The 114,530-nt window shown below is 69.9% G+C and carries 96 protein-coding genes, 2 tRNA genes and 3 pseudogenes; 57 read left to right on the forward strand and 44 right to left on the reverse strand.

What is annotated here, in order from left to right:
• Positions 1-8 precede the first annotated feature (8 nt).
• Positions 9-686 carry a class I SAM-dependent methyltransferase gene (locus AB0F29_RS20090; protein WP_361873791.1) on the reverse strand — a complete coding sequence of 226 codons (678 nt, stop codon included), beginning with the start codon at positions 684-686 and terminating at the stop codon, positions 9-11.
• 579 nt (positions 687-1,265) lie between these two features.
• Here AB0F29_RS20090 and AB0F29_RS20095 point away from each other — a divergent pair.
• From AB0F29_RS20095 to AB0F29_RS20130, 8 genes and pseudogenes are all read left to right on the forward strand, one after another.
• The gene (locus AB0F29_RS20095; RefSeq protein ID WP_361874095.1) at positions 1,266-2,255 is read left to right on the forward strand and encodes a hypothetical protein; all 990 of its coding nucleotides are present in this window, start codon (positions 1,266-1,268) and stop codon (positions 2,253-2,255) included.
• 26 nt (positions 2,256-2,281) lie between these two features.
• Positions 2,282-2,831: pseudogene (locus AB0F29_RS20100) on the forward strand (Uma2 family endonuclease).
• A gap of 11 nt (positions 2,832-2,842) precedes the next feature.
• A complete protein-coding gene (locus AB0F29_RS20105; RefSeq protein WP_361873793.1) occupies positions 2,843-2,965 on the forward strand; it encodes a hypothetical protein in 123 nt (40 codons plus the stop codon).
• 179 nt (positions 2,966-3,144) lie between these two features.
• Positions 3,145-5,262: a LamG domain-containing protein gene (locus AB0F29_RS20110; protein ID WP_361873795.1), complete on the forward strand. Its 2,118-nt coding sequence runs from the start codon at positions 3,145-3,147 to the stop codon at positions 5,260-5,262.
• Between the two features lie 222 nt (positions 5,263-5,484).
• Positions 5,485-6,756 (forward strand): aspartate kinase, encoded by a 1,272-nt coding sequence (locus tag AB0F29_RS20115; protein ID WP_018958893.1) that lies wholly within the window; start codon positions 5,485-5,487, stop codon positions 6,754-6,756.
• Positions 6,753-7,826: an aspartate-semialdehyde dehydrogenase gene (locus AB0F29_RS20120; RefSeq protein WP_361873797.1), complete on the forward strand. Its 1,074-nt coding sequence runs from the start codon at positions 6,753-6,755 to the stop codon at positions 7,824-7,826. Before AB0F29_RS20115 ends, AB0F29_RS20120 begins: the two co-directional genes overlap by 4 nt.
• A gap of 362 nt (positions 7,827-8,188) precedes the next feature.
• Positions 8,189-8,764, forward strand: a complete 576-nt coding sequence (locus tag AB0F29_RS20125; RefSeq protein WP_361874097.1) for a SigE family RNA polymerase sigma factor — start codon at positions 8,189-8,191, stop codon at positions 8,762-8,764.
• Positions 8,761-10,059, forward strand: coding sequence for a hypothetical protein (locus tag AB0F29_RS20130; RefSeq protein WP_361873799.1), 1,299 nt, complete (start codon positions 8,761-8,763; stop codon positions 10,057-10,059). Before AB0F29_RS20125 ends, AB0F29_RS20130 begins: the two co-directional genes overlap by 4 nt.
• Before the next feature lie 94 nt (positions 10,060-10,153).
• Here AB0F29_RS20130 and AB0F29_RS20135 read toward each other — a convergent pair whose 3' ends face one another.
• Together AB0F29_RS20135 and AB0F29_RS20140 are read right to left on the reverse strand one after the other, a co-directional pair.
• Complete coding sequence (locus AB0F29_RS20135; protein WP_361873801.1) at positions 10,154-11,026, reverse strand: SURF1 family protein; 873 nt, start codon at positions 11,024-11,026, stop codon at positions 10,154-10,156.
• A gap of 62 nt (positions 11,027-11,088) precedes the next feature.
• A complete protein-coding gene (locus AB0F29_RS20140; protein ID WP_361873803.1) occupies positions 11,089-12,921 on the reverse strand; it encodes a prolyl oligopeptidase family serine peptidase in 1,833 nt (610 codons plus the stop codon).
• Positions 12,922-13,352: 431 nt separating this feature from the next.
• Between AB0F29_RS20140 and AB0F29_RS20145 the strand changes: the two genes are divergently transcribed.
• The 6 genes from AB0F29_RS20145 (at position 13,353) to AB0F29_RS20170 (ending at position 17,908) form a co-directional block, all read left to right on the forward strand.
• The gene (locus tag AB0F29_RS20145) at positions 13,353-13,766 is read left to right on the forward strand and encodes a hypothetical protein (RefSeq protein WP_007453005.1); all 414 of its coding nucleotides are present in this window, start codon (positions 13,353-13,355) and stop codon (positions 13,764-13,766) included.
• A gap of 62 nt (positions 13,767-13,828) precedes the next feature.
• Positions 13,829-15,118 (forward strand): magnesium transporter, encoded by a 1,290-nt coding sequence (locus AB0F29_RS20150; protein ID WP_361873805.1) that lies wholly within the window; start codon positions 13,829-13,831, stop codon positions 15,116-15,118.
• Entirely contained in the window at positions 15,115-15,702 is a 588-nt protein-coding gene (locus tag AB0F29_RS20155; RefSeq protein WP_361873807.1) for a hypothetical protein, read from the forward strand. Before AB0F29_RS20150 ends, AB0F29_RS20155 begins: the two co-directional genes overlap by 4 nt.
• A complete protein-coding gene (locus AB0F29_RS20160) occupies positions 15,699-16,448 on the forward strand; it encodes an ATP-binding cassette domain-containing protein (RefSeq protein ID WP_361873809.1) in 750 nt (249 codons plus the stop codon). Before AB0F29_RS20155 ends, AB0F29_RS20160 begins: the two co-directional genes overlap by 4 nt.
• Before the next feature lie 40 nt (positions 16,449-16,488).
• A complete protein-coding gene (locus AB0F29_RS20165; protein WP_361873811.1) occupies positions 16,489-17,319 on the forward strand; it encodes a class I SAM-dependent methyltransferase in 831 nt (276 codons plus the stop codon).
• Positions 17,320-17,524: 205 nt separating this feature from the next.
• Positions 17,525-17,908, forward strand: a complete 384-nt coding sequence (locus tag AB0F29_RS20170; RefSeq protein WP_361874099.1) for a nuclear transport factor 2 family protein — start codon at positions 17,525-17,527, stop codon at positions 17,906-17,908.
• A gap of 126 nt (positions 17,909-18,034) precedes the next feature.
• Here the strand turns inward: AB0F29_RS20170 and AB0F29_RS20175 are convergent, their stop codons facing one another.
• The 6 genes and pseudogenes from AB0F29_RS20175 to AB0F29_RS20200 all read right to left on the reverse strand — a co-directional run.
• Positions 18,035-18,841, reverse strand: coding sequence for an SGNH/GDSL hydrolase family protein (locus tag AB0F29_RS20175; RefSeq protein WP_361873812.1), 807 nt, complete (start codon positions 18,839-18,841; stop codon positions 18,035-18,037).
• A 510-nt stretch (positions 18,842-19,351) separates the two neighbouring features.
• Entirely contained in the window at positions 19,352-20,623 is a 1,272-nt protein-coding gene (locus AB0F29_RS20180; protein WP_361873814.1) for a TIGR02679 family protein, read from the reverse strand.
• Positions 20,620-24,921: a TIGR02680 family protein gene (locus AB0F29_RS20185; RefSeq protein WP_361873816.1), complete on the reverse strand. Its 4,302-nt coding sequence runs from the start codon at positions 24,919-24,921 to the stop codon at positions 20,620-20,622. Before AB0F29_RS20185 ends, AB0F29_RS20180 begins: the two co-directional genes overlap by 4 nt.
• Positions 24,918-26,249: a TIGR02678 family protein gene (locus tag AB0F29_RS20190; RefSeq protein WP_361873818.1), complete on the reverse strand. Its 1,332-nt coding sequence runs from the start codon at positions 26,247-26,249 to the stop codon at positions 24,918-24,920. The genes AB0F29_RS20185 and AB0F29_RS20190 overlap by 4 nt, the downstream gene beginning before the upstream one ends.
• Entirely contained in the window at positions 26,246-27,952 is a 1,707-nt protein-coding gene (locus AB0F29_RS20195) for a TIGR02677 family protein (RefSeq protein ID WP_361873820.1), read from the reverse strand. The genes AB0F29_RS20190 and AB0F29_RS20195 overlap by 4 nt, the downstream gene beginning before the upstream one ends.
• 407 nt (positions 27,953-28,359) lie before the next feature.
• Positions 28,360-28,452, reverse strand: a pseudogene (locus AB0F29_RS20200) (DUF5635 domain-containing protein); the annotation flags it as partial.
• Between the two features lie 99 nt (positions 28,453-28,551).
• On the opposite strand from AB0F29_RS20200, the gene AB0F29_RS20205 reads away from it, so the two are divergent.
• Positions 28,552-29,781, forward strand: coding sequence for a damage-control phosphatase ARMT1 family protein (locus AB0F29_RS20205; RefSeq protein WP_361873822.1), 1,230 nt, complete (start codon positions 28,552-28,554; stop codon positions 29,779-29,781).
• A 316-nt stretch (positions 29,782-30,097) separates the two neighbouring features.
• Here AB0F29_RS20205 and AB0F29_RS20210 read toward each other — a convergent pair whose 3' ends face one another.
• The 5 genes and pseudogenes from AB0F29_RS20210 to AB0F29_RS20230 form a co-directional block, all read right to left on the reverse strand.
• Positions 30,098-30,805 (reverse strand): hypothetical protein, encoded by a 708-nt coding sequence (locus AB0F29_RS20210; protein WP_361873824.1) that lies wholly within the window; start codon positions 30,803-30,805, stop codon positions 30,098-30,100.
• Positions 30,806-31,135: 330 nt separating this feature from the next.
• Entirely contained in the window at positions 31,136-31,312 is a 177-nt protein-coding gene (locus AB0F29_RS20215) for a hypothetical protein (protein WP_201104445.1), read from the reverse strand.
• Between the two features lie 170 nt (positions 31,313-31,482).
• Positions 31,483-32,486 (reverse strand): annotated as a pseudogene (locus tag AB0F29_RS20220) (IS5 family transposase).
• Between the two features lie 53 nt (positions 32,487-32,539).
• Positions 32,540-32,734 (reverse strand): hypothetical protein, encoded by a 195-nt coding sequence (locus AB0F29_RS20225; RefSeq protein WP_237521865.1) that lies wholly within the window; start codon positions 32,732-32,734, stop codon positions 32,540-32,542.
• A gap of 200 nt (positions 32,735-32,934) precedes the next feature.
• Positions 32,935-33,785, reverse strand: a protein-coding gene (locus AB0F29_RS20230) for an IS5 family transposase (protein WP_361873827.1) whose coding sequence is annotated in 2 segments (ribosomal slippage) — positions 32,935-33,434 and positions 33,434-33,785 — 852 coding nt in all. Because the reading frame shifts where the segments join, the coding sequence is not laid out codon by codon here.
• 531 nt (positions 33,786-34,316) lie between these two features.
• On the opposite strand from AB0F29_RS20230, the gene AB0F29_RS20235 reads away from it, so the two are divergent.
• From AB0F29_RS20235 to AB0F29_RS20245, 3 genes are all read left to right on the forward strand, one after another.
• Positions 34,317-35,711: a PIN-like domain-containing protein gene (locus tag AB0F29_RS20235; protein ID WP_361873829.1), complete on the forward strand. Its 1,395-nt coding sequence runs from the start codon at positions 34,317-34,319 to the stop codon at positions 35,709-35,711.
• Positions 35,712-36,258: 547 nt separating this feature from the next.
• Positions 36,259-36,783 (forward strand): DUF4365 domain-containing protein, encoded by a 525-nt coding sequence (locus AB0F29_RS20240; RefSeq protein WP_361873831.1) that lies wholly within the window; start codon positions 36,259-36,261, stop codon positions 36,781-36,783.
• Entirely contained in the window at positions 36,780-37,934 is a 1,155-nt protein-coding gene (locus AB0F29_RS20245) for a hypothetical protein (protein ID WP_361873832.1), read from the forward strand. The genes AB0F29_RS20240 and AB0F29_RS20245 overlap by 4 nt, the downstream gene beginning before the upstream one ends.
• Before the next feature lie 161 nt (positions 37,935-38,095).
• Here the strand turns inward: AB0F29_RS20245 and AB0F29_RS20250 are convergent, their stop codons facing one another.
• From AB0F29_RS20250 to AB0F29_RS20270, 5 genes are all read right to left on the reverse strand, one after another.
• A complete protein-coding gene (locus tag AB0F29_RS20250; RefSeq protein WP_361873834.1) occupies positions 38,096-38,548 on the reverse strand; it encodes a hypothetical protein in 453 nt (150 codons plus the stop codon).
• A gap of 13 nt (positions 38,549-38,561) precedes the next feature.
• Positions 38,562-39,419 carry a nucleotide-binding protein gene (locus AB0F29_RS20255; protein WP_361873836.1) on the reverse strand — a complete coding sequence of 286 codons (858 nt, stop codon included), beginning with the start codon at positions 39,417-39,419 and terminating at the stop codon, positions 38,562-38,564.
• Between the two features lie 237 nt (positions 39,420-39,656).
• Positions 39,657-39,730: transfer RNA gene (locus AB0F29_RS20260), tRNA-Pro, on the reverse strand.
• Positions 39,731-39,758: 28 nt separating this feature from the next.
• Positions 39,759-40,529 (reverse strand): Pr6Pr family membrane protein, encoded by a 771-nt coding sequence (locus tag AB0F29_RS20265; RefSeq protein WP_361873838.1) that lies wholly within the window; start codon positions 40,527-40,529, stop codon positions 39,759-39,761.
• Between the two features lie 250 nt (positions 40,530-40,779).
• The gene (locus AB0F29_RS20270; protein ID WP_361873840.1) at positions 40,780-41,718 is read right to left on the reverse strand and encodes a metallophosphoesterase; all 939 of its coding nucleotides are present in this window, start codon (positions 41,716-41,718) and stop codon (positions 40,780-40,782) included.
• A gap of 99 nt (positions 41,719-41,817) precedes the next feature.
• Between AB0F29_RS20270 and AB0F29_RS20275 the strand changes: the two genes are divergently transcribed.
• A complete protein-coding gene (locus AB0F29_RS20275) occupies positions 41,818-42,282 on the forward strand; it encodes a GatB/YqeY domain-containing protein (RefSeq protein ID WP_265600285.1) in 465 nt (154 codons plus the stop codon).
• 127 nt (positions 42,283-42,409) lie between these two features.
• Here AB0F29_RS20275 and AB0F29_RS20280 read toward each other — a convergent pair whose 3' ends face one another.
• Positions 42,410-44,659 carry a transglycosylase domain-containing protein gene (locus AB0F29_RS20280; protein ID WP_361873843.1) on the reverse strand — a complete coding sequence of 750 codons (2,250 nt, stop codon included), beginning with the start codon at positions 44,657-44,659 and terminating at the stop codon, positions 42,410-42,412.
• A 724-nt stretch (positions 44,660-45,383) separates the two neighbouring features.
• Between AB0F29_RS20280 and AB0F29_RS20285 the strand changes: the two genes are divergently transcribed.
• Entirely contained in the window at positions 45,384-45,734 is a 351-nt protein-coding gene (locus tag AB0F29_RS20285) for a WhiB family transcriptional regulator (RefSeq protein WP_361873845.1), read from the forward strand.
• An 82-nt stretch (positions 45,735-45,816) separates the two neighbouring features.
• Here the strand turns inward: AB0F29_RS20285 and AB0F29_RS20290 are convergent, their stop codons facing one another.
• On the reverse strand, positions 45,817-47,268 hold the full coding sequence (locus AB0F29_RS20290) for an ArsA-related P-loop ATPase (RefSeq protein WP_361873847.1): 1,452 nt from the start codon (positions 47,266-47,268) through the stop codon (positions 45,817-45,819).
• Positions 47,265-48,239: an ArsA-related P-loop ATPase gene (locus AB0F29_RS20295; protein WP_361873849.1), complete on the reverse strand. Its 975-nt coding sequence runs from the start codon at positions 48,237-48,239 to the stop codon at positions 47,265-47,267. Before AB0F29_RS20295 ends, AB0F29_RS20290 begins: the two co-directional genes overlap by 4 nt.
• 72 nt (positions 48,240-48,311) lie before the next feature.
• Here AB0F29_RS20295 and AB0F29_RS20300 point away from each other — a divergent pair, with 72 nt between their 5' ends.
• From AB0F29_RS20300 to AB0F29_RS20315, 4 genes are all read left to right on the forward strand, one after another.
• Positions 48,312-48,470, forward strand: coding sequence for a DUF4177 domain-containing protein (locus AB0F29_RS20300; RefSeq protein WP_003967454.1), 159 nt, complete (start codon positions 48,312-48,314; stop codon positions 48,468-48,470).
• Positions 48,470-48,940 carry a RidA family protein gene (locus AB0F29_RS20305; protein WP_361873851.1) on the forward strand — a complete coding sequence of 157 codons (471 nt, stop codon included), beginning with the start codon at positions 48,470-48,472 and terminating at the stop codon, positions 48,938-48,940. Before AB0F29_RS20300 ends, AB0F29_RS20305 begins: the two co-directional genes overlap by 1 nt.
• A 238-nt stretch (positions 48,941-49,178) precedes the next feature.
• A complete protein-coding gene (locus tag AB0F29_RS20310; protein ID WP_361873853.1) occupies positions 49,179-50,114 on the forward strand; it encodes an NUDIX hydrolase in 936 nt (311 codons plus the stop codon).
• The gene (locus AB0F29_RS20315) at positions 50,111-50,947 is read left to right on the forward strand and encodes an MBL fold metallo-hydrolase (protein WP_361873855.1); all 837 of its coding nucleotides are present in this window, start codon (positions 50,111-50,113) and stop codon (positions 50,945-50,947) included. The genes AB0F29_RS20310 and AB0F29_RS20315 overlap by 4 nt, the downstream gene beginning before the upstream one ends.
• A gap of 163 nt (positions 50,948-51,110) precedes the next feature.
• On the opposite strand, the gene AB0F29_RS20320 is transcribed toward AB0F29_RS20315, so the two are convergent.
• Positions 51,111-51,785, reverse strand: coding sequence for a Crp/Fnr family transcriptional regulator (locus AB0F29_RS20320; RefSeq protein WP_003967450.1), 675 nt, complete (start codon positions 51,783-51,785; stop codon positions 51,111-51,113).
• Between the two features lie 547 nt (positions 51,786-52,332).
• Here AB0F29_RS20320 and nth point away from each other — a divergent pair.
• The 3 genes from nth (at position 52,333) to AB0F29_RS20335 (ending at position 55,265) form a co-directional block, all read left to right on the forward strand.
• The gene (nth, locus tag AB0F29_RS20325) at positions 52,333-53,079 is read left to right on the forward strand and encodes an endonuclease III (protein ID WP_018958850.1); all 747 of its coding nucleotides are present in this window, start codon (positions 52,333-52,335) and stop codon (positions 53,077-53,079) included.
• Between the two features lie 118 nt (positions 53,080-53,197).
• Positions 53,198-53,968: a CoA pyrophosphatase gene (locus AB0F29_RS20330; protein WP_361873857.1), complete on the forward strand. Its 771-nt coding sequence runs from the start codon at positions 53,198-53,200 to the stop codon at positions 53,966-53,968.
• 91 nt (positions 53,969-54,059) lie between these two features.
• Positions 54,060-55,265 (forward strand): MarP family serine protease, encoded by a 1,206-nt coding sequence (locus AB0F29_RS20335; protein ID WP_361873859.1) that lies wholly within the window; start codon positions 54,060-54,062, stop codon positions 55,263-55,265.
• Positions 55,266-55,325: 60 nt separating this feature from the next.
• Here AB0F29_RS20335 and AB0F29_RS20340 read toward each other — a convergent pair whose 3' ends face one another.
• The 5 genes from AB0F29_RS20340 to acs all read right to left on the reverse strand — a co-directional run bounded on the left by AB0F29_RS20340 (position 55,326) and on the right by acs (position 61,006).
• The gene (locus AB0F29_RS20340) at positions 55,326-55,529 is read right to left on the reverse strand and encodes a hypothetical protein (protein WP_073740733.1); all 204 of its coding nucleotides are present in this window, start codon (positions 55,527-55,529) and stop codon (positions 55,326-55,328) included.
• 116 nt (positions 55,530-55,645) lie between these two features.
• Positions 55,646-56,674 (reverse strand): alpha/beta hydrolase, encoded by a 1,029-nt coding sequence (locus AB0F29_RS20345; RefSeq protein WP_361873861.1) that lies wholly within the window; start codon positions 56,672-56,674, stop codon positions 55,646-55,648.
• Positions 56,671-57,213 (reverse strand): phage holin family protein, encoded by a 543-nt coding sequence (locus AB0F29_RS20350; RefSeq protein ID WP_361873863.1) that lies wholly within the window; start codon positions 57,211-57,213, stop codon positions 56,671-56,673. The genes AB0F29_RS20345 and AB0F29_RS20350 overlap by 4 nt, the downstream gene beginning before the upstream one ends.
• Before the next feature lie 40 nt (positions 57,214-57,253).
• A complete protein-coding gene (gene nhaA, locus AB0F29_RS20355) occupies positions 57,254-58,669 on the reverse strand; it encodes a Na+/H+ antiporter NhaA (RefSeq protein WP_361873865.1) in 1,416 nt (471 codons plus the stop codon).
• Between the two features lie 339 nt (positions 58,670-59,008).
• The gene (gene acs / locus AB0F29_RS20360; protein WP_361873867.1) at positions 59,009-61,006 is read right to left on the reverse strand and encodes an acetate--CoA ligase; all 1,998 of its coding nucleotides are present in this window, start codon (positions 61,004-61,006) and stop codon (positions 59,009-59,011) included.
• Between the two features lie 433 nt (positions 61,007-61,439).
• Between acs and AB0F29_RS20365 the strand changes: the two genes are divergently transcribed.
• The gene (locus AB0F29_RS20365) at positions 61,440-62,981 is read left to right on the forward strand and encodes a hypothetical protein (protein ID WP_361873869.1); all 1,542 of its coding nucleotides are present in this window, start codon (positions 61,440-61,442) and stop codon (positions 62,979-62,981) included.
• Positions 62,982-63,142: 161 nt separating this feature from the next.
• Here AB0F29_RS20365 and AB0F29_RS20370 read toward each other — a convergent pair whose 3' ends face one another.
• Entirely contained in the window at positions 63,143-64,138 is a 996-nt protein-coding gene (locus AB0F29_RS20370; RefSeq protein ID WP_018958842.1) for an ATP-binding protein, read from the reverse strand.
• Positions 64,139-64,240: 102 nt separating this feature from the next.
• On the opposite strand from AB0F29_RS20370, the gene AB0F29_RS20375 reads away from it, so the two are divergent.
• Complete coding sequence (locus tag AB0F29_RS20375; RefSeq protein WP_361873871.1) at positions 64,241-65,068, forward strand: oxidoreductase; 828 nt, start codon at positions 64,241-64,243, stop codon at positions 65,066-65,068.
• 665 nt (positions 65,069-65,733) lie between these two features.
• Here AB0F29_RS20375 and AB0F29_RS20380 read toward each other — a convergent pair.
• Positions 65,734-66,579, reverse strand: a complete 846-nt coding sequence (locus AB0F29_RS20380; RefSeq protein WP_361873873.1) for an HAD-IB family hydrolase — start codon at positions 66,577-66,579, stop codon at positions 65,734-65,736.
• Positions 66,580-67,078: 499 nt separating this feature from the next.
• Here AB0F29_RS20380 and ssd point away from each other — a divergent pair, with 499 nt between their 5' ends.
• The 7 genes from ssd (at position 67,079) to AB0F29_RS20415 (ending at position 72,683) form a co-directional block, all read left to right on the forward strand.
• Positions 67,079-68,215, forward strand: a complete 1,137-nt coding sequence (gene ssd, locus AB0F29_RS20385) for a septum site-determining protein Ssd (RefSeq protein WP_361873875.1) — start codon at positions 67,079-67,081, stop codon at positions 68,213-68,215.
• Entirely contained in the window at positions 68,212-69,360 is a 1,149-nt protein-coding gene (locus AB0F29_RS20390; protein WP_361873877.1) for a TadA family conjugal transfer-associated ATPase, read from the forward strand. The genes ssd and AB0F29_RS20390 overlap by 4 nt, the downstream gene beginning before the upstream one ends.
• Positions 69,357-70,280, forward strand: a complete 924-nt coding sequence (locus AB0F29_RS20395) for a type II secretion system F family protein (protein WP_361873879.1) — start codon at positions 69,357-69,359, stop codon at positions 70,278-70,280. The genes AB0F29_RS20390 and AB0F29_RS20395 overlap by 4 nt, the downstream gene beginning before the upstream one ends.
• Positions 70,277-71,119 (forward strand): type II secretion system F family protein, encoded by an 843-nt coding sequence (locus AB0F29_RS20400; protein WP_361873883.1) that lies wholly within the window; start codon positions 70,277-70,279, stop codon positions 71,117-71,119. The genes AB0F29_RS20395 and AB0F29_RS20400 overlap by 4 nt, the downstream gene beginning before the upstream one ends.
• 146 nt (positions 71,120-71,265) lie before the next feature.
• Entirely contained in the window at positions 71,266-71,532 is a 267-nt protein-coding gene (locus AB0F29_RS20405; protein ID WP_361873885.1) for a DUF4244 domain-containing protein, read from the forward strand.
• 91 nt (positions 71,533-71,623) lie between these two features.
• Positions 71,624-71,989, forward strand: coding sequence for a TadE family type IV pilus minor pilin (locus AB0F29_RS20410; protein WP_361874101.1), 366 nt, complete (start codon positions 71,624-71,626; stop codon positions 71,987-71,989).
• Positions 71,990-72,134: 145 nt separating this feature from the next.
• The gene (locus AB0F29_RS20415) at positions 72,135-72,683 is read left to right on the forward strand and encodes an Rv3654c family TadE-like protein (RefSeq protein ID WP_361874103.1); all 549 of its coding nucleotides are present in this window, start codon (positions 72,135-72,137) and stop codon (positions 72,681-72,683) included.
• Here AB0F29_RS20415 and AB0F29_RS20420 read toward each other — a convergent pair.
• Positions 72,646-75,114: a DEAD/DEAH box helicase gene (locus AB0F29_RS20420; protein ID WP_361873887.1), complete on the reverse strand. Its 2,469-nt coding sequence runs from the start codon at positions 75,112-75,114 to the stop codon at positions 72,646-72,648. The genes AB0F29_RS20415 and AB0F29_RS20420 overlap by 38 nt on opposite strands.
• Before the next feature lie 79 nt (positions 75,115-75,193).
• Here AB0F29_RS20420 and AB0F29_RS20425 point away from each other — a divergent pair, with 79 nt between their 5' ends.
• From AB0F29_RS20425 to AB0F29_RS20480, 12 genes are all read left to right on the forward strand, one after another.
• Entirely contained in the window at positions 75,194-75,547 is a 354-nt protein-coding gene (locus AB0F29_RS20425) for an STAS domain-containing protein (protein WP_003967428.1), read from the forward strand.
• A gap of 199 nt (positions 75,548-75,746) precedes the next feature.
• Positions 75,747-76,217 (forward strand): ATP-binding protein, encoded by a 471-nt coding sequence (locus tag AB0F29_RS20430; protein ID WP_361873889.1) that lies wholly within the window; start codon positions 75,747-75,749, stop codon positions 76,215-76,217.
• Between the two features lie 502 nt (positions 76,218-76,719).
• Entirely contained in the window at positions 76,720-79,149 is a 2,430-nt protein-coding gene (locus tag AB0F29_RS20435) for a sodium-translocating pyrophosphatase (RefSeq protein ID WP_361873891.1), read from the forward strand.
• Between the two features lie 324 nt (positions 79,150-79,473).
• Positions 79,474-80,160: a small secreted protein gene (locus tag AB0F29_RS20440; RefSeq protein ID WP_361873893.1), complete on the forward strand. Its 687-nt coding sequence runs from the start codon at positions 79,474-79,476 to the stop codon at positions 80,158-80,160.
• Between the two features lie 78 nt (positions 80,161-80,238).
• A complete protein-coding gene (locus AB0F29_RS20445; RefSeq protein WP_361873895.1) occupies positions 80,239-81,765 on the forward strand; it encodes a class I SAM-dependent methyltransferase in 1,527 nt (508 codons plus the stop codon).
• A gap of 574 nt (positions 81,766-82,339) precedes the next feature.
• Complete coding sequence (locus tag AB0F29_RS20450) at positions 82,340-82,537, forward strand: hypothetical protein (RefSeq protein ID WP_361873897.1); 198 nt, start codon at positions 82,340-82,342, stop codon at positions 82,535-82,537.
• Positions 82,538-82,818: 281 nt separating this feature from the next.
• On the forward strand, positions 82,819-85,722 hold the full coding sequence (gene topA / locus AB0F29_RS20455) for a type I DNA topoisomerase (RefSeq protein WP_361873899.1): 2,904 nt from the start codon (positions 82,819-82,821) through the stop codon (positions 85,720-85,722).
• A gap of 243 nt (positions 85,723-85,965) precedes the next feature.
• The gene (gene tmk, locus AB0F29_RS20460; protein WP_361873901.1) at positions 85,966-89,307 is read left to right on the forward strand and encodes a dTMP kinase; all 3,342 of its coding nucleotides are present in this window, start codon (positions 85,966-85,968) and stop codon (positions 89,305-89,307) included.
• 147 nt (positions 89,308-89,454) lie between these two features.
• Positions 89,455-90,660, forward strand: coding sequence for a DNA polymerase III subunit delta' (locus tag AB0F29_RS20465; RefSeq protein WP_018958825.1), 1,206 nt, complete (start codon positions 89,455-89,457; stop codon positions 90,658-90,660).
• Between the two features lie 89 nt (positions 90,661-90,749).
• A complete protein-coding gene (locus tag AB0F29_RS20470; RefSeq protein WP_361873903.1) occupies positions 90,750-92,279 on the forward strand; it encodes an alpha/beta hydrolase in 1,530 nt (509 codons plus the stop codon).
• Positions 92,280-92,403: 124 nt separating this feature from the next.
• Positions 92,404-92,477, forward strand: a tRNA-Thr gene (locus AB0F29_RS20475).
• Positions 92,478-92,801: 324 nt separating this feature from the next.
• Positions 92,802-93,335: a hypothetical protein gene (locus tag AB0F29_RS20480; protein WP_361873905.1), complete on the forward strand. Its 534-nt coding sequence runs from the start codon at positions 92,802-92,804 to the stop codon at positions 93,333-93,335.
• Positions 93,336-93,371: 36 nt separating this feature from the next.
• Here the strand turns inward: AB0F29_RS20480 and AB0F29_RS20485 are convergent, their stop codons facing one another.
• Together AB0F29_RS20485 and AB0F29_RS20490 are read right to left on the reverse strand one after the other, a co-directional pair.
• Complete coding sequence (locus AB0F29_RS20485) at positions 93,372-94,976, reverse strand: tyrosine-type recombinase/integrase (RefSeq protein WP_361873907.1); 1,605 nt, start codon at positions 94,974-94,976, stop codon at positions 93,372-93,374.
• Complete coding sequence (locus tag AB0F29_RS20490) at positions 94,973-95,674, reverse strand: helix-turn-helix transcriptional regulator (RefSeq protein WP_361873909.1); 702 nt, start codon at positions 95,672-95,674, stop codon at positions 94,973-94,975. The genes AB0F29_RS20485 and AB0F29_RS20490 overlap by 4 nt, the downstream gene beginning before the upstream one ends.
• A gap of 94 nt (positions 95,675-95,768) precedes the next feature.
• Between AB0F29_RS20490 and AB0F29_RS20495 the strand changes: the two genes are divergently transcribed.
• The 5 genes from AB0F29_RS20495 to AB0F29_RS20515 all read left to right on the forward strand — a co-directional run bounded on the left by AB0F29_RS20495 (position 95,769) and on the right by AB0F29_RS20515 (position 101,397).
• Entirely contained in the window at positions 95,769-95,999 is a 231-nt protein-coding gene (locus tag AB0F29_RS20495; RefSeq protein ID WP_361873911.1) for a hypothetical protein, read from the forward strand.
• Between the two features lie 233 nt (positions 96,000-96,232).
• Positions 96,233-97,531: a DUF3631 domain-containing protein gene (locus AB0F29_RS20500; protein ID WP_361873913.1), complete on the forward strand. Its 1,299-nt coding sequence runs from the start codon at positions 96,233-96,235 to the stop codon at positions 97,529-97,531.
• Between the two features lie 418 nt (positions 97,532-97,949).
• Positions 97,950-98,804 (forward strand): DUF2637 domain-containing protein, encoded by an 855-nt coding sequence (locus AB0F29_RS20505; RefSeq protein ID WP_361873915.1) that lies wholly within the window; start codon positions 97,950-97,952, stop codon positions 98,802-98,804.
• Positions 98,805-99,127: 323 nt separating this feature from the next.
• Positions 99,128-99,688, forward strand: coding sequence for a MobC family plasmid mobilization relaxosome protein (locus AB0F29_RS20510; protein ID WP_361873917.1), 561 nt, complete (start codon positions 99,128-99,130; stop codon positions 99,686-99,688).
• The gene (locus AB0F29_RS20515; protein WP_361873919.1) at positions 99,685-101,397 is read left to right on the forward strand and encodes a mobilization protein; all 1,713 of its coding nucleotides are present in this window, start codon (positions 99,685-99,687) and stop codon (positions 101,395-101,397) included. Before AB0F29_RS20510 ends, AB0F29_RS20515 begins: the two co-directional genes overlap by 4 nt.
• A gap of 104 nt (positions 101,398-101,501) precedes the next feature.
• Here AB0F29_RS20515 and AB0F29_RS20520 read toward each other — a convergent pair whose 3' ends face one another.
• The 7 genes from AB0F29_RS20520 to AB0F29_RS20550 all read right to left on the reverse strand — a co-directional run bounded on the left by AB0F29_RS20520 (position 101,502) and on the right by AB0F29_RS20550 (position 106,006).
• Positions 101,502-101,915: an NUDIX hydrolase gene (locus AB0F29_RS20520; protein WP_361873921.1), complete on the reverse strand. Its 414-nt coding sequence runs from the start codon at positions 101,913-101,915 to the stop codon at positions 101,502-101,504.
• Between the two features lie 183 nt (positions 101,916-102,098).
• Entirely contained in the window at positions 102,099-102,473 is a 375-nt protein-coding gene (locus AB0F29_RS20525) for a hypothetical protein (RefSeq protein ID WP_361873923.1), read from the reverse strand.
• A 19-nt stretch (positions 102,474-102,492) separates the two neighbouring features.
• Positions 102,493-103,080 carry a class IV adenylate cyclase gene (locus AB0F29_RS20530; protein WP_361873925.1) on the reverse strand — a complete coding sequence of 196 codons (588 nt, stop codon included), beginning with the start codon at positions 103,078-103,080 and terminating at the stop codon, positions 102,493-102,495.
• A gap of 11 nt (positions 103,081-103,091) precedes the next feature.
• Positions 103,092-103,754, reverse strand: coding sequence for a class I SAM-dependent methyltransferase (locus AB0F29_RS20535; protein WP_361873927.1), 663 nt, complete (start codon positions 103,752-103,754; stop codon positions 103,092-103,094).
• On the reverse strand, positions 103,672-104,244 hold the full coding sequence (locus tag AB0F29_RS20540) for a hypothetical protein (RefSeq protein ID WP_361873929.1): 573 nt from the start codon (positions 104,242-104,244) through the stop codon (positions 103,672-103,674). The genes AB0F29_RS20535 and AB0F29_RS20540 overlap by 83 nt, the downstream gene beginning before the upstream one ends.
• 61 nt (positions 104,245-104,305) lie before the next feature.
• On the reverse strand, positions 104,306-105,208 hold the full coding sequence (locus tag AB0F29_RS20545; protein WP_361873931.1) for a radical SAM protein: 903 nt from the start codon (positions 105,206-105,208) through the stop codon (positions 104,306-104,308).
• A 105-nt stretch (positions 105,209-105,313) separates the two neighbouring features.
• Positions 105,314-106,006, reverse strand: a complete 693-nt coding sequence (locus AB0F29_RS20550) for a haloacid dehalogenase-like hydrolase (protein ID WP_361873933.1) — start codon at positions 106,004-106,006, stop codon at positions 105,314-105,316.
• 96 nt (positions 106,007-106,102) lie between these two features.
• Between AB0F29_RS20550 and AB0F29_RS20555 the strand changes: the two genes are divergently transcribed.
• Positions 106,103-106,876, forward strand: coding sequence for an XRE family transcriptional regulator (locus AB0F29_RS20555; RefSeq protein ID WP_361873935.1), 774 nt, complete (start codon positions 106,103-106,105; stop codon positions 106,874-106,876).
• A complete protein-coding gene (locus AB0F29_RS20560) occupies positions 106,863-107,330 on the forward strand; it encodes an NUDIX domain-containing protein (protein ID WP_018489396.1) in 468 nt (155 codons plus the stop codon). The genes AB0F29_RS20555 and AB0F29_RS20560 overlap by 14 nt, the downstream gene beginning before the upstream one ends.
• Here the strand turns inward: AB0F29_RS20560 and AB0F29_RS20565 are convergent.
• A complete protein-coding gene (locus tag AB0F29_RS20565; RefSeq protein ID WP_361873937.1) occupies positions 107,318-107,881 on the reverse strand; it encodes an HD domain-containing protein in 564 nt (187 codons plus the stop codon). The two genes, AB0F29_RS20560 and AB0F29_RS20565, sit on opposite strands and share 13 nt — an antisense overlap.
• Positions 107,882-108,100: 219 nt before the next feature.
• Between AB0F29_RS20565 and AB0F29_RS20570 the strand changes: the two genes are divergently transcribed.
• Positions 108,101-111,181, forward strand: a complete 3,081-nt coding sequence (locus tag AB0F29_RS20570; protein WP_361873939.1) for an N-6 DNA methylase — start codon at positions 108,101-108,103, stop codon at positions 111,179-111,181.
• A 137-nt stretch (positions 111,182-111,318) separates the two neighbouring features.
• On the opposite strand, the gene AB0F29_RS20575 is transcribed toward AB0F29_RS20570, so the two are convergent.
• Both AB0F29_RS20575 and AB0F29_RS20580 read right to left on the reverse strand, forming a co-directional pair.
• Complete coding sequence (locus tag AB0F29_RS20575; protein ID WP_361873941.1) at positions 111,319-111,759, reverse strand: hypothetical protein; 441 nt, start codon at positions 111,757-111,759, stop codon at positions 111,319-111,321.
• On the reverse strand, positions 111,759-112,376 hold the full coding sequence (locus AB0F29_RS20580; RefSeq protein ID WP_079191127.1) for a DUF433 domain-containing protein: 618 nt from the start codon (positions 112,374-112,376) through the stop codon (positions 111,759-111,761). The genes AB0F29_RS20575 and AB0F29_RS20580 overlap by 1 nt, the downstream gene beginning before the upstream one ends.
• Positions 112,377-112,794: 418 nt before the next feature.
• On the opposite strand from AB0F29_RS20580, the gene AB0F29_RS20585 reads away from it, so the two are divergent.
• On the forward strand, positions 112,795-112,935 hold the full coding sequence (locus AB0F29_RS20585; RefSeq protein WP_361873943.1) for a hypothetical protein: 141 nt from the start codon (positions 112,795-112,797) through the stop codon (positions 112,933-112,935).
• 192 nt (positions 112,936-113,127) lie between these two features.
• On the opposite strand, the gene AB0F29_RS20590 is transcribed toward AB0F29_RS20585, so the two are convergent.
• The gene (locus tag AB0F29_RS20590; protein ID WP_361873944.1) at positions 113,128-114,336 is read right to left on the reverse strand and encodes a cytochrome P450; all 1,209 of its coding nucleotides are present in this window, start codon (positions 114,334-114,336) and stop codon (positions 113,128-113,130) included.
• Positions 114,337-114,530: the final 194 nt, after the last annotated feature.

Consider the following 114,530-nt stretch of genomic DNA (forward strand, 5'->3'; position numbering starts at 1 on the left):
TCAGGAGGTTAAGAAGTCGAGCCGGCCTTCTGGGAGGCCGGCTTGTGGGCAAGGAAGCTGGCGATCTTCCATGTCAGCTTTTCGTCGGGCTCCTGCACCAGTTGAGCGTCGATGGTGAACCCGGCCCCGTGCAGCAACTGCGCAAGTCGGCCCGGAGGCAGGCGGTAGGACTCGAAGGACACGGGAAGGCCGCCGTAGGCCTGTGTAGGACGACGGTGCTCACCGGAACCGACGTGGCCCACGAGGAGCAGATGTCCACCGGGTGCCAGGGTGCGGTGGAACTCGGCGAACACGAGCGGCAGCAGCTCGAGAGGCGTGTGATGGGTGGAGTAGAAGGCCAGGATGCCGCCGAGTGCGTCGTCCGCGAACTCCAGGGCGGTGATGGATCCCACGGAGAAAGGCAGGTCCGGAAAGGCGGTGCGCGCCAGTTCGATCATCTTCGGGGACACGTCGATGCCGATCGGCGACACCCCGAGCCCGGCGAGGTGCGCCGTCACTTTGCCCGGGCCGCACCCCAGGTCCGCGACCGGTCCTCGGCCAGATGCCTGCACGAGTTCGGCGAACGCGGTCAGCATCGAGCGTGACAACGGGTCCAGCTCTGATGGGGGCTTGACGAGGGCGGCGTAGGCGTTGGCCACGGTGTCGTACGACTCCCGGACCTCGGACAGGTAAGAAGGCTCGGTCACGCGGCGAATCTAGTGCCGCACCAGGCTGGCCCCGGACCGCCGGCTGTGGTGGGATCGCGGCCAGGATTGCCGGGCTCTGAACGATGAGCCGCTCATCCCGGCGCCGCTGGGGCTGGGGGAGGCACCATGACCGCGACGTAGCGGGCGGCGGCGAGCGGGTTGATCGCGAGGGCGCCATCTTCGGCTGAACCGGACAGGGCGCGGTGCGATACCGCGATCCCGCAGGTCCGCCCGAGGCTCAAGCCCCGAGCCCCGAGCACCGGGCTTCGAGCTCTCTCTGTAGGTATGGGTGGTTGGGTTCAACCCACCCACCCTCCCTCCCCGATCCCTGACCAGGTTTCGAACCGCCCTGTGGGCTGCGCGAATTCGACCAGAAGTGACGGTTGGTGACCGGGTTGCGCCGGAGCGTACGCACGCTCTAGGTTCACGATCAGCAACCCACTATCCGTAAAACGGACAACCCCGGTGGTGCTACCAACACCGACCGGGGTCTGACCGTAAGAGATCGATCCCCTTAGAAAGACGATCCCCATGGCTGCCGCCAACCTTAGTGCCGCCCTGCGCGCACCCGCCCACCCCATGGCGAAAGCCGGGTACGGAAAGCGTCACGCCCCCGACCAAGCCCCGCCCCGCGCCGACGACTTCGCCGGTCTGGAGCCGCGTGAGGCGGCCATCGCCGCGTATGTCGACCGGCTCCCCGAAGGCGCGGCGATCGGCTACAAAGTGCTCGCCGAGGAGCTGCCGGACTTCGGGCAGCAGGCGTGCCGCAGCGCGCTCGACCGGCTGACCCGGGCCGGGCATCTGCGGCGCATCAGGGTCCATGTCACCGTGGCCGACGGCCAGATGCGCTGGGTGACGCGTACGTACTTCTCCCGGACCGCCCGCGACGCCGCCTGGTGGGCCGCCCATGTGCGGTTCGTCCGGGGCCTGGACGCGCCCGGCCAGCCCCCGGCCCCCGCTGCCGTCGACCGGCCCCCGGCCCCCGCTGCCGTCGACCGGCCCCCGGCCCCCGCTGCCGCCGCAGCGGCCGGGGAGCCCGAGCCCGGCGTCCGCGCGCCGCGCTCGGAGGCGTACGACGTCCTCGCCGGGCTCGGCCGCCGCGAGCCCCGGCTCCAGCTCTCCGAGGGCGACTGCGTGCAGCTGGAACACCTGGTCGGGGAGTGGCTGGCGCGCGGCGTCGGCCGCGAACAGATCACCCAGGCCCTGACCTCGGGCCTGCCGGCGTCCGTGCACTCCGCCGGACCCCTCCTCCGTAAACGACTGGAGACCAAGATGCCGCCCAGCCCCGCACCCCGGCCGGAGAACGACCACCCGAGCGAGCAGATCGTGGGCATGGTGATGATGTGCCTCTTCTGCGACGAGGACGAGACGACGACCACGCTGGACCACGGCGTGTGCTCCGACTGCCGTGCCCAGGTCGCCCGCGACGAGGCGGCCGGCCTGACCGGCGACGTGCCCGACACCTTCCTGGCCCGCCCGCGCGCCGAGGTCGACGTCGCCGCCCGCATGGCCGAACTCCGCTCGGCCACCGTCCGTCCGGTCCTCCCGGCCCCGAGGTCGCGCAGGTGAACGGGCGCGCGCGGGGTGAGCCCGAGATGTCCGTGGAGGAGTTCGAGGAGCTGTCCCGTCGCGCGCCGGAGCTGGTGCGTCTGGAGTTCATCGGCGGGAAGGCGCGGACGAAGCCTCCGGCCGACGGAACGCACGGACAGATCGTGATGTGGCTGATGAAGCGGTGTCTGGAGCACCGGGCGGACCTGTGGCTCTACCCGGCCTGTGGCCTCGCCGTCGAGACGTACCGCAAGGGCCGCGCCCGCCCCGACGGCGTCCTCGCGCCCGACGAACACTTCGCCGGGGCGGGGGAGTGGGCGGCCCCCCACCGGCGTACTGATGACCGTGGAGGTCACCTCCCGCGACGCCGACACCAACCGGCGTGACCGGGTCGAGAAGCCCGACGGCTACGCGGCGGCCGGCATTCCGGTCTACCTGCTCGTCGACCGCGAGGCGTGCTCGGTCACCGTCTTCACCGAGCCGGAGAAGGGCGCGTACCGCTCCGCCACCACCCGGCCCTTCGGCGCGCTCGTCGAGCTGCCCGAGCCGGTCGGCTTCACGCTCGACACCGAGAAGCTCAAGGAGTACACCGACTGAAGGCGTCGATCGTGTACGGGGATGGGACCGGCCTGCCGGAGATCAGTGCTGGTGCTTTCACCCGCGAGGCGCTGTCCCCGCCGACGGACTCCCCGGTGACCGCCATGTACGCCGTCGGCCTCGACGGGGTCTGACGGGGTCCGGCGCATCGCCGCCGCGCAGAAGCCCAGGTCTGCGACGTGGAGACGCTGGCGGCGGGCTGAGCCGGTCGTTCCGCGTACGGATATACCGGTGGCGGTGGCGCGTCCGGTTGCTAACCTCGCTCAGCTCTTGATCTCCGATCTTCAAGGGCAGAACCGGGGAGGGGACGCGCATGACAGGACGTACGGGACAGGGACGAGCGAGACGGGCGGCCGTAGCGGCCGCGATCGCCGCCGGGACGGTGCTGGCGACGCCGGGCACCGTACTGGCGGCGGGTGCCGGGCTCCCGCCGAAGCAGCCGCGGATCGCCGATCTGGCGACGGAGAACTCGGCGTGCGTATCCGGCGAGAAACGGCCGTACGTGGGGTCCGTGCCGCGGCTGACGGCGCGGCTGTACGGGCCGGGCGGCGGGCAGCCCGGTGAAGCGAGCAAGGTCCGGGGCGAGTTCGAGGCGTGGTGGCAGGGCGAGGGCGGCGTCGAGGAGCGCGTGACCACGACCACCAGCACGCTGCTCGACACCGCTCCGTTCAGCTGGCAGCTGCCGGACACCATCCCCGACGAGACCGTCGTGTCCTGGCGGGTGCGGGCCGTCAACGACGCGGGTGTCTCCGCCTGGAGCAGCGAAGGGCCGGGCGCGCCCTGCGAGTTCGTGTACGACCGCACCCACCCCGACGTCCCGGTCGTCACCTCCTCCGACTATCCGGACGACAACACGTGGACGCCCGGCGCCGGGGTCCGGGGAACCTTCCGCTTCACGGCGCAGGCCGGGGACATCGTCGGATTCGCCTACGCCTTCAACGGTGAGCTGCCGCGCATGGCCGACGTCCGGCCCGACGGTTCGGCCGAGATCAGCTTCGTGCCGGAGAAGTCCGGCCGCCAGGTCCTCTCCGTGCAGGCGCAGGACCGCGCGGGCAACCGTGGCCCGCGCACCGACTACTCCTTCCTGACCGGGGAGGGGCCCGCGCCCGTGGCCCGGTGGAAGCTCGCCGACGCGACGGGTTCCCGTTCGGCCGCCGCCGAGTCGGGCACGGCGGCCCGGGCCGGTGCGGGGGTCGCGTTCGGCGCGCCCGCGCCCTCCGGCACCCCGCTCACCGCCACCGCCTCGCTCGACGGATCGGGCCACGGCTTCCTGACCCCGGGCGCCCCGGTCGTCGTCGACACCGCGAAGGACTTCGCGGTGGGCGGCTGGGTGCGGCCGGCGCGCGTCGACGGCACCCGTACGGTCCTCTCGCAGGACGCGGGCACGGGGCGCGCGTTCACCCTGGGGCTGACCCGGGCGGGCTCCGGGCCCGCCTGGTCCTTCTCCGTCGGCGGCGCACGGGTCACGGGCGGGCTGCCCGAGGCCGGCGACTGGGCGTACGTGCTCGGCCAGTACGACGCCGGAACCGGCACGGCCCGGCTCTACGTGAACGGCCGCGCGGCCGGCGAGGAGACGGCCGCCGTCCCCGTGGCGGGCGAGGGCGACTTCCAGATCGGCCGGGCGCGCGGGGCGCAGGGCTACCGGGACCGTTGGCAGGGCGAGATCGGTGACGTACGGGCGTACGACCGGATCGTGGTGCCGGAGGAGCTGACGGCCCTGGCCACCCGTGCCGCGCGGCGGGTCGGCCACTGGGCGCTGGACACCGCGCCCGACGGCCTCGCCCCGGAGACGGGCGGGGGCGCACCCGTGAAACTGGGTGCGGGCGCCTCGATCTTCCGCCTCGACCATCCCTGCGACGTCTTCGACCCGGACTGCGTTCAGGACTGGCCGCTGGAGGGCGACGGGCACCTCCGCCTCGACGGCGTCTCGGGCCACGCGGCCACGGACGCGCCCGTCGTCGACACCTCCGGGAGCTACACCGTCAGCGCCCGCGTCCGGCTCACCGACGACGCCCCGGCGGGGCCGATGACGGCGATCTCCCAGGGCGGGGAGCACGGCGACGCGTTCAAGGTGCGCTTCGACCCGGAGAACTCCAGCTGGGACCTGGTGCTGGCGCACGCCGACGGACCGGGTGCGCCGGAGACCGTGCTCCGCAGGATCGAGCGGCCCGACGGGGACAACGGAGTGGGTTACCGGGTGACCGTCGTCCACGACGCCTCGCGGAACCAGGTGTCCTTCTACCTCGACGGGGTGAAGTACACGGAGGGCGGCACGGCCGACTTCGACGCCGCCTGGAAGAGCACCGGCGGGCTCCAGCTCGGCCGGGGCCGCACCGCCGACGGCTGGGGCGAGCAGCTCAAGGGCGTGGTGGACGGCGTGTACGCCTTCGAGGGTGTGCTGACCGAGTCGGAGATACAGCGGCTGCCGTAGCGTGAGGTGTCCCGGCTCGCGCTTTCCGTACGGATCGTGTGGGCTGGGACACAAACGGGAGTGCTGCCGGGCTGGGTGGGCAACAGCCCCGTACGAGCGGTTCGGAGCGACACGCCGTACCGGGTGGTGAGCGGGACATCTCACCATCCGATATGGACGGGTCTATTCCGTGCTGCTCGTTAAACTGAGCCGACCGCAGTAATGACTGAGCGAGGAGCGCACGTGGGCCTTGTCGTGCAGAAGTACGGAGGCTCCTCCGTAGCCGATGCCGAGGGCATCAAGCGGGTCGCCAAGCGAGTCGTCGACGCCAAGAAGAACGGCAACCAGGTGGTTGTCGTGGTGTCCGCGATGGGCGACACGACGGACGAGTTGATAGACCTCGCCGAGCAGGTGTCTCCGATGCCTACCGGCCGTGAATTCGACATGCTGCTGACCGCCGGCGAGCGGATCTCCATGGCCCTGCTGGCGATGGCGATCAAAAACCTGGGCCACGAGGCCCAGTCGTTCACGGGCAGCCAGGCCGGTGTCATCACCGACTCGGTCCACAACAAAGCGCGCATCATCGACGTCACGCCGGGCCGCATCCGGACCTCGATCGACGAGGGCAACATCGCCATCGTCGCCGGGTTCCAGGGCGTGAGCCAGGAGGGCAAGAACATCACGACCCTCGGCCGCGGCGGGTCGGACACGACCGCCGTCGCGCTGGCCGCCGCGCTGGACGCCGAGGTCTGTGAGATCTACACCGACGTCGACGGCGTCTTCACCGCGGACCCCCGGGTCGTGAAGAAGGCGAAGAAGATCGACTGGATCTCCTTCGAGGACATGCTGGAGCTGGCCGCGTCCGGCTCCAAGGTGCTGCTGCACCGCTGCGTCGAGTACGCACGCCGTTACAACATCCCGATCCACGTCCGCTCGTCCTTCTCCGGACTGCGCGGCACCTGGGTCAGCAACGAGCCGCAAGGGGACCAGCAGGTGGAGCACGCGATCATCTCCGGAGTCGCCCATGACGTCTCGGAGGCCAAGGTCACCGTCGTCGGCGTCCCGGACAAGCCCGGCGAGGCGGCGGCGATCTTCCGCGCCATCGCGAACGCCGAGGTCAACATCGACATGGTGGTGCAGAACGTCTCCGCCGCGTCGACCGGCCTGACGGACATCTCCTTCACCCTGCCCAAGGCCGAGGGCCGCAAGGCCATCGACGCCCTGGAGCGGACCAGGAGCTCCATCGGCTTCGACTCGCTCCGCTACGACGACCAGATCGCGAAGATCTCCCTGGTCGGCGCCGGCATGAAGACCAACCCGGGCGTCACGGCCGGATTCTTCGAGGCGCTGGCCGACGCGGGCGTGAACATCGAGCTGATCTCGACATCCGAGATCCGCATCTCGGTGGTCACCCGGGCCGACGACGTCAACGAGGCCGTGCGCGCGGTGCACTCCGCCTTCGGTCTCGACAGCGACTCCGACGAGGCCGTCGTCTACGGAGGCACCGGCCGATGACCGGACACCGCCCTTCGCTCGCGGTCGTCGGCGCGACCGGGGCGATCGGCGGTGTCATGCTCCGGATCCTCTCGCAGCACGCGGACGTCTGGGGCGAGGTCAGACTCGTCGCCTCACCGCGCTCGGCCGGCCGCAAGCTGGCCGTGCGCGGTGAGGAGATCGAGGTCCTCGCGCTCGCCGAGGACGTGTTCGACGGCATCGACGTGGCCCTCTTCCTGGTGCCGGACGAGGTGTCCGCCCGCTGGGCCCCGATCGCCGCCGCCAAGGGCGTCGTCGTCATCGACGACTCGGCCGCCTTCCGGCTCGACGACGACGTGCCGCTGGTCGTCCCGGAGATCAACTCCCATGCCGCCCGGCTCCGGCCGCGCGGCATCGTCGCGTCCCCGAACTGCACCACGCTGTCGCTGATCGTCGCGATCGGCGCCCTGCACGCCGAGTACGGACTGCGCGAGCTGATCGTCTCCTCCTACCAGGCCGTCAGCGGCGCCGGCCGGGACGGCGTCGCCGCCCTGCGCGAGCAGCTGGCGCTGGTGGCCGGCACGGAGCTGGGCACCCAGCCCGGGGACGTACGCCGGGCCCTGGGGGACAGCGCGGAGGCGGCGAGGAGCCCGTTCGCCGCACCCGTCGCCCTGAACGTCGTGCCCTGGGCGGGTACGGACGCCGGCGACGGCTGGTCCTCCGAGGAGATCGCCATCCGCGAGGAGTGCCGCAAGGTGCTGGGCCTGCCGGACCTGAAGGCCACCGCGACCTGTGTGTACGTTCCCGTGATCGCCACGCACTCGATGTCCGTCCACGCCCGCTTCGAGAACGAGGTCGCCGTGGGCAAGGCGCACGAGATCCTGGCGACCGCCCCCGGCGTGGTCCTCTTCGACAGCCCGGCGTCCGGAGATTTCCCGACCCCGTCCGATGTGGTGGGCACCGACCCCACCTGGGTGGGCCGCGTCCGGCGTTCGATGGACGATCCGCATGCCCTGGAAATGTTCCTTTGCGGTGACAACCTCCGAAAAGGTGCGGCTTTGAACGTGGCGCAGATCGCCGAATCGGTCGCCGCCGAATTCCCCCGGGCATGATCGAACCTGTTTTGTAGGATCTGTGAACGCCCTATGAGTAATTTGCTGGTCTGAACCTCTTGAGCTGGGACGTTGTCGTATCCGACGATGATCTCCCGGCCCTCTGCAACCGCATCTTGGTCGGGCTGCGTCTATGCGGTCACTTCTTGCGTGGCCAGACGCTATGACGGGGCATTTGGGGAAGAGCAGGTACGTATGAGGGCATGTCGCACAGCGTCGAACGTGACGCCGTACGCGTACAACCCTGACGGGGGGCAGCGTGTCCAACAGGCGTGGCAGCAGAGGTTCTCGACATCACAGTGGTGGGCCCGTTGCGAGGCGCGTCGGCGCGTCCGCTCCGGCGGCCCCGTGCGCCCGGCGGCATGCCGGTGATCGCGCCCATGCCCGCCGCGCGCCCGGCACAGTTGCCCTCGCAGCGCGGGGATGCTGAAGAGACGGTGGCAGCGGGAACCACGGTCGACCATCTCACCGAGACCTATCGCGCCCACTACCGTTCCCTGCTCGGCCTCGCGGCCCTGCTGCTGGACGACACCGCGTCCTGCGAGGACGTGGTGCAGGAGGCGTTCATCCGCGTGCACTCCGCGCGGAGCCGCGTCCGTGAACCGGAGAAGACCCTCGCCTATCTGCGGCAGACGGTCGTCAACCTCTCGCGCTCCGCACTGCGCCGCCGCATCCTCGGGCTGAAGCTGCTCTCCAAGCCGATGCCGGACATGGCGAGCGCGGAGGAGGGCGCCTACGACCAGCTGGAACGGGACGCGCTGATCAAGGCCATGAAGGGGCTTCAGCGACGCCAGCGCGAGGTGCTGGTGCTGCGCTACTTCGCGGACATGACGGAGGCCCAGGTCGCCGAGACGCTGGGCGTCTCGCTGGGCTCGGTCAAGGCGTACGGTTCCCGGGGTATCGCGGCGCTGCGCGTCGTGATGGAGGCCCAGGCATGAGCGGGCCCGAGCAGCGCGACGAGCACAGGCACGAGAATGACCCGACGGGAAACGGAATTGTGAACCACGGGCCGGAGAAGACTCCGCACACCGATCCGGACCGCCCGCACGACGGGGGCACGGGGCCCGAGCCGGGCGGGACCCCGGAACCGGCGCCACCCGCGCGGGTGGACAACGAGGCCGCCGAGGACCCCGACGAGCGGGACCCGGGGGCGGCGCCGGGCGACGACGACCTCGTCGGCACGCTGACCGACCTCTTCGCCCGTGACCGGGGCGGCGCCCCCGCCTCCGAAGAGCTGGACGAGGTGGCCCTGCGCCGCATGCTGCACGGCGCGGTGCGGGAGCTGGCCCCCTCCGAGGGGACCCTCGACCACCTCCACCGCGCCGTCCCCGCCCGCCGGGCCAGGCGACGGCAGGCCGTCGTCGGGGCGGCCGCGGCGGCCCTGCTGATCGGCACCGCCGTCCCCGCCTTCGTCCACGTCGCGACCTCGGACGGCCCGTCCAGCGCCCGCCCCGCCATCGCCGGACACGGCGAGCAGGCCCAGGGCGGCAACGGGGACGAGACCGGCCCCGAGGCGCCCGGCCGGCGGACCGTGGAGCCCACCGAGCGCGAGAGCGAGGGCAGCGCGGGCGAGGCCGACCCGGACCCCAGCCCCAGCGCGGACGAGGGCCGTGACCCCGGCGGTGCGGCGACGGGCGCGACGACCGACTCCCCGAGCGCGGACTTCGCCTCCCTGCCGGTCTGCGACCCGAGTCAGCTCGGCGTCGCGTCCGCGGGCACCGACGCACCGGGAGCCGACGGCACCGTCTACGGCAGCTTCAAGATCGCCAACGTGTCCGGCACCGACTGCACGGTCAGCAGCAACGGCACGGTGGGCTTCACCGCCATGGGCGCGGCCGACCCGCTCAAGATCGGCGTGGTCCAGCACGCCGCGGGCGACGCGGCCCCCGGGCTGCCCGACCCCTCGCAGGAGCCGGGCACGGTGCTGCTGAAGCCGGCCATGGCGTACGAGGTGCGGTTCGCCTGGGTGCCGGCCGACACCTGTCCGGCCGTGGGCCCGTCACCGAGCCCGACCCCGTCGGCGGACGGGGCCGGAGGATCGGTCGGCGAGGGGGGCACCGACCAGCCCTCGGGCGTCGACACGCAGACGCTGAACGAGGACGGCGAGGGCGCGGCGGAGGGCAGCGTCGCCGTGACGCACACCCCGGAGACGGGAGCGCCCACCGCGGAGACGGAGATCCCCAACGCCTGCTCGGGCACCATCTACCGTACGGGCGTGCTCGCCACGTCGTAGTCGGGGGACGCCGGTCGTACCTGCACGACGGGACCTACCGTCGTAGTCCGGCGACCGCGGGCTCCTACCGTCGCAGTCCGGCTACGCCGGGTCCTTACGGGGCCGCAGGGGCTTTCCGAGCCGCCTCAGGGGCATCAGGGGCCTCCTGCGCATCCGGGGCCTCCTGCGCCTCCGGCGACGCCGGGGCCGCCGCGTCCTCCGGTACGAGGCCGAGGGCGATGTCACGCACGGCCTCGGCCTCGCGGCGCACCAGCCGGAACCACATGAAGAGCACGAAGCCGGCGAAGACGAACCACTCGCCCGTGTACCCCAGGTTCTGGAAGGCCTTCAGATCGAGGCCGCTGCCCTCGGGGGCCGCCGCGGGCACCGGCTTCATCGCACCGCCCGTACCGCCCGCCTCGGCCTCGGGAAGCGTCACCCAGGCGTCGTACACGTCGTACGGCACGAGATTCACCAGGGTCGCGGCGCTGATCATGCCGACCTGGCCCCCGGGCAGCCCGCCCCGGGCGTTGACACCGTCACTGCGGGAGTTCTCGGAGGCCTGGAGGTCGCCGGTCACCGTGACCTCGCCCTCCGGCGCGGCTGGCACCCGGGCGCCGGTCGCTGAACCGGGCAGCCAGCCCCGTACCACCGGCAGGGCCTTGCCGCTGTCCGTGCGCAGCATGTTCAGGACGTAGAAGCCCCGACGGTCGTCCAGCTCGCGGCCGGGCACCAGGAACTGGTCGGCGTACGTGCCGGTGGCGACGGCCGGGCGGCCGGACGTCACCTTGTCGACGGGCAGCAGCTCGTCGAGGGGTTTCGCGGCCCGGGTGCTGGGATCGGGCCGCTTCTCCGCCTGTTCGTGCGACTGCACGCGGTCCTCGAAGCGGCCGAGCTGCCACATGCCCATGAACACGCAGAACGGGATGGCCAGCACGACGAAGAGGTTGATCCCCCACCATCGCGGGGTCAGCAGGAACCGGTACACCCCTCAAAGGTACGGTTCCCCGCCCCGGGTTCCCGGAGCGGGGTCCGCCATTTATCCGGTTCCTACGCCGCTTCCGGCCCCGGGGCGCCGACCACGGCGCCTCCCCCGAGGTGCTTCAGGGCGAACTCCAACTCCAGCCGCACCTGCTTGATCCGCTCCTCCACCACCAGCGAGCCGTGCCCGGCGTCGTACCGGTACACCTCGTGGACCGCGCCGCGCGCCGCCAGCCGGTCCACGTAGTTCTCCACCTGACGGATGGGGCAGCGCGGATCGTTGACGCCCGCCGAGATGTAGAGAGGGGCGCGCACCGCGTCGACGTACGTCAGCGGGGACGAGGCCTCGAAGCGCTCGGGGACCTCCTCCGGCGTGCCGCCCAGCAGCGTGCGGTCCATCGCCTTCAGGGCCTCCATCTCGTCGTGGTACGCCGTGACGTAGTCCGCGACCGGCACCGCGGCCAGGCCCAGCGCCCAGGAGTCGGGCTGGGTGCCGAGCCCGAGCAGGGTCAGATAGCCGCCCCAGGACCCGCCCGCCAGGACCAGGCGCTCCGGGTCCGCGAGCCCGGAGGCCACCGCCCACTCCCGTACGGCCGCGATGTCCTCCAGCTCGATCAGGCCGACCCGGTGCTTCAGCGCGTCCGTCCAGGCGCGGCCGTAGCCGGTGGAGCCCCGGTAGTTGACCCGGACGACCGCGAAGCCGTGGTCCACCCAGGCGGCGGGGCCGGAGGCGAAGGCGTCGCTGTCGTGCCAGGTCGGCCCGCCGTGGATCTCGAAGACCGTGGGGAAGGGGCCGTCGCCGGCGGCGGGCTTCTGCACGAGGGCGTGGATACGGCCGCCCGGCCCCTCCACCCAGGCGTCCTCGACGGGCACCGACGGCGGGGCCTTCGCGCCCGGCGGGTCCAGGACCACCGCACCGCTCGTCGACCGCACCACGGGCGGCAGCTCGGCCGAGGACCACAGGTACTCCACGGTGCCGTCCGGGCGGGCCGTGGCGCCCGACACGGTGCCCGCGGGCGTCTCCACGCGCACGGGAGCCGGGGCCCCGGGCTCGTACCGCCACAGCTCGCTGCGGGCCTCGAAGCCGTGCTCGACGAGCAGCGCGGAGCCGTCCGGATACCACTCGGCCCCCACGTCGCCCGGCAGGTCGACCGGCAGCGCGGTCTCCGTGCCCGCGACCGGGTCCCAGATCATCGGCTCCCAGCGGCCCCGGCGCTGATGCCCGACGAGGAGCCGGGTGTCACCGGCGACCGGGGCGAAGCCCAGTACGGCGAGTCCCAGCTCCTTCGTGCCGCCCTCGGTGTCGTCCAGCTCCGCCACCGTGGAGCCGTCGGGGCGCACCACGCGCAGCGCGGAGTGCATCGCGTCGCCGTGCTCGGTGTGCTCCAGGGCGATCAGGGTCCCGTCGTGGGAGAGGTCCCCGACCCCCGCGGACTCCCGGTGCCGGTAGATCTCCACGGCCTCGGCGCCCGGCGTCCGCACCAGGTGGACCGTCGTGCCGTCCTCGTCGGTCGAGCGTCCGATCACCGCCGAACCGTCCCGCCCGATGGCCAGGCCCGCCGGGTAGGAGGGAGCGAGGCCGGGGGCGGCCGGCTCGTCCTGACCGCCGTCGAACGGCTGGCGCATCCACACCCCGAACTCGTCGCCGTCGGTGTCGCTGAACCACCAGACGGCCTCGCCGTCCGGCGTCAGCACGCCGTCCGTCGTGCCGTTCGGCCGGTCCGTGACCTGGCGCTGCCGCCCGCTCGCCCGGTCCCACGCGTACAGCTCGTAGGTCCCGGTGGCGTTGGAGACGAACAGCGCGCGGTCGGGGGCCTCCTCGGCCCAGTCGGGCAGGGAGACGCGAGGCGCACGGAATCGCATCTCCCAGTCGGGCACAGCTGCTGCTGCATCAGTGGTCATCCCCTCATCCAACCCGATCCGGGGGCCGGGCCCGTAACCGGATTCGGAGGACAAGAAGCCGACGTGCGGTCGGCCAGAAGTCGTTGTCGTGCGCCCGAATTCCCTGCCGGGCCGCATGCCCGGACCGAAAGGAAAGCGCAGTGGTCTTTCCGGATGCTCGCGCATTCGACTGTGACCGAATTCACTGGAGGGCGAGAGGGGCGATGGAGTCGTTCGTGCGCGACAGGAATCTGGAATGGCTTGTTCCGTTTGCCGGTCCTGGTGTGCGGCGTGATTGATCGGACCAAGATCGGACGATACGGGCATACGCTGCCCCTCCGGCTCCGCACTGCGCTGACCAGTGCTAACGTCCATCGACTTTTCGGTTTTCCGTTCGAGGGGGCCTCGGCGACCGGGAGTCGAGGGAGGGTATTTCCGTGATAAGCAGTCGTATGCGCAAGGCTGGTTTCGTCGCCGGAGCCGCAGCGGTTCTCATGTTCGCCACGAACACCAGTGCCTGGGCCAACTGGACCGCCAATAACTGGGTGGGAAACCAGGGCAAGATGTCCCAGCAGTGGGTCGACGAGTCGTACAACGAAATCAACTTCACCGGTTGCAGTGAGGTGTACGGCCGAAAGAGCGTCGATGTGGAGCTGTGGCAGCAGATCGACTGGGGGAAGGACAAGAGGCACGACACCTCCAAGTTCACCAACTGCTTCAAGGGTTCGGGCTCCAAGAGCACGGCCACGCAGTCGGGGCTGCCCAAGGACAGCTACTACTTCGAAATCGGCAACATCGGTTCGGGATGCGTCTCCTGCGCCGTCGTCGTTGGCAAGGTCAACGTCGACACCACCAAGGCCGACTGATCCCGCCGGGCCTCCGCGTGTCCCGCGCGGAGGCCCGGCTTGGCGCTCCACGACGAGGCCCTATGCGCATCACTGCTTCTCTCCGCACGCACCCCGCCGTGCTGGCCACCCCTTTCATCGGGATCTTCTTCGCCTACGTCTTCCTGACGAGCACTCGGCGCATCGGTCAGCTCATCGACCTGCCCTGGGCCGCACAGGCGGCTTCGTACGCGCTGCACGCCCCCGTGCCGATGGCGGCCGCGGCCGCGGCGGGTCTGACCGCCGTGGAAGCGACCCGGCTCAAGGCCCTGGGCACGTGGCAGTTGGGCGCCGTCCAGCCCACGTGGCGCATCGCGCTGCACTCCGTCCTCGTCACCGTGGTGTGCCTCTCGACGCTCACCGCCGGCGTCATGGCCGGCGGGCTGTGGGTGGTCGGAGTCCTTCCCGATCCGTACGCGTTGCAGATCATGGGCATCGTGGTGGTGCTGATCGCCGCCCACGCCGTCATCGGGTTCGTCGTCGGCAGGCACCTGCACGCGCTGTACTCCGCACCCCTGGTCGCGGTGGTGGCTTTCGTGGGCATCACCTTTCCGCTGGGCACGGACAGCTACTGGGCGCACCATGTCACCGGGGCGATCGACTGGGTGGGCTTCGGCGAGGCGTACTCACCGGCGATGACGCTGGCCGCCCTCCTGCCCACGGTCTGCCTCGCACTCGCCTGCGTCGCGCTGGCGGCCCTCCGCCGCGATCCCGTCCGCTATGCAGCCCTGTCCCTGGTCCTGGCCGTCGGCGGCCTGCTCGGCGCCTACGGCATCACGGCGGACTGGCGCTCGATGCCTCCGGCCTCCCGGGGGCTGGCGCCGGTCGTCTGCGAAGGGGAAGCGCCCGAGGTCTGCCTGCCGGAGGCCGGAGCCGAGCACATCGGTGAGATCCAGGCCGAAATCCGGCGCATGGCCGAACAGTTGGCGGCCAAGGGTGTCATCGACCGGAAGCCCGGCCGCATCACCGACGTCTCCGTGGCGGACGACCGGCGGATCGACACCGAGGGAGAGCGCTGGACACTCGCCCTCGCACCGGGCACCGCGGACCAGGCACTCGGCGAGAACATCGCCATCGCCGTGGTCGGAGCGCCCTGCGCCGAGCCCGACTGGAACGTGCTGCACTACAACACCCTCTGGGCGGCCCGCGCGATAGGGGTCGAGAATCAGTACCTGGCATGGCTGTCACGGGAGACCCAGGGGTTCAGCCAGGGCCAGACCAAGGAGCGGCTCCTGGCCGGGACGGCCGGCGTGGCCGAGCTGTCCGCGCGGGAGCAGCGGGCCTGGTACGCGGAGAAGCTCCGGTCCGCCTGCCGGGCCGGCGGCCCGGAATGATCTGGTGGCTGCGCCAACGGGGCGCTTTCGGACTGCTGCCCGGCGCGCTGCTCGCCTTCGCCGTGGGCACCGGTCTGACCAGCGGTGTGTCCGTCGTCTTCCCCTCGTTCCTGGGGCACTACGCGATGATGACGGAGCTCAGCACCTTCGTCGCCCTCCTCCCCGGCATCGTGGTGATCGCCTGCCTGGAGCGGCGGATGCCCTCCGTGGAGCGCTCCGCCGTCCGGCGTGTCGACGCGCGGGACACCGTCCTCGTGGCCGGCTTCGCGCTCCTCGTGACCGCGGTGGCCGCGGGCCTGTCCCTCGTGGGGCCGGACGCCATGTTGGTGGCCGCGCGCAACAATCTGCTCTTCTGCGGACTCGCGCTGGGGGTCTGGCCGTTGCTGGGCCACCGCGCGACGCTGGTTCCCGTCTTCTGGATGATCCAGTCCATGTTCCTCGGCGGCCGCAGCCGTGACGACCCCTACCCCTGGGTGATCGTCACCGAGGCAGCTCATGTCACCCACGCCACCGTGGGAGCCTCCGCCGTTTTCCTGGCCGGACTTCTCTCCCTCGCCTGCTTCGCACCAAGGACCGACCGATGACCCTGCTGCTCGACCGCGTCACCTTCCGCTACCGCCGCTGGGAACGCCCCGTCCTCTCCGGCTTCAGCTACGAGGTCCCCGACGAGGGCCTGACGATCCTGCTCGGCCCCAACGGAGCGGGCAAGTCGACCATGATGTCCCTCCTGGCGGGCACGGTGGAGCCCCAGGGCGGCAAGGTCCGGCTCAAGGACTCCACTCTCACCTCCGCCGCCCGCGCGTACCGCCGGCATGTGGCGTGGCTGCCGCAGAAGGTACCGACGTCACGGCAGCTGACCGCCCGCGAGTACGTGGCGTACGTGGCCTGGCTGAAGGGCGAGGACCGTACGGGGGCCTGGGAGCGCGCGGGGAAGGCCCTCGACCAGGTGGGCCTCGCCGAGCAGAGCGGCCGGAAGACGGCCAAGCTCTCCGGAGGCCAGCTCCGCCGGGTCGGCATCGCGTGCGCGCTCGCCCACGACGCGCGGGTGATCCTCCTGGACGAGCCCACGGCCGGACTCGACCCGCACCAGCGCACCGTCTTCCGAAACGTGCTGCGCACGGTCGCCGACCGCGTTCCGGTCCTGATGTCCACCCACGACATCGCCGACCTGGCCGACGAGGCGAACACCGTCTCCCTCATGGACCGCGGCCGGGTCCTCCACCACGGAGCGACCCGGAGCTTCCTGGACCAGGCGCGGTCCGACGCCGCTCCTGGCCGGCAGGCCGAGTCCGCGTACTCCGTCCTCATGGGCCTGGAGAGCGCCGAATAACCACTCGCACGCCTCCCGGCGCGCGGATAGCTTTCCGGACATGTACTCCCCGACTCCGGACGACTGGCACGACACCAACCGCGCGCGCTGGGACGAACGCGTCCCGATCCACGTGGCGAGCGACTTCTACGAGCTGGACGCGTTCCTGGCGGGCAAGGACGTGCTGCGCGCCTTCGAAGTGGCCGAGGTCGGCGACGTCACCGGGAAGACCCTGCTGCACCTCCAGTGCCATTTCGGCCTCGACACCCTCTCCTGGGCGCGGCGCGGCGCCGTGCGGGTCGTGGGCCTCGACTTCTCCGAGCCCGCCGTCGAGACCGCCCGGGGCCTGGCGAGATCGCTGGAACTGGGCCCGGACCGGGCGCTGTTCGTCGCGGCCGACGTGTACGACGCACCGGAAGCCGTCCCCGATTCCGGGTACGACATCGTCTACACGGGCATCGGCGCGCTGGGCTGGCTGCCCGACCTCGACCGCTGGGCCGACACCGCCGCCTCGCTGGTCGCGCCCGGCGGATTCCTCTACCTCGCGGAGTTCCATCCGCTGACCGACTCGATGGACGAGACGGGTTCGGTCGTCACCGACGACTACTTCAGCCGCGACGCCTGGGTGGACGAGACGCCGGGCACGTACACCGATCTCGACGCGCCGACCGTGCACAACCGCAGCGTCGAGTGGCAGCACCCGGTGGGCCGGGTGGTGACGGCGCTCGTCGCGGCGGGCCTACGGATCGAGTTCCTCCACGAGCACGACTTCTCGCTCATCCAGCGGTTCGGTGTCCTGGAGCGCCACGCGGACGGCCACTACCGCTTCCCGGCGGGCCGGCCGAGGATCCCGCTGATGTACTCGATCAAGGCGTCGCGGCCCGCGGAGTAGCAGGGGTGACCGGGGGGCCGCCGCCCCTCCGGGCTTCTCCGGCCGATTGTCAGTGGTGGGGTACAGACTCGTTTCCATGACCGACACGACAGGTGGAACGGCGGGCGGAGCCACGCCCGGTCCGGCTTTCAGCGCCACGCCCGGTACGGCTCCCGGCACGGCTCCGAGCACGGCTCCCGGGACGACGACGGCCGCGCTGCGCGGGGTGGTCGAGGCGTACTGGTCGTCGGCCGAGGCGCGCGACTGGGCCGGGTTCGGGGAGACCCTCGCCGAGGACGTGGTGTACGAGCTGCCGCAGAGCCGCGAGCGGATCCACGGCAAGGAGCGGTATCTCCGGTTCAACGAGGAGTATCCGGGCGACTGGCACGTGCGGGTCGAGCGGATCGTCGTCGACGCGGAGGGACGGCAGGCCGCCGCCCGGACGGGATTCACGGTGACGGGGGATCAGCCGGAGGGAGCGCCGCGGGAGATGGACGCCATCCACTTCTTCACCTTCGACGAGAAGGGGCTGATCACCGGGGTCACGGACTTCTGGCCCGAGTCGTACGAGCCCCCGGCCGGCCGCGAGCATCTGGTCGAGCGCTACTGAGAACGGCGGCCCACCGGCCCCCCGGTGAACCGCCGTTCCGTACGAAAAGCTATCTGCGGAGCCGCTCCCCGGAGCCGCTCGCCGGAGCCGCTCCCCGGAGCCGCGCCGCCGGTCTGTCCCGCCGAACTACACCGCCGAGCGGAGGGCGGGCAGATAGCCGCCCGACTGCCCCGCGGCCTTGGGGTGGTACGAGTTCTGGATCGGGACCGTGACGCTGTGGAGCCAGGCGTCTCCGGAGCACAGCTCATGCCCGGTGAATTCGTCCACCACGCTGGAGAAGGTGAACCCGGCGTCGGCGGACCGCTTGGCGAGGACGTCGTTCAGCACGTCCGAGGCGTTGTTGATCGCGGTCCGCTCGGCCTCGGAGAGCCCTGCGACGCAGCTGCCGGACAGCTGGTAGAAGCGCGGGTAGCCGAGAACCACCACCTGGGCCTGCGGGGCGCGGGCCCGGATGCCGTCGTAGAGGGCGTCGAGGCTGCCGGGCAGGGAGCTGTTCATCTGCGAGACGGCGTTGTTCACGCTGTTGAGGCAGGTGGCCTCGCCCGACAGCACGCAGTCCTGCATGACGTCGGCGAACCCGACGTCATTGCCTCCGGCGGTGACGCTGACGAGGGAGGTGGACGCACTGAGCACGCCGAGCTGGGTGCTCGCCACGGACGAGGTGGTCGCCCCCGAACAGGCGACGAAGTCGAACGAGGCGGGGGAGTTCGCCGCCTGCCACAGATACGGGTAGGCGTTGGTGCTGCGCCGGCAGTCGCCGCTGTCGGAGAGGTAGCTTCCGGCGCCGACGCCGGAGGAGTAGGAGTCGCCGAGCGCGACATAGCCGCCCGCGGCGGCCGAGTCCGTCGCGGAGGCCGGACCCGCGACGCCGAGCGCGGCCACGGCGGCGAGCGCGAGAGTGACGACAGATGCTCGAATTCTACGTACTGACATGGCTGCCAGCCCTTCGAGGTGTGGGGGGATGAGGGGGTGGGAGGACGAGCTGTGCGGGACAGGTGGGGGGTTGGGGGGAGCGATGCAGTTTCTAGCAGCTCGCGGTACCCGCCGGTAATGCCCGCGCGAGAAGTCGTCTGATATGCCCGAATGATCGTTCGGTGGGCTGGGCTCCGCGCGTAGATAAACCCGCAACTCCGTGCCGGATAAGGCAAGTTCGAGGGAATCCTGTGCGTCCAGGAGGGGCCGGACGGGCGGTGACGCGCGGGCCGGGAGGGCCTTGTCCGGGCGTTGCCGCGCCGGCGATTTCATCCGGACGGGTGAGGGTGGGGCGGCCGATGCGCGGGCTCCGCAGGGCGGTTGACTCGCGTCTTGCCGGACTTGCGGGACTTGCGGGACTTGCCGGTCATGCCGTCAGGGCGATCCGGGCGCCGGTCGAGACGCGTGCGGTCGCGCTGACGGAATCGGCGGCGCGAGCGGGATCGGCCCAGCCCGGCCACTCCGCCTCCCTTACGGGGCACCCCGCAGATCGTCCACCAGCAGGTCGAGCGTCGCCTCCTCATGGAGCGCCACCCCGAGCGCTGCCATGACAGGGGCGAGCCCCGCGTCCCAGACCGCGCTGACGGGCTGACCGACCAGCGGCAACTGGGGGATTCCGTCAGCCTGGCCGCGCGCGGCCAGGTGCTCGTAATCCTCGACACCCATGCGCCACGGCTGGGCTCCGTAACGGCGCACGATCCGGTTCGCCAGAGCGATGCCCGGCCAGTCGAAGTCGCCGTGGTAGGCGAAGCGGCAGTCGGTCGCGGCGAGAACGTCCAGAAGTGTGAGGACCACCGTCGCGGCGCTGCCGGAGGTGCAGACCAGGGGGTGCGAACAGCCCGCGTCGGCCGCGGCCTCCACCACCCGTGGGTTCTCGCAGATGTGGACGGTCGTTCCGGCGGGCAGGTGAAGCCGCACGTCGAGCAGGTCCCGGGACGTCAGGTGGGTCTCCGCACGGTGATCGGCCCGCTCCCGCAGTGACCTCGCGCGCCAGTCCTCGCCGAGGGGCCGGAGGCCGTACGTCAGCACGGTGCTGGATACCTCGTCCGGGGTGACCGAGACCAGCCGCCACAGTGCCCGTCGGCCGGCCGCGTCGCCGGGAAGGTCCGTGCCGTGGGCCAGGGCGATGCCGCGCTGGACGAGACGGGCGAGCCAGGTGCCGTCGTCCAGGCCGTGCGCCGAACCCGTCGCCGACGCGGCCAGCTCGCCGCGGCCCTGTGCGTCGGTACGGTGCGGGTCGAGCACCACGCCCAGTACCCGGACCGCCTGCCGAAGCGTCCGTACGGCTGCTTCCGGTGTCACGCCTTTCGGGACGCCGGTGCGGCGCAGCACATCCGACCACCGCTCCACCCACTCCAGCCCGGCCAGCGGCGATGCGTCGAGGGATGAGGCGAGCGAGGCCCAGACACGCTGCCGCTCCGCCGCGTTCTCCTCGCGGGCCGCACGTCGGTCGACGAGCGGAGGGCCGAGCTCCTCCAGGACCTCCCTGAGCCCGAGCCCGGCGGCCGAGGCCCGCAGCCGTTCGTCGAGCGCGTCGAGCCGCACGGTCACCGCCGTACCCGTGAGGGGCTTGCCCAACAGGAGTGACAGGCCGTTCCGTTCCTGGGCGCTCACCGCTGTCAGCCGGAGGGAGCCGGTGGACCGCGTCCCGTTGCTCTCCAGGCGTTTACGCGCGCCGCTCCAGAGCCGCGCGAGAGCGGGGCCGCCCAGCCAGTCGCGGGTGGCTGGCGGAAGGGCGCTCATACCGACGCCGGCCGCCGGTGGCGACCGTTCCACGTGTAGTGCAACGTGGCCACTCCGCGTACGTGGGGGTCGCGCAGGCACTCGTAGATGTGCAGGGAGGGGACCTCGGCCCAATTGCCCATCAGGCGCTCGCTCGTGAGTACGAAGTCCAGGTCCAGATCGACCAGAATGCGGCCCAGGCGCCCGTGCGTGGGTTCGTCGACCTTGGCGAAGGCGTCGTCCAGGAGAATCAGCCGGGGCGCGTGCGGAGCCGAGTCGGCGAGGCTGGTGAAGTGGGCGGCAGCGGCGGCGAAGAGCACGAGGTACGAGAGCACGCGCTGCTCTCCCTGGCTCAGGCCGGTGCGGCCGGTCAGCTTCCTTCGGCGCCCGGGGGCGGCGTCCTCGACCACGAAGGTGTGGAAGGTGAACCAGGAGCGGTAGTCCAGCGCGGCGCGGAGGTGGGCGGTGTAGCCGGCCGACGGGTCGGCGCGGCGGGCGTCCTCGATGCGGCGTTGCGTCACGTCGCGGAGCTGCTCGGTCTGCTCGCGCGTCCGGAGGCTCGACGGGCTGCGCAGCAGTTCGACGGCCACCCGCACGTCGGCGTCGGCGTCCTCGTTGAGTTTCCAGAGGAGTTCCACGCCGAGGCCGTGCGAGGTCCGTACGGTCTTCAGCGTGTCGTTGAGTGCCGCGACCAGGTTGGCCGCCGTGATGACCTGCGTGGAGAGGTGGTCGCCGAGCTCGCCGGTCAGGAAGCGCTGGAACACGTCGCTCTCGCGCTCGGTGAGCCGTCCTCGCGCCTCGGCGGCCTCCACGGCGATCCGCTCGCCCACGACCGCGACGTCGTGCGAACCGTGGTCGTCGAGCAGACGGCACACCTTGATGCCGGCGTGTTCGTCGAGCTGTGCGTCGTAGCCGCCCGCCAGTTGATCACGCAGCGTCGTGTGCCGCTTGAGGAGAAGGCTGTCGGACACCTCCTCCCGGTCACGGCCGAGACTCCGGTCCACCGCTTCCGCCAGTGCCCGCAGTGCGCGCAGGCGGTCGCGTGCGTCGGAGCCCGGGTCGTCCGGTACCTGATCGGGGAGGGACGTGCGGTCCAGCCCCGCTCCGATGACGACTTCCGGACGGCTGAGAGCACCGCGCAGCGCGCGGCCGGCCTCGATCACGGCCGCTTGCTGGTCCGCCAGTTCCTCGCGCAGGCGTTCCTCCTTCTCCTCCGCCCGCACACGCCGGTCGCGCAGTCCGTTGTGGTCGCGCTCTTTCGCCGGGATGGCCCCCACGGCGTTCGCGATACGGTCCTTGGCCGCCTGTTCGTCGGCGAGGATCTTCTCCTCGGAAGATCCGACAGCGGCCTCCCGGGTCCGCAGATCCTGCCGCGCGGTGTGCAGTTGCCGGTGGCGAAGCCGGTAGCCCTCTTCCGCCTCCGTCCGCTTCTCGCGGGCCCCCGCGTACCGCCGGTCGTCCGCCCGGCTTCCGCCGAGCCGGGCGACCGTACCGTTGACCGCCCTGCGCAGGTGGCCGACGCCGGTGAGCAGCGAGCCCAGCGCGGTGCGTACGCGGTCCAGTGCGACGGTGTCGGTGGGCAGGTCGTGGGCGGTCGCGGTGGCGTCGGCGTCGGAGCGCGTCGAAACGGCCAGGGCGCGGGCCGCCTCCGCCCGGCGCGCCGCCTCGGCCGCCTCGGCGGAGCGTGCTCGCGCCGTCCTCTCCTGTGCGGCATGCGTGTTCCAGGAGTCGGAGAGCCGCTGCGCTTGGGGGAAGTCGCGTTCCGCTTGTGCCAGGGCCCGTCGCCGGGAATCGGCTGCGGCGAGTTCGGCACGGGCTCCGGCCAACTGCCGTTCCGTCTCCCCGATGCGCTCTTCCAGCTCGGCCAGTGCCCGTCGCCGGGTCTCGGCCCGCACCGCCGCGCCCACGTACTCGGCGGCGCTCTTGTGGTGCTGACCCCGGAGGACTCCCAGCCGCCAGCTACCGTCGAAGTGGACCGCACCGGCGGCCGTCGTCCCCGCGGCCGGCGCGAGCACGATGGCTGACAGCAGGTGCTCCACCTGCTCGGTGGTGATGCCGCTCTCCGGCCGCGCGACCGGGCGCAGGGCCGAGGCGAGGGTCTGCGCCACCGGCAGCGGGCCGTGGGCCGGAGCCGCGTCGGGAAGGGCGTCCCCGGAGAGCGCATCGGGAAGGGTGTCCCCGGAGATCGGATCGAGAAGGGTGTCCCCGGAGATCGGATCGAGAAGGGCGCCGCCCGCGCCGACCCACGCGTCGAGAAGGCCACTCGCCTCCAGTGCCGCCTCCAGACCGGCCCGGTCGGCGGGGGTCAGGTGCTCGGCGAAGTCCACCAGCCGGTAGAAGGCTGTGCCGCCGGCCGGGTCTCTTGCCGCGCCGCGGTGGTACGGGGCCGGAGGCTCCGGGTCCGTACGACCTTCCCAGGCCCGCCTCTGCTGTGCCAGGCGGTCGGTCTCCTCGTCGAGCCGGCCGACGCCGACCGCCAGGGTGTCGCGGTGCCGGGTGAGGGCGTCGGCGTACGGCTCCAGAGCCAGGTGTGCCGTCTGTCGCGCGTGGGTGTCGATGCCGGCCGGGAGCGTGCGGGCGGAGAACGCCGCGTCGGAGTCGGCCGCGCAGGCCACCTCCGAGAGGACGGCGTCCAGCGGCGGGCACGCGGGCCCCGCCGCGGTCCGCGTCTCGCGGACCCACAGGGCGACCGCGTCGGCGTACCCCTGGCTCTCCTCGGCGACCTTCTGACGGCTGGCTTCGAGCCGGGCGGCGGCCTCCTCCGCCTCGCCCTCCAGCCGTTCCCGTTCCTCGTCGGCCCGCACCGCGCCGCCACGCGCCTCTTCGGCCCGCGAGGAGAGCCGGGCCACGTCCTGCACCATCCGCTGTCGGTTCCGTACGACGGCCTCGGCGGCTCCCAGCTGCTCCTGCCAGGACCGCAGCCCGGCCTCCGTCGCCGCCGTGTCCACGCGCACCACCGGTCGGTGCCGTACGGTCCGCGGTTCCCCGTCCGGACCGACCAGCTCCGTCCGTGCCGACGAGGAACGGACGGTGCGCGGCAGCGCGACCGCCTCGCCGAGATGTGCGACGGGAAGTACCGCCCGCTCCGCGTGGGCCAGGAGTTCCCGGTGCTCCGTGGCCAGTTCGGTGAGCCGGGCCCCCAACTCCTCGACGCCCTCGTCCAGCCGTTCGGCCGCGCTCTCCTCCGCCTCGTGCGCACCGCGCAACGCGGCGAAGGCGGTCATGGCCGTGGTGTGCAGGGCCTCCACCGTGCCGCGGCGCTCCGACAGCTCGCGCAGGCCGCGGTAGGCGTGGCTGCCGTGCAGAGCGGCCAGTTCGGTCCGGGCGGTCTCCTCCTCCTCGCGGAGGGTCCTCAGCCCCTCCTCCGACACCTTCTCGTGCTCCTTCAGGGCGCTCGTGTGCTGGGCGGCGTCCCCGGCGTTCCGGCGGCGTTCGGAGAGAGTGTCCAGTTCCCGGCTCACGTCCCGGGCCGCGGAGCGCAGGATTCCGGCGAGGTAGCGGCGGTAGTCGGAGAGGAAGGTGCGCAGGGCCGCGTCGGTACGTTCCAGACGTCCCAGTTCGGCCCGCACGGTGTCCAGATCGTGGAGGTTGCGGGCCACCTTCTCGACCACGTCCTCGTCGAGTCCGGGCAGGGTCTCACTGAGCAGGACGGCCAGGCCGCCGTGTTCGATGCGGTCCCCGACCGTGGGCCGCCGCAGCCGGTGGAGGAGCTGGGTGAGGTTGCGGTAGCGCGTCGCGTCCGTGATCCCGAAGAGGTCCCGGGCCACGCGGGCACGGTGTTCGACCGCTCGGTCCGTCCAGTTGCCGGAGCCGACGATCTCCTTGAGCCGGTCGACGGCGAGGGGTCTACCCGCCTCGACCAGGTGCAGGTCCTCGCCGACGCGCAGCGGGGTGACGAAGAAGGTCGGCACCGCCTTCTGCGCCGACTTCGAGGCACGGATCGCGGCGCCGAGTGTCAGAAAGCGGTGGCCGCCGGTCTCGTCCGTCCCCCGGAACTCCACCCACAGATAGCCGAGGCGGTTGGTCTGCTCGAAGCCGTCCAGCATCAGCCAGGCGAGCGTCGTCCGCCCGGTGCCGGTGGCATCGAGGGCCCGGGAATCGCCGTCCAGGAGGTACGGGAGCAGCATCTCCAGGGCCTTGGACTTGCCCGCCCCGTTCTTGCCGCGCAGCAGCAGCCGCCCGTCACCGAAGGCGAACTCCTGCTCGTCGTACTGCCAGACGTTCTGGATGCCCGCCCGGTGCAGCCGGAAGCGGGTACTCGCCGTCGGCGCGTGACCTGGACGCGGAGGCGGAACGAGATCACGGGCATCGGCGGTCATAGCGGCAACTCCTGCTGTGTGTCGGTCGGTCCGTGCCGCCGGTCGATCGCCCGCACGGTGACCCGGGTGGCGTAGCGGGCCGCTGAGGCGAGCAGGACCCAGCCCGCGCCGCCGTCGCCGGGCCGGGCCGTCCGGACGTCGGTGACCTGGCGTCCCTCCGGCAGCTCGCCGGCGCGCTGCTCCGGCAGCCCCGCTCCCTCGGATCGCAGGGGACCGGCCGGGGCGATCAAGCGCATGCGGGAGAGCAGGTCCAGCACGGCTTCACGCAGGGCATCGGGGTCTTCGAGGTAGCCGCGCTGCCAGTTGCCGCGCTGCCCGTACTCGGCGACCAGCTCGGCCAGAAGCCCGTCCACCGCACCGTCCGGAACGGCGACCCCGACGACGAGGACTCCGCCGGTCGCGGGGTGTCCGGGCTCCGCCGGGCGGAGCCGCTCCACCAGCCGTTCCACCAGGAGCAACGCGGCCTGGGCGACGGTCCCCGTCCCGGGCAGGTGGAGGTCGGTCAGCTCCTCCTCGGGGTCGACCAGGGCCACCCCCTCGGCGCGGATCTCCGTCTCCAGGCCGAGGAGTTCGAGGAACGCCTGGCCCTCCCGGCGCTGGCGGGTGCGGAGCCAGTCGCGTTCGGAGTCGGTCAGTTCGTCCAGGTGGACGACAGGGGTCTCGACCAGCATCCGCCGCACGTAGGTGCGCGGCCCTCCGAACCCCGGGTCCGCCGCCCGCCGGACCAGGTCGGCGCCGTCCCGCGACTGGGCGAGCGGTCCGGCCACGATGACGCGGGCGAGCTCGCGGTCGACCGTGATCAGCGCCTCCCCGTCGCCCTCCTGGGCGATGACGCCCACGTGACCGTGGGTCTCGATCAGGACGCCCCACTCGACGAGCTGCCGCAGGGCCGCGACCAGGGTCCGCTTCCCGGCAGCCCGTCCGGTCTCCTCCAGCTCGACGTCCGCGTCGGCCGCCGCGGCCCGGATGTCGGCGACGAGCTGGGACAACAGCAACTGCTCCGGCGCGGTGACCAGCACGGACAGGGCCAGCGCCAGACAGGCGTAGGTGTGCGGGGTGAAGGGTGTGCCGGTGGACCGTACGAGCCGGTGGCCCGACCGGGCTCCGAGCCCCGCCTTGAACAGCCGGGCGTAGGAGCTGTCGACCAGGAGACGGTAGCCGAGCACTTGCTGGAACCGTCCGCGGAGCCAGTCGGCGTGCCTGCGGACCAGCGGAAAGAGGTCGGCGTGCGGGCCGTCCGACGTGACCAGCGGGTGGGCGAGCAACAGCCTTGCCGCGGTGCGGCGTTCGGTAGCCAGAGCCACGTCGTGGGCGGAGGGAAGCGTCATGTCACGCTCACCCCCTTCGTACCGTCGGCGGGCGCGCTGTGCGACCGAGGGGGAGGAACCTCGCTGCCGGTCGGCTCCGCCCCTTCCGCCGCGACGGCCGTCCTGCGGACCACCAGCTCCAGGTCGTCCAGGAGCAGATCCCCGTCGGCCGAGTGGAGAAGCGTGCGCGCTCCCGCCGTCCGGTGCACGGTGAGCCGGATGCCCAGATCGGCGTCCTCGCTCCACGCGGCGTCCAGCCCGAACCCCCGCCCCTCCCGCTCGTCCGCCTCGGCACGCCGCCTGAGCTGCGCGTTCCCCAGCGCCGTGGCCAGCAGCTCCAGGAGCAGGCTGAGCGCCGCCGACGTGAGCCGTACGCCGTCGAAACGGGCGGACGCGCTGCACAGCTCGTCCGCCGCGGCGTCTCTGTCGGCGGCCCGCTGACGCGCCGCCTCCAGCAGCCGCTCCTTCTGGGCGGAATGGTCCTCCACCGACGCCGTCCGGCCCCGCTGGGCGCGGCTGCCCCTCTCGCGCAGGGCGACCGGTACCTCGACCACCGGGCCCGTCCACCAGCTGGTGTAGGCGGGCACCACCTCGTCGGCGGCGGGCGGTATGCCCAGGTGGCGCGCGCCGTACAGCCCGAAGGCGGCGACGGCGATGTCGTGCGCGTCTTGCGGCGCGGCCTCGTCGAACCACCGGGCCAGCCGCAACAGGTCCCGGCGCCGCGACATCTCGCCGGTGGCCGAGCGCAGCATCCGCTTGGCGTTGGCCAGCAGCGACTGAAGGGCCCGCAGGGTGGCGTCGCGCAGCTGATCGACCTGGCTGCCCTGCCCGTCGGTGTCCCTGAACCAGCCCCGCAACCCCTCCCAGTCCGCGAGCTCGCGACCCCGGCTGCGCTGCACGCGGGTCTCCGTACGGCTCCCGCTCTGCGCCGGCAGACCGGCGAGCCCCTGCGCGTGAGCGTCCAACTGCTGCAGCAGGCCCGGGAGGTGGGGCCAGAGCACGTCCAGCGCCGCCGAGATGCGGGGGCCGCGGAAGGACACGTCCTCCGTGATCGCCTCGACGTAGTCCAGGAGGAGTTCCTTGAAGCCCTGGTACTCGCCGCTGTCCAAGTCGTACCGGGCGAGCACCTGGCCGAGATAGGCGTAGAAGTCCCGGACGGAGTCCGCGAACCCGGCGAACTGCACGAACAACGTGCTGACCCGCTCCAGCCCGTCCTGCGGGGCGATGCCGCCCGGCTCGGCGACCAGCTCGGCCAGCTCCCGCAGCCCCCGCTCGACCAGGGCCAGCAGCTCGTTGCTCACCTCGCGGGCGGCGTCGGCCTCGGCCAGCACCCCGTCGGCGTCCCGCTGGACGCGCTCGCCCAGCCGCGAAAGCTGGTACCGGGCCCGCGAACGCTGGTACTCCGCGATGCTGGACGCCTTCACGGTGTGGCTGCCGCGCAGCAGGTTCCCCCACTTCACCAGCTGGTCCAGCCGCGCCGTGAGAGGGTCGGCGTCGAGCCCGGCGGCGGTCCCGCCGCCCTCCCGCAGCTTCGCCATCACGTCCGGGACGGCCAGGTCGGCCAGGAGCGTGCCGCAGAAGACCCGCATGATCGCGAGGTACTCCAGCCGCTCCGGCGCGCTGAGGTACGCGTACGCGTCGAGGCGGCGGCGCGTCTCGCCGGCATCGGGCGCCGCGTGCGCGTCGCCGGGTTCCGGCGGTGTGCCGGGCATGGGTTCCTCCATGTTCGCGAGGTTACGTGGAGGGTCCGACAGGTGGTGTGGGGTGGCCGGAACTGGTTGCGGGGCCATCGACGATCCAGCTACGGACGCGCCGGGGGACAGACCTGCGGACCACACGTGTCCCCGGCCGTGCCAGTACGAGGACGGGCCCCGGGAGCTGTCTCGCCGAAACGCCGAAACGCCGAGACGCCGAAACGCCGAAACGCTGAGCCCCTTCGTGAGCCGGTGAGCGAGCGCTCTGGCCGTCACGCAGTACTGTCTGGTGCCTGCTTCGGACCAGGCCCAGCGACGAAGTGAGGGTTGCGGCCTGCTCCTTCCCCGCGGACCAGTACCCGAGGTGTGGCGGTCGTGCATGGACAGCCACTTACGAGAGCTGCGACCGCAGCGTTCGAGAGGACCCAAACGTCCTTTTAGTGGGCTAGAAGTGGAGCGTCCCCCACGACGCATTCGGCTGCTGCCTCCAGGGCTTCGGCCGCCTCGGCCGAGCTTCTCTGAAGCACCCCGGCAAGGCGGGACGGGCGAGGTGCTGGTGGGGAGTGCGGCCGGCGTCGGCGCCCTGGGGATCACGGAAACATGAGCACGAGACGAAGGGCTTGGACACCATGACAGAGAAGACCTCCCGTGCCTCGGGCGAAGGGGCGGCCCGCTCCTCCGCGCCGGCCGCCGCGTCGGATGCTCCGGTCATCCTGAGCAACGAGCCCGGTTCGTTCGCCTGGGGTGTGCTGGCCAAGCGCCACCCTGCCCTTGTCCAGCAGGTGCGAGACGCCTTCCCGTACGGCCGGCCCCAGCACGAGGCCCTCGACGCCCTGCTGGACGAGATCACCGACGGCGTTGTCGAACCGCTTGCCCCCGGGGAACGCGACCACGGGCGCTGGGCGGCCTCGGGAAAGGAGTACTTCGGCCGCTCCTGGTACGACGCTCCGTTCCTGTGGGCGGAGAGCTACTTCTACCGCAGGCTCCTTGGTGCGGTCGGGTACTTCGGCACCGGCCCATGGCAGGGAGTCGATCCGTTCGCGCCGTTCAAGAAGGCCGAACTGGGAGGCGAAGCGGTGGAAGAGGAGCTGCGCGCCCTGGACCCGCTCGCGAAGGTGCCGGCCGAGGAGCGGGCCACGGCCCTGCTCCACGCCTCGCTCTGGGGCAACCGCGCGGACCTCGGCTTCCGCGTCGCGGCGGGGGAGCCGGAGGCCGGAGACACCGCCGCCCCCAGGTTGGTCGCCGATGACAGCGCCCTGCTGTGGCAGCTCCTGCCCGTCGGATCCGCCACCACGGTCGCCGTGGTGGCGGACAACGCGGGTCGAGAGCTGATCCCCGACCTGATCCTCATCGACCATCTCCTCGAACACCGCCAGGCCGACCGGGTCCTGCTTCACGTCAAGCCCTATCCCTACTACGTCTCCGACGCCATGACGGCCGACGTCGTCGACTGCCTCCGTCGCCTCATCGAGGCGCCGGGTGACGCCGGCCGGATCGGCGGCCGGCTGTGGAAGGCCATGGGGGCGGGAAACCTGGAAGTCCGCACCCACCCGTTCTTCTGCGCCCCGCAGCCGTACGGGGAGATGCCCGAGGACCTGCGCGGCGAGTTCGAGAGCGCCGCGCTCACCATCCTGAAGGGCGACCTCAACTACCGTCGCCTGGTGGGAGACCAGTGGTGGGATCCCACGGCGTCCTTCGCCGATCTCACCACCTACTTTCCGGGGGCCGTCGCGGCGCTCCGGACCCTGAAATCCGACGTCGTCGCCGGCCTGGAGGAGGGCACACTGGACGCTCTCGAGCAGTCCGGGGATGCCTGGCGTACCAGTGGTACGCACGCGCTGATTCAGGTGCGGCGGTAAGGAGGGCGAGCCGTACGACCAGATGGTCCTCTTCCGGGACCGTCGTTCGTCTCGATCTCGCCGGACCGGGGCATCCCCGCTCGAAGAGATCTTCCGGCTGGTCGGCCATGGACAGCATTCTCGGCGCTCCGGCACCCCCGGAGCGGTGGTCACGCAGAGAGACAGGCAAAAAATCGGAGGGTCCAGTGCAACGTGCACACTGGGCCCTCTGACCTGCTACTCAGCTGTCAGGGTGGCGGGATTTGAACCCACGACCTCTTCGTCCCGAATGAGGTTCGATCCCTGACCTTACCTGCGTAGACGGTGTTTCCCCTGGTCAGAGGTGTGGTCCCGATGGGTCTCGCGTGGTGCCGCAGGGGCTTGGCGAGCGGGTTGGCTCCCAAACGGCTCCCAGAGCCAAGGTGGCGGGCGGACCTTCGAGGCATTGACTGCGATCGTCAGCGCAGGTGGCCACTGCCTTGCTCAGGCCGGAGAAATCAGTGCGTACAGGATGTAGTCGCTGGAGGCTGGAGAGCCTGATCGTCTTCTGGTCTGGACACCGGTCGTCCAGAACTCGGGTGGACAGCACGTAGAAGGTCCACTGGCCAAGGTCGAGAGGGTCGAGGGTCTGCTTGTCCTGGTGGTGCAGCAGGCAGAATACGTACACGTCCGAGCGGCGAAGTACGTCGTCCGATGTCGCGTCGGTCTGCGCGTCCCAACCTGTGGCCGGCGCGATGGAGAAGGAAATCTCGGATGGTTTGGACTGCCTCCACGACTGCAAGTAGGCCGCCGACTTCACTTCGATTCGCCACTGCTCGGCGGTCCGGATGTCGACCGTGTCCCATTCGGTTCTGGTGCTGGCGGCAGCGCCCAGTGCCGTGGCGACGAGGTACTCAGCCAGAACACCGCGCATGGTGTTGTTGGCCAGGTCGGAGCATGCCCAGCGCCAGAAGTCACCGAGGGTGGCCACGGTCTCGCCGTCGACTCGTATCGGCTCGTCGCCGCTTCGGCGACTGATGACCAGCGGACCGAGATCAGGGATCACGTTCTCCTCCAGCGACGACGGTATGCGGTGCCTCAGAGTGACAGAGGGCACTGACCGTGGAGTGCGAAGGCTTGCTGGTGACGTTCTGATCGCACGGTGGGAGCCGTAAGCCTGTCGGCCCGGATCTACTTCGGTCGGCTCCGATGCCGGCTCGGACCGATGACTGGGCTTTAGGCGCCGTGCGTCGTTGGGAGGCCCCTCCTCGCGGCACTGGTCACCCCAGGCGCCCCCGTCACCTGCTGCTCAAACGACGGGGGCGCCGTCAAGCCCGAGGGGCACGCGCCAGTATGTCCCCGCGCTCACGCGTGCGCGGGGCCAACCTCCCTCGGGTCAAAGCATCCAGGGGTGCCCGCCGACCAGGTACGTGATGATGACGAGCCCGAGAGTCGCCAACAGCCGCGCGGGCAGGCGTTGAACGGTGAGCCGGAAGCCGCCGACACGGATCTCCACATAGGGTGGCCGCCGCTTGCTCGCCGGTGTTCTGTTGTCGGTGCGTTGGTTGGCCATGAACTGATCCTTTGCCCTTTCGCCACACGGTCGTCGTGTGGTCTGCCCGAAGGCGGGGATACCTTGGATCAGCAGAGGGTTAGCGGCGCAACCCCCTTTTGACCTGCGGTTCTATCTTGGCGGTCTCGCGGCTATCACAGAAGGGGGTTAGGGCCTGTATCTGGTCGTGATCAAGGGTTGATTCGCGTGAGGTCGTTGATCCAGATCATGGAGGCGCGCAGGTGCAGGCCGGCGAGGTAGCTCTGCGGGGTCTTGTCGTAGCGGGTGGCGATGCCGCGCCAGGCTTTCAGCTTGTTAATCAGGCGCTCGACGGTGTTCCTCTCCTTGTAGAGGGCGGTGTTATGACCGACGGGCCGACCGCCTCTGCGGCCCTTCTTCACCCGGTGGGCGGCTTGGTCCTTCTTCTCCGGGATGACTGCCTTGATCTGGCGTCGTCGCAGGTAGGCGCGGTTGCCGCGGGACGAGTACGCCTTGTCACCGGCGACCGCGTCCGGCCGGGTGCGGGGGCGGCCGACCGGTCCGGGGACGCGCACCTTCTTCAGCACGGGGATGAACTGCGGGCTGTCGGCGTCCTGTCCGGCGGTCAGGATGAGCGCGAGCGGGCGGCACTTGCGGTCGGCGGCGATGTGGACCTTACTGGTCTGGCCGCCGCGCGAGCGCCCGAGCAGGGCCGCTTTCAGTCGGAGTCGGTGTCGTCTTCGCCGGTGGCGTCGCTCTTGCCGACCCGGATCGCTGCCGCCGGATCGTCCGTCTTGTCCTTGCTCATCGCCCCCTTTGACGGGGCCTTCCCCTCCTCGGCGGCGACCTTCTCCAGGGCACTGAGCACCTCCTCGCCGAGCTGCATCCCGGCGGCGTCGTGATGGGCGCGGGCGGTGGTGGAATCCACGCTGACCAGCGACAAGTCCACCTCACCGCGCCTCGCAGCCTCCGCTATCAGACCCTCCAGCAGGGCCTCGAAGACGCCGGCGTCCCGCCACTGCCTAAAGCGGTTGTGGACAGTGGGCCAGGCACCGAACTCGGTCGGCATCTCCCGCCACTGCCCACCTGTCCTGAAGCGCCAGATCACGCCCTCGAACTGCTGCCGCAGCCGCTCGGGATACGGGCCGTACGCGCCGATCGGCAGGTACGGCTCAATGAACTCCCATGCCTTGTCCGTCAGTTGCACCCGCGGCATGCATAACGATCTGCCAGATCACGCCACGGGACGTGGGCGAGTCCCACAATTCATCACGACCGCCGCAGCAGCGCCGTGAACCGCTTCTCCACGTCCCCGGCCGGGCCGATCGGACGCAGGTCCGGGTCAAGGAGGACGAGGAGGTCCCGGGCTTCCGTCCACGGGATCCCGAAAGCCTTGTCAAGGGCCAGCAGCAGACGCAGCGGGGTGAGAGTGAAGCCCTCGTTGTCTCTGAGCGCCTCGATCATCGCAAGCAGACCGGCACCATCGGCCGCCAGCCTACGAATGTCTTCTGTTGCCTCGTCCACTGCTGTTCCCGCCGTCCGTTCCAGAGGGTGTCCCCCTCCAAGCCATACACAGACGATCTACCAGATCGCGCCACGAGACGTGGGTGCTCCCACAGATTGATCACGACCAGATACAGGCCCTAGGGCCTGTCTTCAAAGGGTCATATCCACATCAGGAGTGACGCGATGGTGAGTGCTGCTTCGTAGGATTCTCGGGTTCTGTCGTAGCGGGTGGCGATGGCCCGGTACTGCTTCAACGCGTTGAAGCAGCGCTCGACGACGTTGCGCTGTTTGTAGCGCTCCTTGTCGAAAGCGGGTGGCCTGCCGCCGTTGCTGCCACGACGGCGGCGGTTCGCCTGCTGGTCCGAGCGTTCCGGGATGGTGTGCGGGATACGGCGTCTCCGCAGGTAGTTGCGTATGCCTCGGCTGCTGTATCCCTTGTCGCCCAGGAGATGATCGGGCCGGTTGCGCGGTCGGCCTGGGCCTGGGCGGCGAACCCTGATCTGCGCGAGGATCTGCTCGAACTGCGTGCAGTCGTTGATGTTGCCGCCTGTGACGACAAAGCCGAGCGGACGGCCGCGGCCGTCGCAGGCGAGGTGAATCTTGGTCGTCAGTCCGCCACGGGATCGTCCGAGGGCGTGAGCGTGTGCCGCTTCTGCAGGACCTGCCCCTTTTTACGGGCGCCGGCCGCGTGCTGATGAGCGCGGGTGATCGTGGAGTCCACGGAAACCAGCCAGTCGACGTCTCCCGCCGCATCCTTCTGAGCCTGGACGGCCTCAAGCATCCGCGTGAACGTGCCATCGAGCGCCCACCTGCGGAAACGTGTGTACAACGTCCGCCAGGACCCGTATCTCTCCGGCACATCACGCCAGGCCGAACCAGTCCGAAGCTTCCACACGATTCCGTTCAGCACCACCCGGTCGTCCCGCCGAGGCCGCCCCGTTTCCGTCTGCGGAAGCAGCCCCGACAGGACGTCCCACTCTTCATCCGAGAGCTCATGTCGCCGCACCATGCGTCATATGATGCCCCATCAGGAGCCTTTGAAGACAGGCCCTAGTCGCGCAAGGGGTTGTGTCACCGAATCTCGGGCCAGGGGGATGCGCCACGCCACCCGCTCGTCACGACCGATTACAGGACAGAGCCTGCTACCAGAGACTCGCGATCTGATCGGCTAGGACGTCACTCCAGCCTGATCCGTAATGTTCGGCCCACGCGACGCTGGCTGCCCGTGCGAGCCGATCCAGGCACATAGCAATGAGGTAGCTCCTGACTGGCTACCTGGCGCACCATGGCGATGTTCGAACCGGCCCAGAATCGTTACGCGGACCAATCCGCCTGGGATCGGCTCCACGAACAACTCAAGGTGAACCTGCCGTCCGACTACCAGTTCCTCGTCGACGCTTAGCCCCTGGGCCCGGCACAACGGTTACCTGTGCTCCATCATCTGCGGGTTGAGGATGGGCCTGCACAGCTGAGCCCCACCCAGGGAGGCCGACCCTGCGATACCCATGACGGGCGTGCCGCAGTTGCGGAAGGATCGGCGGTGGATCGGACTCTCTCGCCGATCTGGGGAGGGGCGGCAATGACTACGGGTACTGCAGCAGGTTCGGCGGGCGAGGACGAGTCGCTGAAACCGCGGGGCATGTTCGATGGGTTCGCGGAGTATCAAACGCCTTCTACGGAGGACTACCAGCGGTTATTCAGCTCTGGGCTGGTAGTTGTGGACACTAACGTGCTGCTGACCTTGTACCGGTCGAATCAGCGGACAAGGGACGATCTGCTGGCCGTCTTGGATAGGTTGCGCGAGCGTCTCTGGGTGCCGCATCAAGTTCTTGTCGAGTTCTGGCGAAATCGCGAACAGAACTCAGTTCTTGGTCACCACAGTGCCCGTGCCCAGGAGGTTGGCGCTGCTCTGACCAAGGCCGGGCGGTCTGCCAGTGACGCGCTTGACCGGTGGTTGAAGCAGGTACATGTTGGCGACGACGCGGAGATCAACAGTGCGATCAGTGGGCACCGCGAACAACTCAACGAGGTGCTCCTCACTCTTCAGTCACTGATAGAGGGCCAAGCGGGCAAAGATGCGATCGCCGGCGCGACCGACACGAACGCCGACCCCGTACTGGGGCGGCTGGATCCCATCCTCCAAGGTCGGATTGGTCCGCCTCTCGCCCCGCAGGAGTATGCGAATGCGTTGCAGGAGGCGAAGCGGCGGGGGCAGGCCGAACAACCGCCTGGCTACGAGGACTTCAAGAGCAAGCCTGATGAACAGGCCGCGGGAGACTACCTCGTCTGGGAGCAGACACTCATAGAAGCCGTGCGTCTGGGCACCGATGTGTTGTTCGTGACGGGGGACAGCAAGGAGGATTGGTGGAAGCAGAGAAACGGAAGCATCCCCCCGCGTCCTCGTTCCGAACTTGTCCAGGAAATGCATCGCCGGACCGGGCACCGTCTTTTCATGCTGCAACCCAGCGGCCTACTCGAACAGGCTCGACAAGTGCTCGCACTTGAGGTGGAGAGCTCCTCCGTCCTTGACCTGGAGCAACTGCAGACGTCGAAGGTCAGCGCCGAGCAGGAGTGGACGGCAGAGGCGCTCGAAGCGCTCGTAGATCTGCTTCTTGGCCAGGCGAATGTGCAAGCCTATGCCTTGCTCGACGCTGCTCAGAACGACGGATTCGTCAGTCGTGCCACTGTGTACGAGATCGGCGGATACGAGGAGACGCGGATGCTCCGCGGATTCACACGGCCGGTGAAGACGGCTGCGAAGAGACTCCAGGAGCAGGGCATCACGGTCGGAGACGCCGAGAGGTTGCTCGTCGCTGTCTATGACCCCGATTTCGACGCGGTTTCGGCGAGTGGTTTCCGCGTCGCCCAAGAGGCTGTGCCCCTGCTGCGTTCGATCGCCCAGAAAATCTACTACGACGAGGAGGCAACCAAGTGAGGGGGCGCATGAGGACTGGTGTGCCCAACGGCGGGTAAGGGGTTGGCCTGCGGACGTCCATGGATCGGCCCCTGCGATGCCGCAAGGGAGCGCGATAGGTGTTCATTGCTGTGGTTTTGGCACGCCTTGGTTCTTGTGCCACACCTGGACCGCAGTGCCGTCGTTTGCATCCCAACGCGGATCCCTCACGGCCGTCTTGGCTAATCCGCACACTCACGAGCAAGCTAGCGGGCGCGGGAGGCGTGGGCAGGGTGCACGATGAACGGGGCCGCGCGCACCGTCTGATCCATAGACGGGTGGGCGGTTGTGGCCACAGCCCCCTGGGGGGCGAGCATGGGTACGCCGAATGCCCCTCGGGCGAGCGCTCCTGCGTGGATCTAGAGGGAATATCAGTGCAGAAGGCCCCACCGCTGTCTAGCCCGCGGAGTCAACCTTCCTCAGCGGGGAGTCGGCATGGCGAGATCGCGCACCAGTCTGCGGCCTACGCCCCATTGCGCCGCAGGCCGCCACCCCTGACGATGACTGATCAAGGGTGGGAGGGCAACGAGTGGGGCTAAACAGTGAGGTCTGGCAGGGGCACTTTGCTGAGGGACTGGTGTGGGCTTTGTCCTGCGCAGCGGGACTCAACCCCGGTAAGCGGGAGCTTGATGTTGACGGCGTAGATATTCAGATAGGTTTCCCCGGAAAAGTAGGCACGACGCGTTATCCGCTGATTGAGGCTCAGGTTAAATCGTGCTGCAACCCCAGATACGTGGAGGACAGCTTCTCGTATTCAATACCCGTAAAAAATTACAATGACCTCGTCGGAACGGTGGGGCAAGAGCTGCCTCTTCGTCGTTATTTGTTCCTGGCTCACACTCCACCAGAGAAGTCTAGATACGTCACCTCCAGTCCTAATTCGAGCAACTTCCATCACGCCATCTACTGGGTAGATTTAATGGATCGCGAACCGCTTGACCCGGACACTCAAGCAAGCAAAGCGGTGCACGTGCCACGTGACAACCTCCTCACAGTAGAAAGTTTGATCCAGCTCGTAAAGGGAGAACTCGCCGAAAGCAAGGTTCCGTCATGATTGCGGATGTAGGCGGTTTCCATTTCGCGCAAGCCAGCGACCCGCAGCGTATCTCGCTATACCTGACCTCGCGTGGTTGGGAAGCGCACGAAGAAGCTGGCGGGACGTTGTGGATGGCTCACGATGAATCATATGAGGTTTTCGTGCCTCGGTATCGCGAAATGCGCGGATATGCCTCGCACATCCGAAGGCTTCTTTCCACCCTCGCCACGGCCGAAGGTAGGAGTGAACCTCAAATCTCCCTCGAGATCTCGGTTTCAGACGCGGATGTTCAGTACGTACGCACTGATCCGACCGGGGAGCCGGGTACGACGCCTATTGATGAAGGCGTCAAAGCCTTCGAGAGTTTGCGGCAGTGGGTTCTGTCTGGTGCCGTCGCAGTGAGTACTGACCGCATCCGCTTGGTCCAACCAGCACGCAAACCGGCTGCTGCATTGGACTTTATGCGATCGGTCCGGCTAGGCCCCACTTTCGAGGGAAGCTACATCCTCACGGTTTACATCCCAGTCCCGCCCCGAATTGGGCAGACTGAGATCGAGGTAGACCATCCGCAGGTGAGACTGCTGAGCCAGCCGTTCGAGCGCCGCGTGTCTCTTAAATTGCGAGAGGCTACAAACGCGGCGGTTTCGGCAGCAGACGATGTCATTCAGCGACGAGTAGGAATTGATGCGTTCAAACAGCGTGCCGAGAAGGGTGTGAATGCAAATCTGTGTGAGGCGCTAGTCGGATTTTCTTCTCCAGGCAGCGGTGAAGCCCGGATTGACTTTTCGTGGGCACTTTCTCGCCCGGTCGAGCCGGCGGGCCCCATCGGGTTGAATCGCGATCAAGTAAGTGTGCTCCGCGAAGCAGCACAGGAACTAAGGGCTGCCGCCCCGGAGGAGGATGTCACGGTTGCGGGCGCCGTAGTACGGCTGCATCGAGAGGGATCGCTCGGGGCGGGAGAAATCAGTATCGCCGGAATCGTCGAAGGTGGAAATAACGACCGCCTAAGGAGAATCTGGCTGGATCTCACCGAGAGTGACTACTCTCTTGCCACTCGTGCTCATGACCACGGCTCCACTGTCGCTGTTACGGGAAGCCTCGTGAAGCGTGGCAACCGATACGTCCTTCACAACCCCGTTGGATTTAGGGTTCGAGCCGAGGCTACGTAATTAGAGCCGGGTTAGAGATGGGCGGCCTGCTTGTTCCGTCCGCTCGATCTGCTCTGTGACCGCCTGATGGTTCCTGGATGATGTGAGACACCCGTGCTCATGTGGTCACTTTGTGAGCGCGTCCGCTTACCTGATATAAGCGCTGCTTCGATCGCCTGGGATCAGACAGCGAAGGCTTGACCGCATACGAGGCAGTGATAAGGGCCCGACGTCTCTTCGGTGACCTTTACCGGCTCGTATGAGTGGCAGGGGGATGCCACGATGACCATGTCGTCGGGTTCGGTGAGCGGCGAAGGCGCCTCTCGTGTATCAATGCTGCCCTTGACGTCGACCCTCAGGTACTTGCTGCGGGTCGGCTTGAACGCGTTCTTCAGCCCTTCCTCTACCAATCGGGCCGCGGCGGGAGCGATCACGCCCCTGGCGTAGTTGATCTGCTCCTGCGTCCACCACGAGTCCGGCCCCGCCGACTGCCCACAAAGAGGGCAGTAGTAGGTGGTGGGCAACGGTTGTTGCTCGGCCTCTTCACTCGCCGGCCCGTGATGCCACTTGAACTGACTGATGCAGTGGGGGCACTCCCGACGAACGAAGCCGTCGTGGTCCAGGGGCAGGCTCATCGGAATTTCCACGTCACGCCCCGTCCACGAATTCTTCGACCCTGATCGGCACCCCATCGGCGGTCTTGCCCGTCAGGACGACGTTGAAGTAGGAGTTCGATCGCACCCCCAGGGACCGAGCACTCATCACCCGTACGGACTTCCCGGCGGGCAGCTTCGGAACGGGGAACTCGCCATGGTTGCGGGTGACGAGCTCGTTCTTCTCTTCGGCTTCCACATCCAGGTCGTAGACGTCCCCTGGGCCGTGGTTGGTGATCACGACCGCACCCATCTTTCTCGACCCGTTGTCGATGTAGCGGGCACTGAGCCGAGGGGTACCGGCTGCTTGCGACGACGGCAGCTTCCTTCCCAGCGGAAGCCCGCCACCTGGCGACACAGGAGGAGTGAGGTCGCCAGCGTCATGCCAGTCCGTACCGGTCAGCCGCACAGCGCACCCCGCAGTCTGCAGACGCGTCGCGAGGTCCTGCCGCTTCCTCGTGGAGTTGTCGAGGCGGATCACATGACGGCCGTGAATGTCGCTGAACACCTTCACCTGCCCAAGCTCCACGATCACGGTGCGGTTCTCGTCACGGCCCATGGCCATGCCTGCCTCGAACAGAACGTTCGGCCGGGGCTGCATCTGCGGGCTGCACTCGGGGTCCCCGGCATACGTGAGGCTCTCGTGGAGATAGGTGACATCGTCAGGAGTCTGGAGCACGACCACCGCCTGCGCGTTCGAGAACGCCGTGTCCAAGACCTCGCCGATGTACGGGGAGCCCTTGCCGGTCAGCTGGATGGCCTCGGACCACTCGATCGGATCGAGGCCGATCGCCCGCAGAAACTCGAAGAGCCCCTTGCGAGCGAGTTCGTTTCGTCCGTGGATCACGAACACCTTGCGAGGGTCTGCGTCGCCCTCAGCCACTCGATCTGCCATGTCTTGCTCACCGCTCACGGTCGAGGGAGAACTGTCCCCGGCGACGGTAGCGGCAGGCACTGACAGTCCGGTGTGCTCAATGCTGGGAGCCGGAATCTGAGATCGGCTCCCAAACGGCTCCCAAGACGCCCCCGGAAACCACTCAGGGGCCTGATCCACTAAGTGGATCAGGCCCCTGACCTGGTGTTTCAGCTGTCGGGGTGGCGGGATTTGAACCCACGACCTCTTCGTCCCGAACGAAGCGCGCTGCCAAGCTGCGCTACACCCCGATGTCCACCGGACTCCCGGCGACATCGATTACTTTAGCCCACCGGCGGCCGGAGGCGAAATCCGGTTTCTCCGGTGCTGGAACCGCCCCGCCACGTTCGGCCGGAGGTGGTCCGCGGTGGTGATCAGGACGCCCAGGGCGGCGAAGAGGAGGCCGAGGGCGAGGGCCTGGGTGAAGGTCCCGGCGTAGCCGTACGTGTCGACGTCGAGGAACGGGTACGGGTAGCGGGCCGCGGCGTCGGGGGAGAGCAGGGCTCCGCGGGTCAGGACGAGGGCCAGGTAGGCCGCGGGGGCGGACAGCCAGAGGGGGATGTGGGCCAGGCGCAGCGTGCGGGGGGCGGTCAGCAGGAGCCAGTCCGCGGCGACGGCCGAGGGGGTCACCGTGTGGAGCAGGAGGCTCGCGGTGGTGGACCAGTCGGCCCCCGGGCCCGGACCGGCGCGGGAGGTGCTCAGCGGGGAGTCGCCGTGGTTCACCAGCACCAGGTGGTACATCAGGGCGGTGACCGCGGCGAGCAGGAGCACCCCGCCCGACAGTCTCGGCGACAGCGGTGGCCCGCCCCGCCAGGAACGTACGGCCGACCATCCGAAGGCGCCCGCGACCAGGAGGTTCGACAGGACCGTGAAGTGGATCAGCGTCGGTGACGCGTAGCCGGTCGCCAGGGCGATGACCGGGCCCGTGGCCGCCGCCCCGCACGCGGTCGCGCGCAGGGCCGTGGCCCACGGGCGGCGGGGCGCTGCGGGGGCCGGGAGCACCTCTGCCGCCCGGGGGCGGGGGAGCAGGGTGCTCCGGGGCGGGGTCATGATTCGTACCGTAAGCGGGTGGGAAGCCCCCCGCGATTCGTCCGCCCACCGTGCGTGCCCCTCGCTCGGACGCCTCGGCGACAGTGCCCTGGTCCCGCCCCGCGTGCGCTGGTCCCGCCCCGGCCCCGCCCCGCGTGCCCTGGTCCCGTCCGACCCCCGACCCCCGCCCCGCGTCCGTCGCGCGCTGTGGGCCCGCCCCGTGTGCTCCGGCCCGGCCCGTGTGCTCCGGCCGGCACAGCTCCGCGCCCGCTCAGGCCTTCGGCGTCAGCGTCAGCAGGGTGACCTCGGGCGGGCAGGCGAAGCGGACCGGGGTGTAGCGGTTGGTGCCGCAGCCCGCGGAGACGTGGAGGTAGGCGCGCCGGTCGCCGACCGTGTGGCTGGACAGGCCCTTGACCCGGTCGGTGTCCAGGTCGCAGTTGGTGACCAGCGCCCCGTAGAACGGGATGCACAGCTGTCCGCCGTGCGTGTGGCCCGCCAGGATCAGGGGGTAGCCATCGGCCGTGAAGGCGTCCAGGGAGCGCAGGTACGGGGCGTGGACCACGCCGATGGAGAGGTCGGCGCCGCTCACAGGGCCGCCCTGGACCTCGGCGTAACGGTCCCGCTTGATGTGCGGGTCGTCCAGACCGGTGAACGCCAGCTCCAGGCCGTCGAGCTTGAGACGGCCCCGCGTGTTCGACAGGTTGAGCCAGCCCGCCTCGTCGAAGGCGTCACGCATCGGCTCCCACGGGTTGTGGACGACGCCGACCGCGGGGGCGTTGCCGTTGAGGCCGTGCTTGCCCCGGGCCTTCTCCAGGAGGTAGCGCGCGGGGTTGCGGAGCTTGGGGCCGTAGTAGTCGTTGGAGCCGAAGACGTACACCCCCGGGAACTCCATCAGCGGGCCGAGCGCGTCGAGCACCTCGGGCACGGCCTTCGGATCGGAGAGGTTGTCGCCGGTGTTCACGACGAAGTCGGGGCGCAGGCCGGCGAGCGACTGGAGCCAGGCGCGCTTCTTGCCCTGGCCGCTCACCATGTGGATGTCGGAGACCTGGAGCACGCGCAACGGACGCGCCCCGTGCGGGAGTACGGGAACGGTGACCCGTCGCAGGCGGAACGAGCGGGCCTCGAACCCGGCGGCATAGGCGAGTCCGGCGGCGCCGACCGCCGCGCCGACTGCCGTGACTTTCAGGGGTACTCCGTAGCGTGCGCGCATGTGCCCATGGTCGCAGAAGCGGAACCGTGAGCGGAAAACCGGTGGGGCGGCCGGAAAACCGGTGGGCGGCTCCGGCCCCGTACCTGTCACAATCGCGGCATGACCACGCTCAAGTCCAAGCTCAAGGAAGACCTCCACACGGCCATGAAGGCGCGTGACGAGCTGACCTCGTCCACCCTTCGGCTCACCCTCACCGCGATCACCAAGGAAGAGGTCAGCGGCACGTCGGCGCGCGAGCTCTCCGACGACGAGGTGCAGAAGGTGATCGCCAAGGAGGCGAAGAAGCGCCGTGAGGCGGCCGAGGCCTTCGCCCAGGGCGGCCGGACCGAGCAGGCCGAGCGGGAGAAGGCGGAGGGCGAGCTGCTCGACGGCTATCTGCCCCAGCAGCTCTCCGACGACGAGCTGAACGCGATCGTGGCGTCCGCCGTCGAGGAGGCGAAGGCCGCCGGGGCCGAGGGGCCGCGTGCGATGGGTGCCGTCATGAAGATCGTCAACCCGAAGGTCGCCGGGCTCGCCGAGGGCGGCCGGGTCGCCGCCGCGGTGAAGAAGCTCCTCGCCGGCTGAGGCACACGCGGAGAAGACGGAGAAGACGGAGAAGACAGAGAAAAGGGTGGGCGCCCCGGTCCTCGACCGGGGCGCCCACCCTTTTCTCTGTCCGCACGGGTGCGGGAGACAGGGATACGGATATGGGTCAGGGGCCGTTCTGGCCTCGCCCGCCGCCGCCACCGCCCGGTCCGCCGATCACGCCGTCCGGGAGTTCGATGCCGGGGAACCGGTTGCCGTCGTCGCCGGGCTTGGCGTCGTCGCGGTCCTCGTCGTCGCGGTCGCGATCCCGGTCGCCCTTCTCCTTCTCCTTGTCCTTCTTCTCCTTGCCCCGGGGGACGGCGACCGGGTTGAACCCGGGAGTCTCCGCCGCGTCCAGGGCTCCGGTCATCGCGATGCGCCAGATCGGACCGGGCAGGCAGCCGCCGCAGACCTTGTCGTAGTACTGGCCGCCGATGGTGACACCGAACATCGAGCTCTTCTCGCCGACGTCGTCACCGACCCACACCGCGGTGGAGAGGTTCGGCGTGTACCCGACGAACCAGGCGTCCTTGCGGTCGTTGGTCGTACCGGTCTTGCCCGCGTTGTCCCGGTCGCTGAGTCCGGCCTGCGTACCGGTGCCGTCCTCCACGACGCCCTTGAGCATCTGGTTGATCGTGTCCGCGGTCTTCTCGCTCATCGCCCGCGAGCAGGACGTCTTCGGCACGGAGATCTTCTTGCCCTGCGGGTCCTTGATGGACTCGATGGCGATCGGCGTGCAGTAGGTGCCCCGATTGGCGAACGCGGCGTACGCGCCGGCCATGGAGAGCGGGGTGCTCACCTCACTGCCGAGGGTGATCGACGGGTTCTCGACGACCTTCTTGCCGTCACCGCGCTCGTAGCCGACCTTCTTGGCCATCTCCACGGTCTCGCAGAGGCCGGCCTTCTGCTCCAGCAGCGCGAAGTAGGTGTTGATGGACTTGCCGAGCGCGCTCGTCATGTCCCAGGTGCCCTTTTCGGACTCCAGCTCGTTCTGCAGGGCCCAGTCCGCGTGACCGGCCGGGGAGCCGGTGCAGTTCCGGAAGTCCCGCTCCTTGAGCGTCATCTTCCAGTCCGTCGAGAACGTCGTCGCGGGGCTGATGCCCTTCTCCAGCGCCGCGGCCGCGGTGAACGGCTTGAACGTCGAGCCGGTCTGGAAGCCGTACGTGCTGCCGCCCATCTTGTTGCTGACGGCGAGGTTGAGCACGGTCTCGTTCTGCTTCTGGTCCAGGCCGTACGGGCGGGACTGGCCCATGGAGAGGATCTTGCCGCTGCCCGGCTGGACCTGCACCACGGACGCCGCGAACTTGTCGTCCTTGTTGACCCTCGCGGTGGCGGCCTCGTTGGCGGCCTTCTGGGCGCGCGGGTCCAGCGTGGTCCGGATGGTCAGACCGCCGAGGTTCCAGAGCTTGGCCCGGTCCTCGTCGGTCTTGCCGAAGGCGGGGTCGGTGAGGATCGTCTTGCGGACGTAGTCGCAGAAGAAGCCGGAGCCGCTGACGGCGGTGATGCAGCCGTTCTTCGGCCGGGAGACTTCCAGCTTGATGGGCGACTTCATCGCCTTGTCGGCCTCGGCCTGCGAGATGGTCTTGACCGCGGCCATCCGTGCCAGCACGATGTTGCGGCGCTTGGTCGCTTCCTCCGAGTCGTTGACCGGGTCGTAGCGGCTCGGCGACTGCACGAGGCCGGCGAGCAGCGCGGCCTCCTCCAGCTTGAGGTCCTTGGCGTGCTTGGAGAAGTAACGCTGGGAGGCGGCCTCGACGCCGTACGCCTGCTGGCCGAAGAACGTGATGTTGAGGTAGTTCTCCAGGATCTTCTTCTTGCCGAGCTCCTCCTCGACCTGGATCGCGTACTTCAGCTCGCGGACCTTGCGGCCGAGCGTCTGCTGTGTGGCCTCGGCGACCTTCTCCGGGTCGTCGCCCGCCTCCTCGACGAAGACGTTCTTCACGTACTGCTGGGTGAGGGTCGACGCGCCCTGCGCCGCCCCGCCCGCCTGCACGTTGCGGTTCATCGCGCGGAGGATGCCCTTGAGGTCGACCGCGCCGTGCTCGTAGAAGCGGGAGTCCTCGATCGCGATGATCGCGTCCTGCATGTACGGCGAGATGTCCTTGAGCGGGACGACCGTGCGGTCGCGGGAGTAGACCGTGGCGATGGTGCCGCCGTCGCGGTCCTGGATCGTGGTCCGCTGACTGAGCGGTGGAGTCTTGAGGTTGGAGGGGATCTCGTCGAATCCTTCGACCGTCCCCTTGGCGGCGAGCCCCAGCGCTCCGGCTGCGGGCAGCGCGATGCCTGCCAGGACAGCTCCGGAGAGCGCGGCGACACCGAGGAACTTGGCGGCCTGCTGGGTCGTGGTGAGACCCCCGCCCGAGCGCTTCTTTGGCATAGGGGGCAGCCTAATCCGTAGTGATGAACGTGTCGCAGGAGCAGGGCCTCTCGGAGCGTTCGGGTACCGGACCGTGACATCCGGACGGGTTCGCCGTGGTGTCCGAAGGGGTTGGCCCTAACGCCCGGACGAGTCGGCCGTAACGCCCGAAGGGGGCGGCCGTGACGTCCGGACAGGCCCGCCGTGACATCCGAACACGTCGGGCCCCTGCCTTACGGAGCCTGTCGCGGCCTTCCGGTGAGAGCGTGCCGGGCTTCGCGGCGCGGGCGCGAGGGCGCGCGGGCGCGGGCCGCCTACGTTCTCATTCGCCGGACAGACGGAGAGGCCTTGGCCTAAGCTGCTCCCAACTGTCACAGCAGACCGGTTCCGTATCAAGCCTCCTGCAACCCCATGCGCATCTTCTGGTCATTCTTCACCCGGCGGATGAGTAACCGCATTGCTCTTCACGTGACCATCGAGGCGCACCCGAAATCGCCCCGTATGTCGCGAGAAGTCCCTTGCAACTTGAGTGCACTGTCCCTTTTTCGCAGAGATAGTCGCGCATGTCCTCGGGTCACTCCCCTGGGTGATCTGCCGCATACGCATAGTCCGTTCGGACCATTCAAGATTGGGCCCGAAGGGGGTGTTGTGCTGTCCCTACCTTCCGTAACGTCCTCAACTGGCAGCGGTGAATATGCCGTTACCGCCGTGGGGGAGCCTCGATTCGGGAGAGGACGGCGCCGGGATGGGCTGGGTAACCGACTGGAGTGCGCAGGCAGCCTGCCGCACTACCGATCCGGATGAACTGTTCGTACAAGGGGCAGCGCAGAACAGGGCCAAGGCGGTGTGCACCGGATGTCCGGTGCGGACCGAGTGCCTGGCCGATGCGCTCGACCATCGCGTCGAATTCGGCGTGTGGGGTGGAATGACGGAGAGGGAGCGCCGCGCACTGTTGCGGCGCCGGCCCACCGTCACGTCCTGGCGCCGACTGCTGGAGACCGCGCGCAGCGAGTACGAGCGGTCCACCGGTGTTCTGCCCGGGGTCATCGGGCTGGAGGACGAGGAGCTGCACGAGACGTACGCGGCCGTCGGGTAGGCGTCGGCACGGCCGAGTCGGCCTGTATGCCATCAGGCCCGGTGGGTGGTGCGTAACGCCGCTCCGGCAGGGGGCAGGGGGTCTACGCCGCTCCGGCAGGGGGCGGGGTGGAACCGTCCGCCAGGCGGTCGCCGATGGCCCGGAGGCCGTTCAGGTCGTGTACGTCGCCGGGCAGCGCTGCCACGGCCGTCACCGGCACCTCGGGGTGCAGCGCGGTGAAGCGGTCGCGGGTGCGGTGCTCGCGGGCGACGACCTGCATGCGCTCGGCGTGCAGACGCAGCAGACCCGCCGTCAGTTCCTCGACGCCCACGCCCACGGCCTCGTCGGCGGTCGCGTCGGCGGAGCCGGGCGCGTCTGCGGGGCTCGTCGCGTCGTCAGGGGTGTTCGCGGATGTCGCGATGTTCTCGTGGGGCTGCTCGTTCTCCGTCGTGTCCTGGTGCTCGGCTGCGGGCTCGGGGCCGGACGCCTGCCCGGCCTCGGGGGAGAGGGGCGGCTCGGTCGGTCCGGAAGCGGTGACCGCCGGGTCGGGGGCTTCCTGGTCACCAAGGCCAGCTTTCCCGGCCCGCTGATCCACAATGCGGGTGTCGTCAAGATTTTCTGCGGCGGCCAGTGCCTGCTCGGCGGAGAGCCGCGAAGCCTCGCTGCCGTGCACGCGGTTGAGGACCAGACCGGCCAGCGGCATGTCCTCGGCGGCCAGCCGTTCCACGAAGTAGGCGGCCTCGCGCAGCGCGTCCTGTTCCGGGGTCGCGACCACGAGGAAGGCCGTGCCGGGCGCCTGGAGCAGCTTGTACGTGGCGTCCGCGCGGCTGCGGAAGCCGCCGAACATGGTGTCCATCGCGGCGACGAACGTCTGGACGTCCCGCAGGAACTGACCCCCGAGCAGCTTGCCCAGCGTTCCGCTCATCATCGACATGCCGACATTGAGGAACTTCATCCCGGCCCGGCCGCCCACCTTCGCGGGCGCCATCAGCAGCCGGATGAACTTCCCGTCGAGGAACGATCCGAGCCGCTTCGGCGCGTCCAGGAAGTCCAGCGCGGAGCGCGAGGGAGGGGTGTCGACGATGATCAGGTCCCACTCGTCGCGTGCCCGCAGCTGCCCGAGCTTCTCCATCGCCATGTACTCCTGCGTACCGGCGAACCCGGCCGACAGGGACTGGTAGAAGGGGTTCTCCAGGATCGCCCTGGCCCGTTCGGCGTCCGCGTGCGCCTCGACGGTCTCGTCGAAGGTCCGCTTCATGTCCAGCATCATGGCGTGCAGTTCGCCCTCGCCGTCGATGCCGTCGACCCGCCTCGGCACGTTGTCCAGCCGGTCGATGCCCATGGACTGGGCGAGTCGGCGGGCCGGGTCGATGGTGAGGACGACGACCTTACGGCCGCGCTCGGCCGCCCGTACGCCCAGGGCGGCGGCGGTCGTGGTCTTGCCGACCCCGCCGGAGCCGCAGCACACGACGATCCGGATGCCCGGGTCGTCCAGCAGCGCGTCCGTGTCCAGCCCCGCCACGGACGGGCCCCCACCGGCTGTGTTCGCCGTCATGCCTCTCCCTCTTCCCCCGCGCCCTGCTTACGGAGCTCCGTGGCCAGGTCGTGCAGCGCGGCGAGGTCCACCCCGTCGCCGATCAGCGGGAGCTCCGCCGTCGGCAGGCCGAGGCCGGCCAGCACCGCGCGCTGCTCCCGCTCCAGGCCGACCCGCTCGGCGTGCTCGGCCGCCTGCTCGACCAGGGGCCGTACGAGCGCCGCGGAGCCGGTCACTCCGGCCCGGGTCAGCGCTTTGGCGATCTCCTTGCGGCGGCCGCCCGCGGCGGTGCGCAGGGCGTCCTCGTCGAGCAGATGCGGGCGGACCATGTTCACGAAGACGCTGCCCACCGGCAGTTCGGCGGCGCGCAGCTCGGCGATGCCGTCCGCGGTCTCCTGGACCGGCATCTCCTCCAGGAGGGTCACCAGGTGGACCGCGGTCTGCGGGGACTTCAGGACCCGCATCACGGCCTGGGCCTGGTTGTGTATGGGGCCGATCCGGGCCAGCCCGGCGACCTCGTCGTTGACGTTCAGGAAGCGGGTGATCCGGCCGGTCGGCGGGGCGTCCATGATCACGTGGTCGTAGACGAACCGGCCCTGTTTGTCCTTGCGGCGTACGGCTTCGCACGCCTTGCCGGTCAGCAGGACGTCCCGGACGCCGGGCGCGATGGTGGTGGCGAAGTCGATCGCGCCGAGCTTCTTCAGCGCCCGGCCGGCGCTGCCGAGCTTGTAGAACATCTGGAGGTAGTCGAGGAGCGCGCGTTCGGCGTCGATCGCCAGCGCGTACACCTCGCCGCCGCCCGGCGCGACGGCGATCTTGCGCTCCTCGTAGGGGAGCGCCTCGGAACCGAAGAGCTGGGCGATGCCCTGTCTGCCCTCGACCTCGACGAGGAGGGTGCGCCTGCCCTCGGTCGCGAGGGCGAGCGCGAGGGCGGCGGCGACCGTGGTCTTACCGGTGCCGCCCTTGCCGCTGACGACCTGGAACCTGCTCACGTATTCGAGCCTAACCAGTCCGGCCCCGGGCTACGCAAGGGACCGGACGTGCCAGGCGTTACAGTCGGGCCCATGACCAAGTGGGAATACGCGACCGTGCCGCTTCTCGTGCACGCGACCAAGCAGATTCTGGACACCTGGGGCGAGGACGGCTGGGAGCTGGTCCAGGTCGTTCCCGGCCCGAACAACCCCGAGCAGCTCGTGGCCTACCTGAAGCGGGAGAAGGCGTAGTGGCGGGCGCCGTCGAGGCGCGGCTGGCCGAGCTCGGCCTGACCCTGCCCGCCGTCGTGCCGCCGCTGGCCTCGTACCAGCCGGCCGTACGGTCCGGGGTGTACGTGTACACCTCGGGCCAGCTGCCGATGGTGGACGGCAAGCTCGCCGTCACCGGCAAGGTCGGCGCCGAGGTCACGCCGGACGAGGCGAAGGAGCTCGCGAAGACCTGCGCGCTCAACGCCCTGGCCGCCGTGAAGTCGGTCGTCGGCGATCTGGACCGGATCAAGCGCGTCGTGAAGGTCGTGGGTTTCGTCGCCTCGGCCTCCGACTTCACCGGCCAGCCCGCCGTGATCAACGGAGCCAGCGAGCTGCTGGGCGCGGTCCTCGGCGACAAGGGCGTGCACGCCCGCAGCGCCGTGGGCGTCGCCGTGCTGCCGCTGGACGCACCGGTCGAGGTCGAGGTCCAGGTGGAGCTCGACGACGCCTGAGAATCCCCTCGCGCTCTGCCTTCGATCCCGTCCGGTCCTCGCGACCGGGCGGGATCGTCCGTGTACGGGGCTTGGCCGGTGTGTACGGGCGTGGTGCGGGCGGTTTCGTGGCATGGCCGGCGCGTACGAGGCGGGACGGGCGTGTACGGGGCAGGACGGGCGGGTACGGGGCGTGTCGGGTCACCGCGACGATCAGGGAACCCTCGAACATCGGCGCGGTTCCGGATAGCCTCCGGCCATGTCCCAAGGTCAGTGGTACCCCCCGGAATGGCCCGACCGGATCCGGGCCCTCGCCGCCGGTGAGCTGACGGCCGTGACCCCCCGGCGGGCCGCCACCGTGATGCTGCTCCGCGATCCGGGCGGACCCGAGGCGGGCGGGACGGGCGGCGATCCGGGCGGGACGGGCGGCGCGCCCGGTGGCCCTGTCGTGCACATGCTTCGCCGCCGGACCTCCATGGCCTTCGCCGGGGGCGCGTACGCCTATCCGGGTGGCGGGGTCGATCCGCGCGACGACGACCGGCTGATCGGGTGGGCCGGGCCCCCGCTGGAGCAGTGGGCCGCCCGGCTCGGCGTGGCGACGGTCGCCGAGGCGCAGGCCGTCGTCTGCGCGGCGGTGCGCGAGACGTTCGAGGAGGCGGGTGTCCTCCTCGCCGGGCCGACCGCGGGCACCGTGGTCGGCGACACGACCGGGGACGACTGGGAGGCCGACCGGGAGGCGCTGGTCGCCCGGGAGCTGTCCTTCGCGGAGTTCCTGGACCGGCGGGGCCTGGTGCTGCGCTCGGACCTGCTGGGCGCCTGGGCGCGCTGGATCACGCCGGAGTTCGAACCGCGCCGGTACGACACCTGGTTCTTCGTCGCCGCGCTCCCCGAGGGGCAGCGCACCCGGGACGTCTCCACGGAGGCCGACCGCACCGTGTGGATCGCCCCCGCCGACGCGGCCCGCCGTTACGACCGGGGCGAGCTGCTGATGATGCCGCCCACCGTGACCACGCTGCGGGCCCTCGCGCCGTACAGGACGGCCGCGGAGGCCCTCGGGGCGGCCGACGGACAGGACATGGCCCCGGTCCTCGCGCAGGCCCGTCTGGAGGGCGGCGAACTGGTGCTGAGCTGGCCGGGGCACGACGAGTTCACCAAACACGTACCCGCGGCCGGCCCGGCGGGCGGTAGAGCGTGAGCGACGCGGCAGCACTGCCCGGACAGCCGCGCGGAACCGTGGCCTCCGGCCCCGCGACCACCCGCACGGTCAACATCCTCGCCCCCAACCCGTCCGCGATGACGCTCGACGGGACGAACACCTGGATCGTGGCCGAGCCCGGCTCCGACCTCGCGGTCGTCATCGATCCCGGGCCGCTCGACGACGTACACCTGCGGGCCGTGATCGGGGCGGTGGAGCGGTCCGGGCGGCGCGTGGGCCTCACGCTGCTCACCCATGGCCACCCCGACCACGCTGAGGGCGCGGGGCGGTTCGCGGAGCTGACGGGGACGAAGGTGCGAGCCCTGGACGCCGCGCTGCGGCTGGGCGACGAGGGCCTGGCGGCGGGCGACGTGATCACCACGGGCGGCCTGGAGCTGCGGGTCGTGCCGACGCCCGGGCACACGGCGGACTCGCTCTCGTTCCATCTGCCCGCCGACCGGGCGGTGCTGACGGGCGACACGATCCTCGGCCGCGGCACGACGATGGTCGCGCACCCGGACGGGCGGCTCGGCGACTACCTGGACTCGCTCAGGCGGCTGCGGTCGCTGACGGTCGACGACGGCGTCCACACGGTGCTGCCGGGCCACGGCCCGGTGCTGGAGGACGCGCAGGGGGCGGTGGAGTTCTACCTGGCCCACCGCGCGCACCGGCTCGCCCAGGTGGAGACGGCGGTGGAGGCCGGGCACCGTACGCCGTCGGAGGTGGTGGCGACGGTGTACGCCGACGTGGACCGCTCCCTGTGGCCGGCCGCCGAGCTGTCGGTGCGGGCGCAGCTGGAGTATCTGACCGAGCACGGGCTGATCCAGAACTGATCGGGCCCCCGCGCGGCGAAGGGCCCGCGCGGCGAAGGGCCCGCGCGGCGAAGGGCCCCGCCGGCGGACGTACCGGAGTGCGTACTCCGGTACGTGCCGCCCCGGTCGGTGCGTACTCCGACACCTGCCCGGCCGACGGGGCCCTTCGCGTACGGAAACGAGGTCAGCGCGAACGCTTCGCCAGCCGCTCCACGTCCAGCAGGATGACCGCACGGGCCTCCAGGCGCAGCCAGCCGCGGCCCGCGAAGTCCGCGAGCGCCTTGTTGACCGTCTCGCGGGAGGCGCCGACCAGCTGGGCCAGCTCCTCCTGGGTGAGGTCGTGCACGACGTGGATGCCTTCCTCGGACTGGACGCCGAAGCGGCGCGACAGATCCAGGAGGGCGCGGGCGACACGGCCCGGCACATCGGAGAAGACCAGGTCGGACATCTGGTCGTTGGTCTTGCGCAGCCGACGGGCGACCGCGCGCAGCAGCGCGGTGGCCACCTCGGGCCGGGCGTTCAGCCAGGGCTGCAGGTCGCCGTGGCCGAGGCCGAGGAGCTTGACCTCGGTCAGCGCGGAGGCGGTCGCCGTACGGGGGCCCGGGTCGAAGAGCGACAGCTCCCCGATCAGCTCGCCGGGGCCGAGCACGGCCAGCATGTTCTCGCGCCCGTCGGGCGAGGTGCGGTGGAGCTTCACCTTGCCCTCGGTGACCACGTACAGGCGGTCTCCCTGGTCGCCCTCGTGGAACAGCGCGTCTCCGCGCGCGAGGGTCACCTCACTCATCGAGGCGCGGAGCTCCGCGGCCTGCTCATCATCGAGCGCCGCGAAAAGCGGGGCGCGCCGCAGAACGTCGTCCACGAGTTCTCTCCTTGTCGGCCTGTTCAGGGAACCGTGGTCCCCATCATGCCGGACGGTAAAACAGTGCGATCAATCACAAACCAGTTTGACGCACGGGCGTGCCGGACCCTACGGCAGGGGGCCGATCGGGGGTGGATATGCCGTGACGGCGGTGGTTGTCGGTGCCTGGCTCTAGGCTGGCCGGGTGTCCAGAACGCCGGGGAGAGCGCAGGCCGAGGGGGCTGGCGCGGCCTCGAAGGGCGGCGATTCCGCTGTGGGCGAACAGTCCTGGCCGCGCCCGGAGAATGCCGCGAATGGCTCCCTCGGAGGGGCGCGCGGATCCCCCGGAGAGCCGGGGGAGCCGCTCCGGAAGTCGGCCAGGAGGTCCGCAGTGTCATCGTCGTCGTCATCGCCAACGCCCGCCCAACCCGGCGAATCTGGCAAATCCGACAAAAAAGCCAAGGCGGCCACGGCGCGTACGGCGGCCACGGCGCGTACGGCGGCCAAGGCCAAGGCGGCCAAGGCGCCTTCGGAGCGCAAGGCGCCGAAGGCGGAGTCGCACCTCGCGATGGTCCGCCGGGCCCGCCGGATCAACCGCGAGCTCGCCGAGGTCTATCCGTACGCCCATCCCGAGCTGGACTTCCGTAACCCGTTCGAGCTTCTCGTGGCCACGGTCCTCTCCGCCCAGACCACGGACCTGAGGGTCAACCAGACCACCCCGGCGCTCTTCGCCGCCTACCCCACCCCCGAGGACATGGCGGCGGCGGTGCCGGAGGAGATGGAGGAGATCATCCGGCCGACCGGGTTCTTCCGGGCGAAGACCAAGTCGCTGCTCGGCCTCTCGGCCGCCCTCCGGGACGAGTTCGGCGGCGAGGTCCCGGGGCGCCTGGAGGACCTGGTGAAGCTGCCCGGCGTCGGCCGCAAGACCGCCAACGTGGTCCTGGGCAACGCCTTCGGCGTCCCCGGCATCACCGTCGACACGCACTTCGGGCGTCTGGTGCGGCGCTGGAAGTGGACCGACGAGGAGGACCCGGTGAAGGTCGAGGCGGTCGTCGCCGGGATCTTCCCCAAGAGCGAGTGGACGATGCTCTCGCACCGGGTGGTGTTCCACGGCCGCCGGATCTGCCACGCCCGCAGGCCTGCCTGCGGCGCCTGCCCCATCGCCCCGCTCTGTCCTTCGTACGGAGAGGGCGAGACCGATCCGGAGAAGGCCGGGAAGCTCCTCAAGTACGAGATGGGCGGCTATCCGGGCCAGCGGCTCAGCCCGCCCGCCGACTACCCGGGAAAGCCCGCGCCCGCGCTCGGGGCGGGGTGAGGGCGACGCCCCACGCACGGCCCCCCGCACCTTCACCCCTCAGGACGGAACGGCTCGGAACGAAATGGCCGACGACAGGCGTTGTGAATCGACGGGGGTGCCTATGACGCACACGCACATGACGCACACGCACACGCACACGCATACACACGGCACGACGCACGCCGGGAACGACCTCGCCGAGGGGCCGGGTCACAGCGGTGGCAGCCGTGCCCCCGACCCGGCCGTCGCCGTCACCACGGACGGCCTGCCCGCGTGGCTCGACCCCGTCGCGGCGGCCGCGCGCAGCGTCCAGCCGCAGCAGCTCAGCCGCTTCCTGCCGCCCGAGAGCGGGGCGGGCCGGCAGTCCGCCGTCCTGGTCCTGTTCGGCGAGGGGAAACGCGGGCCCGAGCTGCTGCTGATGGAGCGTTCCGGGACCCTGCGCTCCCACGCCGGGCAGCCGTCCTTCCCCGGCGGCGCGCTGGATCCCGAGGACGGCGACCAGGCCACCACCGGGCCCCTGAGGGCGGCGCTGCGCGAGGCCGAGGAGGAGACCGGGCTCGACCCCCGGGGCGTACAGCTCTTCGGTGTGCTGCCCCGGCTCTACATCCCGGTCAGCGGTTTCGTCGTGACGCCCGTGCTCGGCTGGTGGCGCGCGCCCAGCCCGGTCGGGGTGGTCGATCCGGCCGAGACGGCCCGGGTCTTCACGGTCCCCGTGGCGGATCTCACGGACCCCGCGAACCGGGCCACGGCCATCCACCCGAGCGGGCACAGCGGCCCGGCGTTCCTGGTCGAATCGGCCCTGGTCTGGGGTTTCACCGCCGGAGTGATCGACCGGATTATGCATTACGCGGGATGGGAACGCCCCTGGGACAAGGCCAGACAGGTGCCGCTCGACTGGCGCGCATGACACGCTGGCTGTCCTGCTGCGCTGTTCCGGGCCCGGCCCGGACCCCGTCACCACCGACGGGCCAGGTGACGAAACTGCGAGGCTACAGACGGTGAACGTGCTGGACATCCTGCTGCTGCTGGCTGCCGTGTGGTTCGCGGTCATCGGCTATCGCCAGGGTTTCGTCGTCGGCATCCTGTCGGTGATCGGCTTCCTCGGGGGCGGTCTCGTCGCCGTCTACCTGCTGCCGGTCATCTGGGACCGGTTGACCGAGGACGCCGAGGTCTCCACCGCCGTCGCCATCGGCGCGGTCGTCATCGTGATCGTCTGCGCCTCGGTCGGCCAGGCCTTCACCACCCATCTGGGCAACCGGCTCCGCCGGTACATCACGTGGTCGCCCGCGCGCGCCCTGGACGCCACCGGAGGCGCCCTGGTCAATGTGGTGGCCATGCTGCTGGTGGCCTGGATGATCGGCCTGCTGCTGGCGGGCACCTCGCTGCCGACCCTCGGCAAGGAGGTCCGCAGCTCATCGGTCCTGCTCGGGGTCGACCGGGTGATGCCGAAGCAGGCGCCCAGCTGGTTCCAGGACTTCTCCTCCGTCCTCGCGCAGAACGGCTTCCCGCAGGTCTTCAGCCCGTTCGCCAACGAGCCGATCACCGAGGTCAAGGCCCCGGACCCGGCCCTCGTGGGCAGCCCGGTGGCCGCCCGCGCCAAGAAGTCGATCGTCAAGGTCGTGGGCACCGCCCCGAGTTGCGGCAAGGTCCTCGAAGGCACCGGCTTCGTCTTCTCCGAGCGCCGGGTGATGACCAACGCCCATGTGGTCGGCGGCGTGGAGGAGCCCACTGTGCAGATCGGCGGCGAAGGCCGGCTGTACGACGCGAAGGTCGTCCTCTACGACTGGCAGCGCGACATCGCGGTCCTGGACGTCCCCGATCTCCGGGCCAGGCCCCTGCAGTTCACCGGCCCGGACGATGACGCGGAGACCGGCGACAGCGCGATCGTCGCGGGCTTCCCCGAGAACGGCGCGTACGACGTGCGCTCGGCCCGCGTCCGCGCCCGCATCGACCCCGACGGCCCGGACATCTACCACCGGGGCACGGTGCGCCGCGATGTGTACTCGCTCTACGCGACGGTGCGCCAGGGCAACTCGGGTGGCCCGCTGCTCACTCCGGACGGAAAGGTGTACGGAGTGGTGTTCGCCAAGTCGCTCGACGACCCGGAGACCGGCTACGCGCTGACGGCCGACGAGATCCGCGAGGACATCGAGATCGGCCGTGAGGCCAACCAGCAGGTCGACAGCCAGGGCTGCGCCCTCTAGGGCGTGTCCGACACTGGTGCCTGACACCCCTGGGGCCCGCCCCGGCCGAGCCGGTGAGGGTCAGTTACGGGGGTGTCGGAGCCGTGCCGAGACCCAGCGGGCCCGACGGCGGAGGATGCGCGGAATCCCGAGGCGGGAACGGTGAAGGTCATGCACATCGTGCACCCGGCCCCGGGGGCCGCCCCCCTCATGAGTGCTCACACCGGCTGACGCGGTGGAGCGGCGGTTGCGTGCTTCGTCAGTGAAGTCGTGCGTCCAGCCCATACCCCGACGTCTGCCCGTGACCCAAGGTCGGTAATCGTGCGCGAGTCAGCCAATTGGCCTATGCGGCGGGCAATTGGCTGTTCGTCGGACACGCGTGCCCGTGGCGGGCGGGGCGGCTATCGGTCGGGCTCGGGGTCCTTGAGCCAGTTGATGAGTTCGGTGGAGAAGCCGATCGGATCCTCCTCGTGCGGGAAGTGCCCGACACCGTCGAAAAGTCGCCACCGGTAGGGCGCCTCGACGTACTGGCCGGACCCGGCCGAACTACGGGTGCGGACCGCCGGATCGAGCGACCCGTGCAGGTGCAGGGTGGGCACCCGGACCGGACGCTTCATCCGCCGGTTGAACTGGACCCCGTCCGGACGGGCCATCGACCGCACCATCCAGCGGTACGGCTCGATCGAGCAGTGGGCGGTGGAGGGGATGCTCATGGCACGCCGGTAGACGTCCAGGGTCTCCTCGTCGGGGAACTCCGGGGTGCGGGGGCCCGCCCAGTCCTGGATGAGGCTCCCGACCAGCGCCGCGTCGTCCGCGAGGAGCTGACGCTCCGGAAGCCACGGGCGCTGGAAGCCCCAGACGTACGAACCGGCCCGCGACTGCGCGAAGTCGGACAGCATCGACGAGCGCCAGCGGCGCGGGTGCGGCATGGAGGAGACGGCGAGCCGGCGGACCAGCTTGGGCCGCATCACCGCGGCCGTCCAGGCGAGGTAGCCGCCGAGGTCGTGGCCGACCAGGGCCGCGTCGGGCTCGCCCAGGGAGCGGATCACCCCGGTGACGTCGAGGGCCAGGTTGGCGGGGTCGTAACCGCGTGGTGTGCGGTCGCTGCCGCCCACCCCGCGCAGGTCCATCGCGACCGCCCGGAACCCCGCGTCGGCGAGCGCGGTCAGCTGGTGGCGCCAGGTCCACCAGAACTGCGGGAAGCCGTGCAGCAGGAGCACCAGCGGCCCCTCGCCCATCTCCGCGATGTGGAACCGCGCACCGTTGGCCGCCACGTCGCGGTGGGTCCAGGGGCCGTCGAGGCGCACCGGGCCACCGGAGGCCCGGCCCGCGGAGCTGGTGGCCGGTTCGGCCGGGGCTGCCGGACCCGTCGGGCCCGTCGGGTCCACCGGACGCGTCGGGCCGAATGCGCTGGAATCGGGAACCGTCATGTGGACGAGCGTGCCACAGCGTCGGCCCTGCCCTTACCGGCGTCCTCTGCGGAGCCGCTCTCGACGCTCTTCTTCGCCAGGCTGCTGCCGGAGCGCTCGATGATCGCGTCGGCCGCGATCGACGGGCGCGGGTGCGGCTTGGCCTTCTGCAGGACCGCGGCGGTCTGCTTGGCGGAGGCGATGGACTTCTCCGGCGGCTTGATCTTCTTGAACTTCCGCAGACCGATGAACCCGATCAGGGCGGCCAGCAGAATGAAGGCGCCGGCCACGATCAGGAAGCACCACGCCAGACCCAGGCCCGAGCTGTGGATCCAGTACGCGGCCGCGAAGCTCAGCATCGGCATCGTGAACAGCAGCAGTACGCCCGCGGCGATGAACGCCGCGCTGCCGATCGCCCCGCGCTTGACGTCCTGCCGTACCTCCGCCTTGGCCAGGGCGATCTCGTCGTGCACCAGCGCGGACATCTCGGCCGTCGCCGAGGCGACCAGCTGCCCGATGCTGCGGTCCGCACTGCCCGCGTAGTTGCCGGGGTCGCTCATCCCTGACTCCCTCTCCGTCTTCGACACGTCCGATGTCAGATCATGCCGGACTGTTCGGCTCGTCGCGCGCTGCCCCCGCCCGCTCTTCGGCGAGACGGCGGTGTTCTGCCGCCTTCCGCTCGTGGATGGCGGCCATCCGCAGGTGGTATTCCGGATCATCCTGCTCGTAGACGTCGGGTACCCCGGATTCGTCCTCGTCCAGCTCCTCGGCCTCGTACAGCTCCTTGTACCTGCGTACCCGGAGTTTGAGCAGTACGCAGGCGAGCAGGGCCGCGATCAACGAACCGAGCAGTACGGCGGCCTTGATCTCGTTGATCATCTCCGGGTCGCCCTCGAAGGCCAGCTCCCCGATGAGCAGTGAGACGGTGAAGCCGATGCCGGCGAGCGAGGCGAGTGCCAGGACATCCGCCCAGGCCAGGTCCTTGTTCAGCTCCGCCTTGGTGAAGCGGGCGGCGAGGTAGGTGCCGCCGAAGATGCCGACGGTCTTGCCGACGACGAGACCGAGGACGACGCCGAGCGTTTCGGGCCGGGTGAAGACGCCGGCCAGCGCCTCACCGTTCAGCGCGACCCCGGCCGAGAACAGGGCGAACAGCGGGACGGCGATCCCGGCGGACAGCGGGCGGACCAGGTGTTCGATGTGCTCGCCGGGGGAGTGCTTCTCGCCCTCGCGACGGGTGCAGCGCAGCATCAGCCCCATCGCGACCCCGGCGATGGTGGCGTGGATGCCGCTGTTGTACATCAGGCCCCAGATGACCAGGGCGAGCGGAACGTAGACGTACCAGCCCCGGACATCGAAGCGGAGGAGGAAGTAGAAGACGGCCAGGCCGAGGACGGCCCCGCCGAGCGCCAGGAAGTTCAGGTCCGAGGTGAAGAACACCGCGATGATCAGGATCGCGAAGAGGTCGTCGACGACGGCCAGGGTCAGCAGGAAGGCCCGCAGCGCGGACGGCAGCGAGGTGCCGATCACCGCGAGGACGGCGAGCGCGAAGGCGATGTCGGTCGCGGTGGGGACGGCCCAGCCGTTCGTCGAGCCTCCGCCGACGACCACGGTGAAGTAGTAGACGAGGGCGGGCACGGCCATGCCGCACAGGGCCGCCACCACCGGGAGGGCCGCGGCCTTCGGATCGCGGAGTTCGCCCGCCACCAGTTCGCGCTTGAGCTCGACGCCGGCGACGAAGAAGAAGACCGCGAGCAGCCCGTCCGCCGCCCAGTGCGCGACGGAGAGGTCCAGGCCGATGGCGTCGATACCGAAGTGGAACTTGCTGACCGCTTCGTACGAGTCGCCGAAGGCGTTGGCCCAGACGAGCGCGGCGACCGCCGCGGCCAGCAGGAGCACTCCGCCGACCGTCTCGGTGCGGAGAGCTTCCGCAACGTAGTTCCGCTCGGTGAGGGAGAGCCGGCCGAGCAGCGGGCGCCGGGGCGGGGCGGGCGGAGCGGGCGGGTTGGGCGGTGCCACGAGAGGACCTCCAGGTCAGGGGCGGCATGAGGGCATGGCTGATGGACATGCCGACCAGACTTCCCGGCGCCCCTGTGGAGATGTTCTCTGCAGTTGTGGTGAAGCGCCCACTCTACCGGGGGCGTGAAGAGCGGGACCGTATTAACCGCATTGGGTGATCTTCAGGCTAAATGCCCGATGGGCACCCGGCGCGTTGCCGGATGCCCATCGGAGCCGTACTCCGTAGCCCTGTGTCTGTACGGTGCCGACTCTGTACGGTGCCTGCACGGTGCCGGCTCTGTACGGTGCCTGCTCTGTGCCTGCTCTGTACTGTGCCCGCTCTGTTCTGTGCTCTCGGTCCTAGTCCTCGGACGAGGAGGACGGCAGCTGGGTGGTGATCAGGTCCATCACGGAGGAGTCGGTCAGCGTGGTGACGTCGCCCAGTTCGCGGTTCTCGGCTACATCGCGGAGGAGGCGGCGCATGATCTTGCCGGAGCGGGTCTTGGGCAGCTCGGCGACCGGCAGGACCCGCTTGGGCTTGGCGATCGGGCCGAGGGTCGTGCCGACGTGGTTGCGCAGGTCGGCGACCAGTTCGTCGGAGGCGGTGGCAGTGCCGCGCAGGATCACGAACGCCACGATGGCCTGGCCGGTCGTCTCGTCCGTCGCGCCGACCACGGCGGCCTCGGCGACCGACGGGTGGGAGACGAGGGCGGACTCGACCTCGGTGGTGGAGATGTTGTGCCCGGAGACGAGCATGACGTCGTCGACCCGGCCGAGCAGCCAGATGTCGCCGTCCTCGTCCTTCTTCGCACCGTCGCCCGCGAAGTACTTGCCCTCGAAACGCGACCAGTAGGTGTCGATGAACCGCTGGTCGTCACCCCAGATGGTGCGGAGCATGGAGGGCCACGGCTCGGTGAGGACGAGGTAGCCGCCCCCGCCGTCCGGCACCTCGTTGGCGTCGTCGTCCACGACGGTGGCGGCGATGCCCGGCAGCGCGCGCTGGGCGCTTCCCGGCTTGGTCTCCGTCACACCGGGCAGCGGCGAGATCATCATCGCGCCGGTCTCGGTCTGCCACCAGGTGTCCACGATGGGGCACTTGTCGGCGCCGATGTTCTTCCGGTACCACATCCACGCCTCGGGGTTGATCGGCTCACCGACCGAACCCAGGACGCGGAGGCTGCTCAGGTCGAACTTCGCGGGGATGTCGTCGCCCCACTTCATGAACGTACGGATCGCCGTGGGGGCGGTGTAGAGGATCGTGACGCCGTACTTCTGCACGATCTCCCAGAACCGGCCCTGGTGCGGGGTGTCCGGGGTGCCCTCGTACATGACCTGCGTCGCACCGTTGGCCAGCGGCCCGTAGACGATGTACGAGTGCCCGGTCACCCAGCCGATGTCGGCGGTGCACCAGTAGACGTCGGACTCCGGCTTGAGGTCGAAGACCGCGTTGTGCGTGTACGACGCCTGGGTGAGGTAGCCGCCGGAGGTGTGCAGGATGCCCTTCGGCTTACCCGTGGTGCCCGAGGTGTAGAGGATGAAGAGCGGCTGCTCCGCCTCGAAGGCCTCGGGGGTGTGCTCGGCGGACTGCCGGGCGGTGATCTCGTGCCACCAGACGTCGCGGCCCTCGGTCCACGCGGTGTCCTGGCCGGTGCGGCGGACGACGAGGACGTGCTCGACGTTCTCGAACCGCGAGACGGCGTCGTCGACCGCGGGCTTGAGCGCGGTCGGCTTGCCGCGGCGGTAGCCGCCGTCGGCCGTGATGACGACCTTGGCGTCCGCGTCCTTGATGCGGGCGGCGATGGCGTCGGCCGAGAAGCCGCCGAAGACCACGGAGTGCGCGGCGCCGATGCGGGCGCAGGCCAGCATCGCGATGGCGGCCTCGGGGATCATCGGCAGGTAGACGGCGACCCGGTCGCCCTTGCCGACGCCCAGTTCGGTCAGGGCGTTGGCGGCGCGGGAGACCTCGTCCTTCAGCTCCGCGTAGGTGATGGCCCGGCTGTCGCCCGGCTCGCCCTCGAAGTGGATGGCGACCCGGTCGCCGTTGCCCGCCTCGACGTGGCGGTCCACGCAGTTGTACGCGACGTTCAGCTTGCCGTCCGCGAACCACTTCGCGAAGGGCGGGTTGCTCCAGTCGAGGGTCTCGGTCGGCTCGGTGGCCCACGTCAGACGGCGGGCCTGCTCGGCCCAGAAGCCCAGCCGGTCCGCGTCGGCCTGCTCGTACGCCTCTGCGGTGACGTTGGCGTTGGCGGCCAGCTCAGCAGGTGGAGCGAATTTCCGCTCTTCCCGAAGCAGATTGGCCAGGCTCTCGTTACTCACGACTTCTCCCAGTCCCAGGGTGTCCGTTGTGTCCCGGGGCATAGCTCATCAGGCGCGGGGCCAGGTGACAAGGGCCTGCCGGGAATTGGTTTAGACCTGTGTCTTCGTGTATGGAGCCATGATCCCGCTCCGCGGTCGAGGGCCTCCGCGCGACGCGTGGCGCGCGGCAGTTCCGGCCCCGCCGGGGCGTTTCGAGGCGTGCCGGTCGGGTGTGTCGGTCGGGCATGTCGGTCGGGCGTCTCGGTCGCGTGTGGCGGGTGTGGCGGGGGCGACCCGGAACGGGGTCGCACGGTTGCACGGGCCCGGGGCGCGTCCGGTTCAGACCGGAGGCATGTGGGCTAGTTGATGACCCTTAGTAGTGAATAGGCATCTTTTCATTCGGTATGTCGTCCTTCCTGTGCGGAACCGTGTGCGAATTTGGCCGCGCCGTGTCGGCACTTCAACGCAAATAACCTGCAAGGAAGAGGGTGGGCGGATGATGGCCGCCACGAAGAGGATCGCCTTGGGCGTCATGTCCACGGCCTTGGTCGCCGTGCTCGCGGGCTGTTCCGGAGCCGGATCCGGGGGGTCCGCGTCAGGGGGCGCCGGAGCCGGCACGGAGAAGGGCGCCCACGGCGCCAAGGAGAACCCCCCGGCCGCCGCCCCGAAGAACGCGGTCAAGCTCATCGGGGACGGGTCCACCGCCTTCACCGGTGCCCAGCCGAAGATGCCGGCCGTCGAACGCCTGGCGCCCGGCGAGAAGCCTCCCCAGTTCGTGGTCTTCTCCTGGGACGGCGCCGGAGAGGACAGCCAGAAGCTCTTCTCGCACTTCCGCGGCGTGGCCAAAAAGTACAACACCAAGATGACGTACTTCCTCAGCGGCGTGTACCTGCTGCCGGAGGAGAAGAAGGACCTCTACAACCCGCCCCAGCACGCGCCGGGCCGTTCCGACATCGGCTTCAACGACACCGAGGGCATCCGCGACACCCTCAATGAGGTGCGTGCCGCGTGGCTGGAAGGCAACGAGATCGGCACCCACTTCAACGGCCACTTCTGTGGCAAGGACGGCGGGGTCGGGACCTGGTCCGTCGATGAGTGGAAGAGCGAGATCAGTCAGGCGAAAGCTTTCGTCAAGGGCTGGAAGACCAACACTCCGGAGCTGAAGGGCGAGGACCCGCTCCCCTTCGACTACGACAAGGAACTGGTCGGCGCCCGCACCCCTTGCCTGGAAGGCCAGAAGAACATGGTCGCCGCCGCCCGGACCATGGGCTTCCGCTACGACTCCAGCGGCGTCGGCAACCAGGTGTGGCCCAAGAAGAAGGACGGGGTCTGGGACATCCCGCTCCAGCTCGTTCCGATGCCGGGCCGCGCCTTCGAGACTCTCTCGATGGACTACAACTTCATGGTCAACCAGTCCGGTACGGCCACCCAGGGGGACCCCTCCCAGCACGAGTACTGGGGCAACCAGATGCGGGACGGGCTGCTTCAGGCCTTCGACCGCTCGTACAACGGCAACCGGGCGCCTCTGATCATCGGCAACCACTTCGAGTCCTGGAACGGCGGCACCTACATGCGCGCCATCGAGGAGACCATCGCGCAGGTGTGCACCAAGGAGGGCGTGCGCTGCGTGTCCTTCCGCCAGCTCGCCGACTGGCTGGACGCACAGGACCCGAAGACGCTGGCCAAGCTCACCACGCTCGGCGTCGGCGAGGCGCCCAAGACGGGCTGGTCGTCCTACCTCGGCGCCCAACAGGCCGCCGCGCAACCCGCGGACAAGGGTGAGGACCAGGGCAAGGGCAAGGACCAGGGCAAGGGCAAGGACCAGGGCGAGGGCGAGGACCAGGGCGAGGGTAAGGGGAAGGGGAAGGGCGAGGGTGAGAGTAAGGACCAGGCCCCTGCCGAGGGCGCCGGAGAGGCCCGGGACCAGGCACCGGACCAGGCACCGGGCGGGGATGCTGGCGAGGCCCCGGATCAGGCTCCGGGCACTGCCTCGGATCAGGGTGACGAGGGTTCGGCTCCCGCCGGAGCGACTGGCTGAAGCACCGAGGGAACGCCGGCCGAAGCATCGGCCGATCGCGCGCGCCGCATCGTTCGCCCCCTCGTCGGCCACCGAAAGGCGGCCGCCGAGGGGAGCGACGAGAGAGGCGGCCGACGAGGGGACCGTCGAAAGCGGCTAACGAGGGGGCCCCGTGCGATGAGTCAGGCGGGTGCGGTCACGCCCGCTCCTGCGTGGCGTTCGTCGAGCACGAAGGCGGGGTCGACCTGGGCGGCCAGGTCGGCGCCGGTCTTCTCGTTGCCCCAGCTCTCGGCGTTCTTCAGGTGGAAGTGCACCATCTGTCGTGTGTAGCGCTCCCAGTCACGCGACCCGTACGAGTCCTCGGCGGCGTCCTGCAGTGTCTGCAGAGCCATCCGATTGTCGGCCTCCAACAGCTCGAACCTGGACGGCCGGCCCTTCTCCATCGACCGTACCCAGTCGGAGTGGCCGATCCCGATCAGCAGGTCGTCGCCTACCTCCGCACGCAGGAACTCCAGGTCGTCCGGGCCCTGCACCTTGTTCCCGACGACCTTGAGGGCGACGCCGAAGTCGCGTGCGTACTCCTTGTACTGGCGATAGACGGACACCCCCTTACGGGTCGGCTCCGCGACCAGGAACGTCATGTCGAAGCGCGTGAACATACCCGAGGCGAACGAGTCCGAGCCCGCCGTCATATCGACCACGACGTACTCGTCGGGGCCGTCGACCAGGTGGTTGAGGCAGAGCTCCACGGCCCCGACCTTGGAGTGGTAGCAGGCCACTCCGAGATCGGACTCCGTGAAGGGCCCGGTCGCCATCAGCCGGACGCCCCCGTCGTCCAGCGGAACCGGGCGCGCGCAGGCCGCGAAGATCGGGTTGTCCTCGCGGACCCGTAGCAGCCGGGAGCCCTCGCCGGGCGGAGTCGTCTTGATCATCGTCTCGGCGGAGGCGATACGGGGGTTGGCGCCCCGCAGGTAGTCCTTGATGAGCGGGAGGTGCGCCCCCATGGCGGGCAGCGCGGCGGCCTCTGCCTCGTCCAGGCCGAGAGCGGCGCCCAGGTGCTGGTTGATATCGGCGTCCACGGCGATGACGTGGGCTTCGTTGGCGGCGAGGTGGCGGATGAAGAGCGAGGACAGCGTGGTCTTTCCGCTGCCGCCCTTCCCGACGAAAGCGATCTTCATGTTCACCTAGGGTAGCTGCTCTGTTGCGGTGTGCTGTCACTGTTCGTGAAGAAGGCCACTTGGGGGTGGTGTGGGTGGAGTGGGCGCGTAGCCTCGCTACTTATGAGTACGACTGCCTCTGACCCGCTCGCCGCGCTCGGTTCCCTGCCCGGCGTTGCTGATGCCGTGGACTCCGTGCGCAAGGCCGTCGACCGGGTCTACGGCCATCGCGTCATGCGGCGCCGCAGTAATGAGGTCACAGCCGAAGCCGCACTGCGGGGTTCTCGTGGTTCGGCCGCGCTGGCCGGTGCCGACTGGAACCTCGAGGAGGTGCGTCGGCGTACCGACTTCAGCGGTGAGGACGAGGCGCGCATGGTCGGCGCCGCGCTGAGGCTCACCGCGGAGGCTGGGCAACTCCTTTCCATCTGGCGACAGTCACCCCTACGGGTGCTGGCTCGGTTGCATCTGGTGGCGGCCGGCGGCGCGACTCCCGACGACGCGGTGGTGGGGCGTCCTCGGCTGGCGGGTGAATCCGTCGACGAGCCGCTGATCGAGGCACCTGTTCCCGGGGCCGGGGAGGTCGCCGGACGGCTCGAAGGGCTCTCGCGGCTGATCATGGCGGGTGGCAGCGCCCCCGCGCTGGTCACGGCCGCCGTGGTGCACGGCGAGCTACTGGCGCTGCGTCCGTTCGGCTCGCACAACGGTCTGGTGGCCCGGACCGCGGAGCGCATCGTGCTGATCGGCAGCGGTCTTGACCCGAAGTCGATCTGCCCGGCCGAGGTGGGACACGCGGAGCAGGGCCGGGCGGCCTATGTCGCGGCGTTCGAGGGCTATACGGCCGGAACCCCGGAGGGTATGGCCGCCTGGATCACCCACTGCGGGCGCTCCGTCGAGCTGGGCGTGCGCGAGTCGACCGCGGTGTGCGAGGCGCTTCAGCGTGGCGCCGCCTGACGAGCCCTGCCGCTGCCCCGGTGCCTGATGCGGCGCCGGTGCCTGCCGCTGCCCCGGTGCCTGATGCGGCGCCGGTGCCTGCCGCTGCCCCGGTGCCTGATGCCGCGCCGGGCGCCTGATGCCGACCCGGGGTCGACGCGGCATCGAGGGGATGTGGTCTCCATGCTCGACGTGTCTCGGGGCGGAAACGGCCCGAGAGCCCGATCCGGCAGGACAGCGTCGGAGGGCGCGAATGGTGCGGAGGGGACCGCCGGGTGAAGGTCGACTTCCGGGCGGCTGTGGGGTGATGGCCCCGGGCGGGGGTGCGGCGGCACCGATGTGCGGTACCGCCGCTGGCACGTCCGCCCAGTTACCAAGCGTCCTCGTAGTTTGCCCATCAGGTCGGGTGCTTTGCCCGTCACCTGGTGCGGCTGGCCCGTAATCGACGGGTCGACGTCGCGTGGGTGCTCGGCTTTCGTGCGCGGTCCGAGGGGCCGTTCTGCGTTGCAGGTCATCCTCGCGGATGTCCTTGGTCTCGCGGGCCGTTAAATCCTTTGTACTCCAGGACCAGGGGAAGGGATACCCCTGGCCCTGCTTCTTTACTTTTAGGTTCAATCAAGGGCGAATCGGGCCAGGTGTCACTCCGGTGGAGCGGCCCTGCTCACCTCGCTGAGCCCCGCCCCGTCTCACCCGGGCAGAGTGACGCCGGCGGCGCGCCGACGACTGGCGTACCAGACCAGTCCGGCGGTGACGGCCGCCGCGCCGACCGCGGCCGCCGCCACGAGAGCGGGGCGGGGAGGCATCGAGAAGGCCGGCAGTCGCTGTTTGAGTCGGACCGGGCGGTTGAAGACGAGAATCGGCCACTCGCGAAGGGTCGCTTCGCGGCGCAGCGCGCGGTCGGGATTGACCGCGTGCGGGTAGCCGACCGACTCCAACATCGGTACATCGGTCGCCGAGTCGCTGTAGGCGTAGCAGCGCGAAAGGTCGTACCCCTCCGAGACCGCGAGCGCCTTCACGGCCTCGGCCTTGGTCGGTCCGTAGGCGTAGTACTCGACCTCACCCGTGAAACACCCGTCGTCACCGACGACCATGCGCGTGGCGACGACGCGGTCGGCGCCGAGCAATTCGCCGATGGGCTCGACGACTTCGGCGCCCGAGGTCGAAACGATGACCACATCGCGCCCTGCCGTGTGGTGCTCTTCGATGAGGGTGGCGGCCTCGTCGTAGATGATCGGGTCGATCAGGTCGTGCAGGGTCTCGGCGACGATCTCCTTGACCTGCTGGACGTTCCACCCCTTGCAGAGGGCGGAGAGATATTCACGCATCCGCTCCATCTGGTCGTGATCTGCGCCCCCGGCGAGGAACACAAACTGTGCGTACGCGGTGCGCAGTACAGCGCGGCGGTTGATCAGTCCGCCTTGGTAGAAGGACTTGCTGAAGGTCAGCGTCGAAGACTTCGCAATGACCGTCTTGTCCAGGTCAAAGAAGGCTGCTGTGCGCGGCGAGAAGCAGTTTTCCACAACGCTGAGCATAGGGGCCCACCATTCGGCGTAAACTCCGGCGCGTGGGTTTGCCTGAGAAGGCCCTCGGGTACACCATGGAAGTCACGGATCGTTCGCGACCGTGCCAACCCGGTCCGGCTCCTCCCCCCCCGAGTCGGCCGTGGGGACGACCCCCGCTCTCCCCCCCGGCGGGGGTCGTCGCATGTCCGGACGCGTTTTAGGGGTGGGAACCACCTGAGCCTCCCGTCTGGCCGCCCGTCGGCCTGATTGTGCGAGTCGGGTGTCGTGCGACTCGTCTCGTCACAGTGTGTAGCCAGAGGGCTGCGCTCCGGAAGTCGCTGGTTCGGGTTACGAAGTTATTCACAGCCTCGAAGTTGTCCACAGTTTTTCATCAAGATCCACATGATTTTCCGAGGTGCTGCACGTTGATTCCACCCGCGAAGTCCGCGGGTGCCGGAATCGCGCATCTCGGAACGCTCCGAGAACACCGCGAACCGCACTGAGGGGCAGTGAGAAGGGGGCGGAGATCGTGGCTGGATCCATCGCGGGAGAAGGAACGGCGGTCGATGGGGGGCGGCGCGGAGGCCCGCTGATCGTGACGGAGGACGTGGAACTGCTCGACGACCTGCTGCGGCTGTGCGCGGCGGCCGGAGCCGAGGCGGAAGTTCATCACGCGCCGCCCGGGCGCCGGGGCGGCTGGGAGCGGGCTCCGATGGTGCTCTTGGGAGACGACGCGGCCGCGCGTTGCCGCGGCGCCGGCCGCAGGAAGGGGGTGATGCTGGTGGGCCGGGACCAGGACGACCCCGACGTGTGGCGGCGGGCGGTGGAGATCGGGGCCGAATATGTGCTGCGCCTGCCCGATTCCGAGGCCTGGCTCGTCGATCAGATCGCCAACGCCGCCGAAGGCGTTGGGCGGCCCGCTTTCACGGTCGGTGTGATGGGCGGCCGGGGCGGCTCCGGCGCATCGACGCTGGCCTGCGCCCTTGCCGTGAGTGCGGCGACGTCCGGTAGGCGGACGATGCTGATCGACGCCGACCCGTTGGGGGGCGGGATCGACGTCCTGCTCGGCGGCGAACGGGCCGAAGGCTTGCGGTGGCCGGATTTCGCGCAGTCGAAGGGCCGTCTCGGGGTCGGAGCCCTTGAGGACTCGCTGCCCGCCCTTCACGGGTTGCGGGTGCTGAGCTGGGGTCGGGACGACGAGGTGGTGATCCCGCCGCAGGCGATGCGCGCGGTGCTGGCCGCCGCGCGACGACTCGGCGGGGTGGTGGTCGTGGACCTTCCGCGCCGGGTCGACGAGTCAGTCGCCGAAGCACTGGCCCAACTCGATCTCGGCCTGCTCGTGGTGCCGGGCGAACTGCGCGCGGTAGCAGCGGCCAGGCGCGTCGCGGCCACGGCCGGAATGGTGCTGGACGACCTGCGGGTGGTGCCCCGGGGGCCGTACGCGTCAGGGCTGGACGGGCGATGGGTCGCCCGGGCCATCGGCCTCCCGCTCGTCGGCGAACTCCCCTTGGAATCGGGACTCCTGGTCTCCCAGGACGACGGTACCCCGCCCGGGGCCGGCACCCGGGGGCCGCTGGCCCGGTTCTGTTCGTCCTTCTGGGAACAGGCAGCGGCGGCCGGTGACGCAAGCTCCGTGACCGGCCTGCCCGGGGGAGGGGCGGCATGACGGACGAACTGCTCGACGCCGTACGCCAGCGGCTGGCACGCAGCGGTGCCGCTCCCACCCCGGCCGGCGTGGCCGCTGCTCTCAGGGCCCAGGGACGGTTGCTGGGGGATGCCGAGGTGCTCGGGGCGGCGGCGGAGTTGCGCGGCGAACTCGTCGGCACGGGCGTGCTGGAGCCGTTGCTCACGGATCCGGAGGTGACCGATGTGCTGGTCTCCGCGCCGGACCGGGTGTGGGTGGACCGGGGCGGTGGGCTCCAGCTGACGGGCGTCACCTTCCCTGACGCGGCGGCGGTGCGGAGGCTGGCCCAGCGTCTCGCCGCGGTGGCGGGCAGAAGGCTCGACGACGCACGTCCGTGGGTGGACGCACGACTACCCGACGGAACACGGATGCACGCCGTGCTGCCCCCGGTGTCCGTCGGCTCGACCTGCCTTTCCCTGCGCGTGGTGCGGCCACGGGCCTTCTCGCTGGCGGAGTTGGTGGACGCGGGCACGGTGCCGCCGGGCGGAGACCGGATCCTGCGGGCGCTCGTGGAAGCGCGGATCTCCTATGTGATCAGCGGCGGCACCGGGGCGGGCAAGACGACGCTCCTCGCCAGTCTGCTGGGCGCGGTCGGCCCGAACGAGCGGATCGTGCTCGCCGAGGACTCCGCCGAGCTACGGCCGGACCATCCGCATGTGGTCCGCCTGGAGTCCCGTCCGGCCAATCAGGAGGGGGCGGGCCGGGTGACGTTGCGGGATCTGGTGCGGCAGGCACTGCGCATGCGGCCCGACCGGCTGGTGGTCGGTGAGGTGCGAGGAGCTGAGGTCACGCAGTTGCTGGCCGCCCTGAACACCGGACACGAAGGGGGGTGCGGCACCGTCCACGCCAATGCCGCCGAGCATGTTCCGGCCCGGCTGGAGGCTCTGGGCACCGCGGCGGGACTCGACCGGGTGGCGCTGCACAGCCAGTTGGCGGCCGCGCTCTCCGTGGTCGTGCATCTCGTGCGGGACCGTGAGGGGCAACGGCGAGTCGCCGAGGTGCACGTCCTGGAGCGGGACCCGGCAGGACTGGTCCTCACGGTTCCGGCCCTGAGCTGGGGCGTCGGCGGATTCGTCCCGGAGCGCGGATGGGAACGTCTGCGGTCGCTGATCGGGGGTGCGCTGTGACGGGGGCGACGTCCGCGTACGCGGCCCATGCGGTGGCTCTCTGCGCGGGTTCAGCGGTGTGGCTCGCGATGGTGCGGGACGTGGGCGTTCGGCGGGCGCGGGTGTTGTTCGTGGACGCTCCCGCCGAGTCGGGTCGGCCATGGAGCCGATGGCGGCCACACCTGCTCAAGGCGCCGGGGCGTGTGGGGGAGTCGGCCCGGGGGCGTCGGGAGTGGTGGTGCGTTCCGGTCGCGGTGCTGCTGGCGGTGCTGGGGGGTTCGGTGCTGCCGCTGGTCGCGGGGGCAGTGGCGGTCCCGTTGGTGCGCCGGTGGTTGCGGAGGCGGGCAGGAGCGCGGGAGGCGGAGCGGGCCGCGACCGCGGTGGCGGCGTTGTGCGGAGCCGTGGTCGGGGAGCTGCGGGCCGGTCGCGAGCCGGGACAGGCGTTGCTGGTCGCGCTGCGCGAAGGTCCGGCGGAGGCCGGCTCATGGGCGTCGCCCACTTCAGGCGGTCGGCTGGGGGAGGCGGAGGCCGCGGTGCTGGCGGCGGCGCGGTTCGGCGGCGATGTGCCGGCGGCGCTGCGGCAGGCGGCGGAGGGCCCGGGGCTGGGGGGCCTGTCCGGGATGGCCGCGTGCTGGCGCGTGGCCGTGGACGGCGGGGCCGGGCTGGCGACCGGGCTGGAGCGCCTGGAGGCGGCGCTGCGGGAGGACCGGCGCAGACGGGAGGAGCTACGTGCTCAACTGGCGGGAGCGTGGTCGACGGTCGTGGTTCTGGCACTGCTCCCGCTTGCGGGTCTGGGGCTGGGAGCGGCACTCGGAGCCGAACCCCTGCGTGTACTGCTGCACACCCCGGGCGGTATGGCCTGCCTGGCTGTCGGGGTGTTCCTGGAGGCGGCCGGGCTGTACTGGGCCTGCCGGATCGTGCGCGGAGGGGAGGCGGCGTGAACGTGACGGACGGAGGAGTTCTCCACAGCCTGGGGATGCCGGCGGCGGTGCTGGGCATGGCGGTGCAGCTGGCAGCCGTGATCGCCGCCGGATTCCGGGAACGAGCGGTGCGCGGGCGGGGGGCGCTGCTGTTGGGGACGGTCGTCGCGGCACGACCCGGCAGGGGGAGCCGGCTGGTCGCACCGTTCCGGGTGAGCGGTGGTTCGGGTCTCTCCGAGTCCGCCCGGTGGTGGGCGGCCCCGGCCGGGGCCTGGCTGGCCGGATGGATTCTGGTCGGCGGTGCGATGGGCTGCGCGGTCGGTTCGGCCGCGGCGTACGGGCTGTGGCGGTGGCGGCGAAACCGGCCCGTCGCTCGTCGGGGCGGCACGCATCGGGAGCGGGCCGTGATCGCCGGGCAGCTTCCGCTGGCCGCGGATCTGCTGGCGGCCTGCATCGCGGTCGGGGCAGGTCCGCGGGAGGCGGCCGCGGAGGTGGGCGAATCCATCGGCGGCCCGGTCGGTGATCGGCTCGCCCGTACGGCCGCGGAGATCCGCCTCGGCGGCGACCCGGCCGAAGCATGGGGTCGGTTCGGGGAGATACCGGGCGCCGGCCCGCTGGCCCGCTGTCTGCACCGGGCGGGTTCGACGGGGGCTCCGGCGGCCGAGCCGGTTGCCAGGCTGGCCGAGTCAATGCGCGCCGAGCGAGCCGCTGCGGCGTTGGCGCGGGCGCAACGGGCCGGGGTGCTGATCACGGCGCCGGTCGGCCTCTGCTTCCTCCCCGCCTTCCTGTCGGTCGGGGTGGCGCCGGTGATCATCGGCCTGGCCGGCGACCTGCTCGCGACCGGCCGTCCGGGCCGGTGAGGCTGCGTGGGCCGGTGAGCCTGCCGGGCTGGTGAGCCCGCCGGGCTTTCGTGGCCGACGCGACCTGGCGGCCATTCATTTTCGCTGTCACTCACGGGTGTTCCCTTCGGGCGCCCGCTCGTCATCGATGCTCATCGGGGGATGAAATGGAAACGAAGTTCTGGGGCCGGACCGTCGACGTTCTGCGCGGAGGCCCGCTGTCCGAGGGCGTGCCGGGCCGGAGGGCGGGGTGGGCCACACGGTGGGCGGGGCGGCTCGGCCGGTCCGACCGGGGGATGACCACGTCCGAGTACGCGGTGGGGACCATCGCCGCGTGCGCCTTCGCGGCAGTGCTCTACAAGGTGGTGAACAGCGGGCCGGTGCTGTCGGCGCTGCAGTCGCTGGTCGAGGACGCGCTCGATGCGAAATTCTGAGACCCCGCCGGGCCCCTGCCCGGGGAAGGAGCCCGTGGCAGTGGACCGCGGCCTTCCCCGGGGGCGGCGGCGGCCGCAAGGGCGCCTGGCCATGCGTGGCGGCGGGCGCGGCGACCGGGGCGCTGTGACGGCGGAGGCGGCCGTGGTGATCCCGGTGCTGGTGGCCTTCACCACAGCGCTGCTCTGGGCGTTGATGGCGGCCTCGGACCAGATCCGCTGTGTGGACGCGGCGCGGGCGGGGGCACGGGCGGCGGCCCGCTCGGAGCCGGAGGCGGCGGTACGGGAAGCCGTCCGCGAAGCGGCACCCCACGGTGCCCGGGTCGAGGTGGGGCGGGCAGGGGACCTGTGGCGTGTCCGGGTGGAGGCCCCGGCCCCGGGGCCGGGAGGGCTGGCCCTGACGTTGAGCGCCGAGACGGCCGCCCTGGCGGAGGACACGGTCGGGGGCTCCGGGCCGTGAGGGTGAGGGGAACGAAGACCTGGGGCCGGGCACTGGGGCACTGGGCGGGAGTCGTAGGGGGCAGGGCCCCGCGGTCGGGCCGGGTCCGGGCGGGGGGAAGGACGAGGGCGAGAGCGAGAGCGAGGACAGAGGTATGGGCCGGTGGATGGGGCGGGGTGCGGAACGGAGACCGGGCCGGCGGACGGATCGAATCGCAGCCTGGCGCGGGGCCCGGATCGCGACCCGGATCGCGACCCGGATCGCGAACCGGCTCGGGGGCCGGATCGCACGCCGGATCGCGAACCAGCATGCGGGGCTCGGTGCGGACCGAGGTGTGGCGACGGTGTGGGTGGCTGTCACCGTGGCAGGGCTCTGCACCGTGTTCGCCGTGGTGCTCGCGCTGGGGCAGGCCGTGGCTGCCCGTCACCGGGCGGGCGGGGCCGCGGATATGGCCGCCCTCGCGGCCGCGGACCGGGCGCTGGAAGGGACGGTGGCCGCGTGTGGGACGGCCCGGCGAGTGGCCCTGGCCCAGGGGGCCGTGCTCGTTCGCTGCGTGGTGCACGGGGAGATCGCGGATGTGACCGCCCGCTCGGGATTCGGGCCCTACCTGCCCGCTGTCAGGGCACGGGCCGGCCCTCCCGTCGGTCCTGGGGCCGGATCTCCGGCCGATGGCCGGGCTATGCCGGTTCGTCAGGTTCCGGGGGTGCGGCCCTGAGGAGTTCGGTGAGCAGGCGTACGGCTCCGCGTTTGTGCAGGGGCTCGTTGCCGTTGCCGCACTTGGGGGACTGGATACAGGAGGGGCAGCCCGCCTCGCACTCGCAGGACGCGATGGCCTCCCGGGTCGCCGTCAGCCACGTACGGGCGGTGTGGAAGGCCCGCTCGGCGAATCCGGCTCCTCCTGGGTGGCCGTCGTAGACGAAGACCGTCGGCAGCAGGGTGTCGGGGTGCAGCGGTACGGACACGCCGCCGATGTCCCAGCGGTCGCAGGTGGCGAAGAGCGGCAGCAGGCCGATCGACGCGTGCTCGGCCGCGTGCAGTGCGCCGCCGAGGATCTCCGGGTTGACGCGGGCCGCGTCGAGCTGGTCCTCCGTGACCGTCCACCACACGGCGCGGGTGCGCAGGGTGCGGGGCGGCAGGTCGAGCTTCGTCTCGCCCAGGACTTCCCCGGTGATCAGCTTCCGGCGGAGGAACGAGACGACCTGGTTGGTGACCTCGACGGAGCCGTAGCAGAGCCGTCCCTGGCCCCAGGGGATTTCGGTGTCGGTCTTCAGGACGGTGATCGCCGTGGTGTCGCGGGCGACCGTCGAGTACGGCGGGTCGGCCTGTTCGACCAGGGCCACGGAGTCCTCCAGGTCCAGTCTCCGGACGAGGTGGGTGCGGCCCTGGTGGAGATGGACGGCCCCCTCGTGGACGGCGGTGTGGGCGGCGGCCTCGTCGACGGTGCCCAGCAGGCGGCCGGTGCCCTCCTCGACGATCTGGACGGGGCGGCCGCCCCCGCCCCGGATGTCGGCCAGGTCGGCGGCCCGCTCGCGGCGCGTCCAGTGCCAGCCCGACGCCCGTCTGCGCAGCAGCTTCGCCGCCTCCAGCTGCGGCAGCAGCTCGGGCACGGCCGGGCCGAAGAGGGCGATGTCGGGCGCGGTCAGGGGCAGCTCGGCGGCCGCGGCGCAGAGGTGGGGGGCGAGGACGTAGGGGTTGTCCGGGTCCAGCACCGTCGACTCGACGGGCTGCTGGAACAGGGCCTCGGGGTGATGCACCAGGTACGTGTCCAGCGGGTCGTCCCGGGCCACGAGAACGGCCAGGGCGCCCTGCCCCGAGCGGCCGGCCCGGCCCGCCTGCTGCCAGAGGGACGCCCGGGTGCCCGGGTAGCCGGAGATGACGACCGCGCCGAGGCCGGAGACGTCGATGCCCAGTTCCAGGGCGGTGGTGGCCGCCAGACCGAGCAGCTCGCCGGAGTGCAGCGCCCGCTCCAGGGCCCTGCGCTCCTCGGGGAGGTAGCCCCCGCGGTAGGCGGCGACCCGATTCGGCAGCGAGCGGTCGACCTCCGCGAGGCGCTCCTTGGCGATCATCGAGATCAGCTCCGCGCCACGCCGGGAGCGTACGAAGGCGACCGAGCGGACGCCCTGGAGGGTCAGGTCGGTGAGGAGGTCGGCGGTCTCGGCCGTCGCGGTACGGCGAACGGGTGCGCCCTTCTCGCCGTGCAGGTCGGTCAGCGGGGGCTCCCACAGGGCGAAGACCAGCTCGCCGCGCGGGGAGGCGTCGTCGGACACCTCCCGGACCGGCAGACCCGTCAGACGCCCGGCTGCGACCGCGGGATCGGCCGCCGTGGCCGAGGCGAGCAGGAAGACCGGATCGGCCCCGTAGCGGGCGCACAGACGGCGTAGACGGCGCAGGACCTGGGCGACGTGGGAGCCGAAGACGCCCCGGTAGGTGTGGCACTCGTCGATCACGACGTACCGCAGGGCGCGCAGGAAGGACGCCCAGCGGGGGTGGGAAGGCAGTATTCCGCGGTGCAGCATGTCGGGGTTGGTCAGGACGTAGTTCGCGTACTGCCGCACCCATTCGCGTTCCTCGACGGGGGTGTCACCGTCGTAGACCGCGGGCCTGACGGCGTTGCCGAGCGGGGTCGCGAGCGCCTTCACCGAGCGCCGCTGGTCGGCTGCCAGGGCCTTGGTGGGGGCGAGGTACAGGGCGGTGGCCCCGCGGCCGTTGGGGGCCTCCGAGCCGTCCAGGAGGGTGCTGAGGACCGGTGCGAGGTACGCGAGGGACTTCCCGGAGGCCGTGCCGGTGGCGATTACGACCGACTCGCCGTCCAGCGCGTGTTCCGCCGCGGCCGCCTGATGGGCCCACGGATGGGCGATCCCGGCCTTTTCGATCGCCGAGATCACTTCTGGCCGGATGCGATCCGGCCAGATGGCATGGGTTCCCGATCGCGGGGGCAAGTGCTCCGTATGAGTGATGCGCGCGGCCCGGCCCGCCCCCGCGGCGAGCCGGTCGAGGATCATGGCGGGAGAGGGGCGCGAGCCCCCACTCTCGGGTGGTCGTCCGGGACGGTGATTCTTGGCCATCGGCACCGAGTGTGTCACTGGCGTGACGGACAATGGTCCCAAGGCGTCGTGCATGGCTGCTGGTAAGTGATTGAATGCCATCGCGGCTGGCGATCCGTCCCCTGGCCTCCGTCGGGGAGACCGAGGGGCGACCGCTCGATAGCAAGGTGCTGGAGGATCCGTGGACCTGTCCCTGTCGACTCGCAATGTGTCCGGGCCTGGTGGCGACCGTACGGTCGTCGAGGTCGGTGGCGAGATTGATGTGTATACCGCGCCCAAGCTGCGCGAGCAGTTGGTCGAGTTGGTGAATGACGGCAGCTACCACTTGGTTGTCGACATGGAAGGCGTCGACTTCCTCGACTCCACCGGCCTCGGCGTGCTCGTGGGCGGCTTGAAGCGTGTCCGGGCCCATGAGGGCTCGTTGCGCCTGGTCTGCAACCAGGAGCGCATTCTCAAGATCTTCCGGATCACAGGTCTGACCAAGGTGTTCCCGATTCACACCACGGTCGACGAGGCTGTCGCCGCCACCGACTGAGGTCGGAGCGGACCGGCCCCCGGGCCGGTCGGCAGGCAGTGAACAGGCCGGCAGCGGCAGCGCATGGGCCGTGACGGGCAGGCGGTCGACCCTTGGGTCGGCTGTCGGCTTTGTCGGCTTCCGGAGGAGGAGAGCAGGGGTGCCGGGCGATATGCCCGGGGCCTCTGAGGCGTACGCCCGAACGTTCGAGGGGGATGTCATGGCCACCGTTGAACTCCGCTTCAGCGCCCAGCCTGAACATGTCAGGACGGCCCGCCTGGTGGCGGCCGCCGTGGCGCGCAGGGCCGGCGTCGACGAGGCGGTGCTCGACGAGGTCAGGCTCGCCGTCGGGGAGGCGTGCAGCCGCGCGGTCGGGCTGCATCGCAGTCACGGCATCACCGAGCCGGTCAGCGTCGCGTTGACTGAGGAGGAGAAGGCGTTCTCCATCGAGGTCGGGGACAGTGTTCCCGGCCCCGGCGGGTACCCCGCCTCGTCCGGGGCGCGCGACGGTTCCGGTACTTCGGGAGCGGGGCCGGACCGGCCCGTTCCCGAGATGGACGGTGAGGGCGAGGACGAGATGGGCCTTGCGGTCATCAGCGGTCTCGTCGACGACGTGGAGGTCCGCTCCGGTGCGGCCGGTGGAGTGATCCGCATGAGCTGGCCGACGGCCGACGCCGCGGTGCGCCCCTGAGGGCTCTTGCCCGCGCCTGAGGGCCCTTACCCGCGCCCGAACCCGCGCCTTCCCCTCTGCTCGCTCGTACACGTTCCTCGCGCTGTGCTCGTGATTGCGCGGTCTGTGCCCAGTACGCCGTGCCCCGTACACCGTGGCACTGTTCGTGCCCGTGCCGCCGTACCTGCGCCTCTGACCGTGATTCCAGGTGCCGAGGGGGTGAGGTGTTGAGATGCCGAGGTGCTGGGATCCGGCTTCCGGTCCCGCGCGTCGAGGATCGTGGGCGTTGAGCCGTGCGGATGATGTTTCGTTTTTCCAAGCGAGGCCCTGCTGATCAGGGCCTTTTTTCTTGATTGTCCTCGCGTAATGCGCCTGCCTCATTACTGCATTCGAGGAGAATCTCTCCGCTGATCTTTCGGCGTTGGGGGGAGACCGATCAATTCTCTTCCCGCCCACTGTTTTGATCAGGTTCCGCTCCCTACAATCCGTCCACGACTTGAGCGCTGAGCGTCAAGGAGGACGTATGGCGGAGTTCTTCACCACCCCAATGGCAGCACTGACGCAAGAATCCGCACTTTCCGACCGACCCGTCTCCCTCGCGGCGGCGGTACTCACCGACGGCAACCGGCTGATCGTCGTCGTGGTGGCGGTCGTCGCCGTCGCCGCGCTGATCGTCGCCCAGCTGCTCGTACGCCAGGTCCTGGCGGCCGGCGAGGGCACCGAGCGCATGAAGGAGATCGCCGCGGCGGTCCAGGAGGGCGCGAACGCCTATCTGTCCCGACAACTGCGCACGGTCGGTGTCTTCTCCATCGTCGTGTTCTTCCTCTTGTTCCTGTTGCCGGCCGACAACTGGTCGCAGCGCGCGGGGCGTTCCCTCTTCTTCCTGGTGGGTGCGCTTTTCTCCGCGGCGACCGGATACATCGGCATGCGGCTCGCCGTACGGAGCAATGTACGGGTGGCCGCAGCCGCCCGTGAGGCGACTCCAGCGGAAGGCGAGCCGGAAAGGGATCTCACCGCCGTCTCGCACAAAGCGATGAAGATCGCTTTCCGTACCGGCGGCGTGGTCGGAATGATCACGGTGGGACTCGGCCTGCTCGGGGCCTCCTGTGTGGTGCTCGTCTATGCCGCCGACGCGCCCAAGGTGCTGGAGGGGTTCGGTCTCGGCGCGGCACTGATCGCCATGTTCATGAGGGTCGGCGGTGGGATCTTCACCAAGGCCGCGGATGTCGGGGCCGACCTGGTGGGCAAGGTGGAGCAGGGCATTCCGGAGGACGATCCGCGCAACGCCGCCACCATCGCCGACAACGTGGGCGACAACGTCGGTGACTGCGCGGGCATGGCCGCCGACCTCTTCGAGTCGTACGCCGTGACGCTCGTCGCGGCGCTCATCCTCGGTACGGCCGCGTTCGGCGACTCCGGTCTCGCCTTTCCCCTGATGGTCCCGGCGATCGGCGTCGTCACCGCGATGATCGGGATCTTCGCGGTGGCCCCGCGCCGTGCCGATCGCAGCGGCATGACCGCGATCAACCGCGGCTTCTTCATCTCCGCGGTGGTCTCGCTCGCCCTGGTGGCCGTCGCCGCCTTCACCTATCTGCCCTCCTCGTACGCCGAGCTGGACGGGGTCACCGACGAGGCGATCGCCGGGCACGGTGGCGATCCGCGGATCTTCGCCCTGGTCGCGGTGGCCATCGGCATCGTTCTGGCCGCGCTCATCCAGCAGCTCACCGGCTACTTCACCGAGACCAATCGCCGCCCGGTCCGGGACATCGGGAAATCCTCGCTCACCGGCCCGGCCACCGTGGTGCTGGCGGGCATCTCCATCGGCCTGGAATCGGCCGTGTACACCGCGCTGCTGATCAGCCTGGGCGTCTACGGGGCGTTCCTGCTGGGCGGTACGTCGATCATGCTGGCGCTCTTCGCGGTCGCGCTCGCCGGGACGGGGCTCCTCACCACGGTGGGCGTCATCGTGGCCATGGACACCTTCGGCCCGGTCTCGGACAACGCCCAGGGCATCGCCGAGATGTCCGGGGACGTCACGGGGGCCGGCGCCCAGGTCCTCACCGACCTGGACGCGGTCGGCAACACGACCAAAGCCATCACCAAGGGCATCGCCATCGCCACCGCCGTGCTCGCTGCGGCGGCGCTCTTCGGGTCCTACCGCGACGCCATCGCCACGGCGGTGGACGAGGTCGGGGCAGGGGCGGGTGAGCTGGGGCTGAGCCTGGACATCTCGCAGCCCAACAACCTCGTCGGCCTGATCCTGGGCGCCGCGGTCGTCTTCCTGTTCTCCGGGCTGGCCATCAACGCCGTCTCCCGGTCCGCCGGGGCCGTGGTCTACGAGGTCAGGCGGCAGTTCCGCGAGCACCCCGGGATCATGGACTACTCGGAGAAGCCCGAGTACGGGCGCGTCGTCGACATCTGCACGCGCGACGCCCTGCGTGAACTGGCCACACCGGGACTGCTCGCGGTCCTGGCGCCGATCGCCGTCGGCTTCACCCTCGGCGTCGGCGCCCTCGGCTCGTACCTCGCCGGCGCGATCGCCACGGGCACGCTGATGGCCGTGTTCCTCGCCAACTCCGGAGGCGCCTGGGACAACGCCAAGAAACTCGTCGAGGACGGCCACCACGGTGGGAAGGGCAGCGAGGCGCATGCCGCGACCGTCATCGGCGACACGGTCGGCGACCCGTTCAAGGACACGGCGGGCCCGGCGATCAACCCGCTGCTCAAGGTGATGAACCTGGTCGCCCTGCTCATCGCCCCGGCGATCGTGCAGTTCAGTTACGGAGCGGACGCCAATCCGTGGGTGCGGGCGCTGGTGGCGGTCGTCGCCATCGGGGTCATCGTCGTCGCGGTCTACGTCTCCAAGCGGCGCGGCATCGCCGTGGGCGACGACGACGCCCCAGGGGGCGGCGGTCCCTCGGTCGCCGCGCCTAATCCAGCGGCGGCCCCATGAGTCCTGCGTAGCGAGGCGTTCCGGGCGCGCGCTGCGGTGTGACGTCGGCTCAAGGAGTGGGCGAGCGGCCCGTGTTGACGCGCCGTCCGCCCAGCTCCGCTTCCGTCCGCTCCTTCTCCGCCTCCCGCTCCCCTCCCGATGATCGGAAGCAGCCTTTCGGATGAGTGACCGATCGCGTGTCCGATTCTCGACGCGAGTGGCATCTCCCTCATTTCCCTTGGTGCAAATGGCTTCAAAAGAGTGCACACCGGATCACCGGCACCCGGCTCACGTCCCCTCGGCGTGTAAGTTCCGGGGCCGAGAGCCTTGGAAGGGACCAATCCGGTGAACAAGAAGCTTGCAGCCGCACTGTCCGGCGGTGCGGTACTCGTACTGACGCTGTCGGGCTGCAGCGACGACAGCGACAACAAGGTCAACGACTGGGCCAAGAAGGTCTGCGACCAGGTTCAGCCGCAACTGCAGAAGATCGCCAACGCCAACGCCTCCATCCAGCAGCAGACCGCGGACAACAGCAAGCCCGCCGACGTGCAGAAGACGGACTCGGCCGCCTTCCAGCAGATCTCCCAGGCGTACAAGTCGCTGGGCACCGCTGTGGACTCGGCCGGGCCGCCGCCGGTGGACGACGGCGAGACCACGCAGAAGGAAGCGGTCAAGGAGCTCAACGCATCCTCCAAGGCGTACGCCGACCTCAAGACCGAGGTCGACGCGCTCGACACCAAGGACCAGGCGAAGTTCGCCGACGGGCTGAAGGGCATCGCCGACGAGCTGAACAAGATCAGCACCAGCGGTGACCAGGCTCTGAAGAAGCTCCAGTCCGGTGAGGTCGGCGTCGCGATGTCGAAGCAGAAGGGCTGCCAGAAGCCGACTGCCTCGACCGGCCCCTCCGGCTCCGCGGCGGACGGCTCCGACGCGTCCCCGGCGGGCACGGGCACAGACAAGAACGACTCGACGGAGAACGACTCGACGGAGAAGGGCTCCGCGGACAAGGACGCCGCGGAGAAGCAGGGCTGAGCGCCGTTCTCGCGGCCCGGACACCCGGCGGGTGCCCGGGCCGCTGCCGTTGTCGGTGGGAGCGGACACAATGGGTGGGTGAGTAAGAGCAGCCTTCCCGTACCCGACCACGCCGCCGCCCTCCGTGAGGCCCTGCTCGCCGCGGACTTCACCGCGGACGGGCTCCTCGACCGCCTCGGCGCGCCCGCCTATGCCGCCCTCGCCCGCAGCGAGACGGTCCCCGCCCTGCGGGCCACCCGGGGTGACACCCCGCTCGACACGCTGGTGCGGCTGTTCCTGCTGCAGCGTCCCGTCGCCGAGGAGCAGGCACGTGCCGCCCTGCCGCTCGCCGAGTGCGTCGCGGACGGCTGGGTGAGCCACGCCGACGGGAGGGTCCGTGCGGGCGTCGACGTACGGCCGTACGGGGGGCCGGACGGCGAGGACTGGTTCATCGTGTCCGACCTCGGCTGCGCGGTCGGCGGTGCGGGGGGGATCGGCTCGCGCGAGGAGGGCGTCGTCCTCGGGGTCGGCGGGGCCTCCACCACCCTCGCCGGGATCACCGTCCGGGTGCCGGTCGCCTCGGCCCTCGACCTCGGTACGGGCTCCGGCATCCAGGCGCTGCACGCCGCCCAGCACGCGAGCCGGGTCACCGCCACCGACCTCAACCCCCGTGCCCTGGAGTTCACCCGGCTCACCCTCGCCCTGTCCGGCGCCGCCCCCGCCGACCTGCGCGAGGGCTCCCTCTTCGAGCCGGTGGGCTCCGACACGTTCGACCTGATCGTCTCCAACCCGCCCTTCGTCATCTCGCCCGGCGCCCGCCTCACCTACCGGGACGGCGGCATGGGCGGCGACGACCTGTGCCGGGCGCTGGTGCAGCAGTCCGGCGCCCATCTGAACGAGGGGGGATACGCCCAGTTCCTCGCCAACTGGCAGCACGTGGAGGGCGAGGAGTGGCAGGACCGGCTGCGCTCCTGGGTTCCGTACGGCTGTGACGCCTGGATCGTCCAGCGCGAGGTTCAGGACGTCACGCAGTACGCCGAGCTGTGGCTGCGGGACAGCGGCGATCACCGCAGCGACCCCGCCGAGTACACCGAGCGGTACGAGGCGTGGCTCGACGAGTTCGAGGCGCGGGGCGCCACGGCCGTCGGGTTCGGCTGGATCACCCTGCGCAGATCCGCCGCGGCGGAGGCCGGGAACCCCTCGATCGTGATCGAGGAGTGGCCGCACGCGGTGCGGCAGCCGCTCGGGCACGCCGTCCAGGAGCACTTCGCCCGCCAGGACTACCTCCGCGACCAGGACGACGCGGCGCTGCTCGCCGGGCACTTCGTCCTCGCCGCCGAGGTCGTGCAGGAGCAGGTCGGCCTGCCGGGTGCGGAGGACCCCGAGCATGTGGTGCTGCGTCAGCACCGCGGCATGATGCGGGCGACCAAGGTCGACGCGGTGGCCGCCGGGTTCGCGGGCGTGTGCGACGGCTCGCTGCCCGCCGGGCGGATCCTGGACGCCATCGCGCAGTTGATGGCGGAGGACCCGGTGCTCCTGCGCGACCGCACCCCGCAGGCGATCCGGCTGCTGGTCGAGGAGGGCTTCCTGGAACCGGCGCCCGGCGCCGTACCGCGGAGCCAGTAGGACGCGGAGTGCGTGAAGGCCTCGGCGGGCGCGGAGTGCGTGAGGTCGAGCGCGTGAGGTCCTCTGCGAGCGCGGAGTGCCTGGAGGGCGCGGCGAGTGCGGAGTGTGTCGAGGCCGCGGAGGGCGCGGCGGTCGGCGAACCGGAGGCCGTTCCCGCACGACGGTGTGAGCTGGAGGCCGTGTCCGTAGGACAGTGACCGCGGACGCCTTCCGGTACGGGGTGGGGGCTCCCCGGTCGGGCCTGGCGCCGCCCTTGTCACCAGTACGTTCCTGCTCCGCGCGCTCTGCGGCGCGGCCGGGTCGTGCGTTCCGGTCGGGTGATCGCCGCGCGGACCGGATACAGGCCGTATCCGGTCCGGATCCGGACCGGATACGGCCTGTATCCGGTCCGTATGCGACTCGGATGCGGCCGATGGGGTTCCGCCGGTCGGTGGGGGAGTGCTGTTCACCCGGGGTTCGTGTGGGCGATGCCCCGGGGTGACAACCTCCCCGTGCCGGGCCGCCGAGGTCCGGCTCCGGGACCGGCCGGCCCGCCCGCCCCGGGCGGTTCGCCACGACGGTCCAGGAGTACGACATGGAGAGCGTCTCAGCAGTCTTCGCCGGTACGGCCCTGGTGCTGTTCGGCACCGCCCTCCTGACCTGGACGGGGGCGCGAGCCCTGCACCGCGCGCCGGTGGCGCACGGTGTGAGCCCCGTCGCCTCCACCGCACTCACGACGCTCTTCGGCGTAGTTTTCCTCGGCCTCGGCGTGTGGTGCTTCACGCTCGTCTGATCCCCGCCCCCGGCAGTGCGGCGCCCGGGCCGACAGGTTGCCCGGCGGACACCGCGACCACCTCCGAAAAGACACCGGCCAAGCCTCCGCGTGGCGCGGACCCGACGGTCCGGGCGGCAGGAATGGCGGAAGTCGGGTTACCGTTCGAGTGGCCGTTGCGGGCTTTTGCCGTTTGACACGGGGGCGGGTTGTACCGTCACACTCCGCAGCGACAGCACCGCGGGCAGCGTCACGACGCTGCCCGGATGCCCATCGAGTGTCGACCGGAGAGAAGAGCGAAGTTGTCCCCGACCAGCGAGACCGCACAGGGCGGCCGCCGACTCGTCATCGTCGAGTCGCCTGCCAAGGCGAAGACGATCAAGGGCTATCTCGGCCCCGGATACGTCGTCGAGGCGAGCGTCGGGCACATCCGCGACCTCCCGAACGGCGCGGCCGAGGTCCCGGACGAGTACACCGGCGAGGTACGCCGACTGGGGGTGGATGTCGAGAACGACTTCCAGCCCATCTATGTGGTCAACGCCGACAAGAAGGCCCAGGTCAGGAAGCTCAAGCAGCTGCTGGCCGAGTCCGACGAACTCTTCCTCGCCACCGATGAGGACCGCGAGGGCGAAGCCATCGCGTGGCACTTGCAGGAAGTGCTGAGGCCCAAGGTCCCGGTCCACCGGATGGTCTTCCACGAGATCACCAAGGACGCGATCCGGGCCGCCGTCGCCAACCCGCGCGAGCTCAACCAGCGCATGGTCGACGCCCAGGAGACCCGCCGCATCCTCGACCGCCTCTACGGCTACGAGGTCTCGCCGGTCCTGTGGAAGAAGGTCATGCCGAAGCTCTCGGCGGGCCGCGTCCAGTCGGTCGCCACCCGGCTCGTCGTCGAGCGGGAGCGCGAGCGCATCGCCTTCCGCTCCGCCGAGTACTGGGACCTGACCGGAAAGTTCGCCACCGGCCGCACCGGTGACGCCTCCGACCCCTCGACCCTCACCGCCCGCCTCAGCGCGGTCGACGGCCGCCGGATCGCCCAGGGCCGCGACTTCGGCCCCGACGGGCAGCTGAAGGCCGGCTCCGCCCAGACCCTGCACCTGGACGAGACGAACGCCCGCGCCCTGGCCGCCGCGCTCGCCGATTCCTCCTTCGCGGTCCGGTCCGTCGAGTCGAAGCCGTACCGCCGCTCCCCGTACGCCCCCTTCCGGACCACGACCCTCCAGCAGGAGGCGAGCCGCAAGCTGGGCTTCGGGGCGAAGGCGACCATGCAGGTGGCGCAGAAGCTGTACGAGAACGGCTTCATCACCTATATGCGTACGGACTCCACGACCCTCTCGGACACCGCGATCTCCGCGGCCCGGGCCCAGGTCACGCAGTTGTACGGGGCGAACTACCTCCCCGAGAAGCCGCGTACGTACGCCGGGAAGGTCAAGAACGCGCAGGAGGCGCACGAGGCGATCCGCCCCTCCGGCGACCGCTTCCGCACCCCCGCCGAGACCGGCCTCACCGGCGATCAGTTCCGGCTCTACGAGCTGATCTGGAAGCGGACCGTCGCCTCCCAGATGAAGGACGCGGTCGGCAACTCCGTCACCGTCAAGATCGGCGGCCGGGCGAGCGACGGCCGGGACGCCGAGTTCTCCGCCTCCGGCAAGACGATCACCTTCCACGGCTTCATGAAGGCGTACGTCGAGGGCGCGGACGACCCGAACGCCGAGCTGGACGACCGCGAGCGCCGGCTGCCGCAGGTGGCCGAGGGCGACGGGCTGTCCGCCGAGGAGGTCACGGTCGACGGGCACGCCACCAAGCCCCCGGCCCGTTACACCGAGGCCTCGCTGGTCAAGGAGCTGGAAGAGCGCGAGATCGGCCGCCCGTCGACGTACGCCTCGATCATCGGGACCATTCTCGACCGCGGCTACGTCTTCAAGAAGGGCACGGCACTCGTCCCGTCCTTCCTGTCCTTCGCCGTGGTCAACCTGCTGGAGAAGCACTTCGGCCGGCTCGTCGACTACGACTTCACCGCCCGCATGGAGGACGACCTCGACCGCATCTCGCGGGGCGAGGCCCAGTCCGTGCCGTGGCTCAAGCGCTTCTACTTCGGCGCCCAGCCCGGGGACGACACCGCGGGAGTCGGCGCGGCCTCCGACGCGGGCAACGGCGACGGCGACCACCTCGGCGGTCTGAAGGCACTGGTCACCGACCTCGGCGCGATCGACGCCCGGGAGATCTCCTCCTTCCCGGTCGGCAACGACATCAAGCTCCGCGTCGGCCGCTACGGCCCGTACATCGAGCGGGGCGAGAAGGATGCCGAGGGCCACCAGCGGGCCGATGTCCCCGAGGACCTGGCACCCGACGAGCTGACCGTCGAGCTCGCCGAGGAGCTGCTGGCGAAGCCCAGCGGCGACTTCGAACTGGGCGCCGACCCGGTCAGCGGCAACCAGATCATCGCCAAGGACGGCCGCTACGGTCCGTACGTCACCGAGGTGCTGCCCGAGGGGACGCCGAAGACCGGCAAGAACGCGGTGAAGCCGCGGACCGCCTCCCTCTTCAAGTCCATGTCCCTGGACACGGTCACCCTCGCCGACGCCCTCAAGCTGATGTCGCTGCCGCGCGTCGTCGGCGAGGACGCCGAGGGCGTCGAGATCACCGCGCAGAACGGCCGCTACGGCCCGTATCTGAAGAAGGGCACCGACTCCCGGTCGTTGACCTCCGAGGACCAGCTCTTCGACATCACCCTCGAAGAGGCCCTCGCGATCTACGCCCAGCCCAAGCAGCGCGGCCGGGCCGCGGCCAAGCCGCCGCTCAAGGAGCTGGGCACCGACCCGGTCAGCGGTGCGCCGGTCGTGGTGAAGGACGGCCGCTTCGGCGCGTACGTCACCGACGGCGAGACCAACGCGACGCTGCGGACCGACGACAGCGTCGAGGACATCACGCCGGAGCGCGGCTACGAGCTGCTCGCCGAGAAGCGCGCCAAGGGGCCCGCGAAGAAGAAGACGGCCAAGAAGGCCCCGGCGAAGAAGGCGACGGCCAAGAAGACGGCCGCGAAGAAGACGACGGCCACCAAGACCACGGCCGCCAAGAAGACCGCGGCGAAGACGACGACGGCCAAGAAGGCGACGACCGCCAAGACGGCCGCCAAGAAGACGACGGCGACAGCGAGGAAGACGGCTTCGGCCTCGTCCTCCGCCGCCGCCCCGTCGGACGACTGACCCAGCCGTCGCGCGGATCGCACCCCGCACGCCGACGCACTACCGCCCGGTACCTCGATCCCTGTGATCCAGGTGCCGGGCGGTAGTGCGTCAGGGCCCAGGGCGTCGGCGTGCGCGGCCAGTGCGTTGGCGTGCGCGGCGGTGGTGCGCAAGAGGGTCTCGCGCACCATGGCCGGAAGTTGTTTACGTCCATATGTTCGGACGGGCCGACGTTCACCGCGCCGCTGCCGATAGGCTGGGTGGATGACGCGAGCCGAGCAGCCAACGGTCGTGAGCCCCACCTCCGACACACTTGCCGCAGACTCACGCGAGCGCGCCGTACGGGCCCTGTTGCGTATTCCCCCGCTGAAGCGGTTGTGGAGCGCCCAGCTCGTCGGCGGTATCGGCGATGCACTCGCCCTTCTCGTGCTGGTGCTGCTGTCGCTGCAAGCGGCGGTCCTTGAGGGCTCATTCGGCACCGGATACCGCGGGGCGGCCTTCGCCGTCGCCGCCGTCTTCGGTGCCCGGATCCTTTCCACCCTGTTCTTCGGAGCCGTACTCCTGGGGCCCTTGACGTCCCTCACGGGGCCCGGCGGAAAGCTGGACCGGCGATGGCTGATGATCGGGGTGGACGGGCTGCGCCTGGCGCTCCTGGTCGTCGCCCCGCTGTGGATCGACTGGACGCCCGACAAGGCGCTCATGATGATCCTCATCACCGTCTTCGTGACCGGCGCCGGTGAGCGCCTGTGGGCCGTGGCCAAGGAGAGCGCCGCCCCGGCGCTGCTGCCCGCCCCGCCCCTCGAAGGCGCGGCCGTACGCCCCCTGCCCGACCACCTCGACGCCCTGCGCCGCCTCTCGCTGCGCACGAACTTCCTCGCCGTGCCCGCCGCCGCGCTGGTCCTGCTGGCCGCCACGCTGGTCGGCAACCTCCTCGGCTCGGGCCTGGAGTGGTTCTCCTTCCACCAGGCGGCCCTGGGGTCCTACGTCGCGGCCGGGCTCTTCTCGGCCTCCATCTCCATCCTGTACTTCCTGCGGTTCCCGGCCACGCAGACGCCCCGGCCGCGCTCCCCGCTGGAGGGCCTGCGCCGCCCCGCCACCGGTAACGGACCCGACAAGGGCCGCACCGGCGCGGTCCCCCTGCTGGTCGCGGTCTGCGCGGCCCTCGCCGGAGCCGTCGCGGCGGCCGCCGCCGTCTCCGTACTGCACGCCTACGACCTCGGGGGCGGGCCCGCGACGTTCGCGCTGCTGGTCCTCGGCCTGACCGGTGGCACCGCCCTCGGCATCCGTACCGCGCGCCGTGTGCTGCCCACCCTGTCGCGCCGCCGTCTGCTGGCGCTGGCCGTCATGGTCACCGGCCTCGCGCTCCTCGCGCTCGGCCTGGTGCCGGACACCGCGACCGGGATCGCCATCGCCCTGCTCGCCGGTTACGCCGCCGGGGTCGCCGCGAACACCGGGCACACCCTGATCGACCAGGAGACCGAGGCGTTCCGGCAGGCCCGGACCACCGAGCACCTCCAGGCCGTCGTCCGGGTGCTCGTCGCGCTCGGCGCGGTCGCGGGCCCCCTGCTGGCCGCCGCGATCGGGCGGCACCGCCTGGTCGCAGGCGACTTCGTCTTCGCCCACGGCGGGGCCGCGTTCACCCTGATGCTGCTCGGCGCGCTGCTGCTGCCCGTCGCCGCCCTCGTCCTCGCCAAGACGGACGACCGGGCGGGCGTGCCGCTGCGCCGGGACCTGCGCGAGGCGCTGCGCGGCGGCGACCCTGCGGTCGCGCCCGCCGCCACCGGCTTCTTCCTCGTCCTGGAGGGCGGCGACGGAGCGGGCAAGTCCACCCAGGTCGAGGCGCTCGCCGACTGGATCCGGTCCAAGGGCCACGAGGTCGTCGTGACCCGCGAGCCCGGGGCGACCCCGGTCGGCAAGCGGCTGCGGTCGATCCTGCTCGACGTGTCCTCCGCCGGCCTGTCCAACCGGGCCGAGGCCCTGCTGTACGCCGCCGACCGCGCCGAGCACGTCGACTCCGTCGTCCGCCCGGCGCTGGAGCGCGGCGCGATCGTCATCTCCGACCGTTACATCGACTCCTCCGTCGCCTACCAGGGCGCCGGCCGGGACCTGGCCCCGACCGAGATCGCCCGGATCTCGCGGTGGGCGACGAGCGGCCTCGTACCGCATCTGACGGTGCTGCTGGACGTCGACCCGGCGACCGCCCGGGAGCGGTTCACCGAGGCGCCCGACCGGCTGGAGTCGGAGCCGGCCGAGTTCCACGAGCGGGTACGGTCCGGGTTCCTGACCCTGGCCGCCGCCGACCCGACGCGCTATCTGGTGGTGGACGCCGGCCAGGAGCCGGAGTCGATCACCACCGTCGTACGTCACCGGCTCGACCAGCTCCTGCCACTCTCCGAGGCCGAGATCGAGGCCATCGAGGAGGCGCGCCGCCAGGCCATCGAGGAGGCCCGGCGCAAGGCGGAGGAAGAGGCCGCCCGCAAGGCCGAGGAGGAGCGCCTGGAGAAGGAGCGCCAGGAGCAGCTCGCCCGGTTGCGCGCCGAGGAGGAGGAGCGCAAGCAGCGCGAGCTGGAGGAGGCACGCCGCCGCGAGGCCGAACGCCAGGCGGAGGAGGCCCGGCAGCGCGCCGAGGAGGCCCGCCGCCGCGCCGAGGAGGACCGGCTCCGGCTGGAGGCCGAGGAGCGGGTCCGCGAGGCCGAGCAGGAACGCCTGCGCAAGCAGGCCGAGGAGGAGGCCCGGCTCCGCAAGGAGGCCGAGGCACAGCGGCTGGAGAAGCAGCGCAGGGCCGAAGAGGCCCTGATGCGCGCCGAGGAGGCCCGCCGCCGGGCCGAGGCCGAGGCCGCAGCCCGTACGGAGGCGGCGCGTGCCGAGGCCGAGCGTGCGGAGGCCCAGCGGGCGGAGGCCGAGCGTGCGGAGGCCCAGCGGGCGGAGGAGGCGCGGGCGTCGCGTACCTCCCACGACTCCCACGACTCCCGTGACTCCCGTGACTCCCGTACGGAGACCTCGTCGCAGTCGTACGCGTCGTCGTCCTCACGGTCCTCGGAGTCGGAGGGCCCGTCCGTTCCGGAGAACGAGCTCACGGTGCCCACACCGATCGTGAACCCGAACGAGATCACGCAGCCGGTCCCGGCGGTCCGGCCGGAGGACGACCGTCCTTCCGGATCCGGTACGGGTACGGGCAGGGGTGCACGTTCAGGGGCCGCTCTCGGGGACGACGAGACGGCGATGCTGCCGCGCTTCTCGGACCGGGGGCCGGCGGACCAGCGGCCGTCGGACCGGCGGCCGGCCCGGGACGCGGACGAGACGGCCGTGCTGCCGCCGGTCTCCGCCGATCGGCCCTCCGACCGGGTGCCCCAGGGCTTCTTCCGGGACGAGAACCAGGCGACCTCGCCCGCGGAGAGCGAGAACGAGCGCACCCGGGAACTGCCGCAGGTCGAGGACCCGAACGCCGGAGAGACGCCCGACCGGCAGCAGGGCCGCCGCAAGCGCCCCCGCCCGGACTGGGCCGAGGAGACTCCGCTGGACGATCTGCCGACCCTGGCGGACGAACTGCTCGGGGGCCAGGAGGACGACGGCCCCAAGGGCCGGGGACGTCGCCCGCGCGGCTGACGCACCCACCCCACCGCCGACGTACCGGCCCGTCCGTCCCTCCGGGGGCGGGCGGGCCGGACTGTCAGTGGTGTCCCCCACAATGGGAAGCCACGACGCACCGCGGTTCCGCGGCACCGCACGACACCACCGGAAGGGCGGTGACCCATGACCGTATGGGACGACCTGGTCGGACAGACCCGCGTGCAGGAACAGCTCGCCGCCGCCGCCAAGGACGCCGACGCCCTGGTCACCGCCGTGTCCGACGGCAAGCCGCTGGACCAGGGCTCGAAGATGACGCACGCCTGGCTGTTCACCGGGCCGCCCGGCTCCGGCCGGTCCACGGCGGCCCGGGCCTTCGCCGCCGCGCTCCAGTGCACGAGCCCGGACCGGGCGCTGGGCGGCGCCCCCGGCTGCGGTTTCTGCGACGGCTGCCACACCAGCCTGATCGGCACGCACGCCGACGTCCAGGTCATCCGTACGGATCTCCTCTCCATCGGCGTGAAGGAGACCCGCGACCTGGTCCGGCGCGCCCAGCTCTCTCCGGCGGTCGGCCGGTGGCAGGTCATCGTGATGGAGGACGCCGACCGTCTCACCGAGGGCGCGGGCAACGTCCTGCTGAAGGCCGTCGAGGAGCCTGCGCCGCGCACGGTCTGGATGCTCTGCGCCCCCTCGCTGGAAGACGTCCTGCCCACGATCCGTTCCCGTTGCCGGCACCTCACCCTGAGCACCCCGCCGGTGGAGGCGGTGGCCGACGTCCTGATCCGCCGCGACGGCGTCGACCCCGAGCGGGCGCACTCCGTGGCGCGCGCCACCCAGGGGCACATCGGCAGGGCCCGCCGTCTCGCGACGGACGAGCGGGCGCGGGCGCGGCGGGCGGCGGTGCTGAAAGTCCCGCTGCGGGTCGCCGACGTCGGCGGCTGCCTCAAGGCGGCCCAGGAGCTGATCGACACGGCTACCGACGACGCCAAGCAGATGGCGGAGGAGGTCGACGTCAAGGAGACCGAGGACCTCAAGGCGGCGCTCGGCGGGGTTGCCGGGGGCCGGATGCCGCGCGGCACGGCGGGGGCGATGAAGGAGCTGGAGGACAAGCAGAAGCGCCGCAAGACGCGTACGCAGCGGGACAGCCTCGATCTGGCGCTGACCGAGCTCACCGGGTTCTACCGCGATGTGCTGGCGCTCCAGCTCGGTTCGAAGCTGGCGATCGCCAACGTCGATGTGCAGGACTCCCTCGACCGGATCGCGGAGTCCTCGACGCCCGCGCAGACCCTGCGCAGGATCGAGTCGGTGATCGCCTGCCGCGAGGCGATGGACCGCAACGTGGCGCCGCTGCTCGCGGTGGAGGCGATGACGATGGCGCTGCGGGCGGGCTGAAGGCTTCCACGGGCTTCCACGCCGGGTCCCTGTTCACCCGAATGAGCAGGGAATCGGACGACTCGTCACCCGGCGGATACGCTCCCTGAATGGATACCAGGCGGCTGCTCCGCACCTTCGCCATCGGGATCGGCACTGCCGGCCTCCTCATCTCCGGCTGCAGTGGCAGCGGCTCGTCGCCGAGCGCTTCGGCCACCGGCACGGCGGCCCCCGAGGGGCTGTCGTCGTACTACGCGCAGAAGCTGAGCTGGCGCGACTGCGGGGTGGAGGGGTTCGAGTGCGCGACGATGAAGGCGCCGAAGGACTACGACAAGCCGGATGACGGCGACATCGACCTCGCCGTCTCCCGCAAGAAGGCCACAGGGCCGGGCCAGCGGATCGGCTCCCTCCTGGTGAATCCGGGCGGCCCCGGCGGCTCCGCGATCGGCTATCTCCAGGGGTACGCGGCCCTCGGCTATCCGGCCCAGGTGAGGGCCCGCTACGACATGGTCGCGATCGACCCGCGCGGCGTGGCCCGCAGCGAACCCGTCGAGTGCCTTACGGGGCCGGAGATGGACGCCTACACCCAGGTCGACCAGACGCCCGACGACGAGGCGGAGGTCAAGAAGCTGAGCGCGTCCTTCGAGAAGTTCGCGGCGGGCTGCGAGAAGCGGAGCGGCGAGATCCTCCCGTACGTCTCCACCGTCGACACGGCCCGCGACATGGACGTCCTGCGGGCCCTGCTCGGCGACGAGAAGCTGAGCTACGTCGGAGCGTCGTACGGGACCTTCCTGGGCGCCACCTACGCGGACCTCTTCCCGGAGCGGGCCGGCCGCCTCGTCCTGGACGGGGCGATGGACCCCTCCCTGAAGGCCATCGACATGAACCGCGACCAGACGGCGGGCTTCGAGGGGGCCTTCCAGTCCTTCGCCGCCGACTGCGTCGAGCAGCCGGACTGCCCGCTCGGCACCACGTCCACCGCCGACGCGGCGACCGCGCTGAAGCGGCTCTTCAAGGACCTGGACGCCAAGCCCGTCCCGACCGGCGACGACCGCGAGCTGGGCGAGTCCCTGGCCACCACCGGCGTGATCGCCGCCATGTACGACGAGGCGGCCTGGCCGCAGCTCCGCGAGGCGCTGGCGGGCGCGCAGCGCAGCGACGGCTCCGGCCTCCTGTCCCTGGCCGACGGCTACTACGAGCGCGGGCCGAACGGGAAGTACGCGAACCTGATGTTCGCCAACGCCGCCGTGAACTGCCTCGACCTGCCGCCCGCCTTCGACGGCCCCGACGCGGTCGAGAAGGCGGTCCCGGACTTCGAGAAGGCCTCCCCGGTCTTCGGGCGCGGCTTCGCCTGGGCCTCCCTGAACTGCGCCTACTGGCCCACCGATGCCACGGGCACCCCGCACCGCACCGAGGCGAAGGGCGCCGACCCGATCGTGGTCGTCGGCACCACCCGCGACCCGGCCACCCCGTACAAGTGGTCCGAGGCCCTCGCCGAGCAGCTCTCCTCCGGCACCCTGCTCACCTACGAGGGCGACGGCCACACCGCGTACGGCCGGGGCAGCGACTGCGTCGACACGGCGATCAACACGTACCTCCTGGAGGGCACCGCGCCCACCGACGGCAAGAAGTGCACCTGACCCCCGGTCCCTCCGACCTGCCCTGACCAGCGCGAACGCCTCCGGGGGTGCTGTGTGCGGAGCACCCCGGGAAACTGTGTAGACTTGGCCCCGCTGCTGATCGCACCATGGTGCGACAGGGCGCGCCGCCTTAGCTCAGTTGGCCAGAGCAACGCACTCGTAATGCGTAGGTCTCGGGTTCGAATCCCGAAGGCGGCTCAGAAGAACCCCAGGTCACGTAGCCCGTGACCTGGGGTTTTCTGTTGCTCGGGGCATGGCGCGTCACACGGCCGGGTTGCCGTGACGTTGCCTGCGTGAGCGGTGCGTGAGCGGAGGAGTGGATTAGGTCCCCAAGGCGGACGTCGTTCTGCGTAGCCCAGGCCGAGCGAGCGGCCGCAACGGAATGGCAACCATGCCCCTCGATGATCTGGCACATCACCTCCTATGATCATTTCACCGCGTTGTCATGTCCTAGGGGGGAACATGCCGTCACGTTCATCCACGAGCAGAAACCCACGTCTCGCTCTTCTTGTACCGCTCGCCATGCTTGCGCTCACCGCATGCACCTCAGCTCTTCCCGATATGGCGGGCCGTGAGCTGCAGGCCGCCCAGGACGATGCCCAAGAGGCCGGGTTCGGCAACCTCACGTCGGAGGACGCACTCGGCCACGGGCGAGCGCAGGTCTGGGACCGGAACTGGGTGGTCTGCGACCAGGACCCCCAACCGGGAGAAGCAGACCCTGATGAGCTCGTCACTTTCACCGTGGTGAAAACGGACGAGCAGTGCCCTGCTGGCACTCCCGGATTCAGAGTTCGTCCAGGCGATGAGATGCCGGATCTCGTCGGCATGAACCTGTTCGATGTGGGAGAAGCGCTTGTCCTCGTCAATGGAGTCAAGGACGTGGATGCCACAGGCGAGGGGCGCAGCACCCTGGCCCAGTCGCGTGACTGGAAGGTCTGCTCGCACGAGCCTTCAGCGGGAGAAGTGATCGAGGAAGTGATCTCGCAGATTGGCGAGCCGGTGGAGGACCCTGCTATCACTTTGCACGTCGTGAAATCCGAGGAGAGCTGCCCTTAGGGCGAACGAGTGAGTGAAGCGTGAGCGGAGCTGAAGTCAGCCCTTCTTCGCGGTCTTCTTGGCCCTGTCCTTCTTCTTCCCCTTCCCCTTCGCGGCCTTCTTCGCTGCCTTGGCGGCTTGGCGAGCCTTCTCTTCCTGCTCGGCCTTGCGCTGGAGAGGCACGAGCTTCGCGGTCGCCTCAGCGGCGCTTTTTCCCACGTGGGGGAGGACGCTCTGGTAGATGTCGCGCGTGATCCGGGTGTCGCTGTGCCCGAGGGTGTCCGACACGATCTTGATGTCGATGTCGGCGGCGAGCATGAGGGTGGCCGCGCCGTGGCGCAGATCGTGCAGGCGGATCGGCGGGAGACCGGAGGCGCCGACGAGGCGCTCGAAGAGGTCGGTCACCTTGCCGGGGTGGAGCCAGGAGCCGTCTTCCTGGGTGAAGACGTGGCCGGTCTCGACCCAGGCTGTGCCCCATTCTTCGCGGGCCGTTTCCTGCCGTTCGCGGTGGTGCTTCAGGACGTTGACCGTGTCGTCGTCGAGGGCGACCACGCGGGAGCCGCTGTCGGTCTTGGGCTCGGACGCCTCCACCTCCCAGCCGTCCTGGACGAGTTGAGAGGGGACGGTGAGGGAGTGGGTGTCGAGGTTCGTCTCCGACCAGGGCTGTCCGCATGCCTCGCCACGGCGGAGCCCGCGGAAGGCGATGAGGTGCCACATCGCGTACAGCCGGTCCTCGGCAACGAAGTCGAGGAAGGCACCGGTCTGCTGAGGAGTCCAGACCATCACGGGAGACGGCTTCTCGCCCGTCTGCTCCCACTTGGCGACCCTCTCGTCCGTCCACACGAGTGCCTTCGGCTTGCGTACGGGGTCGATCTCGACGTGGGCGGCCGGGTTGAAGGTGATGATCTGCTGCCCGATCGCCTCGTTCAGGGCCGCACGAAGAGTGGCCTTGACGTGCAGGCGCGTGGCCGGTCCAGTGACACGCCTGAAGGGCGGCATCTCGTCGATCGCGGCCTTCATCGCCTTGCGGCGGGCGCGGTTTCCGACGCCCTTCCACGGCACCGTCGCCAGCTCGTCGAGTGCGGCCCTTCGCTGGGCGTTGTCGTCCAGGATCTGGGCGTTGGCCTCGCGGATGTCGGCGAACATCTCGCTGAGGTGACTGACGCGCAGCCGGTCCAGGCGCCGGTTGCCGATGCGTGGCTTCAGGTGGACACGGATATCGGTCTCGTAGCGGTTGAGGCCGGACTTGCGTATGCGCTTGCCGGCCAGCCACCGGTCGAGCCATTCGGCGACGGTCAGGCTGCCGATCAGGTCCTGACCGGCGTTGAGGCGCCGCCGTGTCTCCTCTACCTCGGGCAGGGGAGAGCGCTCGCGGCTGACCTCGGCCAGCATTTCGGCGATGAGTTCGGTGCCCTCGGGGTCGTCCGAGTCGGCGAGCCCGAGCAGGGCGCGTACGCGGTCGAGGTCGGCCTGGGCCGCCTTGAGGCTTCCGTACCCGCCACGGGCGAAGGAGCGGCGGCTGCCGCCCTCGCGGGGGGAGAGCTCCTGGCGTACGGAGTAGGTGCAGTGGTTCCTGCTGTTGCGCTTGGGGCAGGAGGTGCCTAGTTCCCTGCCGGTCTTCGGGTCGCGGCAGGAGCAGCGGCGGTAGGTGGAGCCCTTCAAAGATCATTCTCCTCGCTGGTTTCGGGATCGCTCCCGGATGAGTCGATTACGTAGACCACGTCGTGCCACAGGTGCGGGGGTGTGGCGCCCTCTTCCTCGATGAAGGCGCGAACTCTGCGCAGGCGGTTTTCGGCGTCGTCGGCCGCCTCGGCGGCACGGGCCTGGGAGCGGAGGGCCTCGGCCTTCCGGTCGGCACTCGGGGCGGTCTGGGCGTGGTAGCGCGCGTACTCCTCGTCGCGTCGCGCCCTTCGCAGCTGCTCCTGGGCGGCGTGATGGACTCGGAAGTAGCGGAGCATGTCGTCGTCCGCGCCGAGATCGGTCTCCTCTCCGGTGAACCACCGCAGCGCATCCAGAGTGGAAGTGGAGTCCTGCAGCGGGAGCCGCTGCACGTCATCGACATAGCCCACGGGATAGAGCAGGCAGATGGGCGGGGTGCCCAGCGCCTCGGCCAGCACCATGACGTCGACCAAGGGCAGGTTGGAGCGGCGTCCGGACTCCATGTTGGCGATGACGTTGCGCGGGATCGGATGGTCGATCTCCGCGCATCTGTCGGCCAAGTCCTGTGCGCTCCAACCCAGTTCCTTCCGTCGTCTGCGGACCTCGGCGGCCACGGTGGCCATGACCTGGTCCACCCACTCCGGGACGTCGTCCTCGTCGTCGGCCTTACTCGATCCATGGTGACTTCGACGTTGTGTCATACAGACACATTAGCTCGCTTAGCGTTGATTCCAAGACCTGGGGACGGGCGCGGAGGTCGCGTTCGCCGTGGGCTCATTCATGGATGGAGTGCGCATGCGCCAGAACGAAGACGCCGGAGAGGCGAAGGGGATGAGTCGCGAGGAGCTTCTGGGGCTTCCGGCGGCCGTTGGCCTGGAGACGGGCAACCGCGCGCTGGGGCTCGGCCGGAGCAAGGGCTACGAGCTGGCCAAGCGCGGCCAGTACCCGTGCAAGGTGCTCAGGCTCGGGAACGCCTACCGGGTGGTGACCGCAGACCTGTTGGCCTTGCTGGGGCTGGCCGCATGAGGCACCTGATGCGCCGTAGGCACTTCTGCGCTGAGCTGACACAGAAACGCTGGACTGTGGCACGGCGTGGACGTACTGTCCGTGGTCGCTCGCGGTACCGAAACCCCCGCGAGAAGAGGGAGAGCCTCCGGCGGTCCAACGCCGGAGGCTCCAGGACTCCCCAGCAATCCCGTGAGATCCGACCCGGCGGCAAGGGCGTGCAAGCCCGACACCGCCAGACGAGGAGCCGCCCAGTGCAACCCGAGAATCCCGACTCCTATTCCACCCCCGCCCGAGCGGGATGGCCCGCCACTGCCATCCCCGGCCAGCCCGGCGCTCATCTGGGTCCGGCCCAGGCCGCCTATGCCACAGCGGAGATGCACGATGGTCCGGCTGACGGCAGCGAGGCGGACCCGGCAAGGAGCCTGGAGACCATTCCCGACGCTGAGCCGACGCCGGGCTCGGATCTGCTGGACGAACTGCGATCCCAGATAGCCCAGTTCGTGATTCCTCCATCGTCCGAGGCTCTGGACGCGGTCGCCCTGTGGGTGGTGGCGACGCAGCTCCAGCCCGCGTGGCAGCACGCCCCACGGCTGGCAGTGGTGGGACCTGCGAAGCGGTGCGGGAAGTCCCGGCTCCTGGACGTGCTGACCGAAACGGTCCACGAGCCGATGCTCACCATCAACACCACACCAGCGGCCATCTTCCGCTCGATCAGCGAAGAGGAGCCGCCGACGCTTCTGGTGGACGAGGCCGACACCATCTTCGGCCCCAAGGTCGCGGAGAAGAACGAGGAGACACGCGGCCTCCTCAATGCCGGTCATCAGCGCGGCCGGTACGTCACCCGGGTCGTCGGCAACGACCACACCCCGCACAAGTTCGCCACCTTCGCCATGGCAGCCATCGCGGGCATCGGTGACCTGCCGGACACCGTCATGGACCGATCCGTCGTCATCCGCATGCGCCGCAGGGCCGAGGGCGAGAAGGTCAAACCCTTCCGCTCGCGACGCGACATCCCGGCCCTGCACGAACTGCGCGACCGTATCCGTGCCTGGGCCCTCCCGCTACTGGAGGACGCTGCGACCCTGGAGCCGGAGATGCCGGTCGAGGATCGAGCCGCCGACACCTGGGAGCCTCTTGTGATCGTCGCGGACCTGGCCGGCGGTCGCTGGCCACGGCTCGCGCGGATCGCGTGCGCACGGATGGTCGCGGCCGAGGTGGCGGCCGAGGAGGACCACCCGAGTGGGGCGCGCATCCTCGCTGACATCCGACGGGTCTTCTTCGCGCAGCGGGAGGCGGACAGTCTCTCCACCGAAGACCTCCTGCACCACCTGAACGCGGACGCCGAAGCCCCGTGGGGAGAGCGTGGACGCTACGGCCTGACCTCCCGGGAGCTCAGCGGGATGCTGCGCGACTACGACATCCGGCCCGGCAACGTGCGCATGGCCGACCGGACTCAGCGCAAGGGCTACACGCGCAACAAGTTCCTGGACGCCTGGCGGCGCTACTGCCCGACCGTCCACCCGGTCGACGCTCGTCGCGGCGAAAGCTGACCCCCACCCCCCCTGGTTGCCGTACTTGCCGTCCCTGCCGTGATCGTGCAGGTCAGGGCACACATCTGCAAGACGGCAGCCGAGGGCAAGACGGCAGCGCACGCGCCTGAGCACGTGCAGCCAGCAGGGGCACGGCGTCCAGAACCGTCTTGCCCCGTCCCAGGCGTCTTCGCCGTATCGCAGCAGGTCACGGCCCTGCTCGCTGGGACGGCTGCCGCGACCGGCCGTCCCAGCGGATGCAGGCGCTCGGACACGAGCCGGGGCGGATCCGCCTCACCCTTGTCCCGAGTCGGGACAAGACGCCAGAGCTTCTGCCAAGACGGCACGTCCGGCGCGCTGCCGTACCGCGCTGACCTGCACGTGCAACGCACAAGACGGCAAAGACGCCCCTCACCCACTACCCCAAGGAGATTCCCGCTTGACCGCCCCGCACCTCACCACGTCATCACCGCAGACACGAGATGACGTCCCAGCCGAAGGGCAGCGCCCGAAGCATGCCGACGCAGAGCAGCTCGTGCTCGGCGCGGCCGGCATCGTCATCGTGGTTCTGACAGCCGGAGCGTTCTGGCTGTCCTACGCGCACCTCGCCGATGTCGCAGGCCAGCACGGGCTGGGCGCATCCCCCATCCGCCGATGGGCCTGGCCCGCCACCCTGGATGCGTTCATCGTCGCCGGTGAACTGCTCATGCTGCGGGCTGCGCTCCGGCGTACGACCGACCTCTGGGCGGTCGCCGTGACCGCTGCTGGATCGGTCGGCTCTATCGCACTGAACGTCGCTGGGGTCAGCGGCGCGGACAACGGACGCAGCGTTCCGCTCCTCGACTACGTGGTCGCTGCCGTCCCTCCGGCCGCCGCGATGGTCGCGTTCGGCGTGCTGATGCGACAGATCCACCAGCTTGTGGCACCAACCGATGCCCCCTCCGGAATCGGCTCCGTAGCTGAGCGGAACCGGCCGGTCGGTGAGCATGGCGAGGGTCGATGGCAGGACGCTGCCGCCGAGGATCCGCAAGCTTCTGGCGAGGAGCGGACGGAATCCACGTCCCCGGTGCCGAAGGCCAAACCAATCGGCGGACGTCCTCCGAAGGCGACCATCGCGGAGCTGGTGGCCATCGGCCGGGCCACCGGTCATCAGCACGGCAAACTCACGCGTGACCTGCTGCGAGCTGCCGTGAAGGAACGGAACTTGACGATCGGAAGCGCGCGCCAGACCGAAGTCATGGAGTCGCTCCGGCCGGAACTCGAAGCCGCTGACATCAAGGTCTCCGGAGGCTGACGCCTCGCGTGCTCGGGTGACCGGAACCCTTCCGGTCACCCGAGCACACGCCGGTCGCCCCGCAGATCCCCACACCTGTGACAACGCGATGGCTCGCGCCACCGGGTCGCCGTGATCCTGTCCGCCGAGCCGCATCTGGAGCATCTTCCATGCAGCACAGCCAGCACCTACCTGACGACACCTCCGCTGAGCCGCCCGTCTCGGTACAGCCTCGTACGCTGCTGTCCCGTCTACGTCGGGCATTTGGGCGGACGGCCCCGGGCGGAGCCAGTAGTACCCCGAGTCCGACTCAAGGCCGGTCTTCGGGGATCTCCGCCCCGGGGGTGGCGGAGTCGGCCAAGCGCCAGGGGGCGCTTGGCCGGGAGGTCGAGGCCGAGGGCGGCCCCGACCGGGACGAGCTCCACGCCGTCCAGCAGCAGATCCTTCGCCCCGCACATGCCCCCGAACCGACGGCCGGGGAACGAGCAGCGCAGAGCGTGCAGCCGACGATTCGCCGCTTCACCGGCACCAAGCGGATCGTCCGTGTCGGACCGCTGCGCTTCACCGGCGACGAGCACGCCGCGCTCCAGGAGGCAGCAGCCGAGCACGGCTATAAAGGGGAATCCGGCTTCACCGCGGACATCGCCCTCGCCTTCATCACCGGCCGGTTCACCGCGAACCTGCCGCTGTCCGAGGACCGCCGCCGCACCCACATGTTCCGCGCCCAGGTGCTGCGCGAGCTCAACCGGATCGGCGTCAACGTCAACCAGATCGCTCGCGCCCTCAACAGCGACCTCACCCCGCCCGACGTACGTCATCGTCTCGACGAGCTCCACCACCTGCTGGGCCTGATCACCCAGGCCCTGCGTGAACCCGTCGAGGCGGAGAAGGAGCAGGCCGCGTGATAGCCGCCATCAAACCGGCCGGTATCAACACCCGTGGCCTGCTCGCCTACCTCTACGGCCCCGGCCGCCACGACGAGCACCTCGACCCGCACATCGTCGCCGGCTTCGCGATGCTCGGTATGCCCGACCCCGGACGAAACCCGGACGTCACGCTCACTCAGCTCGCTCACCACCTAGACGAGCCGGTGCATCTCCGGAACAGCGAGTTCGGGAAGAAGATCACTGACCATGTCTGGCACTGCCCCGTCCGGGCAGCCCCCGAGGATCGGCACCTCTCCGATGCCGAGTGGGCCGACATCGCCCAGCGCATCGTCGAAGCCTCAGGCATCGCCCCGCCCGGCGACGACCTAGGCTGCCGCTGGATCGCCGTGCGCCACGCAGATGACCACATCCACATCCTCGCCACCACCGTCCGCGAAGACGGCCGCCGCCCCAAGCTTCACGCTGGCGGCATCCGTGTCGGCGACGCGTGCCGCCAGATCGAGACCGACTACGGTCTGCGCCAGCTGAAGAAGGGCGACCGCACCGCCGGAAAGCGCCCCACGCAGGCAGAGATGCACAAGGCCCAACGCCTCGGCTGGGAGCAGACCAGCGGCGACTGGCTCCAGGACCGCATCCGCGCCGCCATCCCCCACGCCGGCAACGCGGAGGAACTCCTCGCCTACCTCGAAGCCGACGGCATCGCGATCAAGCCCCGCCGCGGACCGTCCGGAGACCTCCTCGGCTACGCCGCCGGCCGCCCCGGCGACCTCAACAAGGACGGAGAGCAGATCTTCCACCCCGGCGGAAGGATCGCCCCCGACCTCACCCTCCCCAAGCTCAAGGCCCGTCTGGAAACCACTGCACCTGAAGAACACCCCACTGCACGCCGACAGCGCCCCACCACCCCCTGGCACCGGGCAACCGATGCCGTCGACATCCTCAACTCCGACATGGCCGACGACACCCACGCCCAGGCCCACATCACGGCGCTCGGCGAACTCATCGAGGCCACCGCGCAGAAGGCACCTGACCACTCCCGAGCCGAACTGCGAACCGCAGCGCAGATATTCGCCCGCGCCCAGCGCTCCCAGATCCGCGCTGAGAACCAGGCCGCCCATACCCTGCGCCGCGCGACCCGCGACATCGCCCACACCGCCACCGGTCCCGACGGCAGCGCCTTCGCCGCCCTGCTCGCCGCCCTTGTCTGGGCCACGATCGTCGCCGCCCGCTGGCACGAGGCGAAGAACCACGCCCACCAGGCTGAGGCCGCCCGTCAGGCCCTGCACCACCTACATTCCGCCGCCGACCACGCCCTCGTCCCGGCCATCGACAACCTCGCCGCTCGTCAGCCGAGCGACCAGGCCAGCCGAACCCTGGCCCATGACGTCCGGGCCGCCGTCCCCGACCACGCCGACCGCATCCTCACCGACCCCGCCTGGCCGGCCCTCGCCACCGTCCTCGCCGACGCCGAAGCCCGCGGTCACAAGCCCCACCAGCTCCTCAAGGAAGCCGCCGCCCAGCGCGAACTGACGAGCGCCCGCCAGCCCGCCCGTGTCTTGATCAGCCGCATCCAGCACACCAGCCGCAACCCCGCACCCAACCTCCGTGCTGAGGCGGCCCGCAGGACTACGACCATGCGACTGTCCGCGACTGCACTATCGGCCGGTGTGGCTGAGCCCGCACGGTCAGCGGTCCCGGCGGAACAGAAGCACCGTCCACGTCTGTGAGGGGGGAGGTGTTCGTTGGCATGAAGCCCTGCATCCAGGCAAGACCCAGCAAGTCGTGGAGCTTTGGTCCTCGCCCGCAGTTCCCCGCCGGAGCTTGGAGCGGTCTACGCGGACAAGGCCCTGTCGAGGTAGTCCTGCACCGGCTCGAGCAGCCCGTACGGCACGTACTCCGGGATGTCGCCGTGGGCGACCCAGGCAAGCTCGGCAACCTCCTCGGTATCGGCGACGTGAGCTGTGCCGCCCAGGATCTGGCAGGCGGTGTAGGACATGAGGCGGCCCGTCTTGGGGTGAACGCGCTCGCCGAGCAGCTTGACCGCTTCGACGGTCAGCCCTGTCTCCTCCTGGGTTTCCCGTACGGCGGCGGCCTCACGTTCCTCGCCGGACTCGACCTCCCCGGCGGGGAACTGCCAGGAGAGCAGCCCCTCGCTCACCCGACGGCGGACCATGAGCACGCGGCCCTCGTGAACGACGATGGCGGCGGCGATGCCCGGCCGCTCGTCCGTGGTCTGCTGCGTCACGACTGCTCCTCCAAGAGGCCCAGGATGGGTGGGAAGACCGTATCGGTGGACGTGAAACGGTCGCTGCGTTGTCAGACCGTTCGTCTCGGGGCTTCCGCCGAAGGCGCGCACGCCAAGGACCCGCCCCGGCCACGGGCTCTCGCTGCGGGGGACAGCGGGCGCCAGCGTGACCGGGGCGGGGGCTTAACTACGGCGGAAGAGCCTGCTCTCGCCCCGATGCTTGCCCGTTCTCCTGCCGGAGGTCGACTGCCCCACCTCGGCGGATTCGCTCGGCCGGGTGGAGCCGGCCGGGCGGCTCTCGTTGAAGAAGGATTGCCAGACCCGTTCCTGCAGCTCGCCGATGCAGGCGCCGCACGCGTACATCGGGGCTTGGGCCCCGGCGACTCTGGCGGGGCCGATCCACAGGACGCGCGTCCACCGCTGCCCGCAGTAGAGCCAGCAGAGTCCGTCGACCCACTCGTTGCCGTCGTCGGTGGCCGCCGGTGAGGGCAGTCCTCCTCTGGCGAACTCGGCGATCCCGGGGATCACCCTGTGCTGTAGGGCGACTTCCGTCAGCATCGCTCGTCTCCCTCCGTGATCAACGGTCCTGAGTCGCAGGAGAAGCGTCCTTCTGCTTCTCGGCTTCGGAGAACAGGAGCGTGGGCTCGGCGAGGATGTCGCGGCTGGACTCGCTCTTGTAGATCTCGTCGACGCTGCCGAACCGGGCCTCGGAGTAGTCGAGGTCCAGCAGCGCGGCGGCCTGGCGCACCGACGCCTCGTCGGGCCCTTCGATCTCCAGGAAGGTGGGAAGGTCCGGCCAGGTGTCGAAGTCGAAGGCGACCTCGCCCAGGCGCCATTCCTCGCGGTAGTTCTCCTGGTACCGGACTTCGGTGAGGCCGACCCTGCGCAGGATGTCGGCCATGGCGTGCAGGTCGGTGACCTCGGTCTCGATCTCCTTGGTGCCGTCGATCGTCGTGGCGTCGGTGACCTGCTTGAGCGTGAGGGTCGAGCGGGTGCCCTCGTCCCGCAGCCGAATCCAGGCCCCGCCGTCGAGGGAGTCGTTCTCGAAGATCTTGCGAGTGAGGAGCGTGCGGGGGAATGCCTGGACCGCATTGAGGGCACTCAGTTTGTTCTGGAGGTCGGAGACGTCGACGGCCAGGAACTTCGCCTCGTATTCGTTCTTCATGGGGTCTTCTCTCAGAAGTGGTTGGTGAGGGTGGACGTCCGGGCCGCGAGCAGGAGGCCCATGCGGTGGGTGTGGTCGTGCAACTGGCCGACGTGGGCGCGTTCCGTGAACTCGGTGGTGCGCAGGGTGAGCAGGACCTCCCAGTCGCCGATGAAGTGGGGGTGAAGGCGTTCCGGGGAGGTGTAGTGCTCGATCATGTGGTGGCGTCTTTCGACGGGCATCATGAACTCCGCGCCGAACATGCCGCCTGGGCGGACCAGGCGCTGCATGCGGTCGACGAACTCGCCGAGCGGGCGGTGGTGGTTGGCACTGTAGTGCCACGAGCAGCTCGTCCAGACCGCGTCGCATTGCAGGCCCAGGGGCTCGCCGTCCAGGAAATCGTCCTCAACGACCTCTACGCGTTCGTGGAGTTCTTCGAGCTTCAGTCGATCGATCAGTCCCAACGCGTGGGCCTGGCTGTCACCCGGGAGGTGGACGTCGCCCCCGTGGAGGGCGACCGCGTCGCGTTCGATGGCGACGACGCGGTAGCCGGCGGCGGCGAGGGGCAGGACGAACTTGCCGTCGCTCGCGCCGACCACGGCGACGGTGGAGTCAGGGGCGACACGTTCCCGCAGCGTGGCGAGGAACTGCGGGAAGAACGTGAGGGTGTGCTCCCACAGGCTCTGAGTCTGCATGAGGGTGCGCTCCTTGCGTCTCGGTATCCATGATCACTCGGAGGACCTCGTCGGGGCTGCGCCCCGTGGTGTCGACGCGATGCATCGGAAACGATGCGTAGGCGTCCGTCACTCGGTCCGTAACGGTCTCGATCAGTGAGTCCCACCGCGACACCGGCTTGTTCCGCCCAGCGAGTCGACGCTGCCTCTCGTCGTCGTCGCAGACGAGGTGGTACGTAGTGGGTGTCGGCAGCCAGCTCGGCAGGGTGATACCGAGTTGCGCCCCCAGGGCCCGGTGAGTGGTGAGGCACCGGGCGAAGTAGCTCTCGACAACGACCGGGACGCCGGCGTCTAGGTGGTGCTGGATCTCCTCGGCCGCGGTGAACAGGCCCGAGAGGTAGAGGCACATCCGTGCCTCTACGTTCGTCCGCTCGTCCAGCGCCTGTCTGAGCGGCTGGTATGGCAGAGGGACGGTAGCGACGAGGACGGCCTGCCGGGCGGCGGCGAGCATGGGCGCCAGGGTGGATTTGCCGGTGCCGCGTAAGCCCTCCAGGCTCTCGTAACGCGGGTGATCAGGCACGTCCGTACACCACGTCCGGAACCGCGAGGGTGAGCTCGTCGACGGACGAGGGCTTGTGGACGATGCGTCCTGCCGCCTTCTCGTACCAGAAGGCGTGCGCGTCCTTGCCCACGGCCTTGCAGGACATGGTCAGCGCACCGCGCGGGTCGACCTCGATGCGGTCGATCTCGCGAGGGCCGTCGGAGGGGGCGCACACCTGCGGGGCGCCGTCCTCGGAGAGGTCCTCGTCGACGATCACCTCCAAGGGCAGATCGGCTGACGCCAGATCGTCCCGGAGCCGGCCGTAGGCGGAAGGGGAGGTGACCAGCAGTTCGGGGCGGTCGGCGGCGTTGCCGACCGGCCGCAGGTGATGGAGCTTGAGTTGCCGGACCCCGAGTTCCGCCAAGGCCCTTCCGAGGGGCAGGACTTCGGCGATGTTCCGCGAGGTGACGGTCATGGTCGCACCGGTCGGGACGCCGAGATCCCGAGCCAGCCGGAGCGCCTCCAGGGCGCTCTTGTAGCTGCCCTGCTTTCGGATGCCGTCGTTGGTCGACCCGATGCCCTCCAGCGAAACCCTGAGCAGGTCCAGGGAGGGGGCGATCTCGGTCAGACGGCGCTCGATCCGGTACCCGTTGGTGCAGATCTCGACGCGCAGGCCCAGTTCCTCCTTGGCGTGGCGGACGACCTGCGCGAGGTCCCGGTGGACGAAGGGCTCTCCGCCGAGCAGGGTCACGGCCTCGGTGCCGTACTCGTCCCGCATCAGGGTGAGGAGATCCGCGGCTTCGTCGACGGTGAAGGCGTCGGCGTACTGGAGCCGCTTGCCGTGGAAGCAGTGCAGGCACGTGAAGTTGCAGCGGTAGAGCAGCTGCAGGTACAGCATGCGGATCTTCTTGATCCCGGTGACTTCCTCGATCACGTCGGCTCCTTCGGCTGGTTGCCTGGTGGGAGCCTGATAGTGGCCTTCTGCTCGGGGACCTCGACACCGCGTTCGGGGACGGTCCAAGGACGTCCTGGGACGTTTTCAGTGACCTGCGAAGGACTCCAGGATGCCGAGGACACGCTTCGTGTCCGACAGGTCGGGCAGGACTTCGACGGCTCCGGCGGCGGTCAGTTCCTCCTGGGTGTGGATGCCGGAGGCGACGGCGAAGACGCCGGAGCCTGTGGTCAGAGCCGCCTCCACGTCACGAGGGGTATCCCCGACGAGGACGGTGGGGATGTCGGCCGCAACACCATGAAGCCGTTGCGCGCGCTCGCGGGCGACAGCGACCAGGTGGGGGCGGAGTTCGGCGTCCGCTCCGTAGGCGCCGACCGGCAGATCAAGCAGGGAGTCGAGACCGAACGCGGCGAGCTTCACACGGGCGTTGGCGGAGATGTTGCCGGTGAGCACGGAGGAGACCCAACCGGTCTGAGCCGAGGCGGATTTCAAGGCGTCGTGCACACCGGGCAGGGCGGCCCCGCGCCTGCGCAGCTCCTCCAGGCGCGCCTCCCCTGCCTGGGCGAGCGCCGTCTCGACGAAGGGCCAGTCGGGCACGGGTAGCCCTTCGCGGACGAACATGTCGCGCATGATCAGCCGATCCGTACGCCCCTCAGTGCGCGCAGGCTCCGTGGGCTCCCGACCTGAGAGGGCACGAAAGGCAGCGGCGTAGATCTCCTTGCTGACCCCCGCGTTCTCAATGAGGGTGTGGTCGATGTCCCACAGGACGAAGAGCTCCATGCCGCCAGAGTAGGCAGTCCGCGAGGTTCTACTACAGCGGACTGCGTCCCAAAACGTCCTTGCGCGATCACGCGCCGTGCCGATTCGATGGCTGCTGTGAACAACCGACTGGGTACCGTGCTCGGCCAACGCGGCGTCTCGCCCGATGCACTCGCCGAGATCTGCGAGGTAGATCCAAAGACGGTCAGCCGATGGCTGGGCGGACGGATTCCCCATGCACGGCACCGCTTCCGCGTCGCGCGACACCTGCGCGTCGAAGAGACCTTTCTCTGGCCCGAGCCGTCCAAGCGCCCAGGCCGGCCGAAGGACGGGTTAGGCACCGAGCTGGTCGGCACCTACCAGAACCGAGCCAGCGTGCCCCGGGACGTATGGCTCGCACTATTGCGAGAAGCGCGGCACGAGATCGGCGTCCTCGTCTTCTCCGGCACCTTCTTCGCCCAGTCCAACCCCCACGTCGCCAAGATGCTCTCCGAACGCGCCGCCGACGGCGTCCGGGTTCGCCTCTGCTTCGGCGACCCCGACGGGCAGGCAGTCGCCGTACGCGGCCGCGAGGAGGGAATCGGCGACACCCTCGCCGCCAAGATCCGCGCCTCACTGACGTACTACCGCCCGCTGTTGGGCGAGGCCGGGTGCGGCGTACGACTCCACGACACCACCCTCTACACGTCCATGTTCCGTTACGACGACAACCTGCTCGTCAACCCGCACATTTGGGGTCAACCGGCAAGCGCTAACCCCCTCCTGCACCTCAAGAGGGCGGGCGATACAGGGTGGTTCGACAACTACGCTGAAAGCTTCGACGCCGTCTGGGCCGCCGCGAGGCAATGGGCACCCGACCAGGAGAGGACCGCCGACCATGGGCAGGACTGAGTACTACAACGACCCGTCTGCCCCGAAGGCGAACACCCTTATCCCTGCCAGCAACCTGCTCGTCGCCGACGAGACGGGCGCCATCCTCCTTCAGCGGCGCCGCGACACCGGCCAGTGGGCTCTCCCCGGCGGAGCCCAGGACATCGGCGAGACCGCGGCCGAGTGCGCGGTGCGCGAGTGCCTGGAAGAGACCGGGATCATCGCGGAGCTCACCGGGTTCCTCGGCGTCTACACCAACCCGAACCACATCGTCGCGTACACCGATGGCGAGATCCGCCAGCAGTACGAGAACACCTATATCGGCCGGCCCGTCGGCGGAGTTCCCACGATCAACGACGAGGCCGACGGCGTCCGCTTCGTTCAACCGGCCGACCTCGACCAGTACGACATCCACCCGAGCATGCGCCAGCAGATCGGGGACTACCTCGCCGGCACCTACCCCTACCTCGGCTGAGCCGTCATGGCTGCTTCCACTCGCTCCACGGAGGAGAAGATCTCCGGGGCCGCCCGGCGGATGAACCGCCCGACCACGCTGTCGTCCCCGTAGCGGCTGCGGATCTCCGCGACCCGGTCCTGCGCGGTGGTTCGGTCGCCGTCAGGCGTGGTCGTCATGTCGCAGTACACGAGGGCGTCCACCAGCAGCGGCTCATCCAGCGAGGGGAACTCGCTCGCCAGCTCCTCCTGCAGCCCCCGCTCCGCGGCTTCCACAAGCGCGAACGAGTGGTTCGCGACCAGCCGCACCAGCCGCTCGTTGGCCCTGTGCTTGTCACGGAGGAACCGGGCTCCGTCCAGCGGGTGGAAACCGGTCACTGCGAGCCGGGGTGCGTACCCGACGTCATGCAGCGTGGCAGCAGCGAGGAGCAGGCCAGCGTCTACGCCGAGGACCGGACACACTTCAGTCGCGCGCTCAACCACTCCTTGTGTATGTGCCCACCGTCGTGGAAGTGGACCGCTGAGTTCGGTTTGTGCTAGTTCCATCGCCCACTTACCGAACATGTCATCCATGTCAGCGTTCGTGCCCAGGGCGCCACTCGCTCATGCCCCATAGGTAACGAGGCCCAGCGGGTTGAAGCCAGATAGGCCGGTATGGCCTGGTATGAGTCTAGGGCGATGCTGCGGCACGCGAGTGGGGCTGTGCCAGCAGGCGTAGCTGCACGACAATGGTCGACGGGACCAGAAGTCCCTCGCTTACCTGCAGACCCTGATGCTCTTGGAGCTCTCGCCGTGACGCTCTCCGTACCTCCCTCGCCCACCGCGCTTGAAACAGTGTTCAAGCGGGTCATCGAGCGCAAGGCTGTCCGCGCTGAAGCGACACTACAGGCGGACATCCGCCAGTTCCTGCTGGATGCGGATCTCAATCTAGGCGAGCATGATCTCCTAACTCCCGTGCTGGAAGCGCAGGTGGGCGGCGGTACCGGTCACCGCATCGATATTGAGATGGGCGCGACCGTCATAGAGGTCAAGAAGGACATCAGCCGTCCAAAGATCCGCAAGGACGCGGTGGCGCAGCTGGCGAAGTACGTGCGGGCCCGTACCGAGCAGCGCGAGCGGCGACACGTCGGAATTCTCACAGACGGCGCTGACTGGCGTGCCTACACGCTGGTCAACAACGAGCTGAACGAGGTGAACCATTTCGTTGCGCAGGATCGCAATGTCAAGCCGCTGGACCTGGTCCGTTGGCTCGAAGGTGTTTTGGCGACGTCCGAGGGCGCGGCACCCACGCCGGATGCCATCGCGACCCGCCTTGGAGCGGACAGCGTCGCCCACTCCATCGACAAGGCGGTACTGACCGCGCTGTATGAGGAAAACAAGAGCCTGCCGACCGTTCAGCTGAAGCGCGATCTGTGGTCGCGGCTGCTGCGCAGCGCACTGGGCGCTCAGTTCGAGGACAGCGACGATCTGTTCATCGAGCACACGCTCCTCGTGAATACCGCCTCGATCATCGCCCACGCGGTGATGGGCATCGACGTGAAGGACACCCCGCCAGCCTCACTAGTCAACGGTCAGCTGTTCACGCAGGCGAGGATTTCGGGTGTTGTGGAGTCGGATTTCTTCGGCTGGCCGCTGGAGATTGAAGGCGGCGAGGGGTTCGTCCAAGACCTCTCTCGTCGCCTCTCCGGCTTTGATTGGTCAAGAGTCGAGCACGACGTACTGAAGGTTTTGTACGAGTCGGTGATTGCCGCCGAGACCCGTAAGAAGCAGGGGGAGTACTACACGCCGGACTGGCTGGCGGAAGCGACGGTGACCGAGGCGGTCCCCGATCCGCTGAACCTGCGGATCATGGATCCGTCGTGCGGTTCCGGCACGTTTCTTTTCCACGGCGTCCGCCGCTACCTGGCCGCCGCACAGGACGCCGGGTTGCCATTGCGCGAAGCATTGGACAGCCTGCACGACCACGTTGCTGGCATCGATCTCCACCCCGTCGCGGTGGCACTGGCCCGCGTCACCTACCTCCTCGCCATCGGCCGCGAGACACTCACGTCGGAGGAGCGCGGCCCAATAAGCGTCCCCGTCTACCTGGGTGACAGCGTTCAGTGGGACCAGCGCACAGACCTCATCGACCATGGCCATCTCGTCATCCAGACCGGCACGGGCAACCAGCTCTTCGCCAACGAATTGCGCTTCTCCGAAGCATTGCTGCAGGACGCCAGTCGCTTCGACGCGATTGTGAACGAGCTCGCAGATAAGGCGGCCGACCCACACCGGACCCAAGGAAAGCTGCCCTCCCTCGTTGCCCTCTTCAATCGGCACGGGGTCTCCGACGCGGATGACCGGGATGAGCTGACGGAGAACTTCCGCGTCCTGTGCGACCTGGTCGACGAGGGCCGCAACCACATCTGGTCCTACTACGTCCGCAACCTGGCCCGCCCCATGTGGCTGTCGCGCGCTGAGAATCGCGTAGACGTACTCATCGGCAACCCGCCCTGGCTCTCCTATCGACATATGTCGGCCGACATGCAGAAAACCTTCAAGGAAATGATGCAGGCCCGCGGCTTGTGGCGGGGCTTCGAGGTAGCCACCCACCAAGACCTCTCTGGGCTGTTCATCGCCCGCGCCGTTCAGCAGTATCTACGCGAGGACGGCTCCTTTGCCTTCGTCGTTCCCAACCCGGTCCTGGACCGTCCTTATTGGCTCGGCTTCCGCAGCGGGGACTGGGCTGACCCTGACCACCCCGTCAAGGTCAACTTCACCGGTTCCTGGGACCTGCGCCGACTGCGACCGCACTTCTTTCCCCGCGGTGCCGCCGTCATCTTCGGTCGCCGTCGCCCCCTCGCTATCGGACAACGAGGCAACAGCGCCGTCCCACTGCCCAAGCAGACCGAGATCTGGACCGGGAAGATTTCCAAGAGCGCTGCTCCCTGGGAACACGCCAAGGGCTGGATCGCCCGGAAGGCAGGTGAGTTGCGCTATCCCAAGGAAGGTCTGATCAGCTCGCCATACCGGAGCCGGTTCGGGCAAGGGGCTACGGTTGTCCCCAAGGTCCTCTTCTTCGTCAAGGAGCAGGCCGCCAATCCCCTCGGCCTCGGAGGCGGCCGGGTGTCAGTGCGCTCTCAGCGGAGCACTCTGGAGAAGAAGCCCTGGAAGGAACTTCCCGACCGGGAAGGATCGGTTGAGAAGCAGTTTGTCCGGCCCGTCCTGCTCGGCGAGCATGTCGTCCCCTATCGGATTCTGGGCGCCGATAGGGCTGTCCTGCCCATCGAGGGAACGAGGACCCTCATGGACGGCGAGCATGACCATCTCGACCGATACCCGGACCTGGCGAAATGGTGGCGCGACGCCGAACGACTCTGGGATGACAACCGTTCCAGTGAACGGCTCTCGCTGACAGAGAGGCTTGACTTCCGTAGGGGACTGACAGACCAGCTTCCCAGCGCCCCCCTACGGGTGGTGTACGGCGCATCCGGAATGCACGTGTCCGCTGCGCTGGTGGACGACCCGAACGCGGTTATTGAGCACGTCCTGTACTGGGCTGCGGTCGCCACGAGGCAGGAGGGCATGTACCTCCTTGCGCTACTCAACGCCCCGCGCCTTACCGAAACCGTGCGCCCGCTGATGTCCTACGGCAAGGACGAGCGGCACATCGACAAGGCCGTATGGGAGCTTCCCATCCCGGACTTCGATCCGACCGACGCCAAGCACGTACGAATCGCGGAGATCGGTGAGGCGGAGGCCCAGCGGATCGCGGAGCTGAAGTTCGAGGGCGGTAGGAGCTATATCCAGATCCGGCGGGCCCTGCGCGACTTTCTCCTCAGCTCGACCGACGCCGAAGAGCTGGATCAACTGATTACCGAACTAATCGGCTGAAACCGCTGGCCTTCGCTCCTTCGTCCCTCCACCGCCCTCAGGCGGTGGAGGGACGAAGGGGTACTTGTCCGGCCCTGGGGCGGGCGGTCGTCGTGGCCTCGTGCCGCGTCTGGCATGTGAGGGAAGGCGTCCTTCGTCTAGCGTGGCCAATAGGGCGGCGGCGAGACGGACGGGTTCACAAGCTCGAAGCGGTGCTTGCTTGCTGGGTTCAGGCCCTTGATGTGAATCAGCTGCTGTATATCTGCTTCGTTGAGCTCGCCGACGATCAAGGGCATGGCTGCTACCACCGCGCCCATAGACAGGCCAAGACCGGCCATGCCCTTGTGCGCCTGGCTGAAGCGGATGTGGTGCATTCCCGACTTCTTGATGGCCTCCGTCTCCGACGGATCCTCCAGCTGTCGGGCGTCCCTGGTCAGGAAAGTGTCGAAGCCTTTTCTCGCAGCATCGGGGAGAAGCGCGAGATCCTTCTTGCCCGCCCATTTGATCTCGCTGACGTGCTTTACCTCATGTCCGGGCAGGATTCGTCTGAGCATCTCCAGCACCTGCACGGGGACGTTCTCATCGACGAGGATCCACATCAGGCAGTGCGCGCTCCCGTGCTGTAGCTGTCCACGTAGAGCGCGAAGGAAGCAGCGTCACGTGCTGCGTCAGCGGTAACGCCGGGGTAGTAGTCGGCGATCTCCTCCGGGGGGATGCCGTCCTCGATCAGCTCCGCGACGGAGTCGAAAGGGGTCCTTGTGCCCGTAATCACGGGCTGCCCGCCCTGAGTTTCGGGGTCGACAGTGACGTGCTGCTTCGGCTGGAGAAGGTGGGGGACGACGACGCCGGCTCGGGGAGCGAACTCTTCGAGGATGTCGGCCATGGTGGCGATCACCCGTTGCCCAGGACGTTTGACCAGATCGGTGCCGTGGTCATCATGACCTGCAAGGACGATCGAGTCGCCCTCGGCTACCAGGGAGTAACTGGACAGGTGCTCGACCTCCCCGATCCTTCTCAGGGTGGCCAGGGCTACGCGAATCTTCTGGAGTGATACGTCCTGGCGAAGGTGGGCGAACGCACGCAGCGCGAGTACGTCCCGGAAGGAGTACAGGGCCGGCCTGGCTGCCAGCCCGGGCTGAAGTATCGGCCCGTTGCCGCGGTCTTGTCTCCACGTGCGCAGTTGTCCGACTGTCGCTCCCGAGAGGGCGGCAGCCATGCGGGTCGAGTACGCCATCCGCTGCCTCCCATCCTGGTCGCGTGCTGTGGGGTGCCATCATCCCAGTTCTCCGAGCGGGAACGCTACAGAACGACGAGAGCCCGGATGCTCCAGATCTTCAGCGGCGAACCGGTGAAATGTCCAGCGTGCGTGAGCCGTGCGTGAGCGGACAGGTTGGCACGGGCCGGACCGGACGAGCACGTGCCTCTCGATCTCACGCCGCTGACCAGCAAAAACAGGACCCAGTGCCACGGCTTGGCATCTACCGTCACGATCTTGCAGGCCCTCGTAATGCGTAGGTCTCGGGTTCGAATCCCGAAGGCGGCTCAGTGAAGGCCCAGGACAGAGCGACTCTGACCTGGGCCTTTGTGTTTTTCATGATGGATCCAGAGGGGTAGCGCGATCCGCTCGGAGGGCCATGACCGTCGCCAGTCGCGTGGTGCGCGTCAGCGAAGTCCGTGCCACACCCGAGGGCTCCCACGTCCGCGGCCACGTGATCTTCGCCTGCGCCCGCCCCGCGACCGACGATCCCTCCGACCGCAGTCCGGAGGGATCGTGAACCTTCAGAGCATGTAGAGCCGATCCCCCGCGTCTCGGCTACGGCAGGCAGCCTTCCTCTCCCCTGATCCCGGTGGGCTCGACCCTGATCTTCGTCGTATGCCTGCTCACGGTTGTGGGCGGACCCACCGGAGCGAAGCGAGGCGCGGCTCGGCCTGAACGTGGCGGTCCTGAGGTGTGAGTGGCTGAAGTGCTATGTCCGTCCTTTCGGCTGTACGCGGACGGACGTGAGGGTGCGTCCGACCCCGGGGAGCCACTGAGGCGCCTCGTCCGGTGAGGTGAGCTCCATGTGGGGGAGCCGCCGCAGGAGCGACTCGAAGGCGATGTGTGCCTCCAGACGTGCCAGGGCCGCGCCCAGGCAGTAGTGCATGCCATGGCCGAAGGCCAGATGGGGATTGTCCGCGCGGTCCAGATCGGGCGTATTCGGATCCGCGAACCGCAGAACGTCCCGGTTGCCCGCCCCGTACACGACTTGCACCGGTTCACCGGCCTGCAGCTGGACGCCGCCGAGCTCCACGGGTTCCAGCGTGAAGCGCAGCATGCCGACATCGACCGGGCCGCAGTAGCGCAGGAACTCCTCGACGGCCCGCGGGATGCGCGTGGGGTCGGCTCGCAGTGCCGCGGCGCGTTCGGGCTTTCGCAGCAGGAGGTACATCCCCTCCGAGACCAGGCTGGAGGTGGTTTCCAGGCCGGCCAGGAGGATGCTGAGGGACAGGGCGACCAGCTCCTCGTTGCTCAGCCGTCCCGATCCGTCGTCGCGCACCGTGATCAGCTCGGACAGGAGGTCGTCGCCGCCTTCCTTGCGCTTCGTCTCGATGAGGGCGCTGATGTAGCGGATGAGTCCGCGCGCGCTGTCGACCACGACGGCCCGCTGGGGGGTGGCCATCCCCTTGGCCCACACCTCCCAATGCTTGTGGTCCTCGGTCGGTACGCCCAGCAGCTCGCAGATCACCTGAAGGGACAGAGGGTGCGTGAAGTCGTCGATGAGATCGACTTCACCGTGGCTCGCGGCCAGGCCATCGATGAGGGCGTCGGTGATCTGTTGCACGCGGGGTCGCAGCGCGTTGACCCGGCGAGGGGTGAAGCCCCGTGAGACGAGTCGGCGCAGCCGGGTGTGGTCAGGGGGATCGCTCGTCCCCAGTGTGTAGAGGAGGTACCGCTGCACGTCGGGCGGGAGGCCGGTCGCCGACTCGACGTTGAGTCGTGTCTGCTTGTTCGGGTCGATGCTGAAGAGGGGGTCGGTGAGCACGGTGCTGATCTCGTCATGGCCGGTCACCACGTGCAGAGGTGTCCCGTCCAGGTAGCGAGCCGGCCGCACCGCCGGTCCCAGGCGCAGCGCCTCGAAGGCGGCCTCACGGTCGGTCGCGTACAGGACCTCGGCGAGTTCCAGCTCCATCTGCATTCCCCCTCGTGTATTCGCACCCCGGGCGACCCGGAGTCGGCACATGGCCTCTGACTGGTGATGGTGAAGCCTGGTCGGCGCCGCGTTCTCCCTGCGGGCCGTCCTGAGATTCCCGGTTGTCCGGCGGGAACCATGTGGCCTCAGCCGAAGTGAACGCCTGTTTCAGCCTTGCGACTTCAGGCGCGGAATCCTCC

Origin of the sequence: Streptomyces sp. NPDC026589, assembly GCF_040638385.1 — a bacterium.
GTDB lineage: Bacteria > Actinomycetota > Actinomycetes > Streptomycetales > Streptomycetaceae > Streptomyces.

Excerpts from the sequence above, each read along its gene's own strand:
- AB0F29_RS20095 (WP_361874095.1), top strand. The coding sequence starts at position 1,266 with ATGGCGAAAGCCGGGTACGGAAAGCGTCACGCCCCCGACCAAGCCCCG.
- AB0F29_RS20110 (WP_361873795.1), top strand. The coding sequence starts at position 3,145 with ATGACAGGACGTACGGGACAGGGACGAGCGAGACGGGCGGCCGTAGCG.
- AB0F29_RS20120 (WP_361873797.1), top strand. The coding sequence starts at position 6,753 with ATGACCGGACACCGCCCTTCGCTCGCGGTCGTCGGCGCGACCGGGGCG.
- AB0F29_RS20125 (WP_361874097.1), top strand. The coding sequence starts at position 8,189 with ATGCCGGTGATCGCGCCCATGCCCGCCGCGCGCCCGGCACAGTTGCCC.
- AB0F29_RS20130 (WP_361873799.1), top strand. The coding sequence starts at position 8,761 with ATGAGCGGGCCCGAGCAGCGCGACGAGCACAGGCACGAGAATGACCCG.
- AB0F29_RS20140 (WP_361873803.1), bottom strand. The coding sequence starts at position 12,921 with ATGACCACTGATGCAGCAGCAGCTGTGCCCGACTGGGAGATGCGATTC.
- AB0F29_RS20145 (WP_007453005.1), top strand. The coding sequence starts at position 13,353 with ATGCGCAAGGCTGGTTTCGTCGCCGGAGCCGCAGCGGTTCTCATGTTC.
- AB0F29_RS20150 (WP_361873805.1), top strand. The coding sequence starts at position 13,829 with ATGCGCATCACTGCTTCTCTCCGCACGCACCCCGCCGTGCTGGCCACC.
- AB0F29_RS20155 (WP_361873807.1), top strand. The coding sequence starts at position 15,115 with ATGATCTGGTGGCTGCGCCAACGGGGCGCTTTCGGACTGCTGCCCGGC.
- AB0F29_RS20160 (WP_361873809.1), top strand. The coding sequence starts at position 15,699 with ATGACCCTGCTGCTCGACCGCGTCACCTTCCGCTACCGCCGCTGGGAA.
- AB0F29_RS20165 (WP_361873811.1), top strand. The coding sequence starts at position 16,489 with ATGTACTCCCCGACTCCGGACGACTGGCACGACACCAACCGCGCGCGC.
- AB0F29_RS20175 (WP_361873812.1), bottom strand. The coding sequence starts at position 18,841 with ATGTCAGTACGTAGAATTCGAGCATCTGTCGTCACTCTCGCGCTCGCC.
- AB0F29_RS20180 (WP_361873814.1), bottom strand. The coding sequence starts at position 20,623 with ATGAGCGCCCTTCCGCCAGCCACCCGCGACTGGCTGGGCGGCCCCGCT.
- AB0F29_RS20185 (WP_361873816.1), bottom strand. The coding sequence starts at position 24,921 with ATGACCGCCGATGCCCGTGATCTCGTTCCGCCTCCGCGTCCAGGTCAC.
- AB0F29_RS20190 (WP_361873818.1), bottom strand. The coding sequence starts at position 26,249 with ATGACGCTTCCCTCCGCCCACGACGTGGCTCTGGCTACCGAACGCCGC.
- AB0F29_RS20195 (WP_361873820.1), bottom strand. The coding sequence starts at position 27,952 with ATGGAGGAACCCATGCCCGGCACACCGCCGGAACCCGGCGACGCGCAC.
- AB0F29_RS20205 (WP_361873822.1), top strand. The coding sequence starts at position 28,552 with ATGACAGAGAAGACCTCCCGTGCCTCGGGCGAAGGGGCGGCCCGCTCC.
- AB0F29_RS20215 (WP_201104445.1), bottom strand. The coding sequence starts at position 31,312 with ATGGCCAACCAACGCACCGACAACAGAACACCGGCGAGCAAGCGGCGG.
- AB0F29_RS20225 (WP_237521865.1), bottom strand. The coding sequence starts at position 32,734 with ATGATCGAGGCGCTCAGAGACAACGAGGGCTTCACTCTCACCCCGCTG.
- AB0F29_RS20245 (WP_361873832.1), top strand. The coding sequence starts at position 36,780 with ATGATTGCGGATGTAGGCGGTTTCCATTTCGCGCAAGCCAGCGACCCG.
- AB0F29_RS20250 (WP_361873834.1), bottom strand. The coding sequence starts at position 38,548 with ATGAGCCTGCCCCTGGACCACGACGGCTTCGTTCGTCGGGAGTGCCCC.
- AB0F29_RS20265 (WP_361873838.1), bottom strand. The coding sequence starts at position 40,529 with ATGACCCCGCCCCGGAGCACCCTGCTCCCCCGCCCCCGGGCGGCAGAG.
- AB0F29_RS20270 (WP_361873840.1), bottom strand. The coding sequence starts at position 41,718 with ATGCGCGCACGCTACGGAGTACCCCTGAAAGTCACGGCAGTCGGCGCG.
- AB0F29_RS20275 (WP_265600285.1), top strand. The coding sequence starts at position 41,818 with ATGACCACGCTCAAGTCCAAGCTCAAGGAAGACCTCCACACGGCCATG.
- AB0F29_RS20280 (WP_361873843.1), bottom strand. The coding sequence starts at position 44,659 with ATGCCAAAGAAGCGCTCGGGCGGGGGTCTCACCACGACCCAGCAGGCC.
- AB0F29_RS20285 (WP_361873845.1), top strand. The coding sequence starts at position 45,384 with ATGGGCTGGGTAACCGACTGGAGTGCGCAGGCAGCCTGCCGCACTACC.
- AB0F29_RS20290 (WP_361873847.1), bottom strand. The coding sequence starts at position 47,268 with ATGACGGCGAACACAGCCGGTGGGGGCCCGTCCGTGGCGGGGCTGGAC.
- AB0F29_RS20300 (WP_003967454.1), top strand. The coding sequence starts at position 48,312 with ATGACCAAGTGGGAATACGCGACCGTGCCGCTTCTCGTGCACGCGACC.
- AB0F29_RS20310 (WP_361873853.1), top strand. The coding sequence starts at position 49,179 with ATGTCCCAAGGTCAGTGGTACCCCCCGGAATGGCCCGACCGGATCCGG.
- nth (WP_018958850.1), top strand. The coding sequence starts at position 52,333 with ATGGTCCGCCGGGCCCGCCGGATCAACCGCGAGCTCGCCGAGGTCTAT.
- AB0F29_RS20330 (WP_361873857.1), top strand. The coding sequence starts at position 53,198 with ATGACGCACACGCACACGCACACGCATACACACGGCACGACGCACGCC.
- AB0F29_RS20340 (WP_073740733.1), bottom strand. The coding sequence starts at position 55,529 with ATGGGCTGGACGCACGACTTCACTGACGAAGCACGCAACCGCCGCTCC.
- AB0F29_RS20345 (WP_361873861.1), bottom strand. The coding sequence starts at position 56,674 with ATGACGGTTCCCGATTCCAGCGCATTCGGCCCGACGCGTCCGGTGGAC.
- AB0F29_RS20350 (WP_361873863.1), bottom strand. The coding sequence starts at position 57,213 with ATGAGCGACCCCGGCAACTACGCGGGCAGTGCGGACCGCAGCATCGGG.
- acs (WP_361873867.1), bottom strand. The coding sequence starts at position 61,006 with ATGCCCCGGGACACAACGGACACCCTGGGACTGGGAGAAGTCGTGAGT.
- AB0F29_RS20365 (WP_361873869.1), top strand. The coding sequence starts at position 61,440 with ATGATGGCCGCCACGAAGAGGATCGCCTTGGGCGTCATGTCCACGGCC.
- AB0F29_RS20370 (WP_018958842.1), bottom strand. The coding sequence starts at position 64,138 with ATGAAGATCGCTTTCGTCGGGAAGGGCGGCAGCGGAAAGACCACGCTG.
- AB0F29_RS20375 (WP_361873871.1), top strand. The coding sequence starts at position 64,241 with ATGAGTACGACTGCCTCTGACCCGCTCGCCGCGCTCGGTTCCCTGCCC.
- AB0F29_RS20380 (WP_361873873.1), bottom strand. The coding sequence starts at position 66,579 with ATGCTCAGCGTTGTGGAAAACTGCTTCTCGCCGCGCACAGCAGCCTTC.
- AB0F29_RS20390 (WP_361873877.1), top strand. The coding sequence starts at position 68,212 with ATGACGGACGAACTGCTCGACGCCGTACGCCAGCGGCTGGCACGCAGC.
- AB0F29_RS20405 (WP_361873885.1), top strand. The coding sequence starts at position 71,266 with ATGGAAACGAAGTTCTGGGGCCGGACCGTCGACGTTCTGCGCGGAGGC.
- AB0F29_RS20410 (WP_361874101.1), top strand. The coding sequence starts at position 71,624 with ATGCGTGGCGGCGGGCGCGGCGACCGGGGCGCTGTGACGGCGGAGGCG.
- AB0F29_RS20415 (WP_361874103.1), top strand. The coding sequence starts at position 72,135 with ATGGGGCGGGGTGCGGAACGGAGACCGGGCCGGCGGACGGATCGAATC.
- AB0F29_RS20420 (WP_361873887.1), bottom strand. The coding sequence starts at position 75,114 with ATGGCATTCAATCACTTACCAGCAGCCATGCACGACGCCTTGGGACCA.
- AB0F29_RS20430 (WP_361873889.1), top strand. The coding sequence starts at position 75,747 with ATGGCCACCGTTGAACTCCGCTTCAGCGCCCAGCCTGAACATGTCAGG.
- AB0F29_RS20435 (WP_361873891.1), top strand. The coding sequence starts at position 76,720 with ATGGCGGAGTTCTTCACCACCCCAATGGCAGCACTGACGCAAGAATCC.
- AB0F29_RS20450 (WP_361873897.1), top strand. The coding sequence starts at position 82,340 with ATGGAGAGCGTCTCAGCAGTCTTCGCCGGTACGGCCCTGGTGCTGTTC.
- tmk (WP_361873901.1), top strand. The coding sequence starts at position 85,966 with ATGACGCGAGCCGAGCAGCCAACGGTCGTGAGCCCCACCTCCGACACA.
- AB0F29_RS20465 (WP_018958825.1), top strand. The coding sequence starts at position 89,455 with ATGACCGTATGGGACGACCTGGTCGGACAGACCCGCGTGCAGGAACAG.
- AB0F29_RS20470 (WP_361873903.1), top strand. The coding sequence starts at position 90,750 with ATGGATACCAGGCGGCTGCTCCGCACCTTCGCCATCGGGATCGGCACT.
- AB0F29_RS20480 (WP_361873905.1), top strand. The coding sequence starts at position 92,802 with ATGCTTGCGCTCACCGCATGCACCTCAGCTCTTCCCGATATGGCGGGC.
- AB0F29_RS20490 (WP_361873909.1), bottom strand. The coding sequence starts at position 95,674 with ATGACACAACGTCGAAGTCACCATGGATCGAGTAAGGCCGACGACGAG.
- AB0F29_RS20495 (WP_361873911.1), top strand. The coding sequence starts at position 95,769 with ATGCGCCAGAACGAAGACGCCGGAGAGGCGAAGGGGATGAGTCGCGAG.
- AB0F29_RS20525 (WP_361873923.1), bottom strand. The coding sequence starts at position 102,473 with ATGCTGACGGAAGTCGCCCTACAGCACAGGGTGATCCCCGGGATCGCC.
- AB0F29_RS20530 (WP_361873925.1), bottom strand. The coding sequence starts at position 103,080 with ATGAAGAACGAATACGAGGCGAAGTTCCTGGCCGTCGACGTCTCCGAC.
- AB0F29_RS20535 (WP_361873927.1), bottom strand. The coding sequence starts at position 103,754 with ATGCAGACTCAGAGCCTGTGGGAGCACACCCTCACGTTCTTCCCGCAG.
- AB0F29_RS20540 (WP_361873929.1), bottom strand. The coding sequence starts at position 104,244 with ATGCTCGCCGCCGCCCGGCAGGCCGTCCTCGTCGCTACCGTCCCTCTG.
- AB0F29_RS20550 (WP_361873933.1), bottom strand. The coding sequence starts at position 106,006 with ATGGAGCTCTTCGTCCTGTGGGACATCGACCACACCCTCATTGAGAAC.
- AB0F29_RS20560 (WP_018489396.1), top strand. The coding sequence starts at position 106,863 with ATGGGCAGGACTGAGTACTACAACGACCCGTCTGCCCCGAAGGCGAAC.
- AB0F29_RS20565 (WP_361873937.1), bottom strand. The coding sequence starts at position 107,881 with ATGGATGACATGTTCGGTAAGTGGGCGATGGAACTAGCACAAACCGAA.
- AB0F29_RS20575 (WP_361873941.1), bottom strand. The coding sequence starts at position 111,759 with ATGTGGATCCTCGTCGATGAGAACGTCCCCGTGCAGGTGCTGGAGATG.
- AB0F29_RS20580 (WP_079191127.1), bottom strand. The coding sequence starts at position 112,376 with ATGGCTGCCGCCCTCTCGGGAGCGACAGTCGGACAACTGCGCACGTGG.
- AB0F29_RS20585 (WP_361873943.1), top strand. The coding sequence starts at position 112,795 with ATGACCGTCGCCAGTCGCGTGGTGCGCGTCAGCGAAGTCCGTGCCACA.
- AB0F29_RS20590 (WP_361873944.1), bottom strand. The coding sequence starts at position 114,336 with ATGCAGATGGAGCTGGAACTCGCCGAGGTCCTGTACGCGACCGACCGT.